This is a genomic window from Lysobacter sp. H21R4 (assembly GCF_015277535.1).
GTDB lineage: Bacteria > Pseudomonadota > Gammaproteobacteria > Xanthomonadales > Xanthomonadaceae > Novilysobacter > Novilysobacter ciconiae.
In genome coordinates this window covers 57,672-172,455 of record NZ_CP063772.1, presented here as the reverse complement: position 1 = coordinate 172,455, position 114,784 = coordinate 57,672, and the positions used below count along the sequence as shown (strand labels likewise).

Genomic DNA, 114,784 nt, shown 5'->3' with positions numbered 1-114,784 from the left:
TGACCTCCAGCAGCGCCTCGGTGAACTCCGGGTAATCGTCCTCGATCTTCTTGTTGGTGCGCGCACTGAGCAGCGCGAACGATTCGATCAGGCGCTCGACGTGCGGGTCCTGGCTGCCGTCGGCGGACAGCAGCAGGCGCCCGGCGATCTTCGGATAGCGTTCGGCGAACTCGCGCCCGTGGCGGCGCAGGTACCCCAGCTCACGCTCGTAGAACGGCAGCAGGTCTTCCATCAGCTGTGCGTCCGGTCAGGCCGCTGCACGGCGCAACCTGCTGACCGAGTACTGCAGCGTGCTGGGCTGCAGCATCGCGTCGAAACTGATCGGTTCGCGTGCCGGGCGCACGTCCAGCAGACCGTGGATCGAGAAGTGCAGGCCACCCACCGAGCGGCTGTTGCCTTCCAGGGTGACGCGGACGTTGTGCAGGCGCGGCTCGTGGCGGGCGATCGCCTGCTCCAGGGAGCGGCAGATCGCGGCACGGTCGCGGCCGTTGGCCAGGCTCATGGTGGAAAAGTCCCGCAACCCGTAGGTCATCAGCGAGTTGCGGCAATGGGGGAATTGCTTCAGATCGTCCTCGGAAAAAGCGGCCCGGCTGTTGAGCAGGCCTTCCAGGTCACGGGCGACCGATTCCTTGTACTGGTCCAGCGAGATCGACTTGAAAATGCCGCTGGCGGCGGTGACGCGCGGTTGATCGTCGAACAGCTTTTCCAGAAGGCTGGGTTCGAATCCTTTCATGGTTCCCTGTCTGCCTACGCGCCACTGGCCGGACGCGGAGTGCAGCCCGGAACTACAATGCGATGACGACCGGCTGGCCGCCATCGCACCGACCCATCAGGGCTTTACGACCGTCAGACCCGGTAGCTGGGCGTGTTGTCGGTGTTGCTCCACTGCGCGACGGCCTTGCCGCCGACGCCGCCACCCTGCTTCTGCTGGGTGTAGGACCACTTGATCGCGCCGAAGCTCAGCTGGACCTGCTCGGACGGCATGCCGTCATGGCCCATGCCGGTGGTGACGCGGTGCACCAGGACGTTCAGCAGTTCGATCGTGTAGTAGTTGATCGCCTTGCCGTCCTTGTCGGCGCGCATGAACTCGATGCGGGCTTTGGGGAACGTGGTGCCGTTGGCGCACGCCTGGAACAGGGCCGTCGATGCGAGGTCGATACGCTTGTTGATCTCGATCGGGGACATTTCCACGCGTGCCGCGGTGGTGCCGCCAGCGCTGGACGCCGTCGCCGAACGCGGCTGCAGGACATCCTGGTTGAAGGACTCGATCTCGATCCAGTCCTTGTGCTCGGAGTCCTTGGACTCGCCCTTGATGGTGTCAATGCTGAGGAATGCATGCTGCATGATCTGGTTTCCTTTTGTTCCGTTCTTCCGTGAGAGTCAGAACCGGGACGAACCCGGCGCAGTAGTTGCTGCCAACTTGATGGAACCAAAACGGGCGGCCAGCCTGGCGGGATCTCTGCCCCGCGATGTCGACCGCCTTTCCGCACGCGAGTGGCGGTTACCCCTTGGCGCTGGCGGGAAGCTCAGCGACCAGGCGCAATGACACCGACAGCTCGTCGAGCTGGAAATGCGGGCGAAGGAAGGACACCGCCCGGTACACACCGGGCTTTCCGGGCACTTCCGACACCTGCACCGAAGCCTCTCGCAGCGGGTATTGCGCTTTCGCTTCCTGCGTCGCGTTGTCATCCAACAACACGTACTGCGCAACCCACCGGTTGAGGAAATCCTCGACGTTACCGGCCGAGGCAAAACTGCCGATCTTCTCCCGCATCATTGCCTTGAGGTAATGGGCGACGCGGGAGACGGCAAACATGTACTGCAGCTGCGACGACAGCGATGCGTTCGCATTGGCCGCGTCGGTGTTGTACTTCCTGGGCTTCTGCGCCGACTGCGCCCCGAAGAACGCGGCGTAATCGGTATTCTTGCAGTGCACAAGCGGAATGAAGCCCAGGTCGGAGAGCTCCTTCTCGCGCCGGTCGGTGATCGCCACCTCGGTCGGGCACTTCAGGGCCACCTCGCCGTCGTCGGTGCGGAAGGTGTGGGTCGGCAGGTCCTCGACCAGGCCACCGCCTTCCACGCCGCGGATCGCCGCGCACCAGCCGAAGTCCTCGAACGCCTTGGTCAGCCGCGCGCCGAACGCGTAGGCGGTGTTGCACCACAGGTACCTGGAGTGGTCGTTGCCGTCGACATCCTCGACATAGTTGAAACCCTCCACCGTGGTGCCGTCTTTGGGGTTGTAGGGCAGCCGGCCGAGGAAGCGCGGCAGGGTCAGGCCGACGTAGCGGCTGTCCTCGGAATCGCGGAACGACTTCCACTTGGCATACTCGATGGTGTCGAACACCTTGGCCAGGTCGCGCGGCTTGCCCATCTCGGTGAAGCTTTCCAGGCCGAACATGTCCTCGCTGGCGGCGGCCACGAACGGCGCGTGGGCCGCGGCGGCGACATGCGACATCTGCTCGATGAAGTACATGTCCTCGGGCTGGCGGCCGATGTTGTAATCGCCCAGCAGGGCGCCGAACGGCGAGCCACCGAACGTGCCGAACTCCTCCTCGTACACCTTCTTGAACAACGCGCTCTGGTCGAAGTCGATCGCCGACTTGAAGTCCTTGACCACGTCCTTCTTGGGCGCGTTGAGGACCTTGATCTTGAGCTGCGTTCCGGTCGAGGTCTGGCTGCACAGATAATGCAGACCGCGCCAGGTGGACTCCAGTTGCTGGAACTGCGGAGCGTGCATCACCGCGGTCAGCTGCTCGGAGATCATCCGGTCCAGTTCGGCGACGCGCGAATCCAGGGTCAGGTTGAGGTTTTCCGAGACCACCACGGTGCCCTTGAGCACCTCGCGGGCGAGCTCGGAGATGATGTCGCGGGCACGCTGGTGCTCGGCGTCGGATCGTGCGACCTTGCTCTGCTCGACGATCTGGTCGAGCAGGCCCGGCTCGGACATGGGGGTCGCGGCCTGGGCGGGCGCCGCGCTTGCCTGGGTGTTCATCGCGTTACTCCTCGTCAGCCGGGTCGTTCTGGCCGAGCTGCCGCAGCTGCTCGGTATTGGCCAGGACATCGTTGAGCAGGTCTTCGAGCTTTTCGTTGCCGGCGACCTTGTTGCGCAGGTCGGCGAGCTTGGAGCGCGCTTCCAGCAGCTTGCGCAGCGGCTCGACCTGCTGGACCACCGCCTCGGGGCGGAAGTCGTCGATCGAGTTGAACGTCAGCTCGACGGCGAACTCGCCGCCGTTGTCGGAGAGCTTGTTGGGCACGCGGAAGGCGGCACGCGGCGCCATGCCGGAGATCACCTCGTCGAAGTTGTCCAAGTCCACGTTGACGAATTTGCGGTCCTTCAGCTTCGGCAACGGCGCCTCGGGCTGGCCGCTGAAGTCACCCAGCACGCCGACGACGAAAGGGATTTCCTTCTGCTCGATCGCATCGCCCTTCTCCACGTCGTAGGTGAGCTGGACGCGCGGCGGACGCACCTTCTGCAGGCGCTTCTGGGTGCTTTCCTTCTTGGACATCTTCATCGTCTCCCTGACGATCACGTGCGAATTCGGAGGCTCAGTTGCCGATGCCACCGAAGGGGTTGGCGATATCCGACGCGCTCTTGGGCTTTTCGGCAGGCGTCGCTGGCGTGGCCGGCTTGGGCGGTGGCGTGCCGGCCCGACGTGCCGGCGCACGACTGCGCGCCTTGGCGGCCGGCGGCTCGCCGGTGTCGAGGATGGTCTCGCCCATGGTCGCGCGCATGGTCGCGGCCAGGCGCTCGGCTTCGATGCGGGCGGTCTCGGTGGCCAGCGCGCCACTGCCCTGCAGCCGCTGCAGTGACTGCGATGCGATGCGCAGGCCCGACACGGTAAGGACGCTGTCGGCGACCTGGTCGGCCGGATCCCGCTGCAGGACTTCCTCGGCGGCGACGATGGCGCGCCCGTAATTGCCCGCATCGAACTGCAATTGCGCGATGCGGACCCACGGCTGCTTGTTGGTCGGATCGGCCTGGGCGGCCTCGTCAAAGCCGACCAGCGCGGATTCCACACGGCCGGCCCTGACCGCGGACTCGGCGTTCTCCAGCACCGCGGCGTATCCGCCGGGCTTGGCTGGCATGCTGCTGCACGCGGCCAGCACCGGGATGAGCGCGGCCATGGCCAGCGCACGACAAATGACCGAACACGGGGAACCCTGCATGTCACTCTCCTTGTGAGCCCCGTACCACGGACCAGGGCCTGTCATTCCTTGAACAGATCGAGGGCGGCTGATGCGCCCCGGAGTAGATATAGTAGCCTACGCCACCGGCCGTCAAGCGATCCGTTGACGGGGTGGCTCGATGTCGGTGCAAGCCGCGGGGCGCCGGGGCGCAATACCGCGTTGCGATATCGGAAGCTGACGTTACCAATGGAGTGGCAAGCAATGGATGCTGGTGATCGCTGTTCCGCCAAGGATTGCAACGAGTCGTCTTCCACCCGCGTGCATGCGATGGGTTCGCCGGTACAGGGGATCCGCCGCGCGCGGTGGCTGTTGATTTTCGCCGCCTGTGTGGCGATCTCCGGATGCGCGAGCCAGGGCGGAGGAGTCAGGCAGGCGATGGGCAAGACGCTGCAGGCGGTCGGCCTCAAGCAGGGCGAAGCGCAGTCCGGCGAACTGCCTATCCGCCTGCATGCAGGCGACAACCTCAACACCGGCGACGACGGCCGGGCCGCCGCACTGGTCGTCCGCGTGTACCAGCTGCGCGAGGCAAAGCGCTTCAACGAAGCCGCCTTCGACGTGTTCCTGGACGAACGGCGCGAGCACGATGTGCTCGGCGATGACCTCGTATCGGTCACCGAATTTCTGCTCACGCCGGGCAAGCGGCACGAGGTGCTGGAGTCATTGCCCGACGGCGGGACCCACGTCGGCGTCGTCGCGCTGTTCCGTGCGCCGGCGCCCACCCGCTGGCGGTTCACCTTCGACACCGGCCAGACCCATGCCGAAGGCATTACCGTCGGCCTGCACGGCTGCGCGATGACCACCGCCTCAGCAGGACTGATCACGAAACTCTCGACGCCTGCGCACAGCCTGTCGTCCAGCCGCTGTGGGCCGGTCGGAAGGTGAGCCGGACGGCGGGGAAAGTTCTGCAACCCATGGTGTAACCTCCCGGCGAATGCATGGAACGCCGGGATTTATCAAAGGATCGAGCGACGCATGACCGGGATGTCAAAGGTTTTCTGGGGCGAGGGACTGTTCCTGCGCCCGCAGCACTTCCAGCGGCAGGACGCGTACCACGAGGCGCGCGTGCAGCGCATGGCCACCACCATCGCGCCCTATTCCTGGGGTCTGCGCCAGGCCGAATTCGACACCCAGGCCCTGGCCGCCGGGACCCTGCGCGCGCAGCAATTGTCGGTCGTGTTTCCGGACGGCGAGTTCTACAGCGCGCCCGGCGATGACCTGCTGCCCGAGGCGATGTCGCTGGAGGGCCTGCCCGATGGCGTGCAATCCACGACGGTGCACCTCGCGCTGCCGCTGCTCAAAGAGCACGGCGGCAACTGCGCCGGTGCGCCCGACAGCGGCGGCAACAGCCGCTACATGCAGGCCAACCGGGCGACGACCGATCTGTACACGGATGCGGGCGAGGCCGATCTGGCCTACCTGGGCAAGAACGTGCGCCTGCTGCGCGATGACGAGCCACGCGATCCCTATGTCAGCGTGCCGGTCGCGCGCATCCGCCGCAGCGCGACCGGCGGCTTCGAGATCGACCAGGGCTTTGTCGCGCCCAGCCTCAGTCTGGGATCGGCACCGCAACTGCAACTGCAGTTGCGCCGTCTGTTGGACAGCTTGCAGGCCAAGGCGGATGCCCTGCACGGCCTGCACCGCGAGGCCTCGCAGTCGGTGGTGGAGTTCCGGTCCGGCGACATCGCCTCGTTCTGGTTGCTGCACACCGTCAATGGCGCGTTTGCCGCGCTGTCGCACCTGTTCCGGCATCCCGGGCTGCACCCGGAGCGGCTGCACCAGGAGCTGCTGCGCCTGGCCGGCGGCCTGCTGACGTTTTCGCGCAGTCACACGCTGGCCGACCTGCCCAACTACCAGCACGCCCAGCCCGAGGCCGGGTTCGAGCGCCTGTTCGAGATCATCCGCGCCCTGCTGGATACCGTGATTTCCGCGCGCTACTTCAAGATCGCCCTCAGCGAGGTCAAACCGTCTTTCCATCTCGGGCGTCTGGAGTCCCAGCGCATCGACGAGGATTCCGCGTTGTACCTCGGGGTCAGCGCGGACATGCCGGCCAACGAGCTGGTCCAGACCGTGCCGGTGCGCTTCAAGGTCGGCGCGCCGGACGATGTGGACAAGTGCGTGCTGTCGGCGCTGCCGGGCGTGAAGCTGGTCCACGCCGCGCAGGTGCCCGGCGCCATTCCCGTGCGTACCGGCGCGCAGTACTTCGCCATCGAGGCACGCGGGCCGTTGTACGAGCGCATGCTCAAGGCCCAGTCTCTGATGATCTACGTGCCCTCGGGCGTGCGCGAGCTGAAGCTCGAGCTGATCGCCGTGGCGCCGTAACGCAGCTACCCATCACAACAGTAACCATGCCAGGCAGGACGCCATGAACTACCCCAATCCGCCGGTTCCCCACCGCATGCCCTCACTGAGCCCGGCCCAGGCCGGTGTGCCGCAGTCCGGGGCCGCCACTCCGCGCAGCCTGCTGGAGCTGATGGCTGACGGCTTCTACCTGTTGATGCTGCTCAAGCGGGGCCAGTTGCCGTCCAGCGAGAGCGGCTTCGTGGCGTCCATCCAGCGCTTCCTGGAGGGCGTGGAACGCGGCGCGGCCAAGCTCGATATCGCCGCCGAGGACATCTACGCGGCGAAGTACGCCTTCTGCGCCGCGGTGGACGAGGCGATGCTCGGCCAGCCCTCGTCGCTGCGCGAGGAATGGGAACGCAACCCCTTGCAGTTGCGCCTGTTCGGCGAGCATCTCGCCGGCGAGCACTTCTTCGACCGCCTCGAGGAACTGCGCGCGCAGGGCGCGCGGCGGCTGCCGTCGCTGGAGGTCTACCACTACTGCCTGCTGCTCGGCTTCGAAGGCAAGTACCGGCTGGAAGGCCCGGAGAAGCTCGGCTATCTGGTCGCCCGCCTGGGCGACGAGATCGTCTACCTGAAGGGCAAGCGCACCGGCTTCGCGCCGCACTGGGCGCCGCCGGACCGGGTCACCCACGCGCTGCGCCGGGTCATGCCGCTGTGGGCGCCGCTGGCGGTGTTCGCGGTGCTCGGGCTGGGTGCGTTCTTCACCCTGCACACGATGCTGGTGCGGGACACCGGCAAACAGCTGGCCGGATACCAGCAGGTGGTGCAGATGCCCGGCAAGACCGCGCACGTGACCATCACCCTGCCTTGAGTGGACCGATGCGGTGGCGGGTCTCCACTAGAGGTGGCGGGTCTCCACTAGAATGGGTGGATGAATCTTTCCGCATCCCGCAAAGAATCCGACCACGACTTCGCGCGTGTCCGCGGCTACCTCACCGACCTGCAGGACCGCATCTGCGCGGCGATCGAGCAGGCCGACGGCAGCGCCCGCTTCGGCGAGGACAACTGGATCCGCGCCGAAGGCGGCGGCGGTCGTACCCGCATCCTGCGCGACGGCGCGGTGTTCGAGCAGGCCGGCATCGGCTTCTCGGATGTCTCCGGCAGGACGCTGCCGCCGTCGGCGAGCGCCAATCGTCCGGAGCTGGCCGGAGCGGCGTGGCGGGCGATCGGCGTATCGCTGGTGTTCCACCCACGTAATCCTTTCCTGCCGACCACCCATGCCAACGTGCGCCATTTCCGCGCCATGCGTGACGGCGAGACCGTTGCGTCCTGGTTCGGCGGCGGCTTCGACCTCACCCCTTTCTATCCCTTCGACGAAGACGTGCTGCACTGGCACCGGACCGCGCGCGAGCTGTGCGCGCCCTTCGGCGGTGACGCCCGCTACGAGGCGCACAAGCGCTGGTGCGACGAGTACTTTTTCGTCAAGCACCGCAATGAGACCCGCGGCGTCGGCGGTCTGTTCTTCGATGACCTGAGCGAGGACTTCGAGCGCGAGTTCGGCTACATGCGCGCGGTCGGCGACGGTTTCCTGGATGCCTACCTGCCGATCGTGGAGCGGCGCAAGGATGTCCCTTACGGCGACAAGGAGCGGCAGTTCCAGCTCTACCGGCGCGGCCGCTACGTCGAGTTCAACCTGGTCCTCGACCGCGGCACCCTGTTCGGCCTGCAGTCGGGCGGGCGCAGCGAATCGATCCTGATGAGCCTGCCGCCATTGGTGCGCTGGGAATACGGCTACACGCCGGAAGCCGGAAGCGCGGAAGCGAGGCTGGCCGACTACCTGCGGCCGCGCGACTGGTTGAACGAGTTGGCCTGAGCCGGAACCGCGGGCAATAAAAAGCCCCGCAGGCAGGGGGGGCCGGCGGGGCTGGTGGAGCCAGGCCTGGGGAGGGGCTTTGGCTCCGGGATCACTCCAGGGGAGGGAGAGATCTGCGACAGGCGTTGCACCTGTCGCGAGCATATGACCACTTTGCACATTGACGGTTCGTGAAGATCGCATAAGGGAACCGCCAAGGTTCAGGGGCGATTCATTGCAAAAATGTCTTCGAACGTGTCGTTAAAATAGCGTTATACCGCTGAATGCGCGCAAACTTTGCGCAACCGGGCGAGGCCCCGTCCCCGCGCGGGCGCGAAACCCGCATTTGGACTTCCGCGGTGGGCCTGCCACCCGGTCCGATCCGTTGAGCTGCCGGTCGCGGCAGACCGGCGATCTTCAGTGCGCTTCATCCCAGTTGTCGCCCACACCGCTTTCCACCAGCAGAGGCACCCGCAATTGCGCGGCACCGACCATGCGCGCGACCACCTCCTCGAGCAGCGTGTCGACAAAATCGGCATCGACCTCGAACACCAACTCATCGTGTACCTGCAGGATCATCAGCGCCCGCCCGGCGTGATCGGCGAGCCAGTGGTGGATCCCGATCATGGCGCGCTTGATGATGTCCGCCGCGGTGCCCTGCATGGGCGCGTTGATGGCGGCGCGCTCGGCGCCGGCGCGCAGGCCCTGGTTGCGGGCCTGGATGTTGTCCAGATACAGGCGTCGGCCGAACACGGTTTCGACATAGCCGCGCTCGCGGGCCTGCTCCCGGGTGCGGTCCATGAACTCGCGCACGCCCGGGTAGCGGGCGAAGTACAGGCCGATGTAGTCCTGCGCATCGCCGCGGGACACGCCCAGCTGCTTGGCCAGACCGAACGCGCTCATGCCGTACATCAGGCCGAAGTTGATCGCCTTGGCGGCGCGGCGGTCGTCGCTGCTGACGGTGTCCAGCGTCTTGCCGAACACCTCCGCGGCGGTCGCCTTGTGGATGTCTGCGCCGGCCGCGAATGCACGCAGCAGGCCCTCGTCGCCCGACAGGTGGGCCATGATCCGCAGCTCGATCTGCGAATAGTCGCAGGCGACGATGCGCCGGCCCGGCGGGGCGACGAAGGCGGTGCGGATGTGGCGACCATCGACGGTGCGGATCGGGATGTTCTGCAGGTTGGGATCGCTGGAGGCGAGCCGGCCGGTCGCGGCGCCGGCCTGGTGGTAGCTGGTATGGAGCCGGCCGGTGTCGGGGTTGATCATCTGCGGCAGCTTGTCGGTGTAGGTGCCGCGCAGCTTGGCCAGGCTGCGGTAGTCCAGGATGATCCGCGGCAGCTCGTGCTGGTCGGCGATGGCCTCCAGCGCCTCCTCGTTGGCCGAAGGCTGGCCCTTGGGCGTCTTCACCAGCGCCGGCAACTTGAGCTCCTCGAACAGCAGCGCGCACACCTGCTTGGGCGAGTCCAGGTTGAAGCTGCGTCCGGCCAGTTCGGTCGCCTTCTGCTGCGCCTCGAGCATGCGCTTGCCCAGGTCGGCCGACTGTTTGCGCAGCTCGTCGGCGTCGACCAGCACGCCGTTGGCCTCGATCCGCTCCAGCACCGGCACCAGCGGCATCTCGATTTCGCGGTAGACCTTCTCCAGCGCGGGCTCTTCGGCCAGCCTGGCCGACAGCACGCGGTGCAGGCGCAGGGTGATGTCGGCGTCCTCGGCGCCGTAGTTGACGGCATCGTCGACCGCCACCTGGTTGAAGGTGATCTGCTTGGCGCCCTTGCCGGCGATGTCGGTGTACTTGGTGGTCGCGTAGCCCAGGTAACGCAGGGCGAGCGAGTCCATGTCGTGGCGGGTGGCGGTGGCGTTGAGGACGAAGCTCTGCAGCATGGTGTCGTCGGCGTAGCCGCGGATCGGTACGCCGTGCCGACGCATGACGTGCATCTCGTACTTGCCGTGCTGGCCGATCTTGCGCCGGGCCGGGTCGGTCAGCAGCGGACGCAGCGCCTCGAGCACCTCGGCGCGATCCAGCTGCGCCGGTGCGCCCGGGTAGTCATGTCCCAGCGGGATGTAGCAGGCGCGCCCGGTTTCCACCGCGAAGCTCAGGCCGACCAGGTTGGCACGCATCGCATCGAGTGAATCGGTCTCGGTGTCGAAGGCGAACTCCTCGGCGCCCTGCAGGCGGGCAATCCAGGCGTCGAGCTTGTCGCGGGTGTCCACGCACTCGTACTCGCCGGGAGCGGACAGCGCGGGATCCGGCGCCTCGGTCACGGCCGTGTTGTTGCGCGCGTAGCCGGCGGCGGTGTTGCGCACGCTGCCGGCATCGGTCGCCGCATCGCGCGGGCCATCGCCGGGCTCGCCGCCGAGCTCGCGCAGTGCCTGCTTGAAGCCGTAGCGCGCGTACAGGCCACGCAGGTCCTCCACGTGCTGCTCGCGCAGGACCAGCTCGGTCGGGCTGCGGCCCACGTCGACGTCCAGCTTGATCGTGGTCAGGGTGCGGTTGAGCGGCAGGCGGTGCAGCGCGGCGCGCAGGTTCTCGCCGATCTTGCCGGTGATGCGGTCGGCGTTGGCGATCACGCCATCCAGGGTGCCGTGCTCGGCCAACCACTTGGCCGCCGTCTTCGGGCCGCACTTGTCGACGCCGGGGATGTTGTCGACCTTGTCGCCCATCAGGGCCAGGTAATCGACGATCTGGTCGGCGCGCACGCCGTGCCGGTCGAGCACCGCCTCATCGCTGTCCAGGCGGCTGCCGCTCATGGTGTTGACCAGGGCGATGCCGGCGCGCGCGGCGCCATCGCCATCGCGGGCGCTGCGCACCAGCTGGGCGAAATCCTTGTCGCTGGTGGAGATGGTCACGTCGATGCCGGCGTCGGCCGCCTGCACGGCCAGCGTGCCGATGACGTCGTCGGCCTCGACGCCGTCGATGCGGATGATGTCGATGCCCAGCGCGTGCACGATGTCGCACATCGGCTGCACCTGCGGGCGGAGGTCGTCGGGCATGGGCGGGCGGTTGGCCTTGTACTCGGGATCCAGGTCGTCGCGGAAGGTCCTGCCGGGCGCATCGACCACGAAGGCGATGTAGTCGGGATTCTCCTTCAGCGTGGCGCGCAGCATGTTGACCACGCCGAACAGGGCGCCGGTCGGTTCGCCGTCGGCGTTGGTCAGCGGGGGCAGCGCGTGGAAGGCGCGGTAGAGGTAGCTGGAGCCGTCGATCAGTACGAGTCGTTTCATGGCTTGATTCTACTTGTCGCGCCGGCGCGGGCGGACACCGGTGCACGGCAGGCGATGCACGGGCCGGCCGCGCGGCCGTGTCCACGTGCATCGCGCTATCCTGAGCCGTGCCGCGGCCTCGCGCCGACCCTTCCCCTGCAACGGAGAGTGCGCCATGCGTATCGTCCCGACCCTGTTGATCGCACTTTCGCTCGCGCTGGCCGGTTGCAGCACGACCGGCGGCCAGCCCGATCCGAACGACCCGACTGCCGACCTGCGCAATGCGGAGGTGATCGAGCGCGTCCAAAACAACGGCGACGTGATCCAGGAATACCGGGTCAACGGCCAGCTCAAGGTGGTCAAGGTCACCCCGCGGCGGGGACCGACGTACTACCTGATGGACGACGATGGCGACGGGTTCCCGGACGAGGCATCCAAGGACGCCAAGGTGTACTGGAAACTGTTTGACTGGAACTGAGCAGCCGATGCCGGTCATCCGCACCGTCAGCGCCAGCGACGAGCTGCGCGCCGCGTGGCCGGTGGTCGCCCAGCTGCGTCCGGAGTTCGATGAGGCACGCTTCATCGCCCAGATGCAGCGGCAGATCGCCAACGATGGCTGCCGCGCGAGCGTTCTGTATGACGAGGACGGCGTGCCGCGCGCGTTTGCCGCGTGGCGGGTGATGGAGATGCTCGCGGTCGGCAGGCACGTGTACGTGGATGACCTGATTACGGACGCCAACTCGCGCAGCCGCGGCTATGGCAAGGCGATGCTGGACTGGCTCAAGGCCGAGGCCCGGCGGCTGGGCTGCGTGCGCCTGCAGCTGGATTCGGGCACCCAGCGGCAGGACGCGCACGCGTTCTATTTGCGCGAGCGCCTGCGGATCGAGGCGCTGCATTTCGGCATCGCGCTGGACTAGGCGGTCGTGCCTCCGGCGGGACCGGCGCAACGGAACGTCAGATTGATCCGCTGCGCGCACAGTTGCGGATGCACGCCCGGCGCGACCGGCAGCACGCCGTGGAAGCGCAGGCGGTCCACGCCGCCCCACACCACCACATCACCGTGATCCAAGGGGACGCGCACGGCGCGATCGCTGCGTGCCATGCCACCGAACAGGAACGTCGCCGGCAGTCCGAGCGACACCGACACGATCGGCTGGCCCAGGTCGGGCTCATCGCGGTCCTGGTGCAGGCTGAGCCGGGTGCCGGGACGGTAGCGGTTGATCAGGCAGGCGTCGGGCCGGAAGTCGGGAAAGCCGGCCGCCGCGGCCGCTGCGGTGGCCAGGTCTCGCATGGGCGCTGGCATGGTCGGCCAGTCGCGGCCACTGGCGGGATCATGCCTGGCGTAGCGGTAGCCGCCGCGGTCGCTGACCCAGCCCAGCGTGCCGCAACTGGTCGTCGCCACCGACATCGCGCGGCCGCCCGGGGTACACATGTGGCGAAACGGCGCGGCCTGGATGACGTCCTTCAGGGCCGGCAGCAGCGCGTCCGCGGCGGCCAGTGCGAAACCGTGCAGCAGCCAGGCCTGATCCCCCAGTTGCAGGCGGCTGCCGGCGGCGATGCCGGCAAACAGGTCGCCGCTCACGCCGACCGCTCCCGGATCACCGGCTCAGTGCGGGCTCGGCGAGCGCCGGGGCGACCCGCACGCGGTCGCGGCCGTCGGCCTTGGCCGCGTACAGGGCCCTGTCGGCCGCTGCGAGCAGCTCGATAGGATCGCCGTCGCGCGCCGGCACCACGGTCGCCACGCCGACACTGACACTCACGCGGCCGCCCTCGGTCGCCGGATGCGCGATCGCCAGGTCGGCCACCGCCTGGCGGATGTGCTCGGCGACGGTGGCCGCGCCCGCCGCATCCACGTGCGACAGCAGGGCGGCAAACTCCTCCCCGCCGGTGCGCGCCACCAGGTCGCCCGGGCGGGAGACGCATCCAGCCGCCGCCGCAGCCACTGAACGCAGCGCATCGTCGCCGGCCAGGTGGCCCTGGCTGTCGTTGAAACGCTTGAAGTGATCGATGTCGAAGCTGACCAGCGACAGCGGCGAGCCCAGGCGCGCGCAGCGGTTCCACTCGTCCCGCAGGCAGTCATCGAAGTGGCGCCGATTGGCGATGCCAGTCAGGCCATCGACCCAGGCCAGCCGGCGCAGCAGGTCGGCCTGCTGCTTGAGCATGAGATGGGCGCGCACACGGTGGCTGACGGTGCGCGCGTTGAACGGCTTGGTGATGAAGTCCACGCCGCCGGCGTCCCAGCAGGCGGCCTCGCCGTCGGGATCGTCCACGCCGGTGACGAAGATCACCGGGATGTCGCGGGTCACCGGGTCGGCCGCCAGTGCACGGCAGACCGCCAGACCGCCCGGCTCGGGCATCACCACGTCCAGCAGCACCAGGTCGGGCGGGGTGCTCCGGCAGAACGCCAGGGCCTGCTCGCCGCCGGTGGCCATGAACATGTCGTGCTCGTCCTCGAACAGGCGGTGCAGGGTAAGGATGTTGGTGGGCTGGTCGTCCACGACCAGGATGCGGGCGCGCCGGCCAGCCAGCAGCTGGGGCGGGACGGGAACGTGCTCGGCGGAGCTCATGGGCGACTCTCTTGCAGGACGGTGTCAACCCGCTCCCGCGCGGGAGCGAACGCCAGGTTGGCGAGCGCGTCCTCGATTGCGGCAGCGGCGGGGGCGTCATGATGCGCAAGCGCCTGCCGAAGGCCGGTGAAGACGTCCAGGGCCGCCAGGCTCGATGCTGCCAGCAGGTCGCGCAGTTCGTGCAGCCCGGCGGCCAGGGCGGCCGACATCGGACCACGGGCGGGGCCATGGGCGGGGCCATGGGCGCTGGCGGTGGCCGCGTCCGACGGCGCGGGGGTCACCACCGGCGGGCGGATGCGGGCGATCTCGGCCTCCACCTCGGCGATCGCGGTGGCAATCCGGGCCAGGACCGCCGCGTCCGGCAGGCGTTGCGGTTCCCCCTCCACGGCGGCGGCAAGGCCGGATGCGTGGCGCGCCAGTGCCGCCAGTTGCTCCGCCCCGGCAATGCCGGCCAGCCCGTAGAGGGTGTGCAGATGGCGCAGGACCGCCTCGCGGTCGGCGGCGGCGTGGGCCTCCACCAGCGAGGCGTGCACCGCGCGCGCCGCTCCGGAGAACCGGTCCAGGTTGCCGTCCAGGGCGGCACGGTTGCCGGCGAAGCGGCGCAGCGTGGCGGCGACGTTGAGCACTTCGGGCGCATTGCCTGCTGCGGCACTCGGGGCAGGCGCGGCCTGGGTACCCGGGCCGCGACTCGAGGCGGGCTGCGGCGGAGCGACGGGCGCAGGCGATCCTGCCGTTTTGCCCCCGTCTGCCGCCGCCGGCGCGTTGGTCCAGTGGCGCAGCCGCGTGATCACGTCGTCGAGTTCGAACGGCTTGCCGATGTGGTCGTTCATGCCGGCAGCGAAACTGGCTTCGCGGTCGCTGGCCTGCACGTTGGCGGTCATGGCCACGATCGGCAGGGCGTCGAAGCCGGCCATCGCCCGGATGCGCCGGGTGGCCGTGTAGCCGTCCATGTCGGGCATCTGGATGTCCATCAGCACGACGTCGTAGCGGGTCGGTTCGCCGGCCAGCAACTGCAGCGCGATCGCGCCGCCACTGGCGATGGTGATCTCGGCGCCTTCGGCGGTGAGCAATTCGTCCACCACCTGCTGGTTGGCCGGATTGTCCTCGACCACCAGGATGCGCATGCCGGCCAGGCGCCGCGCCTCGGGCAGGGATGGGGCCTCGGCGTCCGCGTCCCGGTCCAGCCCGTGCACGCCCGCCACCGCGTCCAGCAGCATCGATACCGTGACCGGCTTCATCAGGAAGCCGTCCAGCGCCGAGGTCTCCGCCGCGCTGCGCTCGCTCAGCAACTCGCGGCCGTGCGCGGTGACCATCACGATCAACGGCTCGGCGCCGTCCGCACGACCGGCACGGATGCGCTGGCTGGTCTCCCAGCCGTCCATGTCCGGCATCCGCCAGTCCAGGAACACCACGCCGTAGGCCTGCCCGGCCGCGCGCGCGGCCTCGATGCTGTCCAGGCCCTCCTGGCCGCCGCTGGCGACGTCCACATCCCAGCCCAGCGATGCCAGCATCTCGCGGATGGATTCGCGCGCGCTGTGGTTGTCGTCCACCACCAGCGCCTTCATCGGCCCGCTCACGCCGGCGCGGACCGGAATGGCCGCCGCGTCGGTGTCGAGCGCCGGGTCGGCCGCAATCTGGAAATCGAGGGTGAAGTGGAAGCGGCTGCCCATGCCGCGCTCGCTTTCCACCGCCAGCTCCCCGCCCATCAGGCCGACCAGGTTGCGGCTGATCGCCAGGCCCAGCCCGGTGCCGCCGAACCGGCGCGTGGTGGAAGCCTCGGCCTGGGTGAAGCCCTCGAAAATCGTCTCCAGTTTGTCGGCGGCGATGCCGATGCCGGTATCACGGACCTCGAAGCGGATGCTCACCTGTTGCTCGGCGCGGGACACGACGCGGGCGCTGACCACGACCTCGCCGTAGTGGGTGAACTTGACCGCGTTGCCGGCCAGGTTGATCAGCACCTGCTGCAGGCGCAGCGAATCGCCGGTCAGCTGCGGCGGGATCGCCGGGTCCAGCGAATAGACGACTTCCATGTCCTTGTCGCCGACATTGCTGCCCAGGATGGTGGCCAGGTTGCGCAGCAGCGAGTCCAGCGAGAAATCCTGTGCCTCCAGCGAGAGGTGGCCGGCCTCGATCTTGGAGAAGTCCAGGATGTCGTTGAGGATCGCCAGCAGGGTGCTTGCGGCCTGTTCGGTATTGGCGGCGTAGTCGCGCTGGCGGGGGTCCAGCGGAGTGCGCTGCAACAGCTTCAGCATGCCCAGGATGGCGTGCATCGGCGTGCGGATCTCATGGCTCATGTTGGCCAGGAAGTCGCTCTTGGCCCGGCTGGCGGCCTCGGCGTCGGCGACGGCGCCGACCATCGCACTCTCGGCGGTGCGCTGCACGGTGATGTCTTCCACGATCGACCACACGTAACGCTGGTCCTGGATCTCCAGCATCATGCCGTTCAGCCGCACCGGCACGCGGGTGCCGTCCTTGCGCACGTAGTGCTTCTCGTGCGGTCCGTAGCTGCCGGTCCGCTCCAGCGTCCCCAGCACGGCGCGGTCATGCGGCTCGTATTCGGCCGGCGTGATCTCGCTGTGGCGCATGCTGTGCAGCTCGTCCGGCGAGTAGCCCACCAGCGACTGGAAGGCCGGGTTGGATTCGACAAACGCGCCGTCGCGGCCGGTCAGCACGATGCCCAGCGGCGAGAGCTCGAACAGGCCGCGCAGCTTGCTCTCGCTGAGCTTGAGCGCGGCTTCGCGGGCCTTGCGGGCTGTCAGGTCGACGGCGATGCCCAGATAGCCGAGCAGGGCGCCGTCATCGCGGCGCAGCGCACTGATGGTGACCAGCGCCGGGATGCGGCGGCCGCTGGCGGCGACGTAGGTCCACTCGCTGGCTTCCGGGGCCTCGTGGGCGCGGGCGATGAGGGCGTCGAAGCCGACCGCGACCGGCCGGCCCAGCTCGGCTTCGCTGTGCATGGCGCGGATCGCCATCTCGTGCGGATCGTGGAAGCGCTCGATGCTGTCGCCGAGCGCATCGGCGGCGGCCACGCCGAGCATCTGCTCGGCGGCGGGGTTGAACAGGGTGATGGCCCCGGCGGGATCGGTTGCGATGATGCAGTAGCCGGCATTGTTCAGCACCGCGCGGCGCAGCACCGAGGACTCTTCCAGCTGCGCGGTGCGCACCCGGACCAGGCGCTCGAGGTTGGTGTTCAGCTCCTGCAGCTTGCGCGCGGTGCGGTTGCGATCGCGGATGTCACGGATCGTCATGGCCACGCCGGCGACGCCGCGTTTGGCGCGCCGGATCGGGGCGGTGCTCAGTTCCACCTCGATGAGATGCCCGTCCTGGTGGCGGCGAACCGTTTCCAGCGCGACGACGGCTTCCCCGGCCAGCGCCGACGCCATCACCCGGGCATCCTCGCGCACCTGCTCGAAGGGCACGATCAGCTCGACCAGGGAGACGTCCAGCGCCTGCCCGGACTCGTAGCCGAACAACCCGGTCGCCGCGGCGTTCCACTCGGTTACCCGCCCGTCGGCGTCGGTGGCGATGATCGCGTCGTGCGAGCTCTCGGCAATCGCGGCCATGCGCGCACGGCGGTTGAACACCCGCAGGCGCCGTTCGCGCGCGGAAAGGCCCAGCAGCAGGATCAGGGCGAGCAACGACGCGCCGCCCAGCGTCGTGGAGGCGACGGTGAGCGGCGAGGTGATGTTCTGGCGTGCCAGCAGGGCCCGGCTGGGGTGGATGATCAGCTCCCAGCGTCGGCCGTACATCGGAAACTGGCGCTGGCGGTCGAAGGCGGCCGCTGCTGGCGCGCCCTGCGCCGGCAACTCGTTCAAGACGACCGGGGCCCCGGGGTCGGTCACATCACGCAGTTCCACCGAGTAGCTGCGATCGGCGCTCTCGCCGAGGAACTCCGCCGTCACCAGTGGCGCAAACACCCAGCCGGTGCCCAGGGCGGCGCGCTGCTCCGGCGGCGGCGTTACTCCGCCGCGGTACACCGGCAACAGCAGCAACATGCTGTAACCGGGCTCGCCGCGCGACTGGATCAGGTTGATCGGGCCGGTAAGCATCGCCTGGCCGCTGGCCATTGCGGCCCGCGCCGCGTCCCGCCGCGCGGGCTCGGAGGCGATGTCCAGTCCCAACGCGGGATGGTTGCGCTCCAACGGCTCGATATAAGTGACGACAAAGCGCTCACCCGTATTTGGGCTCAGCGATTGAAGCGTGAAATCGCGGGTGCCGCCTTCGCGCTGCCCGGCAAGAAACGCCGCTTCACGCCCGGGTGCTACGCGCTGCACATACGCGAAACCTCGGGCACCAGGGAACTCGGCCTCGAGGTCGCGCGACATGACGTAGTCGCGGTAACGCTCGCGCGCCTCCGGCGTAGCCTGACCGTCCACCGGCACGGCTCCGCGGGCGCCGCGCAGGCCGTACTCGTAGAGTTTCATGCGCCGCTGCAGGTCGTCGGCGGCGCTGTCGGCCACCGCGTCCACCGCCGCTCCCATCGCCTCGATCTTGGCATCGTGCTGGCGGATGCCCAGCGTGCCGGCGGCGACCAGCCCCAGCAGGAACACGGTGATCGGCACCAGCACCGACAGGCGCACCCGCTTGTGGGACTTGCCGGCCGGGGTGGGGAGATGGCGCGGGGCCGAGGGTGGCGTCGTCATGCCGGGCTCAGATTGGCGTAGGAGAGGACCAGCCACTTGCTGCCCACGTCGGCGAAATTGACCTGCACCCGCGCGTGGGCGCCGGCGCCCTCGAAGTCGGTCACCACGCCGGTGCCGAACTTGGGATGGCTGACGTTGGCGCCCAGCGGCAGCGGCGGTGCTTCGATGGCGGCGTGGCCGAGGTCGCGGCGCGGGGCGCTGTTGTACATCGGGCGCGAGACATGCAGCTTGGGCCGCACCTCGTGCAGCAGCGCCGGCGGGATCTCGCGCAGGAAGCGCGACGGGATGCCGTACATCTCCTGGCCGTGGATGCGCCGCGCCTCGGCGTGGCTGAGCACGAGCTTCTCGCGCGCGCGGGTGATGCCGACATAGGCCAGCCGGCGCTCCTCCTCCAGCCGCCCGGCCTCCTCGATGGAGCGGTGGTTGGGGAACAGGCCCTCCTCCAGACCGGCCAGGAACACCAGCGGGAACTCCAGCCCCTTGGCGCTGTGCAGGGTCATCAGCTGCACGCCGTCCTCGCCCGCCTGGGCCTGGCCCTCGCCCGATTCCAGCGATGCGTAGGCGAGGAAGGCGACCAGCTCGGGCATCGCCTGCGCGTCCTCCTCGTCGGCATGCACGAAGCGCGAGGCGACCGATACCAGCTCGTCCAGGTTGTCGGTGCGCGAGTCCAGCGTGCCCCTAGATTCGCGCGCGTAATGCTCGCGCAGGCCGGAGCGCAGCAGGACGTGGTCGATCTTCTCCTGCAGCGGCATCTCCGCGATGTCGGCCCCGGTCGCCTCGATCAGGGTGATGAAGCCGGCCAGCGCATTGCGCGCACGCGCGGCCAGCACCGTGTCGCCGGTCAGCGTGCGCGCCGCGTCCCACAGCGGGATCGCCTGGTCGCGTGCGCGCCGGCGGACCTCGTCCAGGGTGCGCTCGCCGATGCCGCGGGTGGGCGTGTTGACCGCGCGCTCGAAGGCGGCGTCGTCATTGCGGTTGGCGACCAGGCGCAGATAGGCCAGGGTGTCCTTGATCTCGGCGCGCTCGAAGAAGCGCTGGCCGCCGTAGACGCGGTAGGGCACCTTTTCCGCCAGCAGCTGCTCTTCAAACGCGCGCGACTGGGCGTTGCTGCGGTACAGGATCGCCACGTCGCCGTGGCTGCCACCGTCGCGCACCCACTGCGCCAGCCGCTCAACCACGAAGCGCGCCTCGTCGATCTCGTTGTAGGCCTGGTAGACGTCGATCGGATCGCCGCCGCCGCTGTCGGTCCACAGCTTCTTGCCGAGCCGGTCGGGGTTGTGGGCGATCACCGCGTTGGCGGCATCCAGGATGTTCGCGCTGGAGCGGTAGTTCTGTTCCAGCCGGATGGTCTGCGCGCCCACGCTCCCGGCCTTGCCATCGACGCCGAAGTCGTTGAGGAACTTCTGCATGTTCTCGACCTTGGCGCCGCGCCAGCCGTAGATCGACTGGTCATCGTCACCGACGGCGAAAACCTTGCCGGTGTCACCGGCCAGCAGGCGGATGAAGCCGTACTGGATGGCGTTGGTGTCCTGGAACTCGTCGACCAGGATCTCGCCGAACCGGTGCCGGTAATGCGCCAGCAAAGCCGGGTTGTCGCGCAGCAGCTCGTGGGCGCGCAGCAGCAGCTCGGCGAAATCCACCAGCCCGGCGCGGTCGCAGCGCTCCTGGTAGACCTCATAGCAGCGCCGCATCACGTCGGTCCACTGGTCGCCAGGGTCTGGTTGCAGATGCTGTGGCCGCCGGCCCTCGTCCTTTTGCGCGTTGATCCACCAGACGATCTGGCGCGGCGGGAAGCGGGTGTCGTCCAGCTCCAGCGCCTGCACCACGCGCTTGACCAGCCGCAGCTGGTCGTCCGAATCGATGACCTGGAAGGCCTCGGGCAACCTGGCTTCCTGCCAATGCAGGCGCAGCAGGCGATGGGCGATGCCGTGGAAGGTGCCGATCCACATCCCGCGCACGCCGCTGGGCAGCTGCGCATCGACGCGGTGGCGCATCTCGGCGGCGGCCTTGTTGGTGAAGGTGACGGCGAGGATGCCGTGGGTCGGCACGCCGAAGACTTCATTGAGCCAGGCGATGCGATGGGTCAACACCCGGGTCTTGCCGGAACCGGCGCCGGCGAGGATCAGGTAGTGGCCGGGCGGCGCGCTGACCGCATCGCGCTGGGCGGGGTTGAGCGCGTCAAGCAGGTGGGAGACATCCATGCGCCCATTCTACCGGTGGTCCCCGCCCTCGCCCGTGGACGCCTCCGCCGTGGCGGTTTCCCCCTGCGGGTCGAGCATCAGCCGGCGCAACTCCGCTTCCAGCTCTTCGATGCGCAGGCCGATGCCGGCGGTCGCGGTGGTGTCCAGGTGGCCGAGGCCGTCCAGCAGCTGCGCCAATCCATCCAGGCGGAGCTTCTGGTCGCGCAGGTACTGGGTGCGGAACGGGCTTTCCGCGGGATCGGCGTTGTGGGCGGCCCTGGAACGACGACGCTGCTCGCGCAACATCCGTTGCAGGCGTTCGGCACCACTGCGGTCGGCGGCGGTCCATTCGCGGCTGCGCCCCTTCACCAGTTCACGCCAGGTGGCAAAGCTGCGTCGCGGCGCCAGGCGCACGCCGTCGTCGGTGGCGACCCGGCCGGAGTGCGGGTCGCCGGCCCAGTGCACGTCCTCGACCTGCTCGGCGCGGAACAGGAACACCCAGTCCTGCGGCGAGCCCAGGTTGATCGCCAGCACGCCCGCCAGCCCGGGCGCCTCCAATGCGGGCGCATTCCAATCGCTGGCGACGTCGCTCATGGCGATCCCGCCGCGCTCCTGGGCGTTGGCCCAGTCGACCAGCGCGCCGGGGTCTTCGCCGGCCGGCGCACGGCCGAGCACGTCCCAGCGGCCGTTCATCGCCAGACCGGCACCGTCGCCGTCCAGGACCTGGCGCACACCGTCCAGTTCGGCCAGCAGCGCGGCGTCGAAATCGCCGGCGGCGGCCAGCCGCATCACCACGGCATCGCGCAGGTGCTGGGTGGCCTCGAAGCGCTGCATGGCCTGTTCCTGCTCGCGCGCGGCGATGCGCACCGAGACGAACATCCCGAACAGGTCGGTCGCCGAGCGCGCGCTGGCGCTCAACCGCCGCGACTCGCGGTGGTGGCAGGCAATCAGGCCCCACAGGCGGCCCTCGCTGATGAGGGAGATCGACATCGACGCCGCGACGCCCATGTTGCGCAGGTACTCCAAGTGCACCGGGGAGACGCTGCGCAGGACGTGCTGGCTCAGGTCCACCGGTTCACCGGACGGACCGGTGGGCGGCACGATGCTGACCGGTTCGTAGCGCGCGTCGGGGATGACCCGGACCCGGTTGCGCAGGTACAACTGCCGCGCCGGCGGCGGAATGTCGCTGGCCGGATAGCGCAGGCCCAGGTAGGGCTGCATGCCATCGGCGGCCACCTCGGCCACCACCTCGCCGGTATCGTCGGCGCGGAATCGGTACACCATGACCCGGTCGTAGCCGGTCAGCCCGTGGATCTCCGCCGCCACGTGCTGGAAGAACGCCGCACCCACCGCATCGCTGCCCAGGCGGCTGACCATGCGCTGCGCAACCCGGGTCGGCGCGCGGGTCTCCTGCCGCGAGGATTGCGGTTCAAACTCGATGTGCAGGAGGCCTCGGGACGCATGCGCGCTGATGTCGCAGGGCATCATCAATGCGCCCACGTTGCCGGTTCCCACGCGCTGCGCGGTGCCGTCCTCCGGACCTGCCGCGGCCACCGCATCGCGGACCTGCAGCAGCATGTCCTCCTCGAGGAAGTGGGTCATTTCCAGGCCCAGCATCTCGGCCGGCTCCAGGCCGAGCAGCTCGGCGATGTTGGCCGACACGTGACGGATCCGCTCATCGACCAGGCCGCAGCTGACCAGGTAGCCGTGCGGCTGGATCGCCCCGGTGGTGTGGATCGGCGCGGTCAGGCAATCCTGCGCGGGATCGGTCACGGGCGGGAGGTTTTCACTCATCGCGGGGTCGTCTCACTGGCCGATGGGGTTTGCGTTGATGGGGTCACCATACGACACGGGTTCCGCAGGCCGCTCAGCGCAGCAGCAGCACGGCGATCGGGCAGGTGCGCACGATGTGGCTGGTGGTGCTGCCGACGACGAGGTTGCGGATGCGGGAATGGCCGTAGGCACCCATCACCAGCAGGTCGATGGACTGGTCGGCGACCTGCGCTGCGATGACGTCCTCCGCGGCGCCGGGCACGGCACGCATGACCGGCGCGAAGCCTGCCGCATGCAGCTGCGCCTGCGCCCATTGCATCGGTTCGGCGTCCACCCTGTCAGCGTCGGCCACCATCAGCACCTCGCAGTGCAGCCCCTTCAGCAGCGGGCTGGCGGCGACCAGCTCGATGCAGCGGCGGGTGGTGGCGCTGCCGTCAAAGGCGATCATGAAACGCTGCACCGGCCGCCAGGCGCGCGGTGCAACGAGGACCGGTCGCTCGACGGCGCGGATCACCCGTTCCAGGTTGCTGCCCAGATGGCCGCGGGCGAAATCCGCGTGCTCGCCGCGTTTGCCGAGCACGAACAGGCGCACGTCGTCCTGCAGGTCCAGCAGGGTTTCCACCAGACGGCCCTGGCGCTGGCGGATGCTCGCCTTTGCGCCATGAGCGGCGGCCACGTTTCCGGCTTCTTCGAGCAAGGCGCGCCCGCGCTGCTGGGCCAGCTTGCCGCGCTGCTCGTCGAGCAGGGCCATCTGCTCCAGCAGGCCTTCCTGGGCGCCCAGATTGAGGTTGCCGGTCAGGTCGATGGGCACCGGCGCGGCCTCACGGTCGGTCGCGTGCATCAGTTCCAGCGGCGCGGACAGGCGCGCCGCCGCCCAGCCCGCATGCGCGGCGACACTGGCCGCATAACCGGACACGTCGATCGCGCCCAGCACGCAGCGTTCGGGAAAAGTGGCGTCAGCGCTCATCACGGCGTTCTCCTCAATGGCCATCGATCAGCCGGCGGCGCCGGGCTTGTCGTACACGCCCAGCTGCGCGACCAGCGCGGTGCTCGCCTCGTCCAGGCCGACCACCTCGACTGTGGCGCCTTCACGCCGGAAACGCATCACCGCCTTGTCCAGCGCGCCGACCGCGCTCAGGTCCCAGAATCGTGCCCCCGAGACATCGATGGTGACGTGCTGGAGGACCTCGCGGAAATCAAAGCCCGCGGCGAACGCGCTGCTGGAGGCAAAGAATACCTGCCCGGTCACCGTGTACCGGCGCGCGTTGCCGTCGGCGTCCAGCTGCGAATCGATCCGCAGCACCTGGCCGACCTTGCGGGCGAAGAACAGCGCCGACAGCAGCACACCGGTGAGCACGCCGCGGGCCAGGTCGCTGGTCAGCACGGTCACGACCACCGTGCCGAGCATCACGATGCTGGAGGTGGCCGGGTAGTGGCGCAGGTTTTTGATCGAGGACCAGTTGAAGGTGCCGATCGAGACCATGATCATCACCGCCACCAGCACCGCCATCGGGATCTGCTTCACCCACGGCCCGGCGAACACGACCATCACCAGCAGCACCGCGCCGGCGACGAAGGTCGACAGCCGCCCGCGCCCGCCCGACTTCACGTTGATCACCGACTGGCCGATCATCGCGCAGCCGGCCATGCCGCCGATGAAGCCGGTGGCGACGTTGGCCACGCCCTGGCCGACGCATTCGCGGTTCTTGTTGCTGGGGGTGTCGGTCAGCTCATCGACGATCTGCGCGGTCAGCAGTGATTCCAGCAGGCCGACCACGGCCAGGGTCAGCGAGACAGGCAGGATGATCCGCAGCGTCTCCAGATTCAGCGGCACGTCGGGCAGCAGGAACACCGGCAGGCTGTCGGGCAACTCGCCCATGTCGCCAACGCTGCGGATATCGAGCTTGAGCACCACCGCGACGATGGTCAGCACCACGATCGCCACCAGCGGCGAGGGCACCGCGCGGGTCAGGTACGGGAACAGATAGATGATGCCCAGACCGGCGGCCGTCATCACGTACACCGTCGAGGGCACGTTGGTCAGCTCGGGCAGCTGGGCCATGAAGATCAGGATCGCCAGCGCGTTGACGAAGCCGGTGATCACCGAGCGTGAGACGAACCGCATCAGGCCGCCCAGCTTGAACGCCCCGGCCAGCATCTGCAGCACGCCCGTCAGCACGGTCGCGGCGAGCAGGTATTGCAGGCCGTGGTCCTTGACCAGGGTGACCATCACCAGCGCCATCGCCCCGGTGGCGGCGGAAATCATCCCCGGGCGGCCGCCGGTGAAGGCGATGACCACCGCGATCGAGAACGACGCGTACAGACCGACCTTGGGATCGACCCCGGCGATGATCGAGAACGCGATCGCCTCGGGGATCAGCGCCAGCGCGACGACCAGGCCGGCCAGCACATCGCCGCGGATGTTGCCGAACCATTCGCGGCGGAAAGGGGAGATAGCGCTCAAGGACCGTCAACTCTGGCGTCGGGACCGGCGGCTGGGCCAGCCGGCGGGCGACGCAGTGTAGCGGCCCGCGGGCACGGCACCGGAGGCGGAGCCGGCCGGGTCAGGACTTGTCGGCTTGCATCCTGTATTCCAATGGCGGCTGCGCCCCCATCAGGTGGCGGACGAAATAGTCCCAGCGTCGCCGGGTCATGTAGCCGGTGTCCTTGCCGAAGCTGTGGCGCGCGTTGGGAAACAGCAGCAGGTCGAAATCCTTGTTGGCCTTGATCAGCGCGTCCACCACCAGCAGCGTATTGGAGGGATGGACGTTGTTGTCCATCATCCCGTGCGCCAGCAGCAGCTTGCCGCGCAGGTTGGCGGCGCGGTTCTGGTTGGCCTGGGCGTCGTAGTTGCTGCTGCCGTCCTCTGCGATGACCTCCAGCCCCATCCACTTCTCCGCCCAGTCGTCCTCGTAGTTGCGGTTGTCGTGGTTGCCGGCCTGGGCGACGCCGACCTTGTAGAACTCCGGGTAGGTGAACATCGCATCGACCGTCGCGTAGCCGCCGCCGGAATGGCCCCAGACGCCGACCCGGTCCAGATCCATCCACGGGTAACGGGTGCCCAGTTCGCGGAGGCCGGCGACCTGGTCGGGCAGCGTGTTGTCGCCGATGTCGCCGCCAAAAGCATCATGGAAGGACTTGGAGCGCCACGGCGTGCCCATGCCGTCGATGGCCACCACGATGAAGCCCAGCTCGGCCAACGCCTGGTGGTCGGCGCGGGCGACGTTGAAGCTGCGGCCGCGCACCGAGCCGGTCTGCGGGCCGGGGTAGATGTAGTTCACCACCGGATATTTGCGCGACTCGTCCAGGCCGGTGGGGGTGAACAGCATTCCGTACAGGGTGGTCTTGCCGTCACGCGCGGTAACCGTGAACCCGGTCGGCGGCACCCAGCCGGTCGCGCGCAGGCGACTGTCGTCGGCGCGGGCGATCACCGCGACGTCGCTGCCATCCTCGCTGCGGCGCAGGAGGGTGACCGGCGGCGTCTGCGGGGTGGAGTACGCATCGACGAAGTAGGTGCCGTCGGGCGACAGGGTAATGGTGTGGTCGGCATCTTCCGGGGTCAGCAACTGCGGCTGGCCGCCATCGAAACCGACCTTGTAGAAGTGCTGGTAATACGGATCGCGTCCGGGCTCCATGCCGACACCGCGGAACCAGATCGTGCGGCTGTCCGGGTCCACCCGCAGCACCTGGGTGACGTTACCCTCGCCGCTGGTGATCGCGTGCTTGAGTTTGCCGGTCGCCAGGTCGTGCAGGTAAAGGTGGCCCCAGTCGCTCTTCTCGCTGAACCAGATGAACTCGCCGCTCTCGGGCAGGTACTGCCAGTTGACCTTGCCGTTGCCGCTCTCGAAGTAGGTCGGCGCGTGCTCGTGGTACACCTCGCGGACCTTGCCGGTGGCGGCGTCGGCGACCCGCAGCCAGGTGTCCTTGTGGTCGCGCGAGGTGGAGGCGAACGCCAGCGTCGCGCCATCGGGCGACCAGCGCACGTCCTCCCAGCCGCCATCGCAACTGACATCGTCGCACAGGGTCGAGCGGTGCTGGTCGGGCGGCATGTCCAGCCGCACGACCTTGCGCTTGGGCACGTCGATGATCACGCGCTCGATCAGGGTCACCTTGTCGGCCCCGGCCAGCGGGTACTTCCAGCGCTCGACCTTCGGCAGACCGACGTTGGTGCCGACCAGCACCATCTCGCCGACCTCGCGCTGGTCCTGCTGGAAGGTCGCGATCTTGCTGGAGTCCGGCGACCAGACCAGGATTGCGCGGTCGCTGTGGGTCCAGCCGGCGTTGTCGGTGGCGTAGCCGTAGTCGGTGCGGCCGTCCGTGGTCAGCCGGGTCTCCGCGCCCGTGTTGATATCGCGCACCCACAGGTTCCAGTCGCGGATGAAGGCGCCGAGCTTCTCATCGGGCGACAGCACCATCGGTGGCTTGGCATCGGCATCCGCGTCCTGGGCGGACGGCTTGCGGGTGTCGGCATCGACGGCGACGCAGACACTCTTGTCCTGCAGGTCGCACAGGTAGCGCTGCTTGGCGACAGTGAGGTCGAATCGCCCGTCCTCGGCGACCTTGAACGCGGTGACGGCCAGCCTAGTCGCGTCCGCCGGCTTGCCGGTCGCGTCCGCCAGCGCCTTGGCCAGCAACTCGCGGTCGAAGGCATCGCTGATGGTCCCGGTGGCGGCATCGACGCGACGGAAGTGGTCGCCGTCGGCATCGTGGTCGCGGAACCAGAAGTGGCCGTCGTCATGCCAGATCACCGTGTTGACCGCGTGGTCCAGCAGCGGCGTGGTGTTGTTGCCCATGAAGGATTCCGCGCGGACGTAGTCCGCCGCCGTGACGGACGGCATCGCGCCCTCCGCCCCCGCCGTCGGAACGGTCGCCGCCAATACCCCGCCCATCACGGCGCCCAGAACCCGCGAACTGCCTTTGCCCACACCCATCGACCTGACTCCTTCCAGTGATCCCAAACGCAGTGATTGGAACACGGATGCATTGGTGGGTCATGCAGCAACGGGGGGAAGGGGCGGAATTCAAACTCGCGGCGATCGGGAACACGAGTTGCGCGCGCCGGGGCGGAGTGGGACGATCCGGGACTTGGGGATCACCGCCGGATCACATTCCGGATTAGATACAAGGATTTCGACGACACCCGAGAGGGACCCTCTCGGCGGAATTAGAAACAAGGGATAGGCGTCACTTTGGTGTCGAATAGATGTTAGGCCACAGGAGGAGAGTCGATGATTTATCTAACAATTGCTTTCCTTGCGCTAGCGAGTCTGCTCTCAGCTGCTATCTGCCTTGTGTCCGTGAACCAGATCAACAACATTCAACAAGACAAGACAGCATTGATAGAAGCTGGTTACACACTTGTTTTCCGTTCGGGCTTAGCGGCTGCAGCGCTGTACGGTCTAGGCCAAGCAATCAACCAATCGTCTTTCTTAGAGTCACAGCCTTTCATCCTTGTTGCCTTAAAGCAGGCTGTCTCGGTTGCTGCATGGCTCGTTCCTTTGGTCTTTGCGGGAGTTGGTGTCAACGTGCTTTCGACCGGGCTGACTATGCCAAAAGCTACCGGCAGTTCTTCAGTAGAAATATGGTCAAGCGCATTGCCCACACGGCTACACGGTTTCATGAGATGGCTGGCAAAGAAGCTGAGCTGAGGCCTAACAATTCATTCAAGCCGACGCCGCTTCGCGGCGCGGCTTAATTCAGGCGTTAGACGGCACCAATCAACAGGGAAAGTGATGGCGACGAAGAAGCTCGACAAAGGGAAGCCTGTCGCGAAGATCGCAGAGGTCAAGAAGCCGGCTGCAAAGCGCAAGCCTGTCAGAGATAAGGGTGCGCCAGCCAAATATCCCCGACACGCTGTCGAAAAGGCGCTAAGAATTCCAAAGGCAATCCTTGAACAGAATGCCGGTAGAGCCTGCACGGTCAAGGAGGCGGCGGCCTTCTTGGGCGTTGGTGAAGCAGGGCCATTCCAGACCGAAGTCAGTTCCGGAATCAAATATGGATTCTTAGATCGGCCAATAGCTGGACAAGTTCAAGTTACGGACAGGGCAAAGCAAATCCTGCGACCACAAGACCCTGAAGATAGGTTGCTTGGGATTCGGGACGCAGTTCTGTCCTCACCTATCATCTCGGATGTGTACGGCCATTACCGTGGCGAATACATGCCAGAAAGCCAGTTCTTCCACAACGCGTTAACCGACACTTTCGGCGTACCCGCTGATAAAGTAGATGAGTTCCAAGATGTGTTTCTTGAATCGCTTAGATCCGCTGAACTCATTGCGGAGACGGATGGAAAGTTCCGATTACTGGACGTGGCTTCCAGCCACGACAAGCAACCCGGTAACACTGCAACCTTCAAGAAACTCGACAAAGCCGTAAAAGTGGAATCGGGGGACAGCTGCTTCGTAATGATGCCCTTCGCTTCACCACTTGGAGACTACTACTCCAAAGTCTACAAGCCGGCTATCGAAAAAGCGGGATTGAGGCCGGTTCGCGCTGATGCGGAGATATTTGCGACCGGCAAGATCATGGATCAAATCTGGTCTGGGATACACGCCGCGAAAGTGTTGGTTGCGGAGCTGACCAGCAGAAATCCCAACGTTTTTTATGAGCTCGACCTTGCGCACGCGCTTGAAAAGCCTGTTGTCTTGATTTGCGGCAATGAAATGGACGTTCCATTCGATTTGAAGCACATTCGCGTGATCTACTACGACACCAGCGATCCATTCTGGGGCAACAAACTGATGGACAAGGTGGCCGAGAATATTCTGTCCGCAATTGCTAATCCTCAAGAGGCTGTCTTAAGGCGGAATGCGCAGTAAGAGCCGTCTACTGGTCGTTCAAGCCGAACCCACGAAGGCCCATTTCCAGGCAGAGTCGTTGCTCCATTTCCGCCTACCTCCGACCCACGCGTCGGGGGTCGGCTTAACTTAACTACGGTGTTAGACCGCACATGCGCTCGTCATCAACGCATAATCCGCCAATCGAAAGCACCCCTGACTCAAGAGGAGAACGGTCTCTATGCCAAGCTTTACGCCCTTAAAGAACTTTGATGTTACGTACCGCAACAAGAACGGCGACATGACCAATAAGACTGCTCAAGCAACAGGAAAAGACAACAGTTCCGTCAAATCCGAGTTCGAGGCGAGGGGCTACCAAGTGATTTCCGTCGTTTACCGAGGTCTTGCCGGCGGCCGCGTACAAAGCTGAACCACAGGCGCGGTCTTACGTGTTCGGCGCTTGGCCACATCTCTAGTATTCACAATTTTGCTATTCGCGGCACCAAGGAACGACGTGGACCAATTTAAGGAAATATTAAAACACCTCGCGATCACCGTGCAGTCGATCAACGAGCGCCAGCTGCAGGCGAGCCGAAACAACACGCTGTCAAACTCGATACTGGCTGCGTTCTGCCGGGCTTCGATCAAGGCGCACCCCGATCCTGGCGCTCTTCGCCAAGAGTGGGATTTCGCCCTCACGGAGCTGCTGCACGAAGTTGGAGAGGACGAACTGCGGGATGCCCCGCTCGCGATTTCGCTGCAGCGGGTGATCCATTCGGCTTTCGACTCTTAACGGCAAGTAAGGCACAGCGGCAATTGGGAGAGGTGCTCTGCGCATCGGGCAGCACCGCCTAACAATTCATCGAAGCCAAACTTGCCTCGTTACACCACCAAAGCCATGGCCAAAAAGCATGCCGTGGCTTCATCAGCAATTACTCAAGGAGAAAAGCATGAGCGGATTCATCAAGGTCATTGATTACCATAACAACAAGGTATATATAAATGCTTGCTACATCATCTCCGTGAGACCCGATGATCATAGAAGCTTTAAGGACTCGGGCACCGTAATCAAAGTACAGGAAGGCGCGGGCACTGTGGACTACTCCATTAATGCGGGAAATGAAACACAGGACGCTCTGCACTCCCTTGGAATCAAGGAGGGCTAACAATTCGTTCAAGCCGAAACCTTTTCGTTACAGCAAAGTCATGGCAGGAAACGCTTGCCATGACTTTGCCTCTATTTCGCGGTTCAGCTTAACTCAAGCCTCAGCTCCCCCTTATTGCCGCATCACGTCTATGTCACCGACCACGCATTTCTGGCTAGCCATCAGTTTCAAACTTTTCGCGTGACCCAATGAAGCTTACGAAAGCGCGTTTTGCGTACTTCCTTCTTGCTTTGTCGCCGCTCTTGAACGCTGCGCCTCCTGAGCATGGCGGCCTGACCGTTTCAAGCTACCACGCAGCGCGGAAGGTAGATGTCGGAGAATCGGACAAATACATTTACCGAGTAGCCGAGGGGATTATCGCGGCTAACGCGTTGGCTGGCAGCGAGGCAGCCCGTTGTTTTGTGTGCCTCGAGGCTTTGCACTGAATCCTTCAAACTTTCACCAAGTGTTTGAGGAGCAGCTACCGCATTTTAAGCCCACAGCGATTCGAGTAGAAGACGCTCCAGTCGGAATTTTGCTGGTTTTGGGTTTGGCTAGAGTGTTTCCGTGCGATTCTTCGAGCTCCGCGAAGGGCCGCTAGCAATTCGTCCAAGCCGACGCCGCTTCGCGGCGCGGCTTAACTCAGGTGTTAGACCCTCAATCACTTGTTTCGGATTTCCAATCATGAATCGACGAATATTTCCAATCTTGATGTGCTTACTATGGATGCCGAACGTTGCTTCGAGTCAGGAGTGGATCAAGTGGGATTCCCCTCAGCAACAGCCACCCCAGGACACAGCACCTCCGCAGAAGAATGCGAGCGACAAGACAGCACAGGAAGGGCCGGCTCAAACGACATCGGTAGCGACCGCAGTGGGTACAACCTTGCCGTCCCCAACGATAGACAAAGCCGAGTGCGATGCGGAGGTGGCTAGGGCTTACCCAATGAATTTGTGGGCACCAGGACTCGGCAAGAAGCGTGATGAATTGTTCGATGCGTGTATGACCAGGCGCTCCAATCCTGAAGACGTACTGACCGACTCCCCGCGGAGTGGAAAAGCCGAGTGTAATGCAGAGGTTGCCCAGACCTACCCTGTGAATTTGCGGGCTCCTGGCCTCAAAGCAAAACGTCAGGAGTTGTTTGCTGCATGTATGGCAAGGGCCAATGGGCCAGCGGTAACGGTGGGCAGCGCGCCGCCAAATAAAGCCGAATGTGACGCTGAGGTAGCTCGCGCGTATCCAGTACATCTATGGGCGCCCGGCCTCGGCAATAAACGCAAAGAGCTATTTGCCGCATGCATGGCACGCTAGTCCCACCAGCGGGCAAGCCGCTCATGATTTGCGACCTGCGTCCAGCTGCTCATTCAAACCGAGCCCGAAGTCCCATTTCCAAGCAGACTCACGGTTCGACGTCCATTAGCATGCGGGTCACGCATTGCGGGTCACGCATTGCTGGTCGGCTTAACTCAGGTGTTAGGCCGCTGGTGACCCTTCGTGCTGCGGCGTTACCGGCTCGGCGCGCCGGCTCATTTGCCCCGCCGTCCACTCGTTCGCCCCGCTCGCCGGCCAAATAGCCTGGCGCTCCGAGCAAATGGAGCGGCGCTCCGGCCCAATAGGCCAGCGTTCGGGCCAAATAGCTCGGCGCTCGGGCCAAACAACCCGACGCTCCGCTCAAAAAGCTCGGCGCTCGGACCAAAAAGTCCCGCGCCCCGCCCAAATAGCCCGGCGGTTGGACAAGTTTTGTCCATCGACCGCCCTCTGAGCTCGGCGCTCCGAGCAAATCGCGTGGCGCTCCGCCGGTGCCGCTGAAGATTGTTGACTACAACAGCGGCCCGATCGTGGCGACCACGTTGTTCCAGATCCGCCGGTGCCACGGCCAGATCAGCACGTCGGGCAGCCGCACCGGTACGGAACGGTCGATGTAGTCCTGCTGCCGTTTGATTACGGCGCGCGTCACGGTCTCGTCCTGCAGCAGGATGTTGTTCTCGTAGTTGAGGTCGAAGCTGCGCAGGTCCAGGTTGGAGGACCCGACCACGGCGATCCTGCCGTCGATGGTCAGGGTTTTGGCGTGCAGCAGGCCGTCCTTGAATTCGTGGATCCTGCAGCCGGCATCCAGCAGGCGGTGGTAGTAGCTGTGGCTGACGGCCGCGACGATCCAGCTGTCGTTCTTCTCCGGAAAGATCAGCGTGACGGCCACGCCGCGGTAGGCGGCGCCGCACAGGGCGTCCATGAGCGTGGCGTCGGGGACGAAGTACGGGGTGGAGATGGTCAGGCTGCGGTCGGCGCAGGCGATCAGGTTCGAGAACAGTTGCGGCGTGGCGCCCCGGCGCTCGGTCGGGCCGACCCCCATCACCTGGGCCGGGAATCCACCCGCGACCGGCTCGGCGCGCAGCATGATCCCGTCCAGCGATTCGCCGGTGGCCTGCATCCAGTCGCTGGCGAACAGCAGCTGGTTCTGCGCCACCACCGGCCCGGTGAACCGCAACATGATGTCCACCCACGGGGCGTACCTGGCCTTGACGAGGAACTCCGGATCGGCCGAATTGCGGCTGCCGCAGTAGGTGATGCGGCCGTCGATGACGGTGATCTTGCGGTGGTTGCGCAGGTCGATGCGGCTGGTCAGGAACACCCGCAGCACGTTGCGGAACGAGAGCGCGACGGCGAGCTGGACGCCGGCCTCGCCCATCCGCTTCCACAGCGCCGACTTGATCATCGCGCGTGACCCCAGCCCGTCCGCCATGGCCCGGCAGGTCACGCCGCGGCGGGCGGCGCGGATCAGCGCCTCGGCGATGTCGGTGCCGGTGTTGTCGCCCAGCCAGATGTAATACAGCACGTGGACCTGCTCGGTCGCGGCATCGATGTCGGCCACCAGCCGCGCGCGCGTCTCGTCGCCGTCGGCCATCAGCTCCGCGTCGTTGCCGGGCACCGCGTGAAAGCCGTTGATCGACGCCGCATAGCGGAACGCCGGTCGGTAGAGCGGCTCGATCAGGCGGTCGGTATCGGCCGGGACGCCCATGAAGGCGGAGGCCCGGGCGCGGATCTCGCCAAACACCTCCTCGTGGCGCTTCTTCAGCCGGCGCCCGATGTCGATCTCGCCAAACAGGAAATAGATCGCGCTGCCGAAGTACGGCACCAGGTTGAGCACGATGAACCACGCCAGCCGCGCCGGAGGCGACAGGTCGTCGCGCAGCAGGATGCGGACCACGAAGGCCAGCACCAGCAGTGAATGGAACGCAAGAAGGATGGTGCCCCAGTCCAACCCGGTTCACCCTGCCCTTGAGCGCGGGGGAAGGCGGGGTCGTTCGTCGCGAGCGGCGGAGACGCGGCGGATCATGGCGCACGGGCTGCACGGCGGAAGGACGGCCAGTCTAGTCCGGTCGCCGCGCGGCCGCCGTTGGCTGCACATTGCGCTGGCTATACTCCGCCTGATCCGCTTCCAAGTCCCTCGCCCAACAGGACAGCCGCTTGCCAGACGCGCGCCCCATTCCCGATCCCCCGCCCATGCCGCCGCTTGCCGTGCGCGCGTGGAGCGCGACCACGGCGCTCGGTCGTGGCGTGCAGGCCCAGCACGCGGCGCTGCTGGAGCGCCGCAGCGGCCTGCGACCCAACGATTTCGGCCCCGACAACGCCGATGGGGTGCCGCTGCCGTGCTGGATCGGCCGCGTCGACGGGCTCGAGGACGCGCCGCTGCCGGCGCAGTTCGCGCGCTGGGAGTGCCGCAACAACCGCCTGGCCTGGCTGGCCCTGCAGCAGGACGGCATGCTCGACGCCGTCCGCGATGCGGTCGACCGGCTCGGCGCGGAACGCGTCGCGCTGGTGATCGGCACCTCGACCTCCAGCATCGGTGCCAGCGAGGAGGCCTATCGCGACCTGCAGCCCGACGCGGACGGCACGCCCGCGTTTCCGCCCGAACTGGCGCGTCCGATCGTGCACACCGTGCATTCGCTGGGCGACTTCGTGCAGCAGGTCAGCGGCGCGCGCGGGCCGTGCATCACCGTGGCCACGGCCTGCTCCTCCAGCGCCAAGGTCTTCGCCCAGGCGGCGCGGCTGATCGAGGCCGGCGTGGTCGATGCGGCCCTGGTCGGCGGCGTGGACACCCTGTGCGGCAGCGTCCTGTACGGCTTCAACTCGCTGCAACTGGTCTCCGCGCAGCCCTGTCGACCCTTCGATGCCGACCGAGACGGCCTGTCGCTGGGCGAGGCCGGGGGCTTTGCCCTGCTGGAGCGCGTCCCCGCCGATACCCACGCCCTGCGCCTGCTCGGCTACGGCGAGTCCAGCGACGCCCACCACATGTCCTCGCCCCACCCGCAAGGGCTGGGCGCGTTGCAGGCCATGAACGAGGCACTGGCGCGCGCAGGGATCGCCCCGGAAGACGTCGATTACCTCAACCTGCACGGCACCTCGACCCCCGCCAACGACCGCATCGAGGCAGCCGCGGTGGCCAGCCTGTTCCCGGCCCGGTTGCACGCCAGCTCGACCAAGGGATGGACCGGACACACCCTGGGCGCGGCGGGCATCGTGGAGGCGGTGTTCTGCCTGATCGCGCTCCAGCACGGCACGCTTCCGGGCATCCTCAACAGCGCCACGCCGGATCCCGCCTGCGGGCCGCAGATCCGTTTCGACAACGCGCAGGCGGCGATCCAGGTCGCGATGACCAACTCCTTCGGCTTCGGTGGCAACAACGCCTCGCTGGTGTTTGGGGTGTCTGCGTGAGCGCGCTCGTCGGCACCATTGAGGGCGCGGGTTTCTGGACCACGGGACTGCCGGGCTGGGACAGTGCGCGCGACTTTGTCCGCGATGGCCGCCTGCCCGAAGCACCGCCGTCGCGTCCCTCGCCGCAGCTGCTGGCGCCCAACGAGCGCCGCCGCGCGCCGGGCACCGTCGCCGTCGCGCTGGAGGTTGCGCTGGCCGCCTGCGAGGCCGCCGGTCGCGACCCGGCCTCGCTGCCGTCGGTGTTCGGCTCCACCCACGGCGAGCTGGCGATCACCGACTACATGTGCGCGACCCTGGCCGACCAGCCGGAGACGATCTCGCCGACCCGCTTCCACAACTCGGTCCACAACGCCGCCGCCGGCTACTGGAGCATCGGCACCGGCGCGACCGCGGCCACCACCGCGATCAGCGCCTACCAGGCGACCTTTGCCCAAGGGCTGCTGGAGGCTCTGGTGCAACTGGCAACCGGCGTGCCGGCGGTATTGCTGGTCGCCTACGACGGATCGTCCGTCGGTCCGCTGGCGAAAATCTCCCCCAGCGCGGGCCTGCTCGGCGGCGCGTTGGTGCTGTCCCGCAGCGAGCGCGCCGGCGCGACGCGACTTTCGGCGACGCTGGCCGATGGCGATGCGCCGGCCGCCGCCGGACCCTTGGCGGCGCGCGATCCGGGCAACGCCATGGCACCGATGCTGGCCCTGTTCGACGCGCTCGCGTCCGGTGACCAGCACGCCACCCTTTCCGCCGGCGCCGGGCGGATACTCCAGCTGTCGCTGCATGAGACGTCGCTGCATGAGCCGTCGCTGCAGGAAACCGGAGCGCAACGCCGTGGCTGATCGCCTCCATCGGGACAACATCGTGGTCGTGATTCCGGCGCTCAACGAGGCGCTGCGCATCCGCGACGTCGTGGCCGGCGCGCTGCGCCAATGCAGCAACGTGATCGTGGTCGACGATGGTTCCGACGACGACACGGTGGCGCGAATCGCCGCGCTGCCGGTGACCGTGCTGCGCAACCGGCAACGGCTGGGCAAGGGCGCCAGCCTGCGCCGCGGTTTCCAGGCCGCGCTCGCCTCCGGTGCCAGCGCGGTGCTGACCATGGACGGCGACGGACAGCACCTGGCCGAAGACATCCCGCGTCTGCTCGAGGCCGGCAACCTCTACCCCGGCCACATCGTCATCGGCGCGCGCCTGCGCCGGCGTTCGCAACAGCCGCGCTATCGGCGCGCCGCCAACGCCTTTGCCGACTGGGGCATCGCCTGGGGCACCGGCTACCAGATCGCCGATACCCAGAGCGGGCAGCGCCTCTATCCCGCCGAGGTCGCCGCGCTGGACGACGTGCCCGGCGAAGACTTCGTGTTCGAGGCGCAGATCCTGATCTCGGCGGCGCGCATGCTGGGAACCCGCTGCGTGTCGGTGCCGATCGAGTCGCGCTACGCGGCCGCTCCATACGCGTCGGGCGCGGCGGATGACACCGCCTTGCAGTTCCGGCGCAGCCACTTCCGCCCGCTGCGCGATTTCACCCGCATCACCAGCCACGTCGTCGGCCAGTGCTGGGACACCCGCCGCATGCCGGCGATCCTCCGCCAGATCCGCGCGAACCCGGCGCTGATCCACGATCCGGCCGGCGACTTCGACTCCCTGCGCGTCGCCCGACCCCACGCCTCCAAGAGCTGAGCCCATGCCAGACCCGCACGCGAACATCGATGTACTGATCCTCGGCGGCGGACTGGCAGGACTGAGCCTGGCGATCGAGCTGAAGCGGCGCGACCCGGCGATCGCCGTCACCGTGCTGGAGCGCAACGCGCACCCGGCGCCGGAGGCGGCGTTCAAGGTCGGCGAGTCGACGGTCGAGATCGGCGCGCACTACTTCAGCACCGTGCTTGGCCTGCGCGAGCATCTCGACAGCCGCCAGATCCGCAAGTTCGGTTTCCGCTTCTTCTTCAGCGACGGGCGCGAGGATCTGGACGCGACCACCGAGGTCGGCGTGCGCGAGGCGCTGCCGATGATGTCCTGGCAACTCGATCGCGGCCGCTTCGAGAATTTCCTCGGCGAGCACGCGGCCTCGCTGGGGGTCGACTTCCGCCACGGCTGCAAGGTCATGGGCGTGGAGCTGGCGGCACCCGGCAGCGACGCCGCGCATGAGGTCCGCCACGTGCAGGACGGCGTGGAGTCGGTGTCGACGGCGCGCTGGGTGGTTGATGCCAGCGGCCGCGCCGCCCTGCTCAAGCGCAAGCTCGGTCTGGCCAAGACTCACCCGCACGATGCCAACGCGGCTTGGTGGCGGGTGGAGGGGCGCCTGGATCCGGGCAGCTGGTCGTCCGACCTCGACTGGATGCAGCGCTGCCAGCCGCCCGAGCGTTGGCGCTCGACCAACCACCTGTGCGGCCCCGGCTACTGGTTCTGGATGATTCCGCTGGCGTCGGACGTGCACTCGCTGGGCATCGTCTGCGACGCGCAGATGCACCCGCTGGACACCATCAACAGCCACGACAAGGCGATGGCCTGGCTGCGCAAGCACCAGCCCCGCGTCGCCCAGGCACTCGACGTGCCCGAGCACGCGGTGCGCGATTTCCGCTTCCTGCGCCATTTCAGCCACGGCTGCGAGCAGGTGTTCTCGGCCGATCGCTGGGCAATCACCGGCGAGGCCGGGCTGTTCCTGGACCCGTTCTACTCGCCGGGCAGCGACTTCATCGCGATCAGCAATGGCTACATCTGCGAGCTGATCGAAAAGGACCGCGCCGGCGCGCGCATCGGCGCCCATGCCGAGCTCTACCAGCAGCTGCTGTTCTCCTTCTTCGACAACACCATGAGCCTGTACCAGGACCAGTACCCGCTGTTCGGCGATGCGCTGGTGATGCCGCTCAAGGTGGTCTGGGACTACACGTATTACTGGTCGGTGCTGGCGCCGCTGTATACCGGCGGCAGGATCGCCGACCTGTCCCTGCTGGGCCGCCTACGCAAGCCGCTGGAGCGCGCGACCGCACTCAACAAGACGATGCAGCCGCTGCTGCGTGGCTGGGGTGAGGCCAATGCCGCGGCCGGCCATGTCCCGCCTGACGGGCGCGAGCTGGACCAGTCGTCGATCGGCTGGTTCCGCGATCTCAACGGGGCGTTGCTGGACAGTCCGGATGACGCGGAACTGTACGACCGGATCTGCGCCAACGTCGTGCGCATGGAAGTGCTCGCCGCTGAAATGGCGCGGCAGGCCAACCGCCAGCACCCGACTTTGGCCGCGATAAGCCCCGTGGATTTCACCGTCGCCGCTGGCACGATCGGCCTGCTGCCGCCGGTCTGGTACGGCCTGGCCGACGACCTGGCGGTCGCCGGCCAAGTGGCGTCACCGACTCCCGGCGTGGCGCTTGCGACCTAGTTGCGCGGCGGCTGGCTGCCGGGCGTCACCGTCGGCCGATAATCCATCGGCGGCGGATCGAAGACGTAGATCGCGATACCCGCGGCGTGGGTCGGCGACGGGCTGACGTTGACGCCGATACCGCCGCCGACCGAGCTGCGCCGGCCGTAGCTGCTGCTGCCCACGCCGATGCCGACGTTGCTGCCGCCGTAGCCCTGCGCGGCGCCCTGGAACAGCACGCCGTTGGCGCCGACCTGGGCGGCGGACGCGCGCAGCTTGCCCATGACCTCGTTGGTCTTGTTCTGCTCGCCGTAGGTCAGCGCGCCGCTGGCCGTGCTCAGCATCGCGATTTCCTCGTAGCGGCCCGGCGGCGGGGTGTAATAGATGCGTACCTGCTCGGGCGCCACGGCCGGCCGGGCGGGACCGAGCATCGTTCGCGACGTGGTCGCGCAACCACTGGCCGCAACGGCCAGACAGACGATCAATGCGGTCTTGACGTGCACGATGGCATTCCTCCTGCGATACGGCCCGGACCGTCCGGAACCGGTGTTCAGCGCTGCTGATTATGTCGCCGGCAACCGGCACGCGGGGTGAAGCCGGCTCAGCCCATGCCGCCGTTGATGCCGATCACCTGGCCGTTGATGTAGCCCGCCGCGTCCGAGCACAGGAAGCCCACCAGCGCGGCGACCTCGTCCGGACGCCCCGCACGGCCCGCCGGCACCATCTGCTTGAGCATGTCGGCGGGGAAGGCGTCAGCCGCCATGCGTCCCTCGATTACTCCGGGCGCAACCACGTTGACGTTGATGCCGCGACTGGCCATCTCCCGGGCCAGCGACTTGCTGGCGCCGTGCAGGGCCGACTTCGCCGCCGCGTAGTTGACCTGGCCGCGGTTGCCCAGCACCGCGGCGACCGAGGACACGCTGACGATGCGTCCCCAGCGCCCGCGCGCCATCGGCAGCAGCAGCGGCTGGGTGACGTTGAAGAAGCCGTGCACGGAGACATCGATCACGCGCCGCCACTGCTCCTCGCTCATGCCGGCCATCGGGCCGTCCTCGTGGATGCCGGCGTTGTTTACGAGCACCGCGATCGGACCGTCCGCGAGAAGGCCTTCGAGCGCCGCGCGGGTCGCAGCGCCATCAGCGACGTCGAACGCGACCGCCTGCGCGCTGCCGCCTTCGTGATGGATCGCGGCCACCACCTGCTCGGCGCGGGCCAGGTTGGCGTTGGCGTGGACGATCACGTGCATGCCGTCGTTGGCGAGGCGCGCGCAGATCGCGCCGCCGATGTCGCCGCTGCCGCCGGTCACCAGCGCGCGCCGGGGAATGGATGAACTCATGGCGTACCTCCTGTAGCGGGCGATTGTCGCCGATCGCGCCGGCGCGGGCGCGGGCGCGGGGTCGGGCTAGCCGGCCTGCGTGGCCGGGGTGGGCATCACCGCCGCGCGACCCTCGGCCAGCAGTGCGCCGGCGTGCAGGAGGCGGAATTCGTATTGCCAGCCGTTGTCGCCGTCGATCAGCAGGCGCGCCTCCCCTTCCAGCGCGCCGGGCAGGTCGTCGATGCGGGCCACATGCAACGCCACCCCGCGCAGGGCCACCAGCAGCCCCGGCCGGGCCACGCCGCCGGCGCGGTTGGCGCGCAGGCCGCCGTGCACCGCCATCGCCTGCGCACCGTATTCGCACAGGTGCACCGCGCGCAGCCGGCCACCGCTGCGCAGCGGGTGCGCGGGGTCGCGGTGGCGCCCGGCGCTCAGCCGGATGCTGGCATCGTCCCACTCCAGTACCCGGTCCCACAGACTCATGGAGCCGGCGTGCGGGATCAGGCTGGCAATGGCTTGGGCATCGATGGCCTGCAGGTCCGTGCTCATTGGGGCAGCTCCGCGCCACGGTGCTCGGGGATCGCTCCCGCCGTCGCGCCTTCGCCGGACTCCGCGGCCGGCTGACGCACGATCAGCAGCGCCAGCACGAAGTTGAAGACAACCCCCAAGGCCACGGTGCTGCCGATCGCCTGCAGCACCGGGATGCTGGAAGTGGCCAGCAACGCGAACACCAGCAGCGTCGCCAGGCTGCAGACGATGATCGCGTGCAGGGCGCGCAACTGGCCCTCGCGGCTGTCGCCGGCGTGATCGAAGAACAGGCCGTAGTCCAAGCCCAGGCCGCAGGCCAGGATCAGCGCCACCAGATGGAACAGATTCAACTCGACACCGAAACCGCGCAGCACCGCCAGCAGCACGATGATCGCCAGCGCCATCGGCGCGAGGACCCGCAGGGTGCGGCGCACGTCGCGCAGGGCCACCCAGATCGTCGCCACCAGCAGCACCGCCGCCAGCGCCAGTGCCCACAGCAGGCGCGTGCGGTACTCGGCCACCAGCGACTCGGAGGCGTCCTTGAGGTCGAGCAACTGCGCTCCGTGCGGCGCCAGCAAAGACGCCACGGCGACCGGATCCTCCAGCCCGCTGAGCGCGACCAGCGCGGTGGCGTGCGAGTCGCTGCGCAACAGCAGGCCGTCAACGCGCGCCGCCAGCGGCGTGCCTGCAAGGTCTGCCGCGGTCAGTGGCGGCGCAGCACGCGCGGCCGCGACATCGCTCAGGAACGGGGCGAACACATCGCTGCGGAACGGACTGTCGGCCACCGCCGCGTCCAGCGCCGCCTGCAAGGTCGGCGCATCCGGCAGCCGTGCCTGGCGCGCGCGCTGGGTGGCCGCGCTGGGCAGGTAGCGCGAGGCGAGGTCGAACGCCTGCAGCAGCCCCTCCGATTGCATCTGCACCAGCACCGGCTGCAGCGCTTCGGAAGCCTGCAGCGCGGCCTCGGCGTCGGCGCCCTGGATGACCATGAGGTAGCGCACGTCCGGCGCGCCCAGCTCGGCGCGCAACTGGCCGTCCTGCACCAGCAGGTGCTCCGGCACCGGGGTCAGTCGCGACAGGTCGTTCTGCCAGAACGGGCCCGGCACGAACCAGATCACCGCCACGCCGGCCGCGCCCAGCAGGGCGCCGGTGGTCACGCCCATCCGCGGCCAGCGCGAAAAATGGCCCCACACCTTGGCCATCGCCGAGGAGGACGCCGCGTCGTAGGGTTTGCCGCCGTTCTCGGTGGTGTCGATCAGGCCGGGCAACAGGTAGCGCGTGGTCAGCGCCGCAACGCCCAGACCGGCGATGGTGAACACCGCGAGCTGCTTCAAACCGTCCACGCCGGAGATCAGGAAAGTCAGGTAGGCGATGCAGGTCGCGACCACGCCGGTGCCCAGCGTCGGCCACAGCGCGCGCGCGTTGTCCCACGGCGACAGTCCCGGGCGCTGGTGGCTGATCAGGTGGATCGGGTAGTCCTGCGCCACCCCGATCAGGGTGAAGCCGAAGGCCACGGTGATGCCGTGGATGCCGTCAAACCCGAGCGCGACCGCGGCCATGCCGGCCAAACCACCACTGGCCAGCGGCAGCGCCGCCAGCAGCGGAACCCGCCAGCTGCGGTAGGCGATCAGCAGCAGCAGGGAGAAAATGACGCCGTCCAGGCTGCCGATGAAACTGGCCTCGCGCTGGGTGCGTCCGCCGACCTCGACCGCGAACGCCCCCGGGCCGCTGACCAGCAATTGCGAGCTGCTGTCGCCGCGGGCCGCGTCGAACGCCGCATGCAGCTTCGCCAGCGCCGCCTGCTGGCCGCCGGGATCGAAGCCGGCCGCGGTGGTCTGCACCGCGAGCAGGGCGCGCCTGCCGTCGCGGTCGAACCACACCCCGTGCAGTTGCTGCGGCGCCGTGGCGGGCTGCCAGGTGTCGGCCAGCGCCAGCACTTCCAGGGTCGGATCGGCCGGCAGCAGCGGCTCGACCAGCGCGGCCATGGGCGAGCCCAGGTCCTGCAGCCGCGCCTCCAGCTGATCCGACAGGTAGGCGGTGTCCAGCGGCTGGTGATCCAGCGTGGTGGAGAGCAGGTAGCGGTACGGACGCAGCGCTTCGGGTATCGACTCCAGGCCGGCCACCCCGCCGTTGGCGGCGAGGCTGAAGGCCGGATCGACGGCCAGCGCGGTGACCATCGCCGCCGACTGCCGGGCCAGCACCTCGGGCCGGTCGCCGGAGATCGCCAGCAACAGCAGGCGCGAGCCGGGGCCCTCGCCGAGCTCGTCGATCAGCAGCTTCTGCGCCGGCGTGCGCGCCTCGGGCATGAACTTGCGCAGGTCGCCGGTGAGCTGCAGCTGCTGGCTGATCCACCAGCCGCCCACCAGCAACAGCGCCAGCCACACCAGGGCCAGCGAGAGGCGCCGACGCGGACTCATCGGGAGGCGACGCCCTGATGGCAAAGGCGGGCCAGGCCGTCGGCATCGACCACGGCCGGCGCGGCTTCCGCGGCGCTGGCCAGCAGGGTGCGCTGCGGCTTGGGCTCATCGACCATGCGGGTCTCGATGCAGCGCAGCTCGGCGTCCTGGCCGTACAGGGTGATGGTCTGCAGCCGGCGCGCGAGCTCCGCCGCGGTCGGGGTCAGCTCCAGGCTCCACTGCTGGGGGGTGCCTTCACTGCGCAGGCGGTACAGCGCTTCCAGCGCCGCGCGATCGCCCGACAGCAGCGCTCCGAAACTGTCCTGCAGGCCGGCGAGCTCGGGCGCCCGCGCCAGCGAGAACGTCCGCGGCGCACGGCCGGCGCGCTCGATGGTCGCCTGCCCGGCGTGGATGGTGGTGGTCTCCACGTAGGGGTCGCGCACGGCGCGTACCAGGACACCGTCCTGCGGACGCCGGTACTCACCACTCAGGCGCAGCGCATTCTTGAGCATCCGCGACTCGCGCACTTCCACGAACGGCGTGGCCATCGGCGCCGGCTGCGCCAGCTTGCCGAGGATCCAGCCCGGGCTGGCCGCCTCGCCCGACGCCGGCTCAGCCGCGCTCGCCCCCAGCGCGCTCGCCAGCAACAAGGGTGCCGCCAGCCAACGCAGGTCCAGCCGGGTCAGGCGCGCGAGCCAGGTCGATCGCTTCATCTTCGGGTTGCCAGAAGTCATAGAAATTGAACCAGTTGTAAGGGGCGTTGCGGGCATGGTGCTGCAAGCGGTCTGCGTAACGCTGAATGATTCCCTGCAGGGCCTGCTGGCGCTGCCGGCGCTCGATGCGGATGCACGGGTCGAACATCTCGAACAGCAGATCGTAGCGGCGACCGCCGCGGTAGAGGCCAAAACCCAGCAGCACCGGCACTTTCAGCACGCTCGCCACCAGCCAGGGCGCGGTGGGGAAATGTGGGGTCCCGCCCAGGAAATTCGCCGGGTACGACGGTTTACCGGGCTGGACCCGGTCGACCAGCATCGCCACCAGCGCGCCGGCGTCGGTCGCGTCCTTGATCGCCAGCAACAGCGAAGGGCCGTCCTGGCCGGCGTCGATCACGGTCTTTGCGACGCCCGGATTCAGCGCATCCAGCAATTGGGTCAACGCCGGATTGTGGCCGACGTCCAGCACCACCCGCAGCTGCACCTGCGGGCGCTCGGTGGCGAGCATCCTCAGCACCTCGAAACTGCCCAGGTGGGAGCCGAACATCAGCACGCCCTGGCCGCGGTCGACTTGCTGCAGCAGCTGCTCCACGCCTTCCACGCGCAGGTCGAACTGGCCGAGCTGACCGCCCAGCAGGAACACCCGGTCCAGGATCGTCGCGGAAAACACGTGCACGTGGCGGAACACGTCGCGCCACCGCGCCGGCCGCCCCAGCACGCGGCTGAGGTAAGCGCGCGAGGCCCGGCGTTCCGGACCGCGGGCGAGCACGTAGTACGCGGTGATCGGCCACAGCAGCAACCGGGTCGGTCCGCGCCCGACCACTTCGGCGATCGTGCGTATCAATCCGAACGCAAGCCGGCTGCCGCCCTCGGGCCGTTTGACCCAGCTGTCGCTCACGAAGGCGACCCCGCGGCCACTTCGCCGCTGGCCAGCAGGCTGTCGTCGCGAAGGATGCGGAAGCGCCAGCGCAGCGGTGCCGCCTCGCCCAGCAGCTCCAGCTCGATCGACGCGGTCTGCTCCGGCAGCAGCGGCTGCAGGAACTTGACCTGCGGCAGGCGCAGCGGCGCGCCGGCCACTTCCGGATGCAGGGACTCGATCAGCTCCAGCACGCGGTCCAGGATCCCCACGCCGGGCACCACCGGGCGGCCGGGGAAGTGGCCCGGCAGGCTGGGATGGTCGGCGGCGATCACGAACGGCACGGGGACCACGGAGGTTTTCACGCTGCGGCTTGCGGACCGGCAAGGATAAGCCAGCGCGATGAACCGCGTCAGCGGAACATGTCCCGCCAGAAACCCGGGCCCAGCTGGCCCATGCGGCGCATGAAGTCGACGAAGTTGCGATACGGCGGATCCGGGAACCAGCGCTTGCGCAGCAGGTACTCGCCGATAAAGAAGACCGCCAGGATGCCGTAGTCGAGCAGGTTGGCGAACCATGACCAGGCCTGCTGGCTCACGCTGATGAGCGGCGGGTAGCCCAGCCGGGCCAGCACGCCATCGGGGACCGCGATCACCGCCAGTGCGCTGTCCGCCAGCGCCAGTATGGCCAGCAACACCGTCCAGGCCAGGGTCAGCCGCGTGGTGTAACGCAGCAGGCGCGGCTCCAGTGCATCAGGCGGGCAACCTTCCATCGCCGCCGCGATCCGCGTGATCACCGGCACGCGCCCAGCGCGCAGGCTGCGGCCGAAGAACCAGGAGATCAGCGCGGCGAACAACGCCGGTGGACCCAGCAGCAGCACCACCGGCACATTGCTGCCGCGCATCGCCCACAGGCCGGCGCAGGCCAGCGCCAGCAGCAGCCATGCCCAACTGCGGGCGCGCAGCAGCGGCTCCAGCAGCACGACCAGGACCAGATCGAGCAACGCCACGATCGCCAGCGCGTTGTTGGCATCCACGCTGGCGCGATGGGCCAGCAGCGGGTAGGCCGCCGCGAGGACGACCCGCAGCAGCACGATGCCCATCATCTGCGCTGGCGCGGCAGTGCGTCAGCTGGCCTTGTTCTGCTCCACATGCGCCGACAGCGAGCGCAGGGACGCGAACACCCGGCGGTTGTCCTCGTTGTCGGAGCGCAGCTGGAAGCCGTGCTCCTTGCTGATCGCCAAGGCCAGTTCGAGCGCATCGATCGAATCCAGGCCCAGCCCGTCGCCGAACAGGGCCGCCTCGGGGTCGATCTCCGCGGGCGCGACGTCTTCCAGATTGAGGCTGTCGACCAGCAGTTGGGCCAGGGCGGCCTCGGCGGGGCTTTGTGCGGACATCGAAGGACTTCCATTGGATGGGATCGGGCAACGATCCGGCATGCCGGCGCCGGGCGCAACCACGGGGCGATCGCCGGGGCTCCGTTATCATGGCCGGCATGACCTTTTTTGCATTCCTCTGCGTTCGGGACACCGCGGCATGACGGGCATCGCCCTGACCGCCCCTGCCGCCGCCGGACTGGACATCAGCTACCACGACGACACGCTGGATTCCGTGCTGGCCGATGCCAATGTATTGGCGGTATTCGGCTTTGGCGACGCCGCGCCGTCCAGTGACGATCCGCGCTACCTGCGGGTCAATCTGCAGCCGCACGGACCGGCCCCGCTGGAGGTCTGGCGCAGCGACGGCCCGGTCGGCCATGGCCGCACCGACGGCGTGGCCTGGGCTGAGAGTGGCGATCTCCAGTTCGGCGCATTGCAGCTGGACGAGCCGCGCGGCGAGGACATCGGCGCGGCCGCGAGCGACGCCTACCAGCGTCTGCTCGCCTTCACCGCCGGGCGCGGCTACCCGCACCTGCTGCGGATCTGGAACTATCTGGACGCGATCACCGATGGTGACGGCGACGAGGAGCGCTACCGGCGTTTCTGCATCGGCCGCGCCGCCGGGCTGGGCGACTACGAGCCGGGCCGGTTGCCCGCCGCGACCGCCATCGGACGGCTGGACGGCCGCCGCCAGTTGCAGGTCTATTGGCTCGCGTCGAAGACGCCGGGGCGGCCGCTGGAGAATCCGCGCCAGATCAGCGCCTGGCGCTACCCACGCCAGTACGGCCCGCAACCGCCCAGCTTCGCGCGGGCGATGCTTCCGGCCAGCGCGGCGATGCCGTTGTTGCTGTCGGGCACGGCGGCGATCGTCGGCCACCGTTCGCTGCACGCCGACTCGGTCGCCACCCAGCTGGACGAGACCCTGGCCAATTTCGCCAGCCTGATCGGTGCCGCGCGCGAGCACCGGCCCGGCTTGCCGGCGGGCTTCGGTGCCGGTTCGCGGCTGAAGGTGTACGTGCGCGACACCGCCGAGCTCGACCACGTCAGCCGTTTGCTGGACCGGCGCCTGGACCCGGCGGTGGCGCGGATCATCCTGCACGCGCAGGTCTGCCGCGGCGAGCTGGCCCTGGAGATCGACGGCTCGCATGACCTATGAGGCTCGACCGGAGCACCCGGCCGGGTGATATTGGCGGCATCGCGGCCACCGGCCGCCCCAAGGAGACACGAAGATGGGACTGATCAGCCTGCTGTGGGGCATCGTGGCGATGATCTGGATGGTGATCGCGCTGATTCCGTTGCTGGGTTGGGGCAACTGGTTCCTGATCCCGTTCGCCGCCGTCGGCGCGATCGTCGCGGCCATCGGCATCATGCTGACGCGCGCGGAAAGCCGTGGCCGGGCCAAGGCCGGATTGATCCTCAACGGCATCGTGATCGCGGTGGCGGTGTTCCGGCTCAGCATCGGCGGCGGCATCATCTGATCCTCGGCCCGCGCCGACGGGAACGTTCCTGAGCGCCCGTTCAGGAGCGCTCTTCCGGAACAGCCCGCCGCGACCGGCCGTCGTAGAATGGCGGCATGAGCAGCTATCCCTACGTGCGTCCGCGGCGGATGCGCCGCGATGAATTCTCCCGTCGCCTGATGCGCGAGACGGTCCTCACCAGCAACGACCTGATCTACCCGGTCTTCGTCCACGAGCTGGAGGGCCGCGAGGCGATCCCGTCCATGCCCGGCGTGGAGCGCCTGTCGATCGACGAACTGCTGCGTGTCGCCGAGCAGGCCAGCGAGTTGCGGATCCCCGCGCTGGCGCTGTTCCCGGTCACCGCGCCGGAGGCCAAATCGCTGGACGCGGCGGCCGCCTGGGACGAGGACGGCCTGTGCCAGCGCGCGGTGCGTGCGCTCAAGCGGCGCTTCCCGGACCTCGGTGTGATCACCGACGTGGCGCTTGACCCCTACACCAGCCACGGCCAGGACGGCCTGCTGGACGACTACGGCTACGTCATCAACGACCTCACCGTGGAGGCGCTGGTCAAGCAGGCACTGTCGCATGCCGCCGCCGGCGTGGACATCGTCGCCCCCAGCGACATGATGGACGGGCGCATCGGCGAGATCCGCGGCGCGCTGGAGGTCGAGGGCTACATCCACACCCGCATCCTGGCCTACAGCGCCAAGTACGCCAGCGCGTTCTACGGCCCCTTCCGCGACGCGGTCGGCAGCGCCAGCGCGCTGGGCAAGGCCGACAAGAAGACCTACCAGATGGACCCGGCCAACACCGACGAGGCCCTGCACGAGGTCAGCCTGGACCTGGCCGAAGGCGCCGACATGGTGATGGTCAAGCCCGGCATGCCGTACCTGGACATCGTGCGGCGGGTGAAGGAGGAGTTCGGCGTGCCGACCTTCGCCTACCAGGTCAGCGGCGAGTACGCGATGCTGAAGGCGGCGATCCTCAATGGCTGGCTGGACGAGCGCGCCTGCGTGCTGGAAGCGCTGACCAGCATCAAGCGCGCCGGCGCCGATGGCGTGCTGACCTACTTCGCGCTGGATGCCGCGCGCTGGCTGCGCGAGCAGGACTGAGCGCGGTCACCCGGGGCGTCGCTGACTGGCCTTAGACTGGTCGGCAGAAGGGGAGGCGGAGTTACCCAACACGGTTCCGCCTGCCCCGGCACCCCATCCACTGTCCAAGCGAGGTCCCCATGCCCACTCCCCGATTCGCCCTGATCGGCCACCCCGTCGCGCATTCGCTGTCACCGCGGATCCACGCGGCGTTCGCGCGCCAGACCGGCATCGCGATGGACTACGGCCTGATCGACGCGACCGCCGAGGAATTCGACGACGCGCTGGCCAAATTCGCGGCCGCCGGCGGCAAGGGCGCCAACGTGACCCTGCCGCACAAGGCGCGTGCCGCCGCGGCCTGCGAGAGCCTCAGCGACCGCGCGCGCCGCTGCGGCGTGGTCAATACCCTGACCCGCACCGCCACCGGTTGGGCCGGCGACAACACCGACGGCCTCGGGCTGGTGCGTGACCTCACCGATCGCCATGGCCAGGACCTGCGCGGCCGCCGGGTGCTGCTGATCGGTGCCGGCGGGGTCGCCCACGGCGTCGCCCCGGCGTTGCTGGATGCGGGCATCTCCGGCCTGATGATCGTCAACCGCACCGACAGCCGGACCGACGCGCTCGCCGACCTGCTCGGCGACCCGGCGCGCGTGCATCCGCGCAACTTCGCCGACCTGCACACTCAGGGCGTGTTCGACCTGATCATCAACGCCACCTCGATCGGCCACGCGGCCGACGGCGGCGAACTGCCGCTGCCGCAGTCGCTGATTGCGCCGCGCGGCGACGTGGTCGACCTGGGCTACGGCGAGGCCTCGATCGGTTTCCTCGCCTGGGCGCGCGCCGGCGGCGCCGACCAGATGATGGACGGCCTGGGCATGCTGGTGGAGCAGGCCGCCGAGAGCTTCAACGTCTGGCACGGCGTTCGCCCGAGCACCGACGAGATCTACGCCGAGCTGCGCGCCGAGAGCGGCTTGACGACCGTGGCCTGAGGCTGCACGAATCCCGCTCCGGCCCGTTCTACATCCTGCGTAACCTGGGAATCTAGGCGCTCTCGGCCATCTTCAGGTAGGCATCCTTCAGCTGCACGTAGTGCTGCGCGCTGTGGCGCAGCTGTTCCAGCTCGCGCTCCGACAGTTTGCGCACGAAGCGCGCCGGACTGCCGAGCCACAGCTCGCCCTCGCCCACGGTCTTGCCCGGCGCCACCACCGCGCCGGCACCGACAAAGCCGAAGCGCGACACCGTCGCCCCGTCCAGCACCACCGCACCCATGCCGACCAGGCAGAACTCCTCCAGCCGGCACGCGTGGATCACGGCAGAGTGGCCAACGGTCACGTCGTTGGCGATCACGGTGGGAAACCCGCCCGGTCGCGTAAACGGCCCTTCGTGGGTGACGTGGATGATCGCGCCGTCCTGGATGTTGGTGCGCGCGCCGATGTGGATCGAGTTGACGTCGCCGCGGACCACGCAGCCGGGCCAGATGGATACGTCGTCTTCCAGGACGACGTTGCCGATCACCGTGGCGGCCGGGTCGACGTAGACGCGCGCGCCGAGCCGGGGGGTGTGTTCCAGAAAGGGTCGAATGCTCATCGCACCAGTCTAGTGCGCCGGCGGACAATGGCCAGCCGTTTGGCGCTGGCGTCCGGCTACATCACCCGGAATTCGATCCGCCGGTTGCGGGCGCGGCCGTCATCGCTGTCGTTGTCGGCGACCGGGCGGTCGGGACCGAAACCCTGCACGCTGAGGTTGTCGGAGCTGACGCCGCGCTGCTCCAGATAGGCCTTCACCGCGATCGCCCGCTGCAGGCTCAAGGCGATGTTGGACTCGCGCGAGCCGACGCTGTCGGTGTGGCCGATCACCTGAACCTGCTGCTGGCCGACACGCTCCAGCGCGACCGCCATCTCGTCCAGGATCGCGCGGCCGCCGTCGGTCAGCGTCGCGCTGCCGCTCTTGAACTCGATGATGCGGTCGGCCAGGGTCTGGTCCAGCAGGTCCTGCTTGCTGCCACCGCCGCCGACCAGCGAGTTCTTCAGCACGTAGCTTGGACCCGCGCCCGTCGCGATCGCGCTGGCCACCTGTTGCCGGGCGGCCTCGTTGCCGACCTGGCCGGTGATGCGCACGCTGTTGCCGTCGATGGCCAGCTCGCCGCCGGACACTTGCTTGAGGTCCGGACCGAGCATGCCAAGCACGCGGTCGCTCCAGTTGGGCGGGGCGATCACCGCGTCCACCTCGATCCGGTCGACCACCCGGTTGGCGCCGTAGAGCTCGCGCAGCCGCTGCAGGATCGCCGCCCGGGTCGCCTCGTCGGGCACGGTGCCGGTGGCCACCACCGGTTTCTCCGCCGCCGTGCCGCTTGCACCGCCGGACTGCGCGAGCGCTGCCGCCGGTGACAGCAGCAGTCCGATCGCCAGCAACCAGGAGGTGAGCGGGCCGGTCGCCGCCAGGACAGGGTGTGAGCGCATGTCAGGTTCCAAGGAAGGTCTCGTTGAACGTCTTGCGGGCGGCCCGCAGCGAGAGCTGGTCGCGATCCAGGTAGCTGACCAGCCGGTTGAGGGCGTAGTCGCCGGCGATGTGGTCCTCGACCCATTCGGCGTCGTCGACCGCGATCAACTGCTCCTGGCCGACGCGGCCGTCGAGCGTCGCCTGCAGCAGGCGGCCGTCGGCGCCGTTGAAGCCGATCAGCAGGCGCGGACCGGCGGCCGACGCCGTCGCTGCATCGCATACCAGCACGGTGAGTTCGAAGTCCGCCCGGCCCAGGAAGCCGGCCAACAGGTCGAGCCAGAACGCGGCCACCAGCGGCCGGTACAGCGCGTCCACCGGCAGGGGCAGCGACAGCCCCTTGTCGACCTGGGCCGCGCCGCCGGCGATGACCGGCTGCAGCAGCATCCCCAGCGCGGGGAGCAACCAGCGCAGTTGCAGCTGCGGGTAGCCGGACTGGCGCAGCAGTGCCTGCAGCGAGCCGATGTCCTGCAACTCGATGAAATCATCGAAGGCGGCGTCGTAGACGCGCGCGTCGGTATTGATCGCGACCCGCCCGTCAGCCAGTTGGCGCAGCGGCTCGGCCGGATCCTCGGCGGCGACGATCTGCTGCCCGCTGCGCGCCAGGCTGGACCACAGCCGCGACAGCGCCAGCGGGCTGCGGCCGATGAACGCCAGCGGCTGGGCGACCTCGAAGCGGGTCGCGGCGAGGAAGGGAAACCGGCGCTGCGAACTGTCCCGGCTGGGCAGGTAATGGCCACCGATCGCGAGCCGGCTGCGCGAGCCGACGAACGCAAAATGCAGCGGCGATGCCTGGTCGTAGAGCTGCTTCCAGCCCGGATCGCTGGCGAGCAACTCCAGTCCCTGGCCGGCCCAGCGGTCCAGCAGCATCATCAACTGGTGGCTTTCCGGTGTGCGCACGAAGTCCCCGCGACTGGGCAGCTTGCCGAAATAGCTGACCGGGTGCGCCGTCTCCACCGCCACCATTACTGCGCACCGCCGGGCGATGCTGCCGCAGTGGTCGCGGCGGGCGCGGGTTGCGCCGCCACCGCCGCGCCGGCCACCACCGCCGGCAGCTTCAGGCCCAGGGCATCATTGGCACCGGCATTGGATTCCACCGTGCTGACGATGCGCAGTTCCACCTCGACCCGGGCGCCGTCGCGGTGCCAGCCAAGCCGGTAATGCTGGCGGCCGAGGCTGGTCTTCTCGGCAGCGTCGAACATCGCCGAGGTCGCGTTGTCACCCGGCGCGTTGAACACCTCCACGGTGCGTCCGTCGCCGGTGACCGCGTGGATCTGCACCCCCGGCACGCCCTCGCCGGGCAACTGGAAGGTGTGCCATTGCGGCGGCGTGTTGCGATAGCGCATCTGCTGGCCATCGACGGTCATCGTGTATTCGCGGCCCTGCGCCGCCAGCGGCAGGACCTGGAAGACCATCGTCGGTCCCTCACCGGCAGCAGTGGCGCCGACCCAGCGCCCGTAGCCGGCCACCAGTTCGGGGCGCAGATTGATGCCGATGTCGGCCCACTGGCGCGGAGTCAGCATCGTGCCGCGGCGGATGACCAGCGACCCCAACGCGGATTCGCCGAATTTCGCGATCGCGCCCTGCGGGCCGAAGATCTGCTCGATGTCCGCGCGCGCCGCTTCCACCGTCGCCTCCGGCGCATACGGGTAGCGTTGGCCGATGCCGTCCTCGAACGGGCGCAGCACCTGCGCCGTCCAGGTGTGGTTGATCTCGCCCTCGGTCGGCCGTACCAGCGCGGCGAAGGCCTGCACCAGCGGGCGCAGCAGCAGCGGGCGCAGGGTGTTGCGCTGGTCCTCGGCCAGACCGTTGAGCATCTGCTCGTCCACCAGCTTCAAGGCCAGGTCCAGTTCGGAGCCGCCGTCCAGCGTCTCCTGCATCAGCTTGCGTGCGCCCGGACCCGGATCGCCCTGGGTCTTGATCTGGTTGAAGCGGCTGCGGACCTTGCCCAGCGCCTCGAAGTACTGCGGCAGCAGGGCCGGCCCACCGTAGTGCTCGACCAGCAGCCGCGCCAGTCCGGCAAACTTCTGCCCCAGCGGTCCGGCCTCCACCGGACCCTTCTCGCCGCTTTGCGGATCCACCGACACCGGGATCGAGGTCGGGTTGCGGCGCATGACCACCCGGTTGAACCAGCCGGCGATGCCGCCCTTGACCGCGCCGGCGGTGGCGTTGGCGGCGGCCGGGTTGTCCCACACGGTTTCCCGGTTGACGGCTTCCAGCAGCAGCCGCAGCGGCGAGTTGACCGGATCGCCCAGACGGTTCATCCGGCTCACCGCTTCTTCGAAATTGTCGAAGCGGGTGACGCTGATGCCCTGCAGGAACTTGCTCCACTCGCGCGCGTACTCGGCCTTGTACATCGCCGCCAGTTCGCGGGCGATGTGCTGCGGGCTGCCGGCCAGGGTCAGGTCGTTCTGCACCGTCGCCTCCAGCACCCAGTCGGTGCTGCTCAACTCGGTGCTGGACGCTTCCTTGATCGCACCCTGGACGTAGTCCTCCCACGCCTTGCGGGTGAAGGTCCCGGGAATCTGGTGGCTGCCGGTGACCGCGCCGCCGGCCTGCTTGTCGCCCAGCAGGCTGGCCACGGTGACCGGGCTGAAGCGCGTTGCTGCACGGGCCTTGATCTGGGCGTACACGCGATCACGCGCCGGCGTGCCCTTCATCACCTGGCGCAGCGCCTCGCGGCTGTCGTCCACCAGACTGTACTTGAGCTCCAGTTGCGGCCAGCCAGGGTCGGCGGACTGCTGGACGTGGAAGGTCATCAGGCGGCCGGCGGCGCGCAGCAGTTCCTCGCGGGTCATCGCGCCGCGGTTGGCCTCTAGCCAGCCGCGCCAGAACCGGGTCAGCTGGTCGCTCAGATGGGTCGCCTCCACGCGCTCGTGGTTGCCCAGCATCAGGTAGGTCTTGAGCGCGTTGTAGGCGTCCTGCGAGTCGGTCGCGACCGCGTCCTCGTACAGGCGCGTGTCGCTGCTGGCGGCCGCATCGTCCGCGCCGTCATCGCTGTCGGACGGTGCGCCGGTCAGCGACGGCGGCTTCAGCTCGCTGCGCCGGGCCACGACCTGGGCCAGATAGCTTTCCAGCTTGCTCGATACCGGCACCAGCATCAGCTGGCGCATGCCATGGAAGTACTCCTCGCGCAGCTTGGCTTCCACCGCGGCGCCCTGGTAGAGGCCCAGTCCCAGGCTGAGCGGGTGGGCATCGCGGTGCCGCTGCAGCTGCTCCAGCCGGTCCTGCAGCACGAGCAGGGCCTCGATGCGCGACTGCAGATCGACCTTTTCCGCCTGCACCGCGATCGCCTTGTCCAGGTCCGCGGTGGCGTCGGCGACCAGCTGCTGGTTGCCGCTGTAGGACCAGGTCCAGCCCGCCAGCACGAGCGCCAGCGCGGCGACGGCACCGGCAAAGGCCGCGTAACGCACCCGCGTCCGGCCCGGGTTGGAGTACTGCCGGACCAGCTGGCGGTCGGCGAAGATCACCTTGCGGAACAGGCCGAGCAGGAAGTGGCTGCTGTCGGCGGGGGCCACGGTCTCTCCGGCGGGTGTGCCGCCGTGCAGCTCGAACTGGCGCGCCACGCGCTCCGACGCGGGCTGCACGGTGACGCCTTCCTGCAGCGCACTGGTGAAGTAAAAGCCGCGGAACACTGGCTTGAACTGGTAGGGGTTCTCCTCGAATAACGTGGCGATGAAGGTCCGCAGCGCCGGCTTGATCCCGGCGAACTCCATCGGCATCGCCAGCAGGCCCGGGCTGACATCGCGCCCGCGGGCCATCGCCATCTGTGCCAGGCCCATCTCGCGCAGCCCGTCGGCGAGCACGTCGAAATGCCGGTCGAACGATTCCAGCGCGTCGCCTTCACCACTGCCGGCGCCCTGCCTGTCCAGCTCGTAGGGCAGCGTCGCGCCCCAGGCATTTTCGCGCTCGGACGGGTCCAGGCCGCGGAAGAAGTCACTGAAGCCGCTGATCAGGTCGGCCTTGGTGAATACGACGTAGACCGGGGCGTGGACCTCCAGCCGCTCGGTCAGCTCCTGCACGCGCTGGCGCAGGTTCTTGGCCAGGTCGATCGCGAACTCGGGCTTGCTGCCCGACAGCTCGGCGATCGAGGCGGCGATGATGATGCCGTTGATCGGCGCGCGCGGCCGGTGCTTCTTGAGCAGGTCCAGGAACGTCAGCCATTCCAGCCGGTCCTCGGCGCTGACGGTGTAGCGGCCGGCGGTGTCCAGCACGATGCCTTCGGTGGTGAAGTACCAGTCGCAGTTGCGGGTGCCGCCCAGGCCGTGGATCACGTTGCTGCGGTTGTCCTCGAAGGGAAAGCGCAGGCCCGAGTTGAGGATCGCGGTGCTCTTGCCGGCAGCCGGGTTGCCGATGATCACGTACCAGGGCAGCTCGTAGAGGGCGGCGTTGCCCTTCATCTGGCCCAGGCGCGAGGTCTTGATCGCCTTGACGGCCTCGGCCATGCGCTCGCGCAGGACCTCGGCGTCGGCGCGCGCGGCGGGCTTGGCGGCGGTAACCGCGTGGTCAGCGTGCTCGGCCACCATGCTGTCGAGCCGCTTTGCCGCGCGCGCCGTGCGGAGCTTGCGCACGAGCAGGAACGCCAGCCAGGCCACGACGGCGAGGATGAGCAGCGCGACCAGCCAGCCGCCCGCCGCCATCAGCGAGTCCCTGCCGAAGTACGCAACGGCGGCCGCGATGGCGATGCCCAGCGCGGCGAGCACGCGGTAGTCCCTCAGCCAGAAACGAAGGTTGGTCCAGAAGCTGCTCATCTACGCATCCATGATCGTCAAACGGTTTCCGCCGCGGGCGCGGCTGGAGGTTCAGGGTTGGGCATGGGCGACAGCGCGGCGGCAAAACGCACCGTGCCGTCGGCGACCGACGCGAGCACGACCGGCGCGTCTTCGCCCGTGGCCTGCGCCGCCGCAGCGGCGAGCAACGCGAGGACCGCCACCGCGCCGGTCTCGCCACAGACCAGGCCCAGGTGGCGACCCTGCTCGACCGGGTCCGGCTCGGGCAGGCAGGCGGTCATCGCGCCGGCGATCTCGATCGCGCGGCTGGGGCGGTGATCGGCGTCGCTGAAGACGGCGGCGACGTCGTCGGCGGGCAGCGAGGCGACCGCCAGCGCGCGCTGCAGCAGCGACGCCAGCTCGCGCCCGGCCGTACGCCCGTGTCCCGCCGGTCCGTGCACGACGCGATGCAGCCGCAGCGGCGGCGCTTCCCGCCCGTCACCGGGGGTCTGCGTCGACAGCCATACGCCCGCCGCGCCCTCGCCGGGAATCAGTCCCTCCGGATGCCCGCTGACCAGCAGGCTGCGGGTCGCATCCAGCCGGCTGACCGCGAGCTCGTCCACCAGGCTGTGCGCCGCCAGCAGCAGGTGGGTGTCGGATGGCGCGGTGTCGGCATGCGCGTCGGGCTGGGCCAGCCGGTCGATCACCCGCCACGCATCGGCGGTGCCGGCGACCGGCTCGACGCTGATGCGGAACGTTCCGCTGGCAAATCCGATGGTGGCGGCCTTGTCGGCGATCCAGCCCAGGCAGGCGCGACGCACCGGCTCGGGCCAGTGGGCCGGCAGCAGCAGCCGGATGTGCAGGACCGGCGCCTGCGGCGCGGGCGCCAGCGCGCGCGAGGAACGCGAGTGCTGCATCGCGTGCGGGTGCATCGCCGTGTCTGCGGACGGCGCAGCCACGGGGTCCACGTCCGCGAACGGCAGCGCGGCGTACAGCAGGTCTTCGGCGACCGGTTCCAGCAGCGCCAGCGCGCGCAGCTGGTATTCCGCAAAACCCTGGGAACGCGGTCCGGATTCCGGCAGCAGACCGTCAACCGCAGCGCGCACACGTTCCACATCCAGATCATCGACCTGGGCGGCAAATACCGGCAGGCCCATCTGGTCGCGCAGGGATGGATGCAGCGAGGGCCGCTGGGGCTGCAACAGCGCTCCCGCCAGGACTTCGCCGCCGCTGCCGGCGCGTGTAAAGGCGGCGCTGTCCAGCAGGTACACGATCCGATCGGCCTCGACCGGAGTAGTGGTGTTCTGTGGCGCCGCGCTGCCCGCGACCGAATCCTTCGCCGTCTGTTCGTGGCCCGCCTTGCGCCGGCGGGCAAGCGCCCGCAGCAGCAGAACGCCAGCGACCAGCAACAAGGGCAGAACCAACAACGTGCCAACGATCTGGGGCGTGCCCGGCGTCGCGCCGCTGGCCCGCCAATAGAGGATCGCCACCAGCCAAACCGCACCGAACACCATCGCGATTCCCAGCAGTCCCCGGATGAGCGCACCCACCCTCATTGCCGCGTATCCGGACGCACTGTCCCGCCTCCCGCTAACGACCGGCCACGGCGACGCCGCGGGTGATCCACGCGTAGGCAACATCAACGGGTTTCCACATCGCCCTGCTCCCTGGCTTTGCCCATCGGGCATCCGGCTTTCCTGCGCCGCGGGTCAAGATAGCAGGTGCAGCCCCCGGTTTTCACCTGCCGCGCCAGCCGATGAGCCCCTCATCGCCCCGCCGCGCGACGCGCCTGGCGGCAATCGGACTTCAATTCCAGGTGGACGTAGTCCTTGATGCTGCGCCAGTTGCCACCCCATTCCAGACCCGCTTCGACCGCCAATTCGCCGTAGAGGAAGTAGCCGCGACGGGTCCACGGGTCCTCCATGTCCCACTGCAGCCTGCCGTCGCGGTACAGCGCGCTGTCGACCGCCAGACCGTACTGGTGGCAGCTCTGGCCGGCGCCGGCACGGGTGACTGCGCCGCCCTTGGCGGCCAGGGACGCCTGCCGCTCGGGGCTGCGATAGCCCTCCACCAGCACCATTTCGTAACCGTGCACTTCGCGCATGACGCGGTAGATCGCGAGCACCCGCTGCTGGAAGTCCGGCGCGATGCGCGCCCACTTGCGATCGGCGCTGGAGATCTCGCGGGGCGCCACCACCGCGACACCCCGCATCTGCGCGGCCTCCGCGGCGATAAACACGGCGGGGGGGAGTTCCGGCGGAGGCGCCAGGCGCTCACCGCGCAGCAGCTCGACCACATGGCTGTCCGCGCTGAAGCCCGCGCCGCCGCCGAAGTCGTCCCACAACACCTGGCGACCGAATTGCAGGATCAGCACCGGTGGAAGCGCCAGAGCCGCGACGGTCGCGACCAGCAGCCAGCGTCGGCGGTGCAGCAACTGCCCCAGTCGCGCGCTGCCTCCGCGCAGCGCGCGCGAGGAGTTGCCGGCGCGCGTGCCCGCGCCCTCTTGCCAGCGTCCCGCCGCGGCTGCCATTCGCGCGCGCCAGCGACCGACCCCGGCCAGCACACCGTCGCGCGCAGCCGGAAAGACCGCCAGCCACGCCAGCAGTACCGTCACCAGAAAAAACACCGCCATCCCAAGCGCGAGCATGTTGCCACCGTCCCTGTTGCCCACCTGACCGTCCACCAGGCCATCCAATTGACGCCACTGCGACCCCAACGCAGAATGCCCGGGCACATCGTCCGGCCTCCCCCGGACCGTAACCAGCCGGATTGGCGGTCTGGAAAGGAGTCCACGTGGATCGGCAAGATGCCAAACCCCGTCGCCCGAGCCTCATGGCCGGCGTCCCCAGCCCTGCGATCGGCCCCTCGCCGGCGCGGATCCTAGCAGACATGGACGGTGGCAAGACCGCCGCGGTCAGCACAGGCCCGGCTCCGCGAAGGAAACTGCTGATTCTTGCGGCCGCGGCCGTCAGTGTGTTCGCGCTGCTGTGGTGGTGGCAATCGGGAAGCGGCCAGACAGGCTTTTCGCCGGCCGATGCGCCGATGCACCCCGGATCCGGAACCGCCGGGATGGAGAACAATGCTGGACGCGGGGCGGCCACGATCATCGAGGAGACCTCGCCTGCCAGCGGCGCCTCGGCCCTCTTGGGTGGTGCGGACGGTGCAGATACCGGTGCGGGCGAAGACGATCCACTCGCCTCCCCGTTTGCGGCCTCCGCGCCCGCACTGGCAATAGTGCGGTCGGAGCGGGCCAATCCGTTTACGCCCGGCCAGCCGGCCCGAGCCAGGACTGCGGCCACATCGGCCTCGCCAGCCGCGCGAGCTCGTACGTCCCAACCGGGCATGCGCAACGACGAGCCGGACCTGATGGCGACCCTGCTGGGCAACATCAAGGCGGCGGACGCACCACCGGCCAGCGGGCTGGATACGCTGATCCAGAAAATGGAGAGTGAGGGGGCGAGCGCGGTGGCCGGCAAGCAGACCGCGTCTACCGGCGTCCCGCCGACGCGCTCGCAGCAGATCCAGTCCAACCTGCGCGAGTGCCCGCCGGCCAACACCACCAAGGGCCTGAAGTGCCGGCAGGCCATCTGCGCCGTCTACGCCGGGCGCGACCCGGCCTGCCCGGCCAACTGAGTCGTCGCCGCCGGATCGATCACGCGGCGGCGCGTTGCGGTCCGGTTACCAGACCACCTCGGCCATGGAGCAGTTCAGCCCCGAGCCGATACCGAGCAGGGCGACGCGGTCGCCCTTTTTCAGCCGGCCCATCTCGCGCAGCTTGCTGAGCACGATCGGCACCGACGCGGGGCCGATGTTGCCGTGCTCGCCAAAGATGGTCAGTACCTTCTTCGGATCGATGCCCATGGCCTTGGTGAAGGCCGCGGTGTGCACCTTGCTGACCTGGTGGATGACGAACTCGTCGAGTTCCTCGGCCACCCAGCCCAGCTTGTGGCGGGCAACGGCGAAGGTTTTCTGGGCCAGCTTGATTCCCTCGATGAGGAGCATCCGCGTGTCGGTGACCATGCCATCAAGGTTTCCGCGGCACAGCTTGTTCCATTCCGTCGCGGCCCGGGTCACGCCGCCCTTGTAGCGGGGCGCTCCCGGCGCCAGCTCGGCGCGCGCCATGACCATCGCCGCGGCGCCCGAACCTAGGGTCAGCGTCGCCAGCTCGTTGCGGAAGTCCGCCTCGGTGCAGGTGGCACTGCTCAGGCGCTCCAAGGTCTTCTCGTAAGCCAGGTCGGCCGTCTCCCCGTCCACTACCAGCGCGTAGTCGATCTCGCCGCATTCGATCATGCGGCTGGCGATGTCCATGCCATTGATGAAAGCCAGGCAGGCATTGGCGACGTCGAAGTTCTGGCAGGTGTCGGGCAGGCCGAGGTTGCCGCTGACGATCGAGGCCGTCGAAGGCTCCAGGTAGTCGCGGCTGACGGAGGTATTGACCAGCAGGCCGACGCGGTCGGGATCGATCCCGGAATCGGCCAGCGCTTTCACCGCCGCCAGCGTCGCCGCGTCGGAGGCGAGCACATCGCCGTCCCACAGTCGGCGCGCGTGGATGCCGGCGATATCGCCGAGCACGTCGGTGCGGATGCCCAGGCGGTCCAGGGTCGGCTTGAGCCGGAGATTGATCTCTTCCGAGCTCAACCGGCGTGGCGCGTCGATATGGGCCAGACCGGCGATGGCGACATGTTGGAACTGCATGGGCGGCAAACCAGAAAAGACAGGTATCACGACAGGTTAACGCGTTACCGTCCCGCCTGCATTAACACTGGCCGCGAAACCGGTCAGTTGCCGACCGGATACGTCTGCACGCCACCTTTCGGAGTCTCCGCCGCGGCGGGTCCGGGCACGGCGGTCACGCTGCCGCAGCGGTAGGCCGAGAACCGCTGCTCGCCGGCGGCGGGCGGGCCCATCGGCTGGATGGTGTCGGCCTGCAGGCCCGGCGCCTCGTTGCGGGCCAGGGTTTCCAGTTCTTCGCGCACGCGCAGGTTGTTTCGCTCGTAGAAGGCGACGCTGTCCTTGACCGAGACCGCGATCTCGCCTTGGCGGGTGCATCCCGCCGGCGGACCACCTGCGCCGATCACCCGAACCGCGCTGGCCCCCGGCGCCATTTTCACCCACGTGCACCCGCCGGCGAGGAGGACTGCGGTGGCAAGGGCAAGCGGGATGGCGAGGGTCGACGAGCGGATCATGGAAACTCCTGGAGGGATGGGGCCGACGGAGCGGGAGCCCGCGGCGGGTGGTGCGGGCAGCCGATGTTATCGGCCGCCCGGCGTGAATCAGGCATAACCGCGCAGCGGACATCCCGCGCGCTTGGCAAGCGCCCGCCGCGCGAGGCCGGCGGGCGCTTGCGAAGATGCCGCGCTCTACTCTTTGCTGGCGGCGCTGGCGGCCCGCGCGACCGGCTTGCCGTCTTCGTCCAGCACCTGCACCGGTCCCAGCTCGAGCGCGCGCACCGGCGCCTCGATCTGGCCCAGGTCACCGACCACGACCCAGGTCAACGCCCCCGGGTCGATCGTCGAGGCGGCCTTGGCCACCACGGCCGGGGTCATCGCGTCGATCTCGGCCTTGTGCTGGAAGACGTAGTCATCCGGGCGGTCGTAGCGGACGATGCCGGTGATCGTACCCATCACCGCGCTGCCGGTCTCGTAGGCGCCGGGCAGGCTGCGGATTTCATTGGCCTTGACCTTGGAAACCTCCTCGGCGTTCGCCGGCGCCTTGCCGCTGGCGAAGTCGTTGATCTCGCGCTTCAGTTCGGCCACCGACTCGGCGGTCTTGTCGATCTGCACCGGCGCGTAGGCCAGCCACGGCCGCTGGCCGATCGCGTTGCTGGTGAAGCTGTAGGACCCGTAGGCCCAGTGCTTGTCCTCGCGCAGGTTCATGTTGAGCCGGGAGCTGAACTGGCCGCCCAGCACGGTGTTGGCGAAGCCGAACTCGGTGGCGTCCTCGGATTTGGTCGAGGGCACCAGTTCGCCGACGTAGATGTTCGCCTGCACCGCGCCGGGCTGGTCGATCAGGAACACGCGCGGCGCACGGGGCAGCGCGACGTCCGGGACGCTGACCGGCGCGGGCGCGGCGCCCTTGCCCTTCCAGTCGCCCAGGTGCCGGTTCAACATCGGCACGATCTCCTTGAGCGTGGTGTCGCCGACCACCACCATCGTGGCCGCCTCCGGCCGCACCCAGCCCTCGTGGTAGGCGAGCAGGTCGTCACGGGTCAGCGCGGCGATCGTGTCCTCGGTCCCCGAGCCACTGAACGGGATGGCATACGGGTGGCCCTCGCCGTACAGCAGCGGTGGCAGCACGCGCAGTGCGGCCGAATTGGGCCGTGCCTTTTCCTGCTTGATGCCGGCGATCCACGTGGCTCGCACACGGTCGATCTCGCTCTGCTCAAAGCGCGGCTTGCGCAGCATCTGGCTGAAGAGCTCCAGCGACGGGTCGAGGTTTTCCTTCAGTGCCGACAGCGAGGCGCTTGCGCCGTCCAGCGCGGCGCCGGCGCCCAGGTCGGCGCCCAGGGCTTCGGCGCGCGCGGCAAAGCCCAGCGCGTCGTAGGTGCCGGCCCCTTCATCGAGCATGCCCATGGTGAAGCTGGAGCTGCCCAGCTTGTCCGCCGGATCGGCCTTGAAGCCGCCGTCAAACAGCAATGAGAACTGCACCACCGGGATGTCGTGGCGCTGGGCGAGGATCACCCGGGTGCCGTTCTTGAGCGTGGCGCGCTGCAGTTCGGGGAACTTCAGCTCGGGGAACTCGTCGGGCAGCGGCACGCCGGTGCTGCGGTCCACGCTGGACGGCAACACGCTGTAGCGCGAATCCACCGGCGGCAGGGTCAGCGGCGCCGGCTCCACCGCCGGATCCTCGGCCAGCGGGGTGCGCTCGCCGGGCATCACCACCAGGGTGTGGTCGCCCTTGCCCAGCCACTGGCGCCCCAGCGCCTGCAGGGTGGCCGGCTGCACGGCGGCAACCGTGGCCATGCTCTGGCGGAAGCAGCCCGGGTCTTCGGTGTAGATGGCGCAACTGGCCAGCGCGTCGGCCTTGCCGCCGAAGCCGCCGATACGCTCGACACCGCGGATGAAGCCCGCCCGCACCACGGTCTTCGCCTGCGCCAACTCGGCGGCATTGGGACCCTCGGCCAGCAGCCGCTGCAGCTCCTCGTCGATGATCGCCTCGACCTTCTTCGGGTCCACGCCTTCCTTGACGGTCGCGAAGACGAGGAAATTGGAGCCCAGCTGCGACTCGCTGAGGCCGGCGGTCACGTTGTCGACCAGCTTGTCGGCGTGCACCAGGCGCCTGGCCAGACGCGAGGTGCTGCTGCCGCCAAGGACCTGGGCCAGCACGCCGAGCTGGTCGGCTTCCACCGTCGCGGTCGGCGGGACGTTCCAAGCCCGGTAGATGCGCGCCTGCGGCACCCGGTCCTCGAGCACTTCGCGGGTCGAGGCCGGCCGCCGGGCGACGTCGACCGGCGGCTGCGCCATGTCCGGGCCGGCCGGGATGTCGCCGAAATATCGGGCAACCTTTTCCTTCGCCGTGGCCACATCGATGTCGCCGGCCAGCACCAGCACCGCGTTGTTGGGGCCGTACCACGCGCGGAACCAGTTCTTGACGTCCTCCAGCGAGGCCGCGTCCAGGTCGGCCATCGAGCCGATCACGCTGTGGTGGTAGGGATGCTCGACCGGATACAGCGCCTGGTTCAACTTGGTCCAGACCTGGCCGTAGGGCTGGTTCTCGCCCTGGCGCTTCTCGTTCTGGACCACGCCGCGCTGCTCGTCCAAGGTGGCCTGGTCGATCGCCCCCAGCAGGTGGCCCATGCGGTCGGACTCCATCCACAGCGCGGTATCCAGCGCGGTGGTCGGGACGTTCTGGAAGTAGTTGGTGCGGTCGGTGTTGGTGGTGCCGTTCATGTCGGTCGCGCCGACCATCTCGAACGGGTCGAAGTACTCGCCGCGGTGGTTCTCCGAGCCGTTGAACATCAGGTGCTCGAACAGGTGGGCGAAACCGGTGCGGCCCCGTGGCTCGTCCTTGCTGCCGACGTGATACCAGACGTTGACCGCGACGATCGGCGCCTTGCGGTCGGTGTGGACGATGACCCGCAGTCCGTTGGGCAGCGTGAACTGCTCGTAGGCGATGTCCACCGGCGCGGCCGTGACGGCCGTGCGCGCCTGGGCGGGCTGGGGCAGGAAGGCCAGGCTGCCCATGGCAAAGGCGACCCCGAGGGCGAGCGCGCCGTGGCGCAGCGTGCGCGGCCGGGCGTCACCAACGACGCTGCGGCGCGACGCGCGGGGAGAACCAGCAGGAACGGCAGGAAGCAAGGCGGCTGCGCGGGACGATGCGGACATTCGACACTCCTTGTACGGTCGCGCCCGGTGTGGACGGATAGGCAATCGTAACGGCAGGGCGCGTTATGGGGACCGGGTCACAAGTCACGCCGCTGCGCCCGTTGCCAGTCGCGCCGACGCGCAGTCATCACACTTGCGCCATCCCGACGCTGGAGCCGCCCGCATAATCCGCTGCATGTTCGACGTCATCCTCTACCAGCCCGAGATTCCGCCCAACACCGGCAACGCCATCCGCCTGTGCGCCAATACGGGCGCACGCCTGCATCTGGTGCGGCCGCTGGGCTTCAGCCTGGAGGACCGCCAGCTGCGCCGCGCCGGGCTGGATTACCACGAGTACGCGAGCATGCAGGTGCATGACGATCTGGACGCTGCGCTGGATTCGATTGCCGCCGCGCGCGGGACACGACCGCGGGTGTTTGCGCTCAGCACCCGCGGCAGCGTCCGCCACGACGTGCCGGACTACCGCAGCGGCGATGTGTTCCTGTTCGGCTGCGAGACCCGCGGACTGCCAGCGCAGGTGCTGGCGAGCCTGCCTGCCGATCAGCGCCTGCGCCTGCCGATGCAGCCGGGCAACCGCAGTCTGAACCTGTCCAACGCGGTTGCCGTGATGGTCTTCGAGGCGTGGCGGCAGCACGGTTTTGCCGGCGACGCGGCTGCTCCCCAGGGCGGGTGACGCGCGCGGATCAACCGCGGCCGATCACAGTGACGCGAGCACGCGCCGCCAACCGATCACGGACTCCAGTGGATCTGCACATCCACGGCGGGCGCGCCCAGCACCGCCATCACCGGATGACGCTGCGGATCGTTCAGCGCGATCGCCTCTTCCAGCACCGCACGCTTGGCTGCGCCGGTGATCAGCAGATGCACCGCTCCGGCGCGCAGCAAGCGGCCGACCGTCAGGCTGATCCGGGGGTACGGCGCCTCTGGGGGCAGCGGGTCGGGGTCGAACCGGCATGCTTCCAGGGCCGGATCGAATCCGCAGGCCAGTTCCGGGGCTTGAGGAAACAGCGAGGCGGTATGGCCGTCGGTGCCCATCCCCAGCACCACGGCGTCGAAGTCCTGCCGGTGCCGCGCCAGCCACGCACGTGCCTGGATGAGCGAGGCGTCCGGATCGCCGTCGGGGGCGGTCAGCGCCGCCAGGTGCACGCCGCTGGCCGGCGCGAACGCCTCGGCCAAGCCGCGCAGGTTGGAGGCCGGCGACTCCACCGGAACGCAGCGGTCATCGGTGGGTAGCAGCGTGACGTTCTGCCACGCCAACGGTGCCTGCGCGAGCCGCTGGTATACCGGCCAGGGGGTGCTCCCACCGGCGAGGGCCAGCATGGCGGCGCCGTGTTCGTCCAGGCCGGCCTGCAACGAGGCCTGCAGCGAATCAACGAGATGAGCGGCCAGCTGCCGCGCATCGGCGTGGGTGTGCAGGGTCCAGCCCATGAGTGGATTCCTGTGAGGGTGGATCAGCCATGCTATCGGCACCCGGCGACCTGTCAGATGAAGGGCGTCGGCTCCTCGGGCTCGCTGCCGGCGCGGACGAAATACTCCTGCAGGTACTTCTCGCCCTTGTCGCAGAACAGCGTCACCACGGTTTTCAGTTCCGGATGCAGTTCGCGCACGCGCTTGGCGGCCAGCAGGTGCGCACCGGAGCTGGGCCCGCAGAACAGACCGTGTGCACGCGCCAGGTGCCGCATTGCCTCGACCGCGTCGGCGCTGGCGACGCTGGTGACCTCATCGACCAGCGCGCCGTGGCGCTGGAAGATCCCCGGCACGAAGCCATCGGAGATGCCTTCGATCTTGTGCAGGGCGACCTCGCCGCACAGCAGCGTTTTGGATTCGGACGGCTCCATCGCGAACAGCCGCACATCCGGATTGACCTTGCGGAATGCCTGGCCGACGCCGATCAGGGTGCCGCCGGTGCCCACGCCGGCCACCAGCGCATCGGGCACGACGCCATCGGGCAGCTGGGCCAGGATCTCGGGGCCGAGCACCACCCGGTTCTCCTCCACATTCCACTCGGACTCGAACTGGCTGGGACAGAAATGGTGAGGCTGCGCACCCAGTTCGCGCGCCTTCTCCAGCGCCGAGTTCACGTGGAAATCCCCGCAGAACAGCACCTCGGCCCCGTAGGCGCGCGATATCGCGACCCGTTCGCCGGACAGGCCTTCGGGCATCACCACCAGCATCCGGTAACCCTTCACCGCCGCGACCATCGCCAGCGCATTGCCGGTGTTGCCGCTGGTGGCTTCCACGATGGTGTCGCCGGGTTGCAACAGGCCCGCCTCCTCGGCCTTCTCGATCATGTACTTGGCGATGCGCGCCTTGATCGATCCCGACGGATTCAGGAACTCCAGCTTGGCCAGAATCCCTTCGACTTCCACCAGCGGCGTATCGCCCACGGCATCCAGGATGCTGCTTGAGATGGATGGAAAACGGATTGCCATGTTGGACTCCTCTGGAATCGACCACGTCGTCGGGTGCCCAGTCTGCAGAAGGAGGCGTTGCGGCTTCATGACACCGGTCAACCGGGCTTCCAATATTCCATCCTGAACAGCACCTGTAGTTATTGAACGGTCAAGTACACAATTCAGTTGGGATTACACCCTCGCGGGGATACTGCCCGGGTCCGGCTGGGATGCCACCTTGGTTTGAGGGGGCCGCAGCCGGAATGAGCTACCCCTTTCAAGAGGCCGAGAAATCATGAAGAAGTCACTGCTTGCCCTGAGCCTGATCGCTGCGCTTCCGTTTGCTGCTTCGGCCGCCGATGGCATCTCCTACAACTACGTCGAAGCCGGCTATATCGCCACCGACACCGACTACAGCGATGCCGACGGTTTCGCCGTCCGCGGCTCCGGCGCCATCGCGCCGAACTTCCACGTGTTCGGCGACTACTCCAACCAGAAGACCGACGATTTCTTCGTTGGCCCGCTGCGCTACCGCGGCGTGAAGATCGACCAGTGGCGCCTGGGCGTGGGATACAACCACGAGATCTCCCCGGCCGCCGACCTGGTGACCCGCGTCGCCTACGAGCGTTCCGAGGACGAGTTCAACAACAGCCTGAACGGTTACAGCGTTGAAGTGGGCGTGCGCGGCGCGCTGGCGCCGAACTTCGAAGGCTACGCGATGGCCGGCTATGAGGACGGCAGCGACTACGACGGTGACTTCTACGGTCGCCTCGGCGCGCAGGTGAAGTTCAACCCGATGTGGGGCCTGAGCGGCGACGTCAAGTTCGTCGACGGCGACACCCAGTGGTTCATCGGTCCGCGCATCACGTTCTGATACTGAACGCCATGCACGAAAAAGCCCGGCTTCGGCCGGGCTTTTTTATGGGCGTACTCCGCAGAATTTACGTTCCGGGGATGACTCAGCCGAACAACGGACCGGGATACTCGGCTTTCTGCTCGCGCGCCATCAACTGGCGCAGCCCCTGGGCAGGCGTAAGATCGCCATGCAGCACCGCGAACACCGCTTCGGCGATCGGCAACTCCACGTCGTGGCGACGGGCCAGGCGCATCACTTCGTCCGCCGTCTGCACCGACTCGACCACCTGGCCGATGTCGCGAATCGCGTCCTCGATCGATTGGCCCCGGCCCAATGCCAGTCCCAGCCGGCGGTTGCGCGACAGATCGCCGGTGCAGGTCAACACCAGGTCACCCAGTCCGGCCAAGCCCATCACCGTCTCCGGACGGCCGCCGAGCGCGCGGTTCAGGCGCAGCATCTCGTTCAGGCCACGCGTGATGAGGCCGGCGCGGGCGTTCAGGCCCAGCTCCATGCCGTCGGCCACGCCTGTCGCCACCGCCAGCACGTTCTTCATTGCCCCGCCCAGCTCGGCGCCGAGCATGTCATCGCCGGTATAGGCGCGAAAGCTCGGCCCGTGCAGGACGTCGGCGACGCATTTGGCAAACCCGTCGCTGGCCGAGTGCACGGTCAGCGCGGTGGGCAGCCCGATGGCGACTTCCTTCGCAAACGAGGGACCGGTGACCACGGCCAAGGGCACCTCGGCGCCCAGCACTTCGGCGGCAACCTCGTGCAGGAAGCGGCCGCTGCCGGGCTCGAAGCCCTTGCTGGCCCAGGCCACGCCGGCAGTTGCCGGGCGGTGCGGTGCCAGCAGGCGCAGGGTGTCGGCGAACGCGTGCGAGGGCACCACGACGAGCACCAGCTCGGCATCCCTCATCGCCCCGGCCAGATCACCGGTGGCGCGCAGGTTCTCCGGCAGCGTGATGCCGGGCAGGTAGCGCGCGTTCTGGCGGTCATGCTCGATACCGGCAATCGCATCGACATCCCGGCCCCACAGCACCGTGTCGTGCCCGTGCCGCGCAATAAGCGCCGCCAGTGCGGTGCCCCAGGAGCCCGCGCCCAGCACCGCCACGCGCTGGGCGCCGGATTCCACCAAGTGGTTCATGCCGCCGAGATCAGGCGTTGCCGGCGGTCTCGACGCCGTCGAGGCCGGGGGCCTGGTCGCCGGCGTCCTTCGCCGCGCGCTGGCGCAGGCTTTCGCCGTAGAGGGCTTCGAAATTGATCGGCTGCAGGAAGAACGGCGGGAAGCCACCCGACTGGATCAGGCTGCTGATCAGGGCACGCGAATACGGGTAGAGCACGTTCGGGCAGTGGATGCCGAGCATGGCGTCCAGCTGCGCCGGTTCAAAACCGCTCATGCTGAACACGCCGGCCTGCTTGACCTCGGCCAGGTACAGCGGCTTGTCGTCGGCGTTGCAGGTCAGGGTGATGCCCAGCACCACCTCGTACAGGCCTTCATTGACCTGCTGCACGCTCTGGCTGAGGTTCATCTGCAGCTCCGGCTGGGCCTGCTCGTTGAACACGCCCGGGCCGCCGGGCACTTCGAAAGAGACGTCCTTGGCGTAGATCTTCTCGACCGTGAAAGAGGCACCGGTGGCGGCTTCGGCCGGCGCGGCGGCACCGTTGAGGGTTTCTTCGGACATCGGGATTACTCCAGCGTAAGGACGGAAAAGTGGCGATTATGGCACGCAGCCATGGCGCGCCATGGGCTCAAGGCTGGGGTCGACGGTCGGCGAAGCAAGGGCCCGCAGTGAGCGGTCCCGCGTTCAGCCGCGGCGGCCCTTGACCAGTGGCAGGTCGGCCTGGCGCCAGGCCTGGATGCCGCCCTCGAGCACGTAGACCTTCTCGAAGCCGGCCTTCTTCAGCCGCTTGGCCGACGCGCCGGCGGTCATGCCGGTGCGGCACACGACGATCACCGGCAGCGCCTTGGCGGCCGCCAGCTGCTTGCTTTCCGGATCGAACTGGCTGGGCTGGACCGACTTGCTTCCGGCGATATGGCCCTTCTCGAAGTCGCTGCTGGGCGAGAGGTCGATCACCAGCGCGTTGTCGCGGTTCATCAGCGCCACCAGCTCGGCGGGGCGCAGGCCGGCGTAGCCCCGGAACAGCTGGGCGATTTCGGTGAACACCAGGGCCACGGTGATGCCAACCAGCGCCAGCGACAGCAGGGGGTGACGCTGGGCGAAGGCCAGCAGTTCTTCAAGGGTCACGGAATCACGCGCACGACTGGGGGCCGGCGATTGTCGCCCAGCGGCGGGACGGGTGCAAAAACGCGCTCAAAAACGCGCTCATTGCCCGGCCCACAGATCCGGCAGGTCGCTGACCAGCCACCAGGCCTTGGCGTCGGCGTCCCAGCGCCACTGCTCGAGGTAGCGGACGGTGCGCTCGGCCATGGTGTGGCGGTTGATCACGCCGATCTCGATGTTGCGCACCGCGCGGCCGTTGGCGGTATCCAGGGCGCCACCGACATCGCGGTAGGACGAGACCTGGACCTGTTCGTAGCGTTCCATCTGCAGCGGGCTGAGCGGGTTCGCCTCGCGGACCGCCGGGTCGACCAGATTCCGCGCGCCGCCGAAATCGCCCCAGCGGATCGCCCCCGACCAGGCGTACTGCGCCGAGTCCAGCGCGTTGGCGGCGGGACTGGCGCTGCTGCAACCGGCGAGCACCCATAGCGCGGCCAGGACCAGCAGGATCGCGCGCAGGCCGTGCCAGCGGCGGTTCAGACGGTGACGGGGTGAGCGATGCATATTGTGGGGTTCTCCGGTGGCAGGCGCCGATCGTAGCGGGTGCCCGATCGTTTCAGCGGGCGATGGCGACGTAGCGGGCGCTGAAGTCGGTCGCAAGGCGACCGTCGGCCAGCATCAGGCGGGCGACCAGGCTGATGCGTGCGCGCCGGCGCTGGCGCAAGGTCGCGATGAAAGCGTCCCAGCCGCCCGAAGGCGCCAGCTCGGCGGTGATCCGCAGGTCCTCGTACACCGGGTGCAGATAACGCACCTGGCTGTCGGCGACGTAGATCCCCGCGTCGAGCCCGGCGGCCTCGACCTGCATCGTCACCAGGCCCCAGGACGCCAGCGTCATCAATGACACCATGCTGCCGCCAAACGCGCAGCCCTTGTCGTTGACATGCAGGTCCAGCGGCGCGTTGACGCACAGCCTCTGGCCGTCGAAACCCTCGATCACCGGCGCCATGGCCGCGACCGGCGGCATCGATTGGAAGCGCTGCTCGAGACGCTGCAGGGCCTGGATGTGGGACGCGGATTGCGGCATGTAAACCCTGGCTGGAGCCGGATCGACCGGAAGAGAAGGGGAATGCGCGGACGGCAGGACGGGCATGCAGTCGTCGGTTCCGCGTGCCAAGCTGTGGCGATGACCGCGCGCAACCCGGCTCCCGCATGGTACGTGATCTCGCTGCGTCCACGCGGCGGCAACGCCTCGTTGCGCCGCGCCGCAGCCCGCCACGGCGCCGGCCTGCTGGCGCTGGCACCGTGGAAGCTGGAGACCATCGACAGCGCGGAAAGCCGCGCTGCGCTGGATCGCGCGTTGGCGGCCGACCGGCTGATGTTCACCAGCCCGCAGGCCGCACGCTCGGCCGCGACGCTTTGCGCGCTTCGCGCCAGAGCGGGCCAGGACTGGTTTGCCGTCGGCGCCGGCACGGCTGCAGCGCTGCGCCGCGCCGGGATCCCGGTGGTGGCCTCCCCGGCCCGCATGGACAGCGAAGGACTGCTCGCGCTGCCCGGCCTGCAACAGCTGCAAGGCAGCACCATCGGCCTGGTGACCGCACCGGGCGGGCGCGGGACCCTGCCGCCCGCCCTGGCAGCGCGCGGCGCCGAGGTGATCCGCGCCAACGTCTACCGGCGCGTACCGGTACTGCCCCCGCCGCGCGCGCTGGCCGCGGTGCGCGATCTCGACGCGCCTGCCGTGCTGGCCGTGTCCAGCGGCGAGGCGCTGCAACTGGCCCTGCAGAGCCTGCCTGCGCCGGTGCTCGAGCGCCTGCTCGGGTTGCCGGTCGTGGCCGCCAGCGAGCGGCTGGTGCAGTTGGCCCGCGCGTCGGGCTTCTCCGACTGCCGGCCGGCCCGCAGTGCCCGTCCGGCGGACATGGCCGAGGCCGCAGCGCAGCTGATGGCGTGACGCCCACGCAGACGGCGCTCCGGTAGCATTGGAGCTCCCGCCAGCGTGTTCATCGACGTGTCCAGTTCCCCGTCCATCCCACCGCCTCTCCGCCGGGCCGCCTGGCCCTGGTTGCTGGTCCTGCTGATCGCGGCGGTCGGCGCGCTGGCCTATGGCGGCTACCGATGGCAGGGGCACCAGGCGGAGGACCTTGCCCAGGCGGGGGACGTCCAGACGCGGCTGGAGACGCTGGGCCAGCGCCTGGACAGCCTGCGGGGCGACCAGGGCGTCCAGGCCAAGCGCCTGCAGCAGGCCATCGCGACCAATCGCATCCTGCGTGACGAGCTGCTCGGCCTGTCCGAGCGCGCCGCGCTGATCGAGGACAGTCTGGCGCGCTACAGCGATCCGGCCCGGCTGGGTGCGCACGCCCTGCGCCTGGACGAGGCGGAGGTCCTGCTCAGCCTGGGCCAGCAGCGCCTGCAGATTGCCGGCGACGTGGACGGCGCCCGGCGAAGCTATGCGCTCGCCGCCGGGGTGCTGGAAGCGATCGAGGACCCGGCGTATCTCAACCTGCGCCAGACCCTGGGTCAGGAGCGCGCCGCCCTGGAAGCACTGGATGGGGAACCCCGGGCCCGCGCGCTGGCGCGGCTGGATGCCTGGGCCGCGACGATGGGTGCCCCGCAGCCCCCTTCGCCAACCGCTCCCACATCGCTGGAACCGTGGTGGAAACGCGCCTTCATCGGCATTGTCCAGGTGCAGGATCTGGAAACGCCGCATGCGCTGGATGCGCCCCAGCGGGCGGATGCGCAGGCGGGCCTGCAGCTGGAAATCACCCTGGCCCGGGCCGCCGCCGAGCGCCGTGACACAACGGCCTACCGCGCCGCGCTGGGCCGCGCCGACGCCTGGCTGACCCGACTGGGGACGCCGGTTGATGCGGCCAATGGCGCCCGTGCCCAGTTGCGCGAGATCGCCGCGCTGCCGCTTTCACCCCGGCTTCCGACCCTGGGCACCACATTGATCCAGTTGCGCCAGTTGCGCGCCAACCGTCGGGAGCCTCTGCCATGAACCTGTTTCGCAACCTGCTGTTCTGGATCGTGCTGGCGCTGGTCGGCGCGCTCGCCGCCCAGTTGCTGGTCCAGGACCCCGGCGTGCTGACGCTGGACTTCCGCGGCACCCGCTACGTGACCACGCTGGCCGCGGCCATCCTGGTGGGCCTGGGCATCTGGGTCGCACTGTGGCTGATCTGGAAGATGCTCACCCTGCCGTTCATCACCCTGCGCCGGCGCCGCAGCCGCGCCGCCCGGATGAAGCTGGTGGAAGGCCTGGGCGCGCTGGAGCTGGGCCATTGGGCCCGCTCGGAGAAGTTGCTCGACGAGGCCGCGCGCCAGCCACTGGCCCTGCGCCAGGGGGTGTCCCCGCTGGCCCATGCCGGTGCCGCGCGCGCCGCCGCGGCGGCCGGCGATGCAGCGCTGGCGCGCCAGCACCTGGACGCATTGACCGGCTCGCACCCGGTTACCCGCGCGGTGATCGGCGCCGAGCTCGCGCTTGCCGACGGCCGTCCGGCCGAGGCGCTGATGTTGCTGGAGAGCCCGGATGTGCAACCGCTGCCGCCGCGGGGATTGCTGCTGCGCGCGCACGCGCTGGCCGCCACCGGCGAGGTGGGCGAGGCGTATGGACTGCTGGGTGCCATGCGCCAGCAGAAGGTGCTGCCCGTGCAGCAACTGGACCGGCTGGAAGCGCAATGGGCCAGCGAGGCCCTGCGCGAGGCGGGCGATGCGAACATCCTCGCCGACCGCTGGGAGTCATTGCCCAAGGCCTTCCGGACCGACCCCGATGCGGTAACGGCGTATGCCGAGCGCGCCGCCGCCCTGCGCTGGGACGACGCCGCGGCGAAGAGCGTGGAAAAGGCGCTCGATGAGCGCTGGGACGAATCGCTGGCCGCGCTCTACGGCCGCTTGCCCATCGGCCAGCTTGAACGACGGCGCGAAAACGCCGAGCGCTGGCTGCAGGCGCATCCGGGCAGCCCCGCGCTGCTGCTGGCGCTGGCACGGCTCAACCGCGCGCAGGGCCACTGGGCGTCGGCGGAGGGCTACCTGCACCGTGCGATCGCCCAGGGCGCGGGCGGCGATGCGTGGGAGGAGCTTGGCCACGGTTTTGCCGAGTCCGGCGACGAGGCCCGGGGCCGCCTGGCCTACGCGAACGCCTTGCGCGCCAGCCGCGGCGAAGCGGTCACCGAGCTGCCCGGACGCGACATGCGCCAGCAGCTGCACGACATGGCGGTGGTGGAAGAGCGCGACGAACACGGCATGCCGCGTCTGCGCGAGTAAAAAGGTGCCGCGCGACGCCGGACGCTTCGGGTTGAGGCGTCCAGCGTCAGTCCGCGGGTGATGCGCCCGCCGGGCGTGGCGCCTCAGCGCTCCAGGATCGCCACCACGCCCATGCCGCCGGCGGTGCAGATCGATACCAGGCAGCGGCCTCCGCCGCGTTGCGCCAGCTCCTTGGCCGCGGTGGCGACGATCCGCGCGCCGGTCGCCGCAAACGGATGGCCGGTCGCCAGCGAGGAACCATTGGGGTTGATCTTCGCCGGGTCGATCCGGCCCAAGGGCGCATCCAGGCCGAGGCGATTCCTGCAGTACTCCTCGCTTTCCCAAGCGCGCAGGGTGCACAGCACCTGGGCGGCGAACGCCTCGTGGATCTCGTAGAAGTCGAAGTCCTGCAGGCTCAGGCCCTGGCGGGCGAGCATCTCGGGCACGGCGATGGTCGGCGCCATCAGCAGCCCCTCACCGTGGGTGAAATCGACCGCCGCGACCTGCGAGTCGATCAGGTGGCACAGCGGCTCGTGACCGTGCGCGGCAGCCCACTCCGGCGAGGCCAGCAGGCAGGCGGCGGCCCCATCGGTGAGCGGAGTTGAATTGCCGGCGGTGAGCGTGCCGCGACCGGTGGTGCGGTCGAACGCCGGCTTCAGCGTTGCCAGCTTTTCCAGCGAACTGTCGGCGCGCAGGTTGTTGTCGCGCGAGACGCCGCGGAAGCTCACCACCAGGTCATCGAAGAACCCGCGCTCGTAGGCGGCGGCCAGCTTCTGGTGCGAGGAAAGCGCCCACTCGTCCTGCGAATCGCGCGAGATGTTCCACTCCTTGGCCATCTCCTCGCAGTGCTCGCCCATCGACTTGCCGGTGCGCGGCTCGGCGACGCCGGGGAAATCGGGCTTGAGCTCGCGCAGCGAGAAGCCCTTGAACGCGGCCAGCTTGCCCTTGGTGTCGCGCGCCGCAGCGGCCGCGAGCAGGCGGCGGCGGAGCTGGCTTCCATACACGATCGGCACGTCCGAGGTGGTGTCGGAGCCACCGCCGATGCCGGCCTCGATCTGGCCCACCGCGATCTTGTTGGCCACGGCGACAATCGTGTCCAGCGAAGTGCCGCAGGCGCGCTGCAGGGTGAATCCCGGGGTCAACGGCGAGAGGCCGGAGGACAGCGCGGACTCGCGCCCCAGGTTCCAGTCGCTGGAGTGCTTGATCACCGCACCCATCGCCACCTCGCCCAGTTGCTGGCCGTGCAGCCCGTACTTCTCGACCAGCGCGCCGAGGGTGCGCACCGACATGCCCAGGTTGCCGACATCCGCATAGGCGGTGTTCTGGCGGCAGAAGGGAATCCGGACGCCGCCGAGCACGGCAACGGGACGGGTTTGGCGCATCGGTGGTCACCTCGTTGGAGCCCCGGCGCGGTCCAGCCAGCGCGGGGATTGCAGGGCCCGCGGTCACTTGCGGGCATAATGTCCGCAGTGTAACGCCGCCCTCGCGCGCGACCAAACGCCGGCGTATCCACGCCGATCCGACGACCGGCCCACACGCAGACCCCGCCCGGACACCCGATGAGCCCAGCCAGCAATTCCGACCCCGTCTCCGCCCGCGACGCTGCTCCGCTGAGCGTGCTGGGCGCGTTCGCCATCGAAGTGGTCGGCGACGCCCCGGTCGATCGCGACCGCCTGGCGCAGGCCGAAGTCGGTGCGCTGGCCCAGTTGATCGCCCGCGACCTGGCGGATTTTGCGCCGGAGGCGGCACGGCTGGAGCTGATTACCGTCGGTGCCCACTACGACCCGGTCGAGTTGTTGCGGCCGGGCTGGCCGCTGCACCGGGAGCTGGACGAGCTGGCCGCCCGCGCGCCCCGCGGCGGCCTGGAGCGCGACAGCGGCCGGATCATCGCCTTCGGTGCCAGTGGCTCGGTGCTGCCGGGCACGTTGGCGCCGTCACCTGATTACCTAGGCGGCCCGTTGCGGCTGGTGCCGTTCGTGCTGAAAGGCGCCGAGGACGTGGTGGCGCGTGTGGGCGATGCGTTTGAGCGCGACCTCATCGAGGTCGGCATGGCCGCGGCGGACACCGCGCTGGCCGCCCAGGCCGCCTTCGGCCTGCAGGTCGAGCATGCGCGCTTCATGACCGTGCACGACCTGGCGGCGATGACCTCGATCCAGTACGAACACGCCGGCCTGGCGCCCCTGTGGCCGCTGCTGGAAACCGCTTTGCTGCACCCCGGGGAGTCTGCCTGGCTGGACGCGGCGCCCGAGCCACTTGTGCATTACGTCAATGGCGAGGCGCGGATCGCGCTGATGTCACCGGCGAGCTGGGAGCATCACTACGACCACGGCATCGCGACGGCCGAGGATGGCCAACGCGAGCGCCAGCAGCGCCTGTTCCAGTTTTTCCAGGGTCGCCAGCGCCAGATTGCGGCAGTGCTGGGTGCACACGGTATTGCCGTGCAGTTCATCCACTGCGACCTGGGTGATGATTGCCGCGCCGCGCTGGCCTGATCAGTCGCCAAAACCCGCTTCATAGATCCGATACCCGGCGTCGGCCATGCCCAGCGCTGCGTAGGTGCGCTGGGCGACGGCATTGTCGCGCTCGACATACAGCCGCAGGCCGATCACGCCTTCGGTTTGCCGCGCCAGGTCCTCGACGTGCCGGTACAGCGCGGACAGCACGCCGCGGCGCCGGTAGCCCGGATCGACGTACACGCTCTGGATCCACCACCAGTCGCCGTTGCGCCAGTCGCTCCACTCCCGGGTCAGCATCAGCGTGCCGACCGGCACGCGCACGACTTCTCCCCCACCCATCCCTGCGCTGGCGATGGCGACGAAGTAGCGTGCGCGTGCGGGATCCAGGAGCCCGGCGCTGACCCCCGCGAGGATCGTGGCGGGGGCGAGCACCTTGGACTCGGTCTCCAACGCCATCGCCGCCGCCCATTGCGCCAGCAGTTCGGCGTCGCCCGGCATTGCGTCACGGATGTCTACTTGCATCCAGCCAGCATCGCACCCAGCGATATGGTCGTCACGCCTCAGCCGGCGGTAATGACGCCGCAGGCCACGCGCGCGCCGGCATTGCCGGCGGGTTGGCTGGTGTAGTCATCCGCGGCAGCGTGCACGATCACCGCCCGTCCAATGGCGTCGTTGGCCGCACCGCCGCCCAGGACCGGGCCGCTGGCATGCGCATCCACCTTCGCCACGCCCTTGGCATCGGCCACGATGTTGTCCATGTCACCGGCATGATGCGGTGGCGTGCTGACGCGGCCGTGCATGACCCCGGCAGGATTGAAGTGGCCGCCCGCGCTGCTGGCGTCGGCCGCACTGCAATCGCCCTTTTCGTGGATGTGGATGGCGTGCGTGCTGTTGGGCTTCAGGCCGCCGATCTCGCCGGTGAAGTGGATGCCATCGCCCATCGGGCTCACGCTCAGGCGACCGCTGACCAGGCTGCCGGATGCGCCGGCCAGGTTGACGTGCGCGCTCTGGACGGTGGACGCGGTGGCCATTTTTGCGGTGGGCGCGGCGGACGCCCTCGTCGTGGTGGTCCGTTCGGGCGAGCTGCTGCAGGCGGCCAGACCGAGCGCCAACACAGTCGCGCCTGCCAATACGGTGGTTTTCATCGGAACTCTCCTTGGTGGGCAATCGCACGCGGAATCTATCGTGCCGCCGGTCGCAGCGCGGTGAAAGAGCGCGGGCCGGGCGCGGACGTACCCAAAGCGGCCGGCGCTACAATCCATTGGCGTGGGACATCGGTTTCCGGGTCCGCGGACCCGCAATGATGGAGCTCCGCCCCCCCGCGCCACCGTCGCGTCCTGACCTTTCGAGAATCGCCCATTGGATACGTCCGACCCGTCCGCCGCCGCCCGCTATCCGTCGGCCACCACCCTGGCCGAATTCCGGCACAACCTGGACGCCGTGCGGGCACGCATCCAGGCGGCTTGCCAGCGCGTCGACCGCGATCCGGCCGGGGTGCGGCTGTTGCCGGTCAGCAAGACCATCGATGAGGCGCGCATCCGCATGGTGCATGCGGCCGGCTGCACGTTCCTGGGCGAGAACAAGGTCCAGGAGGCGCACGCCAAGTGGCAGGCCATGGCTGACCTCACCGACCTGCGCTGGTCGGTGATCGGCCACCTGCAGACCAACAAGGCCAAGCTGGTGGCGAGCTTCGCCAGCGAGTTCCAGGCCCTCGACAGCCTGCGCCTGGCGCGGACGCTGGACCGCCGTTTGCAGGAGGAAGGTCGCTCGCTGGACGTCTTCGTGCAGGTGAACTCCTCGGGCGAGGCGAGCAAGTACGGCCTGGCGCCGCAGGACGTGGCCGCGTTCGTGCGCGAATTGCCGGCCTTCAGCGCGCTGCGCGTGCGCGGCCTGATGACGCTGGCGGCGCTGTCGCCGGATGCGGAGCGGGTGCGTGCCTGCTTTGTCCTGCTGCGCGAACTGCGCGACCGCCTGCGCCAGGATGCGCCCGACGGCATCGGCATGGACGAGCTGTCGATGGGCATGTCGGGCGACTTCGAGATGGCGATCGAGGAAGGCGCGACCGTGGTCCGCGTCGGCCAGGCGATTTTCGGCGCGCGTGCCCTGCCTGACAGTCACTACTGGCCCACGGATTCGGGCGCGTGAGCGAAACGGCGCCGCCGGACGTGCTGGCATCCACCCTGCTGGCGCCGCTGGCGATCGACGTGGTGTCGGTGCAGTCGCAGGTCGTCTACGGCCGGGTCGGCAACAACGTCGCGGTGCCGACGCTGCAGGCGGCCGGCCTGAGTGTCGCCGCGGTGCCCACCGTCCTGCTGAGCAACACGCCGCATTACCCGAGCCTGCACGGCGGTGCGGTCCCGATCGACTGGTTCAGCGGCTATCTGGAGGACCTCGACGCGCGCGGTGCATTGGCCTCGCTGCGCTCGATCCTGGTGGGCTACCTGGGCGGCCCTGCGCAGGCGCAGGCACTGGCGGACTGGATCGGCCGCATGCATGAGCGCCACCCCCGCCTGCACGTGCAGATCGACCCGGTGATCGGCGACCACGACACCGGCGTTTATGTCGACCCGGCAATGCTGCCGGTGTATCAGAAGGCGCTGTTGCCGATGGCACACGGACTGACCCCCAACGGCTTCGAGCTGGAGCGGCTCAGCGGCCGGCCCACCGACACCATCGAGGGCGCGATCGAAGCCGCGCGCACATTGCTGGTCGGCCACACGCAGTGGGTGGCGGTGACCAGCGCGGCGCCGGCTTCGTGGGCGGACGGGCGCATGCGGGTGGCGGTGGTCAGCCGCGACGACGCCCAGGTCGTCGAACACGAGCGCGTCGACGCCGCGCCCAAAGGCACCGGCGACCTGTTCAGCGCGGTGCTCAACGTGGAACTTCTCGCCGGAGCACCACTGCTGGACGCCACCCGTCGCGCTTGCGCCGGGGTGGTCGACGCGGTCGGCGCGACCCACCGTGCCGGCTCGGCCGAGCTGCTGCTTCCCACCGTTGGCTGAGGCGATCCGCCGCGGTCGGCGCCGGCTGGCTGGCTGAACCGCACACGGTCGATTCACCGTCCTCTAGGGCCAACCCCAGCTGTCGGCACTCGCCGCGCGCTCTATGTTCGACTCAGAAAACTGACGGAGTTGGCCATGAGCATCCCCCGCATTGACGGTGTCCGCGAGCGTTTCGCGCCCCCACCCCCGCCGCCGCCGCGGCAACACGTGGTCAAGCATGGCGACTCGATCGCCACCATCGCCAAGGCCGAGGGCGTCAGCGCGCAGAAGCTGCTCGCCGCCAACCCGCAGGTCCTCAACCCCGACGTGCTGTATCCGGGCGCCCGCATCAACCTGCCCGAAGCTGCTCCGGCCACGGACGCCGGCGGTAGCGGATCGCTGGAGGTCAAGCCCGAGAGCACCGTCCGCACCGGCGACACAGCGAACGGCACGACCTCGACCAGCAAAACGGGCGTCAAGGTCGACGACAGCGGTGCGACGGCCAGCGGCAGCAAGAGCGACAAGACCACGACCACCGACAGCAACGGAACCGCCAGCACCACCAACACCTCCGCCAACGGCAGCATCGGCTTTGACAGCGAGAAGGGCACGGTCAGCGTCAGCGGCGGCGGCGGTTTCAGCCAGGGACTGAAGAACGCCAAGGGTTACGGCGTGTCGTTCGGCATCGATGCCCAGACAACGGTCACTTCCGGCAAGAAGACCGACAACGGCGTGACCACCTACCGCAGCTCGGCTGACCTGTCGGTAACACTCAACGCCGGCGTGGACTCCAAGCAGGCCGGACTGGAGGTCGGCAGGACCGAGGGCATCAAGGGTTCGTTCGAAGTGTCGATGCCCGAGCAGATCGCGGCCAGGACCGACCTGAAAACGGTCAATCCATTTGACCCCGATTCCATGCCCACCGGCACCGTGATCAAGCTCGACGGCTCGCAGTACAGCGGCACCGAGTTCAAGGCGGCCTTCCGCCATATCGCCACCGAATCGAAGATCACCAACTTTGAAGGCGCCAGCCTGCTGGTCGAGAAGATCGGTACCGACCAGGTCCGCGTCACCGGTGGCCCGACCGAGGCGATCGAAGCCTACAACGGCGTAGGCGTGGACTTCCCGGTGGCCAGCGCGATGCTCGGCCGCAACGACAAGCTTGAGGCCGCCACGCTGAAGACCGCCGAGTTCAACCTGTCCAGCGCCGACGGTCGCGCGGCCTTCAACGACTATGTGGCCACCGGCACGATGCCGACCGCCAACGGCAACGGGGTGTCGGAGGTCGCGACAATCCAGAAGCTCGACTACTCCTCGCAGAGCCAGCTCAAGCTGGAACTGGGCCCGCTGAAGGCGTCGTTCAACAGCGCCGGGAACACCGGCAACAGCGTGCTGACCACCCGCGCGGACGGCTCCGCGTCGGCGACCTGGGATCTGCGTTACGGCGACAACGTGCCGCTGTCGCTCACCCAGAGCTTCCGGGCCGACGGCTCGGAGATCATGGCCGACCGGCGCTACACCTTTACCTACGCGGCCGATGACAGCGTGGCCACCTTCCTCAATGTCGCCCAGGGCGGCGGCATCGAACATGCGGATTCCGGCCCGGTCAAGGATGGCGACACGGTCAGCGTGAGCTACACCGAAGCGGAGATGGCGCAGCTGCTGGGGCACGCGGAGAAGGCGCTGGAAGCCTCCGATGGGATGGACTTCAAGCTGAATGCCCTGATCAAGGACTACGACGGCAACACGATCAAGACCTGGGATTTCGCGATCGCCCTGGCCCGCAACCTGGGCGGTGACGACTACCAGAGCGCCTATCGGCTGTTCAACATCTCCGATGCGGCCGACGGCAGCATCGGCGACCGCAAGGGCGTCGCCCTGCCCGGTACGTTGACGGTCACCCAACGCGCCGGCTGACCGCCCTGCGGCCCCGCTACCGGCGCTATTGCGCCGGCGGACCTGATCTATCGCAGCCGCGTCGGCCGGAAATCCCGGCCGGCGCCTGGCTCCATCAGATCGCGTAATACATCTGGTATTCCAGCGGATGGGTCGCGGCGCGGAACGCGGTGACCTCCTTCATCTTCAGCCGGATGTAGGCGTCGATGAAGTCGTCGCTGAACACGCCGCCGGCTTTCAGGAAGTCACGGTCCCCGTCCAGCGCCTCCAGCGCCTGGTCCAGGCTGTGGCACACCGTCGGGATGTTCTTCTCCTCCTCCGGCGGCAGGTCGTAGAGGTCCTTGTCGCTGGGCGGGCCCGGGTCGATCTGGTGCTTGATCCCGTCCAGTCCGGCCATCATCAGCGCGGCGAAGATCAGGTAGCCCGAGTTCATCGGATCGGGGAAGCGCATCTCGACCCGGCGCGCCTTGGGGTTGGCCACGTAGGGGATGCGGCAGCTGGCGGAGCGATTGGAGGCCGAGTAGGCCAGCATCACCGGCGCCTCGAAGCCGGGCACCAGCCGCTTGTAGGAGTTGGTGGTGGCGTTGGCGAAGGCATTGACCGCGCGCGCGTGCCTGAAGATGCCGCCGATGTACCACAGCGCCATCTGGCTCAGGCCGCCGTACCCCTCGCCGGAGAACAGGTTGACCCCGGCCTTGGCCAGGCTCTGGTGCACGTGCATGCCGCTGCCGTTGTCCCCGACCAGCGGCTTGGGCATGAAGGTCGCGGTCTTGCCGTGGCGGTGGGCGACGTTCTTGATGACGTACTTCATCGTCTGCAGCTCGTCGGCCTTCTTGGTCAGCGAGTTGAAACGGGTGCCGATCTCCGACTGGCCGGCGGTGGCGACCTCGCGGTGGTGGACCTCGACCTCGATGCCGACCGCCTGCAGCGTCTTGCACATCTGCGCGCGGATGTCGTGCAGCGAGTCCAGCGGCGCGACCGGGAAATAGCCGCCCTTCACGCCGGGCCGGTAGCCGCTGTTGCCGCCGGGGTACTCCTTGCCCGAGTTCCAGGCCGCCTCTTCGGAGTCGACGTGGAAGAAGGTGTGGCCCATCTCGTTGGCGTAGCGGACGCTGTCGAAGATGAAGAACTCCGGCTCCGGGCCAAAGAACGCCTGGTCGGCGATGCCGCTGGATTTCAGGAACGCCTCGGCGCGCTTGGCGATGCCGCGCGGGTCGCGGTTGTAGGCCTGCATGGTCGCCGGATCGAGGATGTCGCAGGTCAGCACCAGGGTCGGATCGGCCGTGAACGGGTCCAGGAACGCGGTGGACGGATCGGGCAGCAACACCATGTCCGAATCGTGCACGCCCTTCCAGCCGCCGATGGAGGAACCGTCGAACATCCGGCCGTCCTCGAACAGCGCCTCGTCGATGATCGACCCGGGGAAGGTGACGTGGTGCTGGACGCCACGCATGTCGGTGAAACGCAGATCGACAAACTCGACCTTGTGCTGCTGGACCAGTTTCTCGACGTTCTCGATGGACATGCGGGGTTCCTGGAGGTGGGAGGCGACTACAGTAGCAAGGGCAGATTTTATTCGATGACCGGGCGGCCGATGGCATTTTTTTGCGCGCCCGGGGGCCAAAGGCGGCGGTTGCCGCTATCCTGTGCCCCCTCGTGGGCGCCACCGGCGGTGCACCCGCTCCGTTTCCGGTGGTTTCCATGTCCGATACCCTCGCCGCGCTGCTGCTCGGCATCCTCGAAGGCCTGACCGAATTCCTGCCGGTCTCCAGCACCGGTCACCTGCTGATCGCCCAGCACTGGCTGGGTGCGCGCTCGGACCTGTTCAACATCGTCATCCAGGCGGGTGCGATCCTGGCGATCACGCTGGTCTTCCGCGAGCGGCTGTGGTCCCTGGCGACCGGCCTGCGTGAGCGCGAGAACCGGCTGTACCTGGCCAAGATCGGCGCCGCCTTCCTGGTCACTGCGCTGGTCGGCCTGCCGGTGCGGCTGCTGGGCTGGGAGTTGCCGGAAACCGTCTCGCCGGTGGCCATCGCCCTGATCCTGGGCGGCGTCTGGATCCTCTTCGCCGAGCGCATCGCCGCCGGTCGTCCGCCGTCCACGCGGGTCACCTGGACGGTGGCGATCCTGGTCGGTCTGGCGCAGGTGCTGGCCGGGATCTTTCCGGGTACCTCGCGCTCGGGCGCGGCGATCTTCATGGCGATGCTGGCCGGCACCGGGCAGCGCTCGGCGGCGACCGAATTCGTGTTCCTGGTCGGCATCCCGACCATGTTCGCCGCCAGCGGCTACGCGGTGCTGGAGTACTTCCTCAAGGGCAGCGGCGGTGCGGCCGGCGGCGAGGCCTGGGGCGAGCTGGGGCTGGCATTCGTCGCCGCCAGCGCGACCGGATTCATCGCGGTGCGCTGGCTGATGGGCTACATCAAGCAACACAGCTACGCCCCGTTCGCGTTCTACCGCATCGCGCTGGGCGCCGCCCTGCTGCTGTGGCTGCCGGCCGGCGGCTGAGCCAACCGGTTACAGGTCCGGATGCAGGCTGTAGGTCGCGTAGGTGTCCGCCTCGGCCAGCACATGGCCGTGCATCGCGGTCAGTGCATCGGCGGCGGTGAAGCGGTCGGGCAGCGGCAGGCGCTCGACATCCAGCGCGAACACGCGGAAGAAGTAGCGGTGCATGCGCAGGTCATTGGGAGGCGGGAACGGGCCGTCGTAGCCGTGCCAGTCGCCGGCCATGGCCGGGTCGTCGGCAAACCAGCCGGTGTAGTCGTTCACGCCCTGGCGTGAGCCTTCCGGCCCGCCGGGGTTCTGCTTGCCGTGCGGCACCACGCCGTCGCTGCAGGCACCGGCGGCGATTTCGGTCACCGTGGCCGGAATGTCGACCATCACCCAGTGGATGAAGTCGGTGCGCGGCTGGTCGACCGGGATCGATACGCCCTCCTTGCCGACCATCTCGGCCACCGTTGGCACGTCGGGGTCGACGCAGATCAGGACGAACGAGCGCGTCCGGTCCGGGACCTCGTCCCAGGCCAGGTGCGGGTTGCGGTTGGGCGCAAACCCGAACCCGTCGGCGGTGGGCTGGCCGGCGGCGAACTCCGCCGGCAGGGACTGGCGACGCTGGAAACTGTCGCTGTGGATGCGCATGCGTGGACTCCGTGTGGCTACCGGACCAGTCTGCCAGACGGCGCCCGCGCGGGCCTGATCAGGTCGGATCAGTCCTGCGGGTAACCCAGGCGCACCGCCACCGGCGTCAGCAGGGCGAACGCATCGCCCAGCGGCTCGACGAAATCGCGCCAGCGCCCGGCCGCCATCCGGTCGGGACCGAAGCGGCCCGGCGCCACCGCCGGCAGGCTGACTTCCAGCGCGTTGGCCAGCATCTGGGAGAGGGCGGCCATGTCGTTTTCCACCCCGTCCATGCGCAGCAGGCGATGGGCGATGAGGTTGTGCTCGTGCAGCTCGGCGACCTGATCCAGCACCTTCGCCAGCCAGCGCGCCCCGGCCACGGGCGACTCCAGCGCGAACGGCGCGGGCGCGCCGTGGGCGATCCAGTCCAGCAGCATGTCGCGCGGATCGCGCAGCGCAACCAGCAGCATCGCCTCCGGCGCGTGTTCGCGCAGCACCGTCGCCAGGGTGTTGTCCCACCACAGCAGCCAGTCGCAGATCCGGTCGGGCGTGATCCCGCGCGAGGGGAACGCGGCCCGCCACTCGGCGATCAGCGCGGCAGGGTCGGCGGCGCCGCTGGCCAGGGCGTTGACGGTGGCAAAGCGCTGGAATAGATCGTTCGGCGGCGAAGGCCCGAATCGGTCGGCGAACAACGGCGCACCGGCGGCGTGCAGGGTGCCGGCGACGCGCTCGATCAGGGAACCTGGCGCGCCCCACAGCAGCAGCCCGCTGTGGCGGCTGACCTCGTCACTGTCGTCGGCCGGCCAATCGCGGGCGATGCTCGGCTCCAGCAGCGGCAGGCGCTGGGGCGCGACTTCGCTGTGCAGCTCGGCCCAGGTGGCCACCGCGGCGGCCGGCTGGCCGGCGGCCTCGAAGCAGCGGCCCAGCAGCTGGCGCAGGTTGCTGCGAACCGCCTCGTCCGTTGCGCGCGCCAGCAGGCCTTCCACGTGGCTGATGGCCGCGTCCGGATCGCTCTGCAGCAGCCGGTCGAAGATCCGGGTCTCGGCCTTGGCATGACCCGGCTGCAGTTCGATGATGCGCGCGGCCAGGGCGTCGCCCTGCCCGGTCTCGCCAGCCACGTCATGCAGGGTGATGCGCGCCTCCAGCGCGGGCACGCTGTCGGGGTCAAGCTGCTGCCAGCGCTCGACGACCGCCAGCGCTTCAGGGGACGCGAACTCTTCGAACAGCAGGCGCGCACGCCACAGGTCGATGTTGCCCGGCGCAGTTTCCAGCAACGCGTCCAGGGTCGCGCGCGCGTCGTCGGCCGCGCCCAGCCGGCGCCAGGCTTCCGCCAGCGCCACGATGCTGCGGCGGTCCTCGGGATTTTCCTTGACCAGTTCGAGCAGGCGATCGCGGGCGGACGCGTCACGACCGGCTTCCAGCTCCAGTTCGGCGACCATGCGGCGCAGCGCCGGGGCGGCGTCATCGCCGGTCAGCAGGGGTGCGATTTCATCAGCGGCATCGCCGGGGCGTCCCTGACGGCGCAGCAGGTCGGCGACCAGCGCGCGCAGCGGCAGCGAACCCGGACTGGCTTCCAGCAGGCCGCGGAAAGCCTGCTCAGCGAATGCCAGATGACCCTTGGCCAGATACGCAAAGCCCAGTGCATGGCGCAGCGTGGGCTCCTCCGGCCACAGTTTGGCGGCGGCCGACAGCCCGGCGAGCGCCTGGTCGGCGTCGCCCCGGCGCAGCGCCAGGTTGCCTTCCAGCGCCGCGATCTGCGGGTGCTGGTCGGCGATGCGCGCGGCGGTGCGGGTCAGCCGCTGGGCCTCCTCCAGGTCGCCGCGGCCCAGCGCGAGCTGCGCCTGGATTATGTATGCCGGGAACTGGTTGGGATCCAGGCCGGTGCTTTGCGCCAGCGCCGCCTGGGCCTCGTCGAGCTTGCGCTCCTGCAACAGCAGGCCGGCGCGGTCCAGATGCAGGTCGGCGTTTTCCGGGGCCAGGCGGATGGCCGCGTCGATGGCCTCCAGGGCCGCCTCGCGATCGCCCGCCAGGCGCAGCGCGTAGGCGAGCCAGCGGTGTGCGGCCGGATCCTCGGCGTGTTCGGCAACGGCGCCACGCGCAGCGGTGAGGGCTTCGTCGGCGGCGCCGCGACGCAGGGCGTCGATGATCGGTTCGTACATGGACTGCTGCTCGGGGTTCGGTCAATCGGCCATTGTATCGGCGCACGCGGCGAGCCGCTGGGCGAGCCACTGCTCGCCGAAACCCTGCAGGCGCCCATTCTCCAGAAATCCGCAGTGGCCGCCCCAGGGCGATATCTGCAGGTCCACGCAGGGCGAGAGCCGGGCGCTGGCAAAGTCCTCGACCGGGATCACCGGATCATCGGCGGCCATGAGTATGCTGGCGGACACCTGCAACTGGCTGAGGCGCGCGCCGGCCAGCGAATAGCCATCGAAGTAGCTTTCCAGCGAGTCGTATTCGGTGCTGCGCTCGACCATCCACCGGGTCAGCGGGCGCATGCGCAGGCCGAGCACGCGGTCGTCGAAGTCGTACTGCTGCGGGAACAGCTCGCGCTTGCGCTGCAGCGAGCGCCGCCACTTGCCCTCGAAATGGCGCATGTAGGCCGGGAACCCCGCCTCCATCGCGTCCATGGTCCGGGCCGGGTCGAGCAACGGGCAGATCACTGCGACGCGGGCGATCGACAGGCCGGCGCCCGGCGCACGCAGGGCCAGGCGCAGCGCGAAGTTGCCGCCCAGCGAGTAGCCGCCCACCGTCAGCGGTCGCAGCGGGAAGCGGCGGGCGAGATCGGCGGTCGCATGGACCACCTCGTCGATGCGGTTGGAATGGAACAGCCCGGAATTGAGGTGATGGGTGCCGCCGTGGTCGCGGAAATTGAGCCGGAATACCTCAAAGCCCCTGGCGAGCAGCGATGCCGCCGTCAGGCGCATGTAACCCGAATCGGCGCTGCCTTCCCAGCCGTGCAGCAGCAGGGCCAGACCGCGCGCTTCCACCCCCGGCATCGCGCTGTGCAGGCCCTGCAGACGCACCCCGCCGCCGCCGTCGAGCAGGTGCGCGGTGGTGATCGCGCCGGTCGCCTCCAGCTGGTGCTCACCCATCCACTGACGCATGCCGCTGGAGCCCAGCACGGTCTGCAAGTGGGCGTTGCGGAGCCAGCGCGGAGGGCGGAAATCGGCGGCGGTCAGCACCTCGCGTCCCTCAGCTGTTCATCGCCTCGAGGATACGACCGCGCGCCGTGTCGGCGATGCGACGGCGACCCTCGACCTGGGTGGGCAGGATCGGCTCGAGGAAGTGGATCTCCGCCACCCGCGGCGGCTCGCCGAGCAGCCGGAAGAAGTTGCCGACGAAGCGCTCGCGCGGAGCAAAGGCCACGATGCGCTGCGCGCTGCCGCCCTCGCCGTACCGCAGCGCCACCGGCTGGATCTGCGCGCCGGCCTCCACCGCGGCCAGGAAGATGCGCGCATGGAAGGGGCCGACCTCGCCTCCGCCGCGCGTGCCGCCCTCGGGAAACACGCCCACCGAGCGGCCATCGCGCAGCCGCGCGAGCATTTCCTGCAGCACACCGCCCATCGACTCGGTGCTGCCGCGGGCGTGGAAGATCGTCTGCGCCCGGCTGGCCAGCCAGCCCACCACCGGCCAGCTGCGGATCTCGCGCTTGGCCACCATGCCCATCATCTGCTGGCTGTGCAGCGCGGCGATGTCGATCCAGCTGACGTGGTTGGCGACAAACATGGTGCCGCCGGGCAGCGGCGAGCCGATGCGGCGCAGGCGGAACCCGAACACGCGCATCAGCCCGGCCGACCACAGCCGGATCATGCGGTGGTCCATGCGCTCATCGCCCAACCGGATGCCACCCAGCAGCGGGCTGATCAGCACCAGAACCACCGGCAGGTTGACCAGCAGATGCCACAACAGCATCGGCACCCGGTACAGGTAGCGGAAGGTGCGCGCCAGCGGCGAGGCGCGGGCCGGAAGGGGAACGGTAGGCTGTGGCGCATTCATGACCGCGAACGATACAGCGCCGACCGGCCGCGCGGCAGGCGCGCGAGGCGTGACGAGCGCGTGGTTCACACCGGAAGGCGGCGCGCGCCACGCGCCGGGCGCAACGACAGCCGCCTCCGACGACGCAGCCGCCGCTTGGGCTGCTAGTCGCTGGAGCGCGAGACGACGGCCAGGGTAAGGCGGGAGATGCAGGCCAGGCGGCCACGATCGTCCTCGATGCGGATTTCCCAGACCTGGGTGCGACCGCCCACATGCAGCGCGGTGGCGGTGCCGGTCACCGTCCCGTCGCGCACGGCGCGCAGGTGGTTGGCGTTGATTTCCAGCCCGACGCAGACACGATCCTCCTCGACGCACAGGTTTCCTGCGCTGCTGCCCAGCGTTTCCGCCAGCAGCACGGAGGACCCGCCGTGGAGCAGGCCGTAGGGCTGCAGCGTGCGTGCGTCGACCGGCATCGTCGCCCGCAGGTGGCGGTCGCCGATTTCGGTGAACACGATGCCCAGCGCCTCGATCGCGGTACCCCGCGAGAGCGCGTTGAGATGGTTCACGGTCGTGGTGCGACGGAACAGGGGCGGGGCTGGATGCGCCGCATCCGGGGTCCCGGCCGGCGGATCGACAGGCATGTTGGTCATGCCGTCACGATAGCGGAGCCCGGCGGGCACTGCCATCACGCGCAGTCCCGGGGTCGGCTGGTGCCCCGGGCGGCTGCGCCTTCAGTGCTGGTGCGGGTGGTGCGTGATCCGGTTCAGCTGATACGGAACATCGACTGGCTGGCGGAGGTGCTGCGGCGCGAGCGGCGCAGATAGCTCTTGCCCACGTAGCTGCTGCGGTAGAGATCGCTGCGCGCTGGCGCGGCGGCATCGGCCTGCGTGCTCTGGACGAACGGTCGGGCACTGGCAACGGGGGTGACCTGCCCGACCGGGTTGCTCATCACGGGAGCGGTTTGGACGGTACTCGGACGACGATTCACTTCTGACTCCTTTTCTTAATGATTACAATGATTTACAAGCGCTATTGTAACAGGTTCAGAGAAATATGAATAGGGGGATCAGTGGAACCTGAACAGGGCGGGCGCGGCGCTCTCGACGTAGCGGTTCAGGCCCTTGTAGTTTTCGCGGCCGGCGTAGCCGCTGCTGTGGCCATAACCCGTGCCTGGCTGGCGCTGCGGGTAACCGTGCCGGTGGGCAGCGGCGAGCGCATGGGCGCGATCGCACTCCGCCCCCCGGGCGGCGGCGTTGCAGGACGGCTCCGCGGCGGCGGAAACAAAGGACTGGGCGCGTGAGGGGATGTACATGGCGATCTCCTGATATAGTGAATTGGTGTGCTGGTAATGTATAACACCAGTTCAAACGCGCCATAGGCCATAAGTCATGGCCCGGTTATCGTTCAGGCTTCTGCAGGTTTCAGCGCGGGGAATGGAGCGCGGCGCGGATCAGAGAATCGGCGCCAGTCCGGCACCGAAAGCGGTGAAGAGCCGGGTCGGCAGGCCCTTCAGGGCGAGATTCACTTCCGGGAAATCGCCGACCGGACGATGGCAGGCGCGAAAGCCGGGATGATCAGGCGGGATCGGCCGCGGGCATTCCGGACCCGGCACGAACTCGTAGCTGGTCGCGTAGCGCATCGGCCACAGGTCGAACACCGGCAGCCATTCGGAGAGCTTGCCGATCGAGTACTCCAGCCCCCACAGCACCGGCGGCTTGTCGCGCGGGGCGATCACCCACGAGTTGGCCGGACTGATGTCGCGGTGGATGCTCGCCGCCAGTTCGCGCGCAAACGCGGCATCGTGGACCACGACGGCGCTCTCGGTGTTGTAGTTGTCCCCGCGCGGATCGAAGTTGTGGGTGCCCACCACGCCGATCCGGCGGTCGATGACCAGCGACTTGGCGTGCATGCCCATCCGCACCCCGGCGCGTCGCAGCGGGACCGGCTCGTTGGACTGGCGGCGCAGGTGGCGGGTGGCGCCGTACTCGGTCGCCAGCGGCCGGCGGTAGCGCGCCGAGCGCAACACGCTGCTGCGGTCGGGACGGGTGCTCGGAGGCGGCGGCAAGGGCGCGTCGACGAACTCGGGCAGGAACGCGCCCGTGGTCGCCAGGTCGATCGGCGCGTCCTCGGGAAACGGCTTGTACTCGTAGATGTTGAAACCGAAATCGCGCAGGTAGCGGCGCTTGTACTTGTAGGACAGCGCGTAGGCGATGAACGCATCGGTGGCGGCCAGCGAGTTGGTCGACACCACCACGCGCGGCGCGTCGGGGCGGTCGTGCAGGCGTTCGAAAAGGGCCTGGGCGGGGCGCGAAAGCACCAGGTAGGGCGTCTGCAGCAGCACCTCGCGGTCGGCCGAGGCGATCAGCTCGCCCAGCGACTGCGATGCCAGCGCAAACTCCGCCGGGGTATCCGCCTCGTGCTTGCCGGGGCCGTCGGACACGTACTCCACCTTGCCGACTTCCCGGGCGCGGCTGGCGAGGCGCTCGAACACCAACAGCGCATCGGCAGCGTCCTCGCGCATCGCTTCGGCCCGCTCGGGCAGGCGGAACTCGCTGGGTGCCAGCGGCGGGACGCCGCGCGCCAGCAACAGGCGGCCGACGTCCACCAGCCGCGACGGAGGCACCGCCCGGCGGTCCTCCCAGAAACGGCGGAAGTCCTCTGCCATCGCGCCGGTCACCGGCCCGGCCACCAGCAGGTCGCGATCGCGGAAGTTGTACTGCGCGTCCCAGTCGAAATAGTCGTCCTGGTAGTTGCGCCCGCCGGTGATCGCCAACGCATCGTCGATCAACAGCAGCTTGGTGTGCATGCGCTGGTTGAGCTGCCGCCAGCAGCAGGCGGCGGCGATCGCGTACTGCGGGTAGGTGACGCGAGCCCGCCCCAGCACCGGGTTGTACAGCTTGATGTGGAAATTGCGGTGGGCGCCGCTGAGGGCGGCCAGGGATTGCACGCTCTGGATCGCGGACAGCTGGTCCATCAGCAAGCGCACGTGCACGCCGCGCCGCGCGGCAGCGAGCAGTTCGTCCAGCACCAGACGCCCGGAATCGTCGTCCTCGTAGATGTACGTTTGCAGGTCGATGCTGCGCGTGGCGCTGCGGATCAGGTTGATGCGTGCCAGCAGCGCGTCGGTGCCGCGGTCGAGGATCACGGTGTAGTGGCGGGGCTGTTGCGGCGTCGAATCCAGCAAGGCCCGGTCGGCCAGCTGGTGCAGGGGCGAGGGCTGCGCGCAGGCATCGCTCGTATCGCAGGTGGAGGCGTCCGAACGGGCCGCGCCGGCAATCGCATACGCGCGGTCCGCCTGTTGGGGGCTCAACGTGGCGCAGGCCGCGAGCAGCAGCACCGACAACGCCATGGCGAGCCGTGCCAGCGCAGTGCTGCAGCGATCGCCGCGTCGCAGCAGCAAGGACGCCGTCCTCATCGCGCCGGGCCGTCCAGGCGCACGCGCATGGTGAAACGCACGCGATCCGACAGCACCAGGCGCATGCCGGCAATGCCGTAGTGGCTGCGGTCCACGCTGCCGCTGGCAATCGCGTCGCAATCCTGTCCGGCGCGATCACACAGCGCCGGGGCGACGACGAAGGTCTCCGCGCGGGTGGTGCCGTGCATGCGCAGGACGCCCTGCAACAAACCGCCCTCGCGGGTCAGCAGATCGTCGTGCGGCTCGGACACGAACTCGATATCGGGGTAGTGCTCGGCGTCGAAGAACGCCTCCGAACGCGCGATGGCCGCGTATCGCTCCGAGCCGGCCACATCGATCGCACCGGCCGCCAGACGGATACGCACCTGGCGCCGGCCGTCGGGGAGGAACAGCGCCACCCCGTCGTACACCGGAAACTGGCCCTGCACGCGTTGGCCCCAGCGGGTGCGCAGCTCGAAGCCGAATCGCGTGTGCGACGGATCGAACGGGTAGGCGCGAACGCCGGGCTGGGCCGCACGCCGGTCGAAGGCGCGGAATGCCTGCTCGGCGGTTGCGGAAGCGCTGGCGGGGGCCACGGGCGGGGTTGCCACGGGCGCAGACTGCCGCGCCGGCGCCGCCAGGGGCAGCGTCAGCATCAGCAGCAAAAAGCAGTGGGCGGGGAGTCGCGCTGCGGTCACGGCCACCAGAACGCGTCAAGCCGTGCCACGCCGGGCTCGAGCCGGGTGCCGTCGGGGATCGACAGCACTGCGACACTGCCCGGGGGCATGCCGCGGTAGTCCCCGGTGCGGCCGCTGTAGAGCAGTGCTGCCAGGAGTTCCAGGCCGGGGTTGTGGCCGACCAGCATCAGTCGCTCGACCCCGGCGCTGTTGTCGGCCAGGGCGATCAAGGCGCCGGGTTCGGCGTCGTAGATCTCCTCCTGGATGCGTTGCTCGACGTAGCCGATGACCGCCAGCACGCCTTCCAGCGTCTCGCGGGTGCGCCGCGCCGGCGAGCACAGCACGCGGTCCGGGGCCAGGTTGCGCTCTGCCAGCCAGCGACCGGCGGCCTCCGCCTCCGCCACGCCCTGGGCCGACAGCGGGCGGTCGATATCGGCCTGGCCGGCGGTGGCGTGTTCGGCGTGGGCATGGCGCAGCAGGATCAGTTCACGCATGGCGGAGTCTCCTCATTTGGCCAGCCATTTCAGCAACGGCTGCCAATCGGACTGGTGGTCGCGGACATTCGCGGAATGGTAGTCAAACAGGCTTTTGCCCAGGCCGGCCAGGACCACATAGGCTTGGCTGTCGCGCAACCGGGCGACGACCGGATACGGCCAGCGCTCGAGCATGGCCAGGGTTTCGCGCGAGGTGCTGGTCCACGGCCGAAGACGGTTGGCCACCAGGCCCACCTTCAGCTCGCCGCCGCGCACGCGCGGATGGCGGGCCAGCGAATCCACGAACGGCACGCTGGCCTCGATGTCCAGCAGTGATGGCTGGATCGGCACGACCACGGCGTCGGCGACGTCGAGGAAGCTCTGCAGCTCGTCGGCCATGGCCCCGGCCGGGGCGTCGATGATCACCCGCTCGGTATCGGAGGGCACGCCGCGCTGCCATTTCCAGCGGTTGGTGCCATCCACCGGCAGCACTGCGGAGTCCAGCGCCGCGCGGCGCTGCGCCCAGCCGTGGGACGAGCGTTGCGGGTCCGCGTCCACCAGCGCGGTGCGGTGACCCTGCAGCGCGGCATTCGCGGCCAGGTGGGTGGCGATCGTGGTCTTGCCTGCCCCTCCCTTGGATGTCGCCACCAGCACCGTCTTCATCGCATCTCCCGGGTTTGCAGGCTGCGCTGCGCGTCAGGCTGCAGCGTACAACACCGGGAGCGCGCGTCACCCACGAAGTGGGACGGGGCGTGCGGTCAACGTGGCTGCCGTGGCAGCGGCCACTCCGTCGGCGGCGCCGTCGCTATGCCGGAGTGGGACAACAGTCTGGCCATCGCGCCCAACTCGCCATCGCTGGCGACCCAGCGGGCATACTCGCCCGCGCCCGGTGTCCCGCCCCGATGCGCCAGCAAGGGCAGCGATTGCTCCCGCCACCAGGCCAGCTGGCGAAGCCTTGGTGTCCACTGGCCGGTCAGCCCGGGGTCCAGTCCGATCAGCAGCCGGGTTGCCATCTCCGCGTAAGGGAGCGTGGAATCATCCGCGGCCAGACGGGACAGCACCGCCTTGCAGTCGGCGCGCAGGCCGGGGTCGCGCGCCAGTTGCGCCGAGCCCGGCGCGCAGAAGCGGCTCACGCCCTGCATCGGTGCCAGGGCGATGGCGGCCCATTGCCCGAGTGCCTGCATGGCCATCCAGTCGGCCGCGGTTCCGGTGCCGGTCGCGGCCTGCATGCCGGCGGCGGTGCGCGGGTCCATTGCCGGCACGGGCGCTCCGGCGCGCGCGTCCAGCAACAGGCTGAGCAATGGGCCGCTGTGCGGTTGGTAGCGCGGGGCGACAGCGGCCGCATGCAGATGCTCGCGGGCCGCGCGCGGATCGCCGGACTCCATCGCCACGCCGTTCGCCCACAGGTGCGCGGCGGCGTTGTCGCCGTCCACCTGCAGCAGGCGCGCAATCGCGGCGTCGCGATCACAGCCCAGCACGTGGCAGTCGGTCACCTCCACCCAGGCGACCAGCGGATCGGTGGGACCGAGCTGGCGGGCGCGCGCGAACCAGCCGCGCGCCTGCAACCCCAACACGCCGGGTGCATCGCCGGCCGCTGCGTCCTGCACCGGCATGATCATCATCGCGCCCAGCAGGCTGCGCACATCGCCGCGCTGTGCCAAGGCTTGCGCGTGCGCCGCCATCGCCGGCTCGTAAGCGCGGCTCCAGGCCTCCACGGCCGCCTGCGTGGCGGGATCGTCGAGCACCGCATCCGCGCGCTGCTGCTCCGGCGAACGTGGCGCCACCTGCTGCAGACATTGCGCGATGCGGGCGTCGTCACCGAGCGCCATGCAGGCTGCGGCGGCGGCGCGATCGATCGCGGGAGCCTGCCCCGTCGCAGTCGCGGAGCCGGCGAGCGACAGCGCCGACAGCAGGGCTACAGCAAGCGTTCGCTCAAGCAGTCGTTTTTGCGGCATTCCCTTGCTCCCGTTGTGTCCAGTGCTCAGGCGCGGATCAGCGCCATTGCGGTGGATCAGCCTGCCATGCCTGCTGCACCTTCGCGAGCGCCTCACGCTCGGCGGGCAGCCAGTCGGGCAGCAGCTCGTCGAAACGGTCGGGATAGGTCCAGCGGTCCGGATGGGTGCGCACGGCGGCCGCATACCACTCCACCGCCTCGTCCTTGCGGTCCAGTTCCCACAAGGCCAGCGCGAACGTGGGCGGCATCCAGTCGGCGGTGACGCTGCGCGCCCTCATCAGCGTCTCCCAGCGCGCCAGCGCGGCTTCGGCGTCGCCGTTGCGCAGCAGGTCCCAGCCGTAGTTCCACAGGACCGGCCGGTACAGGATGTCGGTCGTGCCCAGGTTGCGCAGCGCGCGGTCGTATAGCTCGATGCCCAGCTCGGGCCGGCCGCCGGTCATGGCCACATGGGCCAGCTGGGCCGTCTCGGCCTGGGCACGCGGCTTGCGCGCGACCGCCTTGAGCAGTGCTTCGGTCAACGCATCGCCCTCGCCCTGGATGGCGACCACCGGACGCGTCGTGCGCGCTTCTTCCGCGAAATAGAACTCGGATGCAGGCACCAGCCGGCTTTGCGCCGCTGCTGCGCCGGTCACCAGCAGACAGCCTGCCAGCGCCGCAGCCAGAACCCGGCCGCTGAGCGGCCGCTTGAAATTGAACATGCACATTCCCCCCTGGATTGCGCGCTCATGGTAGCGCGTGCGGACCGCGGGACAAAGCCGTGCGGCCGCGGCACAAAGGCATTGGCTGCTAGACTCCCGCGGCTGTGCCGACGACGCGCGCGCCGGTTCCGCCGGACCCGATCCGTGCATCAGCAGCGTTTCCCGATCCGACCCCGACCCCCGCAGCCATCGCGCGGCCGCCGCCGCGTCGGAGCCCCGCATGACCAGCACCGCCCAGCTCTCCTCGCCGGCTTCGGCCCACAGCGCCACGCTCGCCGACCCCGACTACGGCCTGGACCACAAGTACAGCCGCCAGACCGGCCGGATCTACCTGTCCGGCGTGCAGGCGCTGGTGCGGCTGCCGCTGATGCAGCGTCTGCGCGACCAGGCTGCCGGCCTCAACACCGCCGGCTTTGTTTCCGGCTACCGCGGCTCGCCGCTGGGCGGCTTCGACCTGGAGCTGTGGCGGGCCAAGCAACACCTGGCCAAGGCGGGAGTGAAGTTCATCCCGGGCCTCAACGAGGACCTCGGCGCGACGATGGTGTGGGGCACCCAGCAGACCAACCTGTTCGAGGGCGCCAAGGTCGATGGCGTGTTCGGCATGTGGTACGCCAAGGGCCCGGGCGTGGACCGCAGCGGCGATGTGCTCAAGCACGCCAACGCCGCCGGCACCAGCCCCCTGGGCGGCGTGCTGGCGCTGGCCGCCGACGACCATGCCTGCCGCAGCTCGACCCTGCCGCACGGGTCGGAGGGCGAGTTCACCAGCGCGATGATGCCGATCCTCAACCCGGCCGGGGTGCAGGACATCCTCGACATGGGCGCGGTCGGCTGGGCGATGTCGCGCTACACCGGGCGTTGGGTCGGCTTCAAGACGATCGCCGAGACGGTGGAGTCCTCCGCGTCCGTGGACGTCAATCCGCTGGCGCTGCAGATCGTCACCCCGGACGATTTCGAGATGCCGGTCGGCGGCCTCAACATCCGCTGGCCGGATCCGCCGCTGGACCAGGAGATGCGCCTGCACCGCTTCGCGGTCAAGGCGGCGCAGGCCTTCGCCCGGGCCAACGCGATCGACCGCATCGTGATCGATTCACCCAACCCGCGGCTGGGCATCATCACCACCGGCAAGTCCTACCTGGACGTGCTGACCGCGCTGGAATACCTCGGTCTGGACGAGCGCGCCTGCGAGGATCTGGGCATCCGCGTGTACAAGGTCGGCATGACCTGGCCGCTGGAGCCGGTCGGTCTGAAGCGCTTCGCCGATGGCCTGGCCGACATCGTGGTGGTCGAGGAGAAGCACGCCTTCATCGAGAGCCAGATGAAGGAGGCGATGTACAACTGGGGCGGCGCCACGCGTCCCTCCATCGTCGGCAAATACGACGAGCAGGGCCACTGGATCCTGCCCAGCACGGGCGAGCTGACCCCGGCCACGATCGCGGGCGTGATCGGCCGGCGCATCCAGAAGTTCCATGACAACGAGCGCATGCGCGACGTCATGCGCTGGATGGCCGAGAAGGAAGCCGAGCTGGCGCTGCCGCGGGCGCAGTTCCCGCGCGTGCCGCACTACTGCTCCGGCTGTCCGCACAACCTCTCCACCGCGGTGCCGGAAGGCTCGCGCGCGCTGGGCGGCATCGGTTGCCACTACATGGTGACCTGGATGAACCGCAGCACCGACACCTACACGCACATGGGCGGCGAAGGCGTCACCTGGGCCGGGCAGGCCGCGTTCACCGATACCGGGCACGTGTTCCAGAACCTCGGCGACGGGACGTATTTCCACTCCGGCACGCTGGCGATCCGCCAGGCGGTCGCGGCCGGGGTCAACATCACCTACAAGATCCTCTACAACGACGCGGTGGCGATGACCGGCGGCCAGCCGGTGGACGGCCAGCTCAGCGTGCCGCAGATCGCCCACCAGGTGCGCAGCGAAGGCGTGCACGCGATCGTGGTGGTGTCCGATGACATCGGCAAATGGCGCCGCCGCGACCTGTTCCCCAGCGATGTCGAGTTCTTCGACCGCGCCGAACTGGACGCGGTGCAGAAGCGCCTGCGCGAGGTAAAAGGCACCTCGGTGCTGATCTACGACCAGACCTGCGCGACCGAGAAGCGCCGGCGCCGCAAGCGCGGCAGGATCGTCGATCCGGCCAAACGCGTCATGGTCAACTCGCTGGTCTGCGAGGGCTGCGGCGACTGCGGCAGGAAATCGTTCTGCGTGTCGGTGTTGCCGAAGGAAACCGAATTCGGCCGCAAGCGCGAGATCGACCAGTCCAACTGCAACAAGGACTACAGCTGCACCACCGGCTTCTGCCCCAGCTTTGTCACCATCGAAGGCGGCGGGCTGAAGAAGAAGTCCGCCAGCAACGCGCGTGACCGCCTGGCCAACCTGCCGATGCCGGTGCTGCCCACGCTGGAGCGGCCGTGGAACATCCTGATCACCGGCGTCGGCGGCACCGGCGTGGTCACCATCGGTGCGCTGCTGGGCATGGCCGGGCACCTGGAGGGCAAGGGCTCCAGCGTGCTCGACCAGACCGGGCTGGCGCAGAAGGGCGGCGCAGTCACCACCCACATCCGCATCGCCAACCACCCGGCCGAGATCCACGCGGTACGCATCGCCGCCGGCGAGGCCGACCTGGTGCTGGGCTGCGACATGGTCGTGGTCAACGACTACTGGGCGCTGTCGAAGATCCGCGGCGGCCGCAGCCAGGTCGTGCTCAACAGCTACGAGGCGATGCCGGGCAGCTTCACCACCCGCCCGGACATCCAGTTTCCAGCGGCCGACATCATCAGTGCGGTGCAGACCGCTCTGGGTGGCGAGAAGCCGTTCGTGGTCGACGCGACCCAGATCGCCACCGCCCTGCTGGGCAACGCGATCGGCAGCAACCTGTTCCTGCTCGGTTATGCGTGGCAGCGCGGGCTGGTGCCGATCTCGCTGGACGCGATCATGCGCGCGGTCGAGCTCAACGGCGCGGCGATCGAGATGAACAAGACCGCCTTCGCCTGGGGCCGGCTGGCGGTGATCGACCTCAACGCGGTGGCCGATGCCGCCGGACTGTTGCGCAACCAGCCGACCGCGGCGGAAGCCACTCCGCGCGACCTGCCGATGCTCGGCGCCGGCGATTGGGAAGGCAGCGAATTCGCCAGTCCGTCCGCGCCGCTGGGTGGTCGCAACGAGGACGAACTGCGCCACGTGCCGCAGAGCCATCCTGGCGACAAGGTCGCGTTCCTGCCGATGGACGACTCGCGCCTGTCGCGCTCGCTGGACGAGCTGATCGGCCGCCGGGTGCAGTTCCTCACCGAGTACCAGGACGCGGACTACGCGCGTCACTACGCCAGCCTGGTCAACCGGGTACGCGACGCGGAGGCCGGCAAGGCGGGCGGCAGCACCGACCTGACCGAGGCGGTCGCCCGCTATGCGTTCAAGCTGATGGCCTACAAGGACGAGTACGAAGTCGCTCGGCTGTATACCAGCGGCGAGTTCCTGCGCCAGGTGGAGCAGCAGTTCGACGGCGACTACAAAATCAAGTTCCACCTCGCTCCGCCGCTGTTCGCCAAGCGCGACGACAAGGGCCAGCTGATCAAGCGCGAGTTCGGGCCGTGGATGTTCACCGCCTTCAAGTGGCTGGCCAAACTGCGCACCCTGCGCGGCGGCAGGCTGGACATCTTCGGCTACACCGCCGAGCGCCGCGGCGAGCGCCAGCTGATCGTCGACTACTTCCAGACCATCGATGCCCTGCTGCCGAGGCTGGACCGCGGCAATGTCGCGCTGGCGGCCGAGATCGCGTCCATCCCCGAGCAGATCCGCGGCTACGGCCACGTCAAGGAAGCGCATCTGGCCAAGGCCAAGGCGCGCGAGGCGGAGCTGTTGCAGGAGTGGTCCAACCCGCTGCGACTGGTGCAGGTGGCATGAGTTCGCGTTAAAGCTTTGCGCGGGGCGGCCGATAGCGGGGTCAGGCTGGAATGTCTGGCCCGCTGGAGCGCCCCATGCCCTACCGATCCACTGAACGCCGCAGGCAAGCTTTACGATTCGCAGCCGGTGACGGCGCGGGCTTGCGTCAAATCCGCTCCCTGTCGGTCAACGGCAGGTTGCCCAACGGCGGGTTACTCGACGGCGGGCCGCCATGAACGCCATCGACGGCGCGTTTGCGGCCTGGCGGGAAACCCTGCTGGAAGCGCGGACGGTGGACCAGCTCGTCTGCGCCATTGAAACCGTCGCGGCAGCGCTGCCCGGGATCGACGACTCCAGGGTGATCTGGGAGCGCGACGCAGAGATCGAGGGCGAGAGCGACAGCGACAGGACCGCGTCACTGGACCTGCCCGCCAGCAACGCCGTGCTCGCGGTCACCGCCGCCGACGGGAGCCATCCCGCCGCGATTGCCACTGCCCTGGCGCCGGTCGTCGCGACCGCGGACCCGCTTCTCCAGCGCCTGCGCCGCCTGGCTGAACTGGAGCAGGAGGTGGTCAAGCTGCAGAACTCCGAGAAGATGCAGCGCGCCCTGTTCGCGATCTCGCAGCTGTCGGGCTCGGATCGGGACATGTCGGAAGTCCTGCGCGGCATCCACGACATCGTCGGCACGCTGATGTATGCGGAAAATTTCTTCATCGCCCTGCTCGATCCGACCCACGACACCATCCGCATGCTGTACTTCGTGGACGTCGAGGACTCGCCGCTGTTTGAGGAGCTGCCCCGCGAGGACCTGAAGCATTCCGCCACCTGGTACGTCCTGCGCGACGGTCGGCCGCTGCGAGGCAGCCGCGAATACATCCGCACGCAGGTCGATGGCCCGCTGCGCCTGGTGGGGACCTACAGTTCGGACTGGCTCGGCGTGCCCATGCTGAGGGACGGCGCGGTCCACGGCGCCATCGTGGTGCAGAGCTACGAGTCCGGCGTGGAGTTCAGCGAGACCGACGAGAACCTGCTGGAGTTCGTTGCCAGCCACATTCTTACCGCCGTTGAGCGCAAGGGAAGCAGCGAATTGCTCGAACGCAGCGTCAAGCTGCGCACCCAGGAGCTGGCCCAGGTCAACTGCGACCTGCAGCTGGAGATCGCCGAACGTCAGCGCGCCGAGCGGCTGCAGAGCGCGATGTTCCAGATCGCCCAGCTGGCGAACGAGGACACCGACGAACACGCGTTCTATACCGGCATCCATGACGTGGTGCGCCAGCTGCTCAACGCCGACAACTTCTTCATCGCCCTGCTGTCGGACGATCGGACGCGTCTGGAGTTTCCCTATCTGGTGGACCGCCACCACGACGACCTGCCGATGCACCGGCCGCTGGCGCGCGGGCTCAGCGAGTACGTGCTGCGGACCCGGCGCGCGCTGCTGGTCACCCACGATGAGGCGCTGGACCTGATCCGCCAGGGCGAGGTCATCGACCGGCCCGGCCAGGGAAAACCGTCGGAGTGCTGGCTGGGGGTACCGCTTTTCTCGGGCGACGAGGTGGTCGGGCTGGTCACCGTGCAGAGTTACGACTGCCACGTGCACTACACGTCGGCGGACCAGGAGCTGCTTGTCTTTGTCGCCTCCCAGATCGCCAACAGCCTGCTGCGCCGGCGCAATGCCCAGTTCCGCCAGAAAGCCTTCGCGCAGCTGGAGGAGCGGGTGGCGGAGCGCACGCTGGAACTGCGCAGCCAGATCCGCGAGCGCGAGCTGGTGCAGCAACGGCTCGAGCACGAGGTCATGCACGATGCCCTGACCGGGCTTCCCAACCGCGGCCAGCTGCATGAACGCGTCGACGCCGTGCTGGCCCGCCGGCGTGCCGAGCCGGGCTCGTTCTGCGCGTTGCTGTATCTGGACGTCGACCGCTTCAAGCTGATCAACGACAACCTCGGGCACCTTGCGGGCGACGCGTTCCTGCGCGAGATCGCCCGCCGACTCCAGTCCTGCGTGCGAAAACCCGACCTGGTGGCAAGACTGGCCGGGGACGAGTTCGTCGTCCTGCTCGAGCAGGTCGGCCGTGACCGCGACGGGGCGCGCGCACCGGCGGCGACGATCGCCGAGCGGATCCTGGAGGTGATCACCGCGCCGATGCCGATCAGCGGCCGCATGCTGGAGCCCTCGGCGAGCATCGGCATCGTCATCGGCGATGGCCGGTACACGCATGCGGACGAACTCCTGCGCGACGCGGATATCGCGCTGTACCGCGCCAAGGCCCTCGGGCGCTGCCGTTGGCAGATGTACGACCAGTCGATGCACGGCTATTCGGTGGACCTGCTGGCGCTGGAAGCCGAGCTGCGCCAGGCGATCGAACGCGACGAGCTGGAGCCCTACCTGCAACCCATCGTGCGCCTGGACGATGCCACCATCGTCGGGCGCGAGGCCCTGATGCGCTGGAACCATCCGCAGCGCGGGGTGCTGTGCCCAGGCGACTTCCAGCAGGTCGCCGAGGACAGCGGCCTGATGGAGACCATCGACTGGCGCATCTTCAAGCGCAGCATGGCCCACGTCGCCACCATCCACGACGACACCTACCTGACGATCAACGTGATGCCGCGCCACCTGCAACGCGAGGACTTTGCACGGCGCCTGCTCGACCTGCTCGCGCGCACCGGCCTTGCCCCGAGCCGACTGGTCATCGAGGTGACCGAAGGCTCGTTGCTGGACGATTCCGAGCGCGTGCGTTCGGTGCTGGGCCAGCTCCGCGACGAGGGCGTCGGCATCGCCCTGGACGATTTTGGCACCGGCTATTCCTCGCTCAGCTACCTGCATGCCTTCCCGCTGCGGATGATCAAGATCGACCGCACCTTCCTTGCCTCCCTGGGCGAGCCGGGCAACTGCGCGGCGGTCGTTTCAGCGGTCATCTCGCTCGCGCGGGCCTTGGACATGACGGTGGTCGCCGAGGGCATCGAAAGTCCCGAGCAGCGGAAGCTGCTGCTCGACCTCAGCTGCGGATTCGGCCAAGGCTACCTGTTCGGGCGCCCGGCCTCTTTCGCGCCTCTAGGGTCCGCCCCAGCTACCGCCGCGCCCGGCACTGCCTCTATGGTCGGGACAGGCGCCTAGAAGGAGGCGGGACATGTTGATCGGCCAGGGTGGACTCAGCGGACTCACCAACCGCTTGCAGATGTTGGCACCGTTGCAGAACCTGCAGCGGCCAGCAACGTTTTCGCCGCTGTCACAGGGACCCGGTGGCCTGCGCGAACCGAGCTACCACCCGCAGCTGGCCTCGCTGGCGCCGGCACGACTGGCACCGCAGGCTCCGCCGTCAACTCCGAGCCCCTATGCTTTGCCCGCCGGCAGCACGCTGAAGGACGCCACCAGCGGCACCCGGGCGCAACCCTTTGACGTGACGATGTCGCAGCTGGCGACCTCGGTCTACGGCACGCGCGGCGCGCCGCCCGACGGCTGGAGCGCGGTCAGCGACGCGATGCTGGAGTCGCGCGGCATCGATGACCCGGCCACCTGGCGCCAGGAGTTCCTCGGCGGCGTCGAGCAGACCACCGCCAACCAGTTCAAGGCCGAGGTCTACACCGACGGCGAAGGCAACTTCGTGCTCGCCTATCGCGGCACCGCCGAGGGCGCCGCCGATTGGGGCGACAACTTCCAGCAGGGCCTGGGCTTTGAGACCGGTGCGGTGGACAAGTTCACCGGCCTGGCGGCCGACAGCGCGATCGAGTTTGCACGCGTGTTCGGCGACGGAGAGGCGGGCGCTGCGACCAACCTGGCCATCACCGGCCATTCGCAGGGCGGCGGCCTGGCCTCGGTGGCCTCGCTGGCCACCGGCATCCCGGCGGTCACCTTCGACGCCTCCGGCATCCATCCCAACACCCTGGATCGCCTCGGCATGGCCAGCCCGCAGCAGGCGCGCGACATCGCCGAGGGTGGCCAGATCCGCGCCTACTCGATGAAAACCGACCTGCTGACGCGGGTGCAGGAGTCCGGTCCGCTGTCGCTGGCGGCGCCCGACGCGCTTGGCACCAAGATCGTCGTCGAGCCCAAGGGCATCGACCAGCACACCCTTACCGGGCGCGCGGCCAAACACGAGTTCGACCTGCCGCTGCTCGGGCAGGCCGGAGCCAATGGCCTGGTCGAGGCGATGCGCAACAGCGGCATCCCCGTCATCAGCGGCGTCGGCCAGCTGGCCTACAACGCGCTCAGCCACAGCCCCAACCTGCTCACCGACACGATGATCGCGCGTGAACCGTGGCAGGCCGGCTACCAGAACCCCTCGGATTTCGGCAAATCCCTCCACGACATGGTGCCCGAGGGCCTGCGCGATGATTTCGCCCGCAACACCCACGAGGTCGCCGATGAAGTCAACGGCGTGCTCAAGTCCGACATGGCCGACGGCAACTACGTGCAGGGATCGGTGAAGATCGCCGGGCATGTGGTTGACGGGGTGATCGACTCGGTCGGCGATACCATCCACCACACCGCGGAAAGCGTTGCGGCGCGCGTGGATGAGCGCGTCGCCGGCCCGGTAGGCGACGTGTTGGCCGGCGCGATTTCGATTGGCGGCAAGGCGGCCCAGTTCACTGCCGACAAGGTCGGCGACGGGATTGAGCAGATCGCCGCTGCCAATGGCGCGGCCCTGCAGAACACCGTCGACGGCGCCGTCTGGGCGGGAGGCAAGGCGCTCGAAGGCATCCAGTGGACCGGTGAAAAAGCGATCGAGGGCACCACCTGGGTGGCGGGCAAGACGGTCGATGCCGCCAGGTGGACCGGCGAGAAGGTCGTTGAGGGCGCCAGGTGGACCGGCAACAAAGTGGTTGAAGGCGCCACCGCGATCAAGGATGGTGTGACCAACACCGGCCGCGCGATCGGCGAGGCCGTCTCCAACTCGCGGGTCATGCCCTGGAACTGGTAAATGCGTGCAGGATCGCCGATAGACCCGCTTGTCAGGGGGCGCCTCACCGGCGCCCTTTTTGCCGCGTTCCTCCTTTCCGCCACCGGGTGTGATCCACAGTCCATGAGCAACGATGCCTTCGCCAGTTCCAGCCTCGAGCCGCTTGCCCAGGCGGTTGCCAGCGGTGACAGCGCCGAGATCAAGCGCCAGCTCGCCAGCGTCGACCCCAATACACCCGGGGTGGACGGGGCGACGTTGCTGGTAGCGGCAATCGGGGCGGAGAACTTGGCCGCGGCCCAGGCGCTGCTCGACGGTGGCGCCGACCCCAACCAACCCGGCGGCGGCGGCGAAACACCGGTCCATGCCGCCGCGTTCCTGGGCGATCCGGCGTTCCTCAAAGCCGTGCTTGCCCATGGGGGTGATCCGAACGTGCGCAATGCCGCCACCGGATCGACCCCGCTGTCGCGCGCCCTGCGCGGCCTGCAGCTGGACAATGTCCGCATCCTGCTGGAGGCGGGCGCCGATCCCGACCTGGGTGACCACAACGGCGACCGTCCCCTGCACGTTGCCGCCCGCACCAACGCCGGCGCGGCGATCCTGATGCTGCTGGAGGCGGGCGCGGACCCGACGGCGACCAACTCGGGCGGTGCGAGCTTCCAGGCGTATTACTTCTCCTACCCGCCGCGCAACGCGCTCAACGAGCGTGCAGTCGCCGAACGGCGGGAGGTCGTGGCCTGGCTGAAGGCCCACCAGGTGCCGCTGGAAGCCAACGTCTCTTCCGACTACTGAGCGGACGGACCCGGCGGCGCCGGCTCCCGGCCACGGGCTCACGGCTCACTCCCGGCTCACGCTGTCACAGTTCGCCCGCGCCAGGCTCGAGTTTCTCTGCGCGCTCGCGTTCCTTTTGCAGCCACCGCACTTCGGCGTGGCGCACCTCGCGGTCGTGGCGCTCGCGCAGCCGCTTCTCCTCGCCCAGGGTGCGGTTCAACGAGACCATGATCGCCACCAGCAGCACGGCGAACGGCAGCGCGGCGACGATGATCACCGACTGCAGGGCTTCCAGCCCGCCTGCCGCCAGCAGCGCGACCGCAATGAGCGACTGGAGGACGCCCCACACCACCTTCTTTGCCAGCGGCGGATCGCCGGCGGACTCGCTGGACATGCTGGCCAGCACCAACGTTGCGGAGTCGGCCGAGGTGACGAAGAAGCTCAGCAGCAACACGATCGCCACGCACGAGATCACCGAGGACAGCGGCAGCAGGTCGGCCATCGCGAACAGCACGTGCTCGATGCCCAGGCTGAGCGCGGCCAGCTGGTCGGCGCCCTGGAACATCTGCTGGTAGAGCACGGTCGCGCCGAATGCGGCGAACCAGACGAAGCTCACCAGCGCCGGCCCGCAGACCACCCCGAACACGAACTCGCGCACCGTGCGGCCGTAGGAGATCTTGGCAAAGAACGCCCCCACGAACGGCGCCCAGGCGATCCACCAGGCCCAATAGAAGATGGTCCAGTCCCCGACCCAGGCGCGCTGGGAAAACGGAGTCATGTGCAGGCTCATCGCCGGCAGTTGGTTGAGGTAGGCGCCTAGGGTGGTGGTGAGCGATTCAAAAATGAACGCGGTCGGCCCGAGCACGATCACCAGGGCCAGCAACAGCGCCGCCACCGCCATGTTGAAGTTGGACAGCCACTTGATGCCGCGCGACAGGCCGGTCGCGCTGGATGCCATGTACAAGACGAACGCCACTGCGATGATCACCGCCTGGGTGGCGAAACCGGCCGGCACCCTCGTCACGTGGCTGAGGCCGGCGCTGATCTGCATGGCGCCGAACCCCAGCGTGGTCGCCACGCCGATCGCGGTGGCCACCACCGCCAGCACGTCGATGGCCTTGCCGACCGCCCCGTGGGAGTGGCGCTCGCCGATCAGGGGTTCCAGCAGGTCACTGATCAGCCCGCGCGACTTGCGGTTGAACTGGAACCACGCCATCGCCAGGCCCATCAGGGCGTAGATCGCCCACGGATGCAGGCCCCAGTGGAAGAAGACGTAGCGCAGCGACGCGCGCGCGGCTTCGAGACTCTGCGGCTCGATGCCTTCGGGCGGCCGCTGGAAGTGCGACAGCGGCTCGGCGGCACCGAAGAAGACCAGCCCGATGCCCATCCCGGCGGAGAACAGCATGGCGAACCACGAGCTCCGGCTGAATTCGGGCTCCGCGTCGTCCCCGCCGATCCGCAACGCCCCCATCGGGCTGACCGCCAAGTAGAGCAGGAAGACCAGCGCCACGAACACGATCACCAGGTACATCCAGCCCGCACCGGACAGGGTAAGCGCCTGGGCGCGGGCGCTGACCTCGCCGAACGCCTCAGGCATGAACACCCCGGCCAGCGACAGCAGGGCCAGCAGCACGACCGATATCCGGAACACCATCAGAACGACTCCCGAAGAGACCGGGACTGTCTCACAGGCTGCCGGCGACGTCGCTGGATTCGCCCCGCAGCGCTTCGGCCAGGCGCGTGCGCTGCTCACGGTCGACCGGATTGGCAACGATCACGAAGCGGCCGTTGTCCAGTGCCTCGCGCACCTTGAGCACGACATGGTCCTGGTCCGGCCGCAGGGTGATCAGGCCGCCGGCAAACAGGCCGAACACCGCACCGAAGAACACCAGCACTCCGGCGACGGCCAGCGGTGAACTCGTCACCGCGGCGATCTGCATGCCGCGCAGGATCAGGAAGATCACCAGCCCGGCGACAACGCCCAGGATGGCGAAGGTGATGTGCGCCTTGATCGCGGTCTGGCGGATGCCTCGGCTCTCCGGCTCCATCTTGCGGCCGGGATGCGGGTCCTCGGGCGAGATCACCTGGAGTTGCGCGGCGCCCAGATTGAACTGCTGGCGCAACCGGGCGGCCACGACATCGGCGCGCTCGCGCGTGTCGAAGACGGCCGCCAGCTTGCTCAGCGAGCTTTCACCAAATACGGGGCCATCGGTTTTCATCGCGCCACTCCATGAACTTCAATGCGTCCATGGTGGCCACAGCCCGGTCGAAGGGCAGTGAACCCGGCCCTAGAGCGTGGCGCCCGACTCTCGCGCCGGGCGATCCGTGCTGGCCAATGCGTCGCCGGTTGCCGCCTGCCCGCGCGCATCCGCGAGGATCTGGCCGGCCGTGCGGCCGCCACAGCCAAAGAACCGCGAACCCGTCAGCCACGGATCATCGGGGTAGTAGGCGAACACCAGTTGGTCGTTCTTGATGGTGTCGATGATCTCGCGCGCGACCTGCGGCCGCAGCGCCGGGCAACCGTAGCTGCGCCCCAGCCGGCCCTGGCGCTGTGCCTGGTCCGGGTTCACGTACGGGGCGCCATGGATCACGATCAGGCGGTCGCGGGCATTGTCGTTCACGCCCGGCTCCAGGCCGTCCATGCGCAGGGAGTAGCCGTTGCCGCCGACGTAGGTCTCCGCGGTGCGGAACAGGCCGAGGCTGGTCTGGTGGCTGCCGTCCACGTTGCTGAAGCGGTTGGACAGGTTTTCGCCGCTGCCCTGCCCGTGGGCCACGTGCTCGGCGTAGAGCAGGCCGGGCTGCTGGAGGTCGAACACCCACATGCGCTTGCGCGTGGACGGCAGCGAGTAGTCGATCACCGCCAGACGCGTGCCGCCGGCAGCCCCGCTGTTGAGTGCGCAGGCGCGCGCTTCCAAAGCGAGCGCCAACACGCCCGGATCGATCTCCGGTGCGGCCGCACGCAGGCTGGTGAGCAGCATTGATGCCGCGGACGACTCTTCTGCCGCCTCCGGTTCAGCAATCCATCGGTCAAGTGCCGACTCGGCCAAGGGGCTCTGGACGGACGGCGGTGTGTAGGCCGCCGCCGGACTGGCGACGACGGGGCGCGAGCCGGCCGAGCACACGGCGATGGCGGCGGCGCAGGTCAGGAGCAGGGAGGCGGGGAGGCGTGGCATGGCTGGCAGGATACGGGCGGCGAGCCGGTCGCGCCTGAACAGCGGGTGATGACTCTCCCGGCGACGGTCAGTCTCCGGCGGGCGGCGGAGCGGCCGGATCCTCGTCGGCACGCAGCACGGTCAGGTCGGCGGGCGCGGTGCCGCGGATCGACTCGCTGGTGACCACGACGGTGGACCCGGGCTGCAGCACCGGCTGGACGGCGTCGGCAAACCCCGGGGGAAGCTGCACCCCACCATGGCTGAGGGCGGCCTCGATCGCGGCGGCGTCGGCCGAATCACCGCCGCCGATGCTCGCCACCTGCAACCAGCGCAACGCCGGACGGGTAGCGGTCGCGACGTCGGTATCGCTGCCCTCGCCTTCCAGCAGCACGTACACGTGGGTGCCCGGCAGCTGCGCACTGCGCGTGGTCACGCTGGCGCGACCGATTTCCACGCCGTTGCGCATCGTCACCAGCTGCTGGTCGGCCAGGCTCAATACCAGGGTCAGTGCCCCGTGGGGCGCGCGCTCGGGATCCCAGCTGTACTCGCCCGGCCCGATGTCACCGAACTCGACCCGGTGCCCGCGCGCGTCGGCGCCGCTGACCGGATCCACCGGCGCGAACCAGCCCGGGTAGGACACGGACGGCGAGTGCGAGGATTCATTGGCCACCACCACCGTCATGCCGTTGGCAGTGACGCCATAGAGCTTTTGCGAGAACTCGAACGGCATGCGCACGCAGCCGTGGGAGGCCGGGTAGCCGGGCAGGTTGCCGGCGTGCAGCGCGATGCCGTCCCAGGTCAGTCGCTGCATGTAGGGCATGGGCGCATTGTTGTAGAGGTTGGAATAGTGCTCCTTGCGCTTTTGCAGGATCGAGAACACCCCGGTGGGCGTCTCGTGGCCGGCCTTGCCGGTGCTCACGGTGGACACGCCGATGCGCACGCCATTGCGGTACACGTGCAGCAACTGCTCGGGCAGGCTGATGACCAGCACCACCGGTCCGGCGGGCGCCATTTCCGGCATCCACAGGTACTCGCCCGCCTCCAGCCGCACGGTCGAGGTCGGCAGGGGCGTGGCGGCACCAGCGTCTGTGGGGATCGGCTCCTGCGCCAGGGCACCACCGCTGACGGCGCAACCGAGCGCGAGCGCGGCCATCCGTCCTCGCATCCGCAGCGAGCGCGTCATTGTCCGCGCTCCCACACGATGCAGCGGTTGTTCGCCGGCATCGCCACATCCTCCACCAGGCGCATGCCGATCGCGTCGGCCAGCGCGTCGACCGCCTCGAAATCGCGGATGCCTGATGCCGGGTCGCGCGCCTTCAGCCAGCCATGGAACTCGCGGTTGCTGTCGCTGGTGAAAGCTCCGGCGTAATTGAACGGTCCGTACACCACCAGCGTTGCGGCCGGCGCCAGCACCCGATCGAGCCCGGTAAAGAACGCCAGGACCTGCTCCCAGCCCATGATGTGCAGGGTGTTGGCGCTGAAGGCCGCGTCAAACGCGCGCGCATCGCCTGCCACGTTCCAGACCGCGTCATCCACATCCAACGCGCGCGGTGGCGGCGTGTTGGCCAGCGCCGCCTCCTCCAGCCACTGGCGGATGCCGGGCAGGTGCTCGGGACGGTCGCTGCACTGCCAGCTCAGCCCGGGCAGGGCAGCCGCGAAATGGACCGCGTGCTGGCCGGTGCCGCTGCCGATCTCCAGGACGCGCTGCCGGTGCGCAAGCGCCGAACGCAGCACCGCCAGGATGGCGTCACGATTGCGCTCGGAGGCGGGCGAGAAGGGCTTGTCGGACATGGCTGCGATCGGCTACCGGTGGGAATCCGCCCATGATGGACGATCCCGGCGCGTCGCATCGCCCGGGGCCAGACCGCAAGGATCCACTGACGCGGCGGTCACTGCGGCGTCCGCTCCGCCAGCATCACCTCGCCGCTGCGGTGGTCGTCCCGGCGCGCCCAGAGGTAGATCAACAGGCCCGCCACGGCGGTCGCCGCGCCGACGTAGCCGGTGGACGTCCAGCCGAGCCCGGCGGTGATCGCCAGTCCGCCCAGCCACGGCCCCAGCGCGTTGGCGGCGTTGAAGGCGGCATGGTTGGACGCGGCGGCCAGGGTCTGCGCCTCGCCGGCCACGTCCATCAGGCGGGTCTGCAGCGCAGGACCCAGCGCGCCCATGGTCCCGATCGCCAGCACCGCAGGCAGGATGGTCCACAACGAATGCGCGGCGAGCGGGAAGACCACCAGCACCAGTGCGGACCAGATCAGGATGACCGCCGTGGCGCGGAACTGCATGCGGTCCACCAGCCAGCCGCCGGCCAGATTGCCGACCACCGAACCGGCGCCGAACACGGCCAGCGCTATCGGAATCCAGCCCTCGCCGACCCCGGTGACATGGGTCAGGGTGGCCGTGAGGTAGCTGAAGACGCAGAACATGCCGGCGAACCCGATCGCGCCGATCAGCAGGGTCAGCCATACCTGCGAGGTGTTGAACGCGCGCAGTTCGCGCAGCGGCGACTGTTCCGGATCGGCCGGCACCGACGCCAGGTGGCGGCCGATCATCAGCGCGGTGACCACGGCCACCGCCGCCACCATGGCGAAGGTGTAGCGCCAGCTGAGCGCCTGGCCCATCCACGTGGCCAGCGGATTGCCCACCAGGATCGCGATCGACAGCCCCAACATGACCTGGCTGACCGCGGTGCCACGACGCTCGGGGCCTGCCAGGTCGGCCGCCACCAGCATGGCAACGCCGAAATAGGCGCCGTGCGGCAGTCCGGCAATGAACCGGAACGCCAGCATCGTGGCGTAACTGGGCGCCAGCGCGGTCGCCAGATTGCCCAGTGCATAGAACGCCATCAGCGCCAGCAGCAGGGTGCGCCGCGGCAGGCGCGCGCCGAGGATGGCCAGAACCGGCGCGCCCACCACCACTCCCAACGCGTAGGCACTGATCATGTGGCCCACCTGCGGTTCGCTGACGCCGAAGGCCTGCACCAGGTTGGGCATCAGCCCCATCATCGCGAACTCGCTGGTACCGATCGCAAAGCCGCCCAGGGCCAGCGCAAACAGGATCACCGCGTAGCGACTCTGGCCTTGCGGTCGATCGTGGGGCGGGGGTATTGAAGAAGCCACGCGGTGCATCCAGCCGAAAACAACCGTCTATTGTGCGCCGCAGCAGCGAGGACCGCCTTGACGGCAGCCAAACAGCGCTGCGGCACGAGCGTTTGCGGGGCGCGGGGCGCGGGAAGCGCGACCCGCTCCTGCGACGGCTGGTGCATGATCCGGACATGGACCTGCACCGGCCTCCACACACGCTCGTGCTGCCGATCGATTGCAGGGTGTGGCCGACCCCGGAGCACCCGATCGAGGTCGATGGCACCGTCTACGCGCCCAAACAGGAACTGCACATCACCCTGATCGGTTCGCGACTCGGGCGCGAGCTCCACGCCGCGTTGGCACCGGAGTTCCTGGCAAAGCGGATTGCCCGCGCGATGGCCGCGCAGGATTGGCAGTTTCGCCGTACGGGACGGTTCATCGTCCTGGGCATCCGGCCGCCACCGCTGACCATGGCCGGCCACGACCGGGCTCATCCAGATCCAGATCCCGAATCCGACCCCGCTCCCGATTCCGACCTCAATCCCGCTCCGGCTGCGGGCCCGGTTCCCGTCGTGGCTCCGCGCCAATCGATCATCGAGCTGATCCAGTTGCCGGCGATGCGTCCGTTCCATCAGGCGCTCGGACGCCTGCTGGGTCGACAGTTGCCGCTGCCGCCAGCCCACGTGACGCTCTACACCGCCCACGGGCCGCGCGGAATCGGCCTGGCCAGTGCGTCGCAGTTGCGCAGTCGACGTATCCGCGCGCTGCCTGCCGAAGTCCTGCAGGACGCCGAACAGCACTTGATGGCACCGGCCTGAAACGCGCTTCCATACGGTTCGTACGCGCGAAGTATGGGTGCGATGCGGCAAAGTTCCGGGGTCGAATAGAGGGATTGCCCTAGCGTTTCAGCGGATTTCCCGCCCCTGAACGCGACGCGCTGCCCGAATCGGAAAATCGCTGAACGCAAGCTTAGTGCCCCGCGCGATAACGCCGTGGCAGGGGACGCACACCATACGGAGCTCAGGGAATCATGAGGGGATATTCACGAATTCTGCTTTCGGTCGCGATCAGCGGCCTGCTTGCCTCGACCGCGTTCGCCGGCGAGTCGGCCGCGCTGCCCGAGGAAGCTGCGCTGGTCGAACAGTTGAACGCCGAGGAAGCCGCGCTCCGACCGCAGCGCCAGGCCTTCCAGCGTTACTTCAAGGAAGCCTATGCCCGGTATCCGGCGGTGCCGGTGGGCACACTGGAGTCAATCGCCTACGTGCAAAGCCGCTGGCTGAACATCCAGCCCGACGCCAACCAATCGCAGACCGAAGCGCACCACCACATGCCCGCCGCCTACGGCGTGATGGGCCTGTACGCGGGCCAGGGCTTCGCCGACCAGGTGACCGCTGGCGCGCAGCTGCTCGGCGTCTCGCCGGCACTGGTCCGCACCGACGCGCGCACCAACGTACTCGCCGCCGCCGCGTTGCTGGATGCGGAGATCCGCAAGGACCATCCCGGAGCTGACTCGCGCTCGCGGCTCAAGCGCGGTGGCAATACGCCATCGCCCGAAGCGATCCGCCCGGCCCTGATGCGCTACGCCGGCTTCTCGGCATCGCCGGTGGAAGCCGAGCGTGCCAGCGCCGTCGGCGAGTTCGCGCGCACCAGCTTTGCCTACGACGTGCTGTTGGCGCAGGACCGCGGCGTCAATGATCGCGGCATCGTGGTGCCCGAGCGCGCGATCGAGTGGGAGCGCGCATTCGACATGGACCAGCTGATCGCGCAGCGCGCGCCGATGGTGCGGCTGGACGTGGCCAATGACCGCATCGAGACCGCCGACTTCGAGATCGACCCGATCAGCGAGACGCTGCGGGCCAAGTCGGCTGACGGCCGGCCCACCGCCAACGGCTCGTCTGGCGCGGGCCCGGATGCGGGCATCCAGAGCACCGACTACGGCCCGGCCATCTGGAACGCCGCGCACTCGTCCAACTACAACGCGTCACGTTCCGCGGCGGTCAGCGCGGTCGCGATCCACACCGCGCAGGGCAGTTATGCCGGCACCATTTCCTGGTTCAAGAACGCCAGTTCGAACGTCAGTGCGCACTACGTGATCCGCAGCTCCGACGGCCAGGTCACCCAGATGGTCCGCAACGCCCACACCGCCTGGCACCTGCGCAACCAGAACAGCTTCGCCCTGGGCATCGAGCACGAGGGCTACGTCAACAACAGCTCCTGGTACACCAACGCGATGTACAACGCCTCCGCCGGCGTGGTCCGCAGCTTCTGCGCCAAGTACAGCGCCATCCCCTGCAGCAGTGCCTACAAGGGCGCGCCCAGCAGCGGCATCAACGTGTTGCCCACCAGCGTCAAGATCAAGGGCCACCAGCACTACAGCGGCCAGACCCACACCGATCCGGGCATCAACTGGAACTGGAGCAAGTACTACGGCCTGCTGAATCCGGGCAGCGGTGGCGGCACCGGCGCCGTCACCTACCTGGACCGGTTCGAGAGCAGCGTCGGCCACTTCAACACCAGCCCGGCCTATTCGGGCAGCACCACCGGCATCTCCAGCACGTCCACGGCGACGCGGGACTGCAGCACGCGCAAGAACGGCTCGTGCTCGTTGCGCGTCCTCCTCAAGGACAACAAGTCGAGCTCGGCCAACTGGGCGGTACGCCTGCTTTCAGGCAGCGGCAACCCGGGCAGCAACACCAAAATGACCCGCGCCAATGGCACGGTCGGCTTCTGGGTCTGGTCCGGCGGCACCGGCACCAGCGTCGGCGTGGGCATCGATGACAGCGACGGCACCGAGCGCTCGACCAGCAAGTCGGTTCCGGCCAACCAGTGGACCTACGTGTCGTGGTCGCTTCCCACCTCATCGAACTGGAACGCCTGGGTCGGCGGCAACGGGGCGATCAGCGCCAGCACGGTCACGATGGACGCGATCTGGCTGTACCACGCCAATACCGCGTACGACGTCAACGTCTACATCGATGACGTGCAGATAAAGAACTAGAGCGTCGCAGCAAGGGCGAACGCCCGCCGGCCTCTCTCCCGGCGGGCGTTTTCCTTCCCCGGAGTGCGCTCTAACGGCGTCCGCCCCCTATTCCTCCCCGGGTATCCGGGTTTCGGTCTCCAGGGTCTCGCGCACGTACAGGCGCTTGACCAGCACGAAGATCACCACCGTCAAGGGCGCGGCCAGCACCACCCCGGCCAGGCCAAACAGCGCACCGATCGCGAACAGCGAGATCAGCAGCAAGGCCGGCGGCAGGTCCACCGCGCGCTGCTGGATCAACGGCTGCAGCACGTGGCTCTCGACTTGCTGGATGACGATGAACAGCGCGAGCGCCCCCAGGCCGACCTGCGGGCTGACCGTGAAACCCAGCAGGACCGCAGGAATCGCCGCGAGCACCGGCCCGGCAATCGGGACGAAATCCAGCAACGCCGTGATGATGCCCAGCCCGAACGCGACCGGCACGCCAAGCAGCCACAACCCCAGCCCGGTCAGCACGCCGACCACCACCATCGCCAGTAGCTGCCCCATCAGCCAGGATTTGAGCGCGTGCCCGCTTGCATCGAGCGCATCGCCCACCAGCTCGCGTCGATCGGCCGGAAACAGCTTCAGCAGGCCGACGCGGTACAGGTCCGGCTGGGCGGCCAGGTAGATACCACCGGCGATCATCAACACCAGCTGGGTCAGGTTGCCCGAAGCGGACATGACCAGCGCCCCGATTCGGGAGGCGAGACCGCCGGCGTCGGACTGGGTCTGCTCGCTGAACTGCTGCGCCGCCGG

At 68.7% G+C, this 114,784-nt stretch carries 99 protein-coding genes and 1 pseudogene (2 of these 100 only partly in view); 35 read left to right on the top strand and 65 right to left on the bottom strand.

The window, feature by feature from the left end:
• The 6 genes from tssF to INQ40_RS00740 all read right to left on the bottom strand — a co-directional run.
• Positions 1-232, bottom strand: the beginning of a protein-coding gene (tssF, locus tag INQ40_RS00765) for a type VI secretion system baseplate subunit TssF (protein WP_194340977.1). 1,604 nt of this gene lie to the left of the window's left edge; 232 of the gene's 1,836 nt are visible here — the first part of the coding sequence; its start codon is at positions 230-232; its stop codon lies beyond the left edge, outside the window.
• A 15-nt stretch (positions 233-247) separates the two neighbouring features.
• On the bottom strand, positions 248-733 hold the full coding sequence (tssE, locus tag INQ40_RS00760; RefSeq protein WP_194340969.1) for a type VI secretion system baseplate subunit TssE: 486 nt from the start codon (positions 731-733) through the stop codon (positions 248-250).
• A gap of 113 nt (positions 734-846) precedes the next feature.
• Positions 847-1,344 carry a type VI secretion system tube protein Hcp gene (locus INQ40_RS00755; protein ID WP_193985393.1) on the bottom strand — a complete coding sequence of 166 codons (498 nt, stop codon included), beginning with the start codon at positions 1,342-1,344 and terminating at the stop codon, positions 847-849.
• 157 nt (positions 1,345-1,501) lie between these two features.
• A complete protein-coding gene (gene tssC / locus INQ40_RS00750) occupies positions 1,502-2,992 on the bottom strand; it encodes a type VI secretion system contractile sheath large subunit (RefSeq protein WP_194340967.1) in 1,491 nt (496 codons plus the stop codon).
• Positions 2,993-2,996: 4 nt separating this feature from the next.
• Complete coding sequence (tssB, locus tag INQ40_RS00745) at positions 2,997-3,506, bottom strand: type VI secretion system contractile sheath small subunit (RefSeq protein WP_193985389.1); 510 nt, start codon at positions 3,504-3,506, stop codon at positions 2,997-2,999.
• A 40-nt stretch (positions 3,507-3,546) separates the two neighbouring features.
• A complete protein-coding gene (locus tag INQ40_RS00740) occupies positions 3,547-4,167 on the bottom strand; it encodes a tetratricopeptide repeat protein (protein WP_228482064.1) in 621 nt (206 codons plus the stop codon).
• A gap of 222 nt (positions 4,168-4,389) precedes the next feature.
• Here INQ40_RS00740 and tssJ point away from each other — a divergent pair, with 222 nt between their 5' ends.
• The 4 genes from tssJ to hemF all read left to right on the top strand — a co-directional run bounded on the left by tssJ (position 4,390) and on the right by hemF (position 8,341).
• On the top strand, positions 4,390-5,070 hold the full coding sequence (gene tssJ, locus INQ40_RS00735) for a type VI secretion system lipoprotein TssJ (RefSeq protein ID WP_228482063.1): 681 nt from the start codon (positions 4,390-4,392) through the stop codon (positions 5,068-5,070).
• A 99-nt stretch (positions 5,071-5,169) separates the two neighbouring features.
• On the top strand, positions 5,170-6,507 hold the full coding sequence (gene tssK / locus INQ40_RS00730) for a type VI secretion system baseplate subunit TssK (protein WP_345776549.1): 1,338 nt from the start codon (positions 5,170-5,172) through the stop codon (positions 6,505-6,507).
• Positions 6,508-6,550: 43 nt separating this feature from the next.
• On the top strand, positions 6,551-7,339 hold the full coding sequence (icmH, locus tag INQ40_RS00725) for a type IVB secretion system protein IcmH/DotU (protein ID WP_194340951.1): 789 nt from the start codon (positions 6,551-6,553) through the stop codon (positions 7,337-7,339).
• A 60-nt stretch (positions 7,340-7,399) separates the two neighbouring features.
• Positions 7,400-8,341, top strand: a complete 942-nt coding sequence (hemF, locus tag INQ40_RS00720; protein WP_194340949.1) for an oxygen-dependent coproporphyrinogen oxidase — start codon at positions 7,400-7,402, stop codon at positions 8,339-8,341.
• A gap of 396 nt (positions 8,342-8,737) precedes the next feature.
• Here the strand turns inward: hemF and polA are convergent, their stop codons facing one another.
• Positions 8,738-11,539 carry a DNA polymerase I gene (polA, locus tag INQ40_RS00715; RefSeq protein WP_194340947.1) on the bottom strand — a complete coding sequence of 934 codons (2,802 nt, stop codon included), beginning with the start codon at positions 11,537-11,539 and terminating at the stop codon, positions 8,738-8,740.
• A gap of 154 nt (positions 11,540-11,693) precedes the next feature.
• Between polA and INQ40_RS00710 the strand changes: the two genes are divergently transcribed.
• Positions 11,694-11,996, top strand: a complete 303-nt coding sequence (locus tag INQ40_RS00710) for a DUF2782 domain-containing protein (RefSeq protein ID WP_194340945.1) — start codon at positions 11,694-11,696, stop codon at positions 11,994-11,996.
• A complete protein-coding gene (locus INQ40_RS00705) occupies positions 11,983-12,435 on the top strand; it encodes a GNAT family N-acetyltransferase (RefSeq protein ID WP_228482062.1) in 453 nt (150 codons plus the stop codon). The genes INQ40_RS00710 and INQ40_RS00705 overlap by 14 nt, the downstream gene beginning before the upstream one ends.
• On the opposite strand, the gene alkB is transcribed toward INQ40_RS00705, so the two are convergent.
• The 8 genes from alkB to INQ40_RS00665 form a co-directional block, all read right to left on the bottom strand.
• Positions 12,432-13,100, bottom strand: coding sequence for a DNA oxidative demethylase AlkB (alkB, locus tag INQ40_RS00700; protein ID WP_194340942.1), 669 nt, complete (start codon positions 13,098-13,100; stop codon positions 12,432-12,434). The genes INQ40_RS00705 and alkB overlap by 4 nt on opposite strands.
• A 16-nt stretch (positions 13,101-13,116) precedes the next feature.
• Positions 13,117-14,085 (bottom strand): diguanylate cyclase, encoded by a 969-nt coding sequence (locus tag INQ40_RS00695; protein ID WP_194340940.1) that lies wholly within the window; start codon positions 14,083-14,085, stop codon positions 13,117-13,119.
• The gene (locus INQ40_RS00690) at positions 14,082-18,728 is read right to left on the bottom strand and encodes a PAS domain S-box protein (RefSeq protein ID WP_194340932.1); all 4,647 of its coding nucleotides are present in this window, start codon (positions 18,726-18,728) and stop codon (positions 14,082-14,084) included. Before INQ40_RS00690 ends, INQ40_RS00695 begins: the two co-directional genes overlap by 4 nt.
• A complete protein-coding gene (gene uvrD / locus INQ40_RS00685; protein WP_194340930.1) occupies positions 18,725-20,929 on the bottom strand; it encodes a DNA helicase II in 2,205 nt (734 codons plus the stop codon). The genes INQ40_RS00690 and uvrD overlap by 4 nt, the downstream gene beginning before the upstream one ends.
• A 9-nt stretch (positions 20,930-20,938) precedes the next feature.
• Complete coding sequence (locus INQ40_RS00680) at positions 20,939-22,702, bottom strand: GAF domain-containing protein (RefSeq protein ID WP_194340928.1); 1,764 nt, start codon at positions 22,700-22,702, stop codon at positions 20,939-20,941.
• Positions 22,703-22,775: 73 nt separating this feature from the next.
• Positions 22,776-23,648 (bottom strand): universal stress protein, encoded by an 873-nt coding sequence (locus tag INQ40_RS00675; RefSeq protein WP_194340920.1) that lies wholly within the window; start codon positions 23,646-23,648, stop codon positions 22,776-22,778.
• A gap of 27 nt (positions 23,649-23,675) precedes the next feature.
• Positions 23,676-25,136: a SulP family inorganic anion transporter gene (locus tag INQ40_RS00670; RefSeq protein WP_194342332.1), complete on the bottom strand. Its 1,461-nt coding sequence runs from the start codon at positions 25,134-25,136 to the stop codon at positions 23,676-23,678.
• Positions 25,137-25,245: 109 nt separating this feature from the next.
• Positions 25,246-27,612, bottom strand: coding sequence for a S9 family peptidase (locus INQ40_RS00665; protein ID WP_194340918.1), 2,367 nt, complete (start codon positions 27,610-27,612; stop codon positions 25,246-25,248).
• Between the two features lie 297 nt (positions 27,613-27,909).
• Here INQ40_RS00665 and INQ40_RS00660 point away from each other — a divergent pair, with 297 nt between their 5' ends.
• The 4 genes from INQ40_RS00660 (at position 27,910) to INQ40_RS00645 (ending at position 30,623) form a co-directional block, all read left to right on the top strand.
• A complete protein-coding gene (locus INQ40_RS00660) occupies positions 27,910-28,329 on the top strand; it encodes a hypothetical protein (protein ID WP_228482061.1) in 420 nt (139 codons plus the stop codon).
• 84 nt (positions 28,330-28,413) lie between these two features.
• Positions 28,414-29,499, top strand: a complete 1,086-nt coding sequence (locus INQ40_RS00655) for a hypothetical protein (RefSeq protein WP_228482060.1) — start codon at positions 28,414-28,416, stop codon at positions 29,497-29,499.
• Positions 29,500-29,971: 472 nt separating this feature from the next.
• On the top strand, positions 29,972-30,250 hold the full coding sequence (locus INQ40_RS00650) for a hypothetical protein (RefSeq protein ID WP_194340914.1): 279 nt from the start codon (positions 29,972-29,974) through the stop codon (positions 30,248-30,250).
• A gap of 157 nt (positions 30,251-30,407) precedes the next feature.
• A complete protein-coding gene (locus INQ40_RS00645; RefSeq protein ID WP_194340912.1) occupies positions 30,408-30,623 on the top strand; it encodes a hypothetical protein in 216 nt (71 codons plus the stop codon).
• Between the two features lie 1,798 nt (positions 30,624-32,421).
• Here INQ40_RS00645 and cls read toward each other — a convergent pair.
• Complete coding sequence (gene cls / locus INQ40_RS00640; protein WP_194340909.1) at positions 32,422-33,861, bottom strand: cardiolipin synthase; 1,440 nt, start codon at positions 33,859-33,861, stop codon at positions 32,422-32,424.
• Between the two features lie 242 nt (positions 33,862-34,103).
• Here cls and INQ40_RS00635 point away from each other — a divergent pair, with 242 nt between their 5' ends.
• From INQ40_RS00635 to INQ40_RS00620, 4 genes are read left to right on the top strand one after another with little or no spacing between them, the layout of a single operon-like run.
• The gene (locus tag INQ40_RS00635; RefSeq protein WP_194340907.1) at positions 34,104-35,315 is read left to right on the top strand and encodes a beta-ketoacyl-[acyl-carrier-protein] synthase family protein; all 1,212 of its coding nucleotides are present in this window, start codon (positions 34,104-34,106) and stop codon (positions 35,313-35,315) included.
• Positions 35,312-36,145, top strand: coding sequence for a beta-ketoacyl synthase chain length factor (locus INQ40_RS00630; protein WP_194340905.1), 834 nt, complete (start codon positions 35,312-35,314; stop codon positions 36,143-36,145). The genes INQ40_RS00635 and INQ40_RS00630 overlap by 4 nt, the downstream gene beginning before the upstream one ends.
• Positions 36,138-36,983, top strand: coding sequence for a glycosyltransferase family 2 protein (locus tag INQ40_RS00625; protein ID WP_228482059.1), 846 nt, complete (start codon positions 36,138-36,140; stop codon positions 36,981-36,983). Before INQ40_RS00630 ends, INQ40_RS00625 begins: the two co-directional genes overlap by 8 nt.
• Before the next feature lie 4 nt (positions 36,984-36,987).
• Positions 36,988-38,679: a tryptophan 7-halogenase gene (locus INQ40_RS00620; RefSeq protein ID WP_194340901.1), complete on the top strand. Its 1,692-nt coding sequence runs from the start codon at positions 36,988-36,990 to the stop codon at positions 38,677-38,679.
• On the opposite strand, the gene INQ40_RS00615 is transcribed toward INQ40_RS00620, so the two are convergent.
• The 9 genes from INQ40_RS00615 to INQ40_RS00575 form a co-directional block, all read right to left on the bottom strand.
• Positions 38,676-39,161, bottom strand: coding sequence for a hypothetical protein (locus tag INQ40_RS00615; RefSeq protein WP_193985329.1), 486 nt, complete (start codon positions 39,159-39,161; stop codon positions 38,676-38,678). The two genes, INQ40_RS00620 and INQ40_RS00615, sit on opposite strands and share 4 nt — an antisense overlap.
• 98 nt (positions 39,162-39,259) lie before the next feature.
• Positions 39,260-39,994 (bottom strand): 3-oxoacyl-ACP reductase FabG, encoded by a 735-nt coding sequence (gene fabG, locus INQ40_RS00610; RefSeq protein ID WP_194340899.1) that lies wholly within the window; start codon positions 39,992-39,994, stop codon positions 39,260-39,262.
• A 66-nt stretch (positions 39,995-40,060) separates the two neighbouring features.
• The gene (locus INQ40_RS00605; protein WP_194340897.1) at positions 40,061-40,522 is read right to left on the bottom strand and encodes a phosphotransferase; all 462 of its coding nucleotides are present in this window, start codon (positions 40,520-40,522) and stop codon (positions 40,061-40,063) included.
• Positions 40,519-42,915 (bottom strand): MMPL family transporter, encoded by a 2,397-nt coding sequence (locus INQ40_RS00600; RefSeq protein WP_194340895.1) that lies wholly within the window; start codon positions 42,913-42,915, stop codon positions 40,519-40,521. Before INQ40_RS00600 ends, INQ40_RS00605 begins: the two co-directional genes overlap by 4 nt.
• Complete coding sequence (locus tag INQ40_RS00595; protein ID WP_228482058.1) at positions 42,912-43,607, bottom strand: LolA-related protein; 696 nt, start codon at positions 43,605-43,607, stop codon at positions 42,912-42,914. Before INQ40_RS00595 ends, INQ40_RS00600 begins: the two co-directional genes overlap by 4 nt.
• Positions 43,507-44,505: an acyltransferase gene (locus tag INQ40_RS00590; RefSeq protein WP_194340893.1), complete on the bottom strand. Its 999-nt coding sequence runs from the start codon at positions 44,503-44,505 to the stop codon at positions 43,507-43,509. Before INQ40_RS00590 ends, INQ40_RS00595 begins: the two co-directional genes overlap by 101 nt.
• Positions 44,502-44,807 carry a hypothetical protein gene (locus INQ40_RS00585; RefSeq protein WP_194342329.1) on the bottom strand — a complete coding sequence of 102 codons (306 nt, stop codon included), beginning with the start codon at positions 44,805-44,807 and terminating at the stop codon, positions 44,502-44,504. Before INQ40_RS00585 ends, INQ40_RS00590 begins: the two co-directional genes overlap by 4 nt.
• Positions 44,808-44,875: 68 nt before the next feature.
• On the bottom strand, positions 44,876-45,568 hold the full coding sequence (locus INQ40_RS00580; RefSeq protein ID WP_194340891.1) for a ketosynthase: 693 nt from the start codon (positions 45,566-45,568) through the stop codon (positions 44,876-44,878).
• Positions 45,569-45,589: 21 nt separating this feature from the next.
• Entirely contained in the window at positions 45,590-45,859 is a 270-nt protein-coding gene (locus INQ40_RS00575; RefSeq protein WP_194340889.1) for a phosphopantetheine-binding protein, read from the bottom strand.
• 139 nt (positions 45,860-45,998) lie between these two features.
• Here INQ40_RS00575 and INQ40_RS00570 point away from each other — a divergent pair, with 139 nt between their 5' ends.
• The 4 genes from INQ40_RS00570 (at position 45,999) to aroE (ending at position 49,378) form a co-directional block, all read left to right on the top strand.
• Positions 45,999-46,997, top strand: coding sequence for a pteridine-dependent deoxygenase (locus tag INQ40_RS00570; RefSeq protein ID WP_345776528.1), 999 nt, complete (start codon positions 45,999-46,001; stop codon positions 46,995-46,997).
• A gap of 73 nt (positions 46,998-47,070) precedes the next feature.
• Positions 47,071-47,319, top strand: a complete 249-nt coding sequence (locus INQ40_RS00565; RefSeq protein WP_193985316.1) for a hypothetical protein — start codon at positions 47,071-47,073, stop codon at positions 47,317-47,319.
• Between the two features lie 95 nt (positions 47,320-47,414).
• Positions 47,415-48,410: a porphobilinogen synthase gene (gene hemB / locus INQ40_RS00560; protein ID WP_194340887.1), complete on the top strand. Its 996-nt coding sequence runs from the start codon at positions 47,415-47,417 to the stop codon at positions 48,408-48,410.
• 119 nt (positions 48,411-48,529) lie between these two features.
• A complete protein-coding gene (gene aroE / locus INQ40_RS00555; RefSeq protein ID WP_193985313.1) occupies positions 48,530-49,378 on the top strand; it encodes a shikimate dehydrogenase in 849 nt (282 codons plus the stop codon).
• Positions 49,379-49,430: 52 nt separating this feature from the next.
• On the opposite strand, the gene INQ40_RS00550 is transcribed toward aroE, so the two are convergent.
• The 6 genes from INQ40_RS00550 to INQ40_RS00525 all read right to left on the bottom strand — a co-directional run bounded on the left by INQ40_RS00550 (position 49,431) and on the right by INQ40_RS00525 (position 58,277).
• Positions 49,431-49,976 (bottom strand): gamma carbonic anhydrase family protein, encoded by a 546-nt coding sequence (locus tag INQ40_RS00550; protein ID WP_194340885.1) that lies wholly within the window; start codon positions 49,974-49,976, stop codon positions 49,431-49,433.
• 56 nt (positions 49,977-50,032) lie between these two features.
• A complete protein-coding gene (locus tag INQ40_RS00545) occupies positions 50,033-50,848 on the bottom strand; it encodes an OmpA family protein (protein WP_194340883.1) in 816 nt (271 codons plus the stop codon).
• Position 50,849: 1 nt separating this feature from the next.
• Positions 50,850-51,851, bottom strand: coding sequence for a type VI secretion system-associated protein TagF (tagF, locus tag INQ40_RS00540; RefSeq protein ID WP_228064392.1), 1,002 nt, complete (start codon positions 51,849-51,851; stop codon positions 50,850-50,852).
• Positions 51,851-55,636, bottom strand: a complete 3,786-nt coding sequence (gene tssM, locus INQ40_RS00535; protein ID WP_194340881.1) for a type VI secretion system membrane subunit TssM — start codon at positions 55,634-55,636, stop codon at positions 51,851-51,853. Before tssM ends, tagF begins: the two co-directional genes overlap by 1 nt.
• A 17-nt stretch (positions 55,637-55,653) precedes the next feature.
• Positions 55,654-57,150 (bottom strand): hypothetical protein, encoded by a 1,497-nt coding sequence (locus INQ40_RS00530; RefSeq protein ID WP_194340873.1) that lies wholly within the window; start codon positions 57,148-57,150, stop codon positions 55,654-55,656.
• A 209-nt stretch (positions 57,151-57,359) separates the two neighbouring features.
• The gene (locus INQ40_RS00525) at positions 57,360-58,277 is read right to left on the bottom strand and encodes a M15 family metallopeptidase (protein ID WP_228482057.1); all 918 of its coding nucleotides are present in this window, start codon (positions 58,275-58,277) and stop codon (positions 57,360-57,362) included.
• 386 nt (positions 58,278-58,663) lie between these two features.
• Here INQ40_RS00525 and INQ40_RS12980 point away from each other — a divergent pair, with 386 nt between their 5' ends.
• A complete protein-coding gene (locus INQ40_RS12980; protein ID WP_228482056.1) occupies positions 58,664-59,227 on the top strand; it encodes a hypothetical protein in 564 nt (187 codons plus the stop codon).
• A gap of 45 nt (positions 59,228-59,272) precedes the next feature.
• Here the strand turns inward: INQ40_RS12980 and INQ40_RS00515 are convergent, their stop codons facing one another.
• The 3 genes and pseudogenes from INQ40_RS00515 to INQ40_RS00505 form a co-directional block, all read right to left on the bottom strand.
• On the bottom strand, positions 59,273-60,289 hold the full coding sequence (locus tag INQ40_RS00515) for a 3-oxoacyl-ACP synthase III (protein ID WP_193985300.1): 1,017 nt from the start codon (positions 60,287-60,289) through the stop codon (positions 59,273-59,275).
• A gap of 164 nt (positions 60,290-60,453) precedes the next feature.
• Positions 60,454-60,699, bottom strand: a pseudogene (locus INQ40_RS00510) (DUF4156 domain-containing protein); the annotation flags it as partial.
• 255 nt (positions 60,700-60,954) lie between these two features.
• Entirely contained in the window at positions 60,955-63,777 is a 2,823-nt protein-coding gene (locus tag INQ40_RS00505; protein WP_228482221.1) for a pitrilysin family protein, read from the bottom strand.
• Between the two features lie 316 nt (positions 63,778-64,093).
• Between INQ40_RS00505 and INQ40_RS00500 the strand changes: the two genes are divergently transcribed.
• The gene (locus INQ40_RS00500; protein WP_194340867.1) at positions 64,094-64,591 is read left to right on the top strand and encodes a tRNA (cytidine(34)-2'-O)-methyltransferase; all 498 of its coding nucleotides are present in this window, start codon (positions 64,094-64,096) and stop codon (positions 64,589-64,591) included.
• 56 nt (positions 64,592-64,647) lie between these two features.
• Here INQ40_RS00500 and pgl read toward each other — a convergent pair whose 3' ends face one another.
• Complete coding sequence (gene pgl / locus INQ40_RS00495) at positions 64,648-65,346, bottom strand: 6-phosphogluconolactonase (RefSeq protein ID WP_194340865.1); 699 nt, start codon at positions 65,344-65,346, stop codon at positions 64,648-64,650.
• Positions 65,347-65,399: 53 nt separating this feature from the next.
• Complete coding sequence (locus INQ40_RS00490) at positions 65,400-66,350, bottom strand: cysteine synthase family protein (protein WP_194340863.1); 951 nt, start codon at positions 66,348-66,350, stop codon at positions 65,400-65,402.
• 256 nt (positions 66,351-66,606) lie between these two features.
• Between INQ40_RS00490 and INQ40_RS00485 the strand changes: the two genes are divergently transcribed.
• Positions 66,607-67,185 (top strand): Ax21 family protein, encoded by a 579-nt coding sequence (locus tag INQ40_RS00485; RefSeq protein WP_193985291.1) that lies wholly within the window; start codon positions 66,607-66,609, stop codon positions 67,183-67,185.
• An 85-nt stretch (positions 67,186-67,270) separates the two neighbouring features.
• On the opposite strand, the gene INQ40_RS00480 is transcribed toward INQ40_RS00485, so the two are convergent.
• From INQ40_RS00480 to INQ40_RS00460, 5 genes are all read right to left on the bottom strand, one after another.
• Positions 67,271-68,308, bottom strand: coding sequence for an NAD(P)H-dependent glycerol-3-phosphate dehydrogenase (locus INQ40_RS00480; RefSeq protein ID WP_194340861.1), 1,038 nt, complete (start codon positions 68,306-68,308; stop codon positions 67,271-67,273).
• 10 nt (positions 68,309-68,318) lie between these two features.
• Entirely contained in the window at positions 68,319-68,846 is a 528-nt protein-coding gene (secB, locus tag INQ40_RS00475; RefSeq protein WP_194340859.1) for a protein-export chaperone SecB, read from the bottom strand.
• Between the two features lie 123 nt (positions 68,847-68,969).
• Entirely contained in the window at positions 68,970-69,410 is a 441-nt protein-coding gene (locus INQ40_RS00470) for a rhodanese-like domain-containing protein (protein WP_194340857.1), read from the bottom strand.
• Positions 69,411-69,488: 78 nt separating this feature from the next.
• Positions 69,489-69,902, bottom strand: coding sequence for a hypothetical protein (locus INQ40_RS00465; protein ID WP_194342326.1), 414 nt, complete (start codon positions 69,900-69,902; stop codon positions 69,489-69,491).
• Between the two features lie 97 nt (positions 69,903-69,999).
• The gene (locus INQ40_RS00460; protein ID WP_228482054.1) at positions 70,000-70,467 is read right to left on the bottom strand and encodes a YiiD C-terminal domain-containing protein; all 468 of its coding nucleotides are present in this window, start codon (positions 70,465-70,467) and stop codon (positions 70,000-70,002) included.
• Between the two features lie 99 nt (positions 70,468-70,566).
• Here INQ40_RS00460 and INQ40_RS00455 point away from each other — a divergent pair, with 99 nt between their 5' ends.
• From INQ40_RS00455 to INQ40_RS00445, 3 genes are read left to right on the top strand one after another with little or no spacing between them, the layout of a single operon-like run.
• Positions 70,567-71,328 (top strand): uroporphyrinogen-III synthase, encoded by a 762-nt coding sequence (locus tag INQ40_RS00455; protein ID WP_194340853.1) that lies wholly within the window; start codon positions 70,567-70,569, stop codon positions 71,326-71,328.
• A 45-nt stretch (positions 71,329-71,373) separates the two neighbouring features.
• Positions 71,374-72,372 (top strand): hypothetical protein, encoded by a 999-nt coding sequence (locus INQ40_RS00450; protein ID WP_228482053.1) that lies wholly within the window; start codon positions 71,374-71,376, stop codon positions 72,370-72,372.
• Positions 72,369-73,634 (top strand): heme biosynthesis HemY N-terminal domain-containing protein, encoded by a 1,266-nt coding sequence (locus tag INQ40_RS00445; protein ID WP_194340849.1) that lies wholly within the window; start codon positions 72,369-72,371, stop codon positions 73,632-73,634. The genes INQ40_RS00450 and INQ40_RS00445 overlap by 4 nt, the downstream gene beginning before the upstream one ends.
• An 83-nt stretch (positions 73,635-73,717) precedes the next feature.
• Here the strand turns inward: INQ40_RS00445 and INQ40_RS00440 are convergent, their stop codons facing one another.
• A complete protein-coding gene (locus tag INQ40_RS00440) occupies positions 73,718-74,995 on the bottom strand; it encodes an acetyl-CoA C-acetyltransferase (RefSeq protein WP_194340847.1) in 1,278 nt (425 codons plus the stop codon).
• A 177-nt stretch (positions 74,996-75,172) separates the two neighbouring features.
• Here INQ40_RS00440 and INQ40_RS00435 point away from each other — a divergent pair, with 177 nt between their 5' ends.
• Entirely contained in the window at positions 75,173-76,105 is a 933-nt protein-coding gene (locus INQ40_RS00435) for a hypothetical protein (protein WP_194340845.1), read from the top strand.
• On the opposite strand, the gene INQ40_RS00430 is transcribed toward INQ40_RS00435, so the two are convergent.
• Positions 76,106-76,591 (bottom strand): GNAT family N-acetyltransferase, encoded by a 486-nt coding sequence (locus INQ40_RS00430; protein WP_194340843.1) that lies wholly within the window; start codon positions 76,589-76,591, stop codon positions 76,106-76,108.
• A 38-nt stretch (positions 76,592-76,629) separates the two neighbouring features.
• Positions 76,630-77,214 (bottom strand): superoxide dismutase family protein, encoded by a 585-nt coding sequence (locus INQ40_RS00425; protein ID WP_194340842.1) that lies wholly within the window; start codon positions 77,212-77,214, stop codon positions 76,630-76,632.
• Between the two features lie 214 nt (positions 77,215-77,428).
• Here INQ40_RS00425 and INQ40_RS00420 point away from each other — a divergent pair, with 214 nt between their 5' ends.
• The 3 genes from INQ40_RS00420 (at position 77,429) to INQ40_RS00410 (ending at position 80,967) form a co-directional block, all read left to right on the top strand.
• Positions 77,429-78,214 (top strand): YggS family pyridoxal phosphate-dependent enzyme, encoded by a 786-nt coding sequence (locus INQ40_RS00420; RefSeq protein WP_194340840.1) that lies wholly within the window; start codon positions 77,429-77,431, stop codon positions 78,212-78,214.
• Positions 78,211-79,071: a pyridoxine/pyridoxal/pyridoxamine kinase gene (pdxK, locus tag INQ40_RS00415; protein WP_228482052.1), complete on the top strand. Its 861-nt coding sequence runs from the start codon at positions 78,211-78,213 to the stop codon at positions 79,069-79,071. Before INQ40_RS00420 ends, pdxK begins: the two co-directional genes overlap by 4 nt.
• A 135-nt stretch (positions 79,072-79,206) precedes the next feature.
• Entirely contained in the window at positions 79,207-80,967 is a 1,761-nt protein-coding gene (locus INQ40_RS00410; protein ID WP_194340838.1) for a LysM peptidoglycan-binding domain-containing protein, read from the top strand.
• Between the two features lie 94 nt (positions 80,968-81,061).
• On the opposite strand, the gene glnA is transcribed toward INQ40_RS00410, so the two are convergent.
• Complete coding sequence (gene glnA / locus INQ40_RS00405) at positions 81,062-82,471, bottom strand: type I glutamate--ammonia ligase (protein ID WP_194340836.1); 1,410 nt, start codon at positions 82,469-82,471, stop codon at positions 81,062-81,064.
• Positions 82,472-82,647: 176 nt separating this feature from the next.
• On the opposite strand from glnA, the gene INQ40_RS00400 reads away from it, so the two are divergent.
• Positions 82,648-83,451: an undecaprenyl-diphosphate phosphatase gene (locus INQ40_RS00400; RefSeq protein ID WP_193985264.1), complete on the top strand. Its 804-nt coding sequence runs from the start codon at positions 82,648-82,650 to the stop codon at positions 83,449-83,451.
• A 9-nt stretch (positions 83,452-83,460) separates the two neighbouring features.
• Here the strand turns inward: INQ40_RS00400 and INQ40_RS00395 are convergent, their stop codons facing one another.
• The 13 genes from INQ40_RS00395 to INQ40_RS00335 all read right to left on the bottom strand — a co-directional run bounded on the left by INQ40_RS00395 (position 83,461) and on the right by INQ40_RS00335 (position 95,231).
• The gene (locus INQ40_RS00395; RefSeq protein ID WP_194340834.1) at positions 83,461-84,081 is read right to left on the bottom strand and encodes a YbhB/YbcL family Raf kinase inhibitor-like protein; all 621 of its coding nucleotides are present in this window, start codon (positions 84,079-84,081) and stop codon (positions 83,461-83,463) included.
• Positions 84,082-84,149: 68 nt separating this feature from the next.
• Positions 84,150-86,219, bottom strand: a complete 2,070-nt coding sequence (locus INQ40_RS00390) for a tetratricopeptide repeat protein (RefSeq protein ID WP_194340832.1) — start codon at positions 86,217-86,219, stop codon at positions 84,150-84,152.
• 21 nt (positions 86,220-86,240) lie between these two features.
• On the bottom strand, positions 86,241-87,239 hold the full coding sequence (locus tag INQ40_RS00385) for an alpha/beta fold hydrolase (RefSeq protein WP_194342324.1): 999 nt from the start codon (positions 87,237-87,239) through the stop codon (positions 86,241-86,243).
• 13 nt (positions 87,240-87,252) lie between these two features.
• On the bottom strand, positions 87,253-88,056 hold the full coding sequence (locus INQ40_RS00380; RefSeq protein ID WP_194340830.1) for a lysophospholipid acyltransferase family protein: 804 nt from the start codon (positions 88,054-88,056) through the stop codon (positions 87,253-87,255).
• 143 nt (positions 88,057-88,199) lie between these two features.
• A complete protein-coding gene (locus tag INQ40_RS00375; RefSeq protein ID WP_194342323.1) occupies positions 88,200-88,676 on the bottom strand; it encodes a hotdog fold thioesterase in 477 nt (158 codons plus the stop codon).
• A 122-nt stretch (positions 88,677-88,798) separates the two neighbouring features.
• A complete protein-coding gene (locus tag INQ40_RS00370; RefSeq protein ID WP_228482051.1) occupies positions 88,799-89,023 on the bottom strand; it encodes a hypothetical protein in 225 nt (74 codons plus the stop codon).
• Between the two features lie 78 nt (positions 89,024-89,101).
• Positions 89,102-89,347 (bottom strand): hypothetical protein, encoded by a 246-nt coding sequence (locus INQ40_RS00365; RefSeq protein WP_194340828.1) that lies wholly within the window; start codon positions 89,345-89,347, stop codon positions 89,102-89,104.
• A 138-nt stretch (positions 89,348-89,485) separates the two neighbouring features.
• Entirely contained in the window at positions 89,486-91,384 is a 1,899-nt protein-coding gene (locus INQ40_RS00360; RefSeq protein ID WP_194342322.1) for a phospholipase D family protein, read from the bottom strand.
• A 62-nt stretch (positions 91,385-91,446) separates the two neighbouring features.
• Positions 91,447-92,040 carry a YceI family protein gene (locus INQ40_RS00355; RefSeq protein ID WP_228482050.1) on the bottom strand — a complete coding sequence of 198 codons (594 nt, stop codon included), beginning with the start codon at positions 92,038-92,040 and terminating at the stop codon, positions 91,447-91,449.
• 83 nt (positions 92,041-92,123) lie between these two features.
• Positions 92,124-92,600 carry a histidine phosphatase family protein gene (locus INQ40_RS00350; protein WP_194340819.1) on the bottom strand — a complete coding sequence of 159 codons (477 nt, stop codon included), beginning with the start codon at positions 92,598-92,600 and terminating at the stop codon, positions 92,124-92,126.
• 12 nt (positions 92,601-92,612) lie between these two features.
• Positions 92,613-93,242, bottom strand: a complete 630-nt coding sequence (locus tag INQ40_RS00345; RefSeq protein WP_194340818.1) for a ParA family protein — start codon at positions 93,240-93,242, stop codon at positions 92,613-92,615.
• Between the two features lie 95 nt (positions 93,243-93,337).
• Complete coding sequence (locus tag INQ40_RS00340) at positions 93,338-94,534, bottom strand: hypothetical protein (RefSeq protein WP_194340817.1); 1,197 nt, start codon at positions 94,532-94,534, stop codon at positions 93,338-93,340.
• 37 nt (positions 94,535-94,571) lie between these two features.
• Positions 94,572-95,231 carry a tetratricopeptide repeat protein gene (locus INQ40_RS00335; RefSeq protein ID WP_228482049.1) on the bottom strand — a complete coding sequence of 220 codons (660 nt, stop codon included), beginning with the start codon at positions 95,229-95,231 and terminating at the stop codon, positions 94,572-94,574.
• A gap of 220 nt (positions 95,232-95,451) precedes the next feature.
• Between INQ40_RS00335 and INQ40_RS00330 the strand changes: the two genes are divergently transcribed.
• The 4 genes from INQ40_RS00330 (at position 95,452) to INQ40_RS00315 (ending at position 104,798) form a co-directional block, all read left to right on the top strand.
• The gene (locus tag INQ40_RS00330; protein ID WP_194340816.1) at positions 95,452-99,135 is read left to right on the top strand and encodes an indolepyruvate ferredoxin oxidoreductase family protein; all 3,684 of its coding nucleotides are present in this window, start codon (positions 95,452-95,454) and stop codon (positions 99,133-99,135) included.
• 211 nt (positions 99,136-99,346) lie between these two features.
• Positions 99,347-102,226 (top strand): bifunctional diguanylate cyclase/phosphodiesterase, encoded by a 2,880-nt coding sequence (locus tag INQ40_RS00325; RefSeq protein ID WP_194340815.1) that lies wholly within the window; start codon positions 99,347-99,349, stop codon positions 102,224-102,226.
• A 13-nt stretch (positions 102,227-102,239) separates the two neighbouring features.
• Entirely contained in the window at positions 102,240-104,030 is a 1,791-nt protein-coding gene (locus tag INQ40_RS00320; protein WP_194340814.1) for an Mbeg1-like protein, read from the top strand.
• A 102-nt stretch (positions 104,031-104,132) separates the two neighbouring features.
• Positions 104,133-104,798 (top strand): ankyrin repeat domain-containing protein, encoded by a 666-nt coding sequence (locus INQ40_RS00315; protein WP_194340813.1) that lies wholly within the window; start codon positions 104,133-104,135, stop codon positions 104,796-104,798.
• 64 nt (positions 104,799-104,862) lie between these two features.
• Here the strand turns inward: INQ40_RS00315 and INQ40_RS00310 are convergent, their stop codons facing one another.
• From INQ40_RS00310 to INQ40_RS00285, 6 genes are all read right to left on the bottom strand, one after another.
• Positions 104,863-106,431: a BCCT family transporter gene (locus INQ40_RS00310; RefSeq protein WP_194340812.1), complete on the bottom strand. Its 1,569-nt coding sequence runs from the start codon at positions 106,429-106,431 to the stop codon at positions 104,863-104,865.
• A gap of 31 nt (positions 106,432-106,462) precedes the next feature.
• The gene (locus INQ40_RS00305) at positions 106,463-106,996 is read right to left on the bottom strand and encodes a riboflavin biosynthesis protein RibA (protein ID WP_193985235.1); all 534 of its coding nucleotides are present in this window, start codon (positions 106,994-106,996) and stop codon (positions 106,463-106,465) included.
• A gap of 69 nt (positions 106,997-107,065) precedes the next feature.
• Positions 107,066-107,950, bottom strand: coding sequence for a murein L,D-transpeptidase catalytic domain family protein (locus INQ40_RS00300; protein ID WP_194340811.1), 885 nt, complete (start codon positions 107,948-107,950; stop codon positions 107,066-107,068).
• A gap of 67 nt (positions 107,951-108,017) precedes the next feature.
• On the bottom strand, positions 108,018-109,112 hold the full coding sequence (locus tag INQ40_RS00295; RefSeq protein ID WP_194340810.1) for a L,D-transpeptidase: 1,095 nt from the start codon (positions 109,110-109,112) through the stop codon (positions 108,018-108,020).
• On the bottom strand, positions 109,109-109,720 hold the full coding sequence (locus tag INQ40_RS00290) for a DUF938 domain-containing protein (protein ID WP_194340809.1): 612 nt from the start codon (positions 109,718-109,720) through the stop codon (positions 109,109-109,111). The genes INQ40_RS00295 and INQ40_RS00290 overlap by 4 nt, the downstream gene beginning before the upstream one ends.
• A 98-nt stretch (positions 109,721-109,818) precedes the next feature.
• Positions 109,819-111,045 (bottom strand): MFS transporter, encoded by a 1,227-nt coding sequence (locus INQ40_RS00285; RefSeq protein WP_228482048.1) that lies wholly within the window; start codon positions 111,043-111,045, stop codon positions 109,819-109,821.
• Between the two features lie 155 nt (positions 111,046-111,200).
• Here INQ40_RS00285 and INQ40_RS00280 point away from each other — a divergent pair, with 155 nt between their 5' ends.
• Together INQ40_RS00280 and INQ40_RS00275 are read left to right on the top strand one after the other, a co-directional pair.
• On the top strand, positions 111,201-111,827 hold the full coding sequence (locus INQ40_RS00280; RefSeq protein ID WP_194340807.1) for a hypothetical protein: 627 nt from the start codon (positions 111,201-111,203) through the stop codon (positions 111,825-111,827).
• Positions 111,828-112,039: 212 nt separating this feature from the next.
• Positions 112,040-114,007 (top strand): peptidoglycan recognition family protein, encoded by a 1,968-nt coding sequence (locus INQ40_RS00275; protein ID WP_194340806.1) that lies wholly within the window; start codon positions 112,040-112,042, stop codon positions 114,005-114,007.
• Positions 114,008-114,094: 87 nt separating this feature from the next.
• On the opposite strand, the gene INQ40_RS00270 is transcribed toward INQ40_RS00275, so the two are convergent.
• Positions 114,095-114,784: the 3' portion of an AI-2E family transporter gene (locus INQ40_RS00270; RefSeq protein WP_194340805.1), read on the bottom strand. The gene runs 348 nt beyond the window's last position; 690 of the gene's 1,038 nt are visible here — the last part of the coding sequence; the start codon falls outside the window, past its right edge; it ends in the stop codon at positions 114,095-114,097.

Excerpts from the sequence above, each read along its gene's own strand:
- fabG (WP_194340899.1), bottom strand. The coding sequence starts at position 39,994 with ATGAGTTCATCCATTCCCCGGCGCGCGCTGGTGACCGGCGGCAGCGGC.
- INQ40_RS00605 (WP_194340897.1), bottom strand. The coding sequence starts at position 40,522 with ATGAGCACGGACCTGCAGGCCATCGATGCCCAAGCCATTGCCAGCCTG.
- INQ40_RS00425 (WP_194340842.1), bottom strand. The coding sequence starts at position 77,214 with ATGAAAACCACCGTATTGGCAGGCGCGACTGTGTTGGCGCTCGGTCTG.
- INQ40_RS00530 (WP_194340873.1), bottom strand. The coding sequence starts at position 57,150 with ATGAGGGTGGGTGCGCTCATCCGGGGACTGCTGGGAATCGCGATGGTG.
- tssM (WP_194340881.1), bottom strand. The coding sequence starts at position 55,636 with ATGAGCAGCTTCTGGACCAACCTTCGTTTCTGGCTGAGGGACTACCGC.
- INQ40_RS00655 (WP_228482060.1), top strand. The coding sequence starts at position 28,414 with ATGGCGACGAAGAAGCTCGACAAAGGGAAGCCTGTCGCGAAGATCGCA.
- tssE (WP_194340969.1), bottom strand. The coding sequence starts at position 733 with ATGAAAGGATTCGAACCCAGCCTTCTGGAAAAGCTGTTCGACGATCAA.
- INQ40_RS00675 (WP_194340920.1), bottom strand. The coding sequence starts at position 23,648 with ATGAGCGCTGACGCCACTTTTCCCGAACGCTGCGTGCTGGGCGCGATC.
- INQ40_RS00310 (WP_194340812.1), bottom strand. The coding sequence starts at position 106,431 with ATGGTGTTCCGGATATCGGTCGTGCTGCTGGCCCTGCTGTCGCTGGCC.
- INQ40_RS00365 (WP_194340828.1), bottom strand. The coding sequence starts at position 89,347 with ATGTACATCCCCTCACGCGCCCAGTCCTTTGTTTCCGCCGCCGCGGAG.
- aroE (WP_193985313.1), top strand. The coding sequence starts at position 48,530 with ATGCCCACTCCCCGATTCGCCCTGATCGGCCACCCCGTCGCGCATTCG.
- INQ40_RS00550 (WP_194340885.1), bottom strand. The coding sequence starts at position 49,976 with ATGAGCATTCGACCCTTTCTGGAACACACCCCCCGGCTCGGCGCGCGC.
- INQ40_RS00740 (WP_228482064.1), bottom strand. The coding sequence starts at position 4,167 with ATGCAGGGTTCCCCGTGTTCGGTCATTTGTCGTGCGCTGGCCATGGCC.
- INQ40_RS00295 (WP_194340810.1), bottom strand. The coding sequence starts at position 109,112 with ATGACGCGCTCGCTGCGGATGCGAGGACGGATGGCCGCGCTCGCGCTC.
- INQ40_RS00430 (WP_194340843.1), bottom strand. The coding sequence starts at position 76,591 with ATGCAAGTAGACATCCGTGACGCAATGCCGGGCGACGCCGAACTGCTG.
- INQ40_RS00710 (WP_194340945.1), top strand. The coding sequence starts at position 11,694 with ATGCGTATCGTCCCGACCCTGTTGATCGCACTTTCGCTCGCGCTGGCC.
- uvrD (WP_194340930.1), bottom strand. The coding sequence starts at position 20,929 with ATGGATGTCTCCCACCTGCTTGACGCGCTCAACCCCGCCCAGCGCGAT.
- INQ40_RS00335 (WP_228482049.1), bottom strand. The coding sequence starts at position 95,231 with ATGTTCAATTTCAAGCGGCCGCTCAGCGGCCGGGTTCTGGCTGCGGCG.
- INQ40_RS00570 (WP_345776528.1), top strand. The coding sequence starts at position 45,999 with ATGACGGGCATCGCCCTGACCGCCCCTGCCGCCGCCGGACTGGACATC.
- INQ40_RS00490 (WP_194340863.1), bottom strand. The coding sequence starts at position 66,350 with ATGGCAATCCGTTTTCCATCCATCTCAAGCAGCATCCTGGATGCCGTG.
- INQ40_RS00680 (WP_194340928.1), bottom strand. The coding sequence starts at position 22,702 with ATGAGTGAAAACCTCCCGCCCGTGACCGATCCCGCGCAGGATTGCCTG.
- INQ40_RS00580 (WP_194340891.1), bottom strand. The coding sequence starts at position 45,568 with ATGATGGGCATCGTGCTGCTGCGGGTCGTCCTCGCGGCGGCCTACCCG.
- icmH (WP_194340951.1), top strand. The coding sequence starts at position 6,551 with ATGAACTACCCCAATCCGCCGGTTCCCCACCGCATGCCCTCACTGAGC.
- INQ40_RS00545 (WP_194340883.1), bottom strand. The coding sequence starts at position 50,848 with ATGCGCTCACACCCTGTCCTGGCGGCGACCGGCCCGCTCACCTCCTGG.
- INQ40_RS00440 (WP_194340847.1), bottom strand. The coding sequence starts at position 74,995 with ATGCGCCAAACCCGTCCCGTTGCCGTGCTCGGCGGCGTCCGGATTCCC.
- INQ40_RS00620 (WP_194340901.1), top strand. The coding sequence starts at position 36,988 with ATGCCAGACCCGCACGCGAACATCGATGTACTGATCCTCGGCGGCGGA.
- glnA (WP_194340836.1), bottom strand. The coding sequence starts at position 82,471 with ATGTCCATCGAGAACGTCGAGAAACTGGTCCAGCAGCACAAGGTCGAG.
- tssC (WP_194340967.1), bottom strand. The coding sequence starts at position 2,992 with ATGAACACCCAGGCAAGCGCGGCGCCCGCCCAGGCCGCGACCCCCATG.
- INQ40_RS00395 (WP_194340834.1), bottom strand. The coding sequence starts at position 84,081 with ATGCGCATCCACAGCGACAGTTTCCAGCGTCGCCAGTCCCTGCCGGCG.
- INQ40_RS00755 (WP_193985393.1), bottom strand. The coding sequence starts at position 1,344 with ATGCAGCATGCATTCCTCAGCATTGACACCATCAAGGGCGAGTCCAAG.
- INQ40_RS00485 (WP_193985291.1), top strand. The coding sequence starts at position 66,607 with ATGAAGAAGTCACTGCTTGCCCTGAGCCTGATCGCTGCGCTTCCGTTT.
- hemF (WP_194340949.1), top strand. The coding sequence starts at position 7,400 with ATGAATCTTTCCGCATCCCGCAAAGAATCCGACCACGACTTCGCGCGT.
- INQ40_RS00575 (WP_194340889.1), bottom strand. The coding sequence starts at position 45,859 with ATGTCCGCACAAAGCCCCGCCGAGGCCGCCCTGGCCCAACTGCTGGTC.
- INQ40_RS00325 (WP_194340815.1), top strand. The coding sequence starts at position 99,347 with ATGAACGCCATCGACGGCGCGTTTGCGGCCTGGCGGGAAACCCTGCTG.
- INQ40_RS00410 (WP_194340838.1), top strand. The coding sequence starts at position 79,207 with ATGAGCATCCCCCGCATTGACGGTGTCCGCGAGCGTTTCGCGCCCCCA.
- INQ40_RS00280 (WP_194340807.1), top strand. The coding sequence starts at position 111,201 with ATGGACCTGCACCGGCCTCCACACACGCTCGTGCTGCCGATCGATTGC.
- INQ40_RS00275 (WP_194340806.1), top strand. The coding sequence starts at position 112,040 with ATGAGGGGATATTCACGAATTCTGCTTTCGGTCGCGATCAGCGGCCTG.
- tssK (WP_345776549.1), top strand. The coding sequence starts at position 5,170 with ATGTCAAAGGTTTTCTGGGGCGAGGGACTGTTCCTGCGCCCGCAGCAC.
- INQ40_RS00445 (WP_194340849.1), top strand. The coding sequence starts at position 72,369 with ATGAACCTGTTTCGCAACCTGCTGTTCTGGATCGTGCTGGCGCTGGTC.
- tagF (WP_228064392.1), bottom strand. The coding sequence starts at position 51,851 with ATGGTGGCGGTGGAGACGGCGCACCCGGTCAGCTATTTCGGCAAGCTG.
- INQ40_RS00360 (WP_194342322.1), bottom strand. The coding sequence starts at position 91,384 with ATGGCGTTGTCGGTGCTGCTGCTCGCGGCCTGCGCCACGTTGAGCCCC.
- INQ40_RS00690 (WP_194340932.1), bottom strand. The coding sequence starts at position 18,728 with ATGACGACGCCACCCTCGGCCCCGCGCCATCTCCCCACCCCGGCCGGC.
- INQ40_RS00380 (WP_194340830.1), bottom strand. The coding sequence starts at position 88,056 with ATGAATGCGCCACAGCCTACCGTTCCCCTTCCGGCCCGCGCCTCGCCG.
- INQ40_RS00320 (WP_194340814.1), top strand. The coding sequence starts at position 102,240 with ATGTTGATCGGCCAGGGTGGACTCAGCGGACTCACCAACCGCTTGCAG.
- INQ40_RS00455 (WP_194340853.1), top strand. The coding sequence starts at position 70,567 with ATGACCGCGCGCAACCCGGCTCCCGCATGGTACGTGATCTCGCTGCGT.
- hemB (WP_194340887.1), top strand. The coding sequence starts at position 47,415 with ATGAGCAGCTATCCCTACGTGCGTCCGCGGCGGATGCGCCGCGATGAA.
- INQ40_RS00345 (WP_194340818.1), bottom strand. The coding sequence starts at position 93,242 with ATGAAGACGGTGCTGGTGGCGACATCCAAGGGAGGGGCAGGCAAGACC.
- INQ40_RS00375 (WP_194342323.1), bottom strand. The coding sequence starts at position 88,676 with ATGCCTGTCGATCCGCCGGCCGGGACCCCGGATGCGGCGCATCCAGCC.
- secB (WP_194340859.1), bottom strand. The coding sequence starts at position 68,846 with ATGTCCGAAGAAACCCTCAACGGTGCCGCCGCGCCGGCCGAAGCCGCC.
- INQ40_RS00665 (WP_194340918.1), bottom strand. The coding sequence starts at position 27,612 with ATGGGTGTGGGCAAAGGCAGTTCGCGGGTTCTGGGCGCCGTGATGGGC.
- INQ40_RS00460 (WP_228482054.1), bottom strand. The coding sequence starts at position 70,467 with ATGCCGCAATCCGCGTCCCACATCCAGGCCCTGCAGCGTCTCGAGCAG.
- pgl (WP_194340865.1), bottom strand. The coding sequence starts at position 65,346 with ATGGGCTGGACCCTGCACACCCACGCCGATGCGCGGCAGCTGGCCGCT.
- INQ40_RS00290 (WP_194340809.1), bottom strand. The coding sequence starts at position 109,720 with ATGTCCGACAAGCCCTTCTCGCCCGCCTCCGAGCGCAATCGTGACGCC.
- INQ40_RS00400 (WP_193985264.1), top strand. The coding sequence starts at position 82,648 with ATGTCCGATACCCTCGCCGCGCTGCTGCTCGGCATCCTCGAAGGCCTG.
- INQ40_RS00500 (WP_194340867.1), top strand. The coding sequence starts at position 64,094 with ATGTTCGACGTCATCCTCTACCAGCCCGAGATTCCGCCCAACACCGGC.
- INQ40_RS00600 (WP_194340895.1), bottom strand. The coding sequence starts at position 42,915 with ATGAGTCCGCGTCGGCGCCTCTCGCTGGCCCTGGTGTGGCTGGCGCTG.
- INQ40_RS00340 (WP_194340817.1), bottom strand. The coding sequence starts at position 94,534 with ATGCCGCAAAAACGACTGCTTGAGCGAACGCTTGCTGTAGCCCTGCTG.
- INQ40_RS00390 (WP_194340832.1), bottom strand. The coding sequence starts at position 86,219 with ATGTACGAACCGATCATCGACGCCCTGCGTCGCGGCGCCGCCGACGAA.
- INQ40_RS00645 (WP_194340912.1), top strand. The coding sequence starts at position 30,408 with ATGAGCGGATTCATCAAGGTCATTGATTACCATAACAACAAGGTATAT.
- INQ40_RS00350 (WP_194340819.1), bottom strand. The coding sequence starts at position 92,600 with ATGCGTGAACTGATCCTGCTGCGCCATGCCCACGCCGAACACGCCACC.
- INQ40_RS00330 (WP_194340816.1), top strand. The coding sequence starts at position 95,452 with ATGACCAGCACCGCCCAGCTCTCCTCGCCGGCTTCGGCCCACAGCGCC.
- INQ40_RS12980 (WP_228482056.1), top strand. The coding sequence starts at position 58,664 with ATGGAGAACAATGCTGGACGCGGGGCGGCCACGATCATCGAGGAGACC.
- INQ40_RS00565 (WP_193985316.1), top strand. The coding sequence starts at position 47,071 with ATGGGACTGATCAGCCTGCTGTGGGGCATCGTGGCGATGATCTGGATG.
- INQ40_RS00635 (WP_194340907.1), top strand. The coding sequence starts at position 34,104 with ATGCCGCCGCTTGCCGTGCGCGCGTGGAGCGCGACCACGGCGCTCGGT.
- INQ40_RS00695 (WP_194340940.1), bottom strand. The coding sequence starts at position 14,085 with ATGAGCTCCGCCGAGCACGTTCCCGTCCCGCCCCAGCTGCTGGCTGGC.
- tssB (WP_193985389.1), bottom strand. The coding sequence starts at position 3,506 with ATGTCCAAGAAGGAAAGCACCCAGAAGCGCCTGCAGAAGGTGCGTCCG.
- INQ40_RS00305 (WP_193985235.1), bottom strand. The coding sequence starts at position 106,996 with ATGAAAACCGATGGCCCCGTATTTGGTGAAAGCTCGCTGAGCAAGCTG.
- INQ40_RS00480 (WP_194340861.1), bottom strand. The coding sequence starts at position 68,308 with ATGAACCACTTGGTGGAATCCGGCGCCCAGCGCGTGGCGGTGCTGGGC.
- INQ40_RS00595 (WP_228482058.1), bottom strand. The coding sequence starts at position 43,607 with ATGAAGCGATCGACCTGGCTCGCGCGCCTGACCCGGCTGGACCTGCGT.
- INQ40_RS00300 (WP_194340811.1), bottom strand. The coding sequence starts at position 107,950 with ATGCCACGCCTCCCCGCCTCCCTGCTCCTGACCTGCGCCGCCGCCATC.
- INQ40_RS00315 (WP_194340813.1), top strand. The coding sequence starts at position 104,133 with ATGAGCAACGATGCCTTCGCCAGTTCCAGCCTCGAGCCGCTTGCCCAG.
- polA (WP_194340947.1), bottom strand. The coding sequence starts at position 11,539 with ATGAAACGACTCGTACTGATCGACGGCTCCAGCTACCTCTACCGCGCC.
- INQ40_RS00505 (WP_228482221.1), bottom strand. The coding sequence starts at position 63,777 with ATGGGCAGCCTGGCCTTCCTGCCCCAGCCCGCCCAGGCGCGCACGGCC.
- INQ40_RS00515 (WP_193985300.1), bottom strand. The coding sequence starts at position 60,289 with ATGCAGTTCCAACATGTCGCCATCGCCGGTCTGGCCCATATCGACGCG.
- INQ40_RS00660 (WP_228482061.1), top strand. The coding sequence starts at position 27,910 with ATGATTTATCTAACAATTGCTTTCCTTGCGCTAGCGAGTCTGCTCTCA.
- INQ40_RS00435 (WP_194340845.1), top strand. The coding sequence starts at position 75,173 with ATGAGCCCAGCCAGCAATTCCGACCCCGTCTCCGCCCGCGACGCTGCT.
- tssJ (WP_228482063.1), top strand. The coding sequence starts at position 4,390 with ATGGATGCTGGTGATCGCTGTTCCGCCAAGGATTGCAACGAGTCGTCT.